General features: G+C 28.9%; 106 protein-coding genes, 6 tRNA genes and 1 pseudogene. 49 read left to right on the top strand and 64 right to left on the bottom strand.

The annotated features are described in order from the left end of the window. The 12 genes and pseudogenes from L8X50_RS05640 to L8X50_RS05585 form a co-directional block, all read right to left on the bottom strand. Nucleotides 1-437: pseudogene (locus L8X50_RS05640) on the bottom strand (N-acetylmuramoyl-L-alanine amidase); the annotation flags it as partial. Beyond that, the gene (locus L8X50_RS05635; protein WP_263660623.1) at nt 430-1,527 is read right to left on the bottom strand and encodes a nitronate monooxygenase; all 1,098 of its coding nucleotides are present in this window, start codon (nt 1,525-1,527) and stop codon (nt 430-432) included. The pseudogene L8X50_RS05640 and the gene L8X50_RS05635, both read right to left, overlap by 8 nt. After that, nucleotides 1,527-2,729: a tyrosine--tRNA ligase gene (gene tyrS / locus L8X50_RS05630; RefSeq protein WP_263660622.1), complete on the bottom strand. Its 1,203-nt coding sequence runs from the start codon at nt 2,727-2,729 to the stop codon at nt 1,527-1,529. Before tyrS ends, L8X50_RS05635 begins: the two co-directional genes overlap by 1 nt. 13 nt (nt 2,730-2,742) lie before the next feature. Then, nucleotides 2,743-4,932 (bottom strand): RelA/SpoT family protein, encoded by a 2,190-nt coding sequence (locus L8X50_RS05625; RefSeq protein WP_263660621.1) that lies wholly within the window; start codon nt 4,930-4,932, stop codon nt 2,743-2,745. After that, nucleotides 4,916-5,134 carry a DNA-directed RNA polymerase subunit omega gene (locus tag L8X50_RS05620; protein ID WP_133319250.1) on the bottom strand — a complete coding sequence of 73 codons (219 nt, stop codon included), beginning with the start codon at nt 5,132-5,134 and terminating at the stop codon, nt 4,916-4,918. Before L8X50_RS05620 ends, L8X50_RS05625 begins: the two co-directional genes overlap by 17 nt. Nucleotides 5,135-5,143: 9 nt before the next feature. Continuing rightward, nucleotides 5,144-5,869 carry a UMP kinase gene (pyrH, locus tag L8X50_RS05615; protein ID WP_133319251.1) on the bottom strand — a complete coding sequence of 242 codons (726 nt, stop codon included), beginning with the start codon at nt 5,867-5,869 and terminating at the stop codon, nt 5,144-5,146. Between the two features lie 55 nt (nt 5,870-5,924). Continuing rightward, nucleotides 5,925-7,100, bottom strand: a complete 1,176-nt coding sequence (locus L8X50_RS05610) for a murein hydrolase activator EnvC family protein (RefSeq protein ID WP_133319252.1) — start codon at nt 7,098-7,100, stop codon at nt 5,925-5,927. Continuing rightward, nucleotides 7,097-7,903: an ABC transporter permease gene (locus tag L8X50_RS05605; protein WP_220566338.1), complete on the bottom strand. Its 807-nt coding sequence runs from the start codon at nt 7,901-7,903 to the stop codon at nt 7,097-7,099. Before L8X50_RS05605 ends, L8X50_RS05610 begins: the two co-directional genes overlap by 4 nt. Further along, a complete protein-coding gene (locus L8X50_RS05600; protein WP_039625813.1) occupies nt 7,890-8,546 on the bottom strand; it encodes a cell division ATP-binding protein FtsE in 657 nt (218 codons plus the stop codon). The genes L8X50_RS05605 and L8X50_RS05600 overlap by 14 nt, the downstream gene beginning before the upstream one ends. A gap of 46 nt (nt 8,547-8,592) precedes the next feature. Then, nucleotides 8,593-9,783 (bottom strand): tRNA (guanosine(46)-N7)-methyltransferase TrmB, encoded by a 1,191-nt coding sequence (gene trmB, locus L8X50_RS05595; protein ID WP_263660620.1) that lies wholly within the window; start codon nt 9,781-9,783, stop codon nt 8,593-8,595. Then, complete coding sequence (locus L8X50_RS05590) at nt 9,783-10,991, bottom strand: ferrous iron transporter A (protein ID WP_263660619.1); 1,209 nt, start codon at nt 10,989-10,991, stop codon at nt 9,783-9,785. The genes trmB and L8X50_RS05590 overlap by 1 nt, the downstream gene beginning before the upstream one ends. After that, entirely contained in the window at nt 10,945-11,907 is a 963-nt protein-coding gene (locus L8X50_RS05585; protein WP_263660618.1) for an RluA family pseudouridine synthase, read from the bottom strand. The genes L8X50_RS05590 and L8X50_RS05585 overlap by 47 nt, the downstream gene beginning before the upstream one ends. 72 nt (nt 11,908-11,979) lie before the next feature. Between L8X50_RS05585 and L8X50_RS05580 the strand changes: the two genes are divergently transcribed. Next, nucleotides 11,980-13,089 (top strand): FtsW/RodA/SpoVE family cell cycle protein, encoded by a 1,110-nt coding sequence (locus L8X50_RS05580; protein ID WP_087700555.1) that lies wholly within the window; start codon nt 11,980-11,982, stop codon nt 13,087-13,089. A 52-nt stretch (nt 13,090-13,141) separates the two neighbouring features. Further along, nucleotides 13,142-13,218, top strand: a tRNA-Ile gene (locus L8X50_RS05575). A gap of 25 nt (nt 13,219-13,243) precedes the next feature. On the opposite strand, the gene L8X50_RS05570 is transcribed toward L8X50_RS05575, so the two are convergent. Both L8X50_RS05570 and L8X50_RS05565 read right to left on the bottom strand, forming a co-directional pair. Further along, entirely contained in the window at nt 13,244-13,516 is a 273-nt protein-coding gene (locus L8X50_RS05570; protein WP_263660617.1) for a hypothetical protein, read from the bottom strand. Nucleotides 13,517-13,565: 49 nt separating this feature from the next. Then, nucleotides 13,566-20,570 carry an inverse autotransporter beta domain-containing protein gene (locus tag L8X50_RS05565; protein WP_263660616.1) on the bottom strand — a complete coding sequence of 2,335 codons (7,005 nt, stop codon included), beginning with the start codon at nt 20,568-20,570 and terminating at the stop codon, nt 13,566-13,568. 1,433 nt (nt 20,571-22,003) lie between these two features. On the opposite strand from L8X50_RS05565, the gene L8X50_RS05560 reads away from it, so the two are divergent. Next, nucleotides 22,004-22,489: a tyrosine-type recombinase/integrase gene (locus tag L8X50_RS05560; protein WP_263660615.1), complete on the top strand. Its 486-nt coding sequence runs from the start codon at nt 22,004-22,006 to the stop codon at nt 22,487-22,489. Nucleotides 22,490-22,646: 157 nt separating this feature from the next. Here the strand turns inward: L8X50_RS05560 and L8X50_RS05555 are convergent, their stop codons facing one another. Next, nucleotides 22,647-24,389: an AAA family ATPase gene (locus L8X50_RS05555; protein ID WP_263660614.1), complete on the bottom strand. Its 1,743-nt coding sequence runs from the start codon at nt 24,387-24,389 to the stop codon at nt 22,647-22,649. 321 nt (nt 24,390-24,710) lie between these two features. Between L8X50_RS05555 and L8X50_RS05550 the strand changes: the two genes are divergently transcribed. The 4 genes from L8X50_RS05550 (at nt 24,711) to L8X50_RS05535 (ending at nt 25,815) form a co-directional block, all read left to right on the top strand. Beyond that, nucleotides 24,711-24,959, top strand: a complete 249-nt coding sequence (locus tag L8X50_RS05550) for a hypothetical protein (protein WP_263660613.1) — start codon at nt 24,711-24,713, stop codon at nt 24,957-24,959. After that, nucleotides 24,937-25,152 carry a hypothetical protein gene (locus L8X50_RS05545; protein WP_263664718.1) on the top strand — a complete coding sequence of 72 codons (216 nt, stop codon included), beginning with the start codon at nt 24,937-24,939 and terminating at the stop codon, nt 25,150-25,152. Before L8X50_RS05550 ends, L8X50_RS05545 begins: the two co-directional genes overlap by 23 nt. Nucleotides 25,153-25,393: 241 nt before the next feature. Beyond that, nucleotides 25,394-25,609 (top strand): hypothetical protein, encoded by a 216-nt coding sequence (locus tag L8X50_RS05540; protein WP_263660611.1) that lies wholly within the window; start codon nt 25,394-25,396, stop codon nt 25,607-25,609. Next, entirely contained in the window at nt 25,609-25,815 is a 207-nt protein-coding gene (locus L8X50_RS05535) for a hypothetical protein (protein WP_263660610.1), read from the top strand. The genes L8X50_RS05540 and L8X50_RS05535 overlap by 1 nt, the downstream gene beginning before the upstream one ends. 127 nt (nt 25,816-25,942) lie before the next feature. Here the strand turns inward: L8X50_RS05535 and L8X50_RS05530 are convergent, their stop codons facing one another. Further along, nucleotides 25,943-26,203 (bottom strand): hypothetical protein, encoded by a 261-nt coding sequence (locus L8X50_RS05530; protein WP_263660609.1) that lies wholly within the window; start codon nt 26,201-26,203, stop codon nt 25,943-25,945. Nucleotides 26,204-26,429: 226 nt separating this feature from the next. On the opposite strand from L8X50_RS05530, the gene L8X50_RS05525 reads away from it, so the two are divergent. The 3 genes from L8X50_RS05525 to L8X50_RS05515 all read left to right on the top strand — a co-directional run bounded on the left by L8X50_RS05525 (nt 26,430) and on the right by L8X50_RS05515 (nt 28,680). Next, on the top strand, nt 26,430-26,645 hold the full coding sequence (locus L8X50_RS05525; RefSeq protein ID WP_263660608.1) for a hypothetical protein: 216 nt from the start codon (nt 26,430-26,432) through the stop codon (nt 26,643-26,645). Nucleotides 26,646-26,651: 6 nt separating this feature from the next. Continuing rightward, the gene (locus L8X50_RS05520) at nt 26,652-26,885 is read left to right on the top strand and encodes a hypothetical protein (protein WP_263660607.1); all 234 of its coding nucleotides are present in this window, start codon (nt 26,652-26,654) and stop codon (nt 26,883-26,885) included. A gap of 1,654 nt (nt 26,886-28,539) precedes the next feature. Continuing rightward, the gene (locus L8X50_RS05515) at nt 28,540-28,680 is read left to right on the top strand and encodes a hypothetical protein (protein ID WP_165955267.1); all 141 of its coding nucleotides are present in this window, start codon (nt 28,540-28,542) and stop codon (nt 28,678-28,680) included. Nucleotides 28,681-29,334: 654 nt separating this feature from the next. On the opposite strand, the gene L8X50_RS05510 is transcribed toward L8X50_RS05515, so the two are convergent. Both L8X50_RS05510 and L8X50_RS05505 read right to left on the bottom strand, forming a co-directional pair. Then, nucleotides 29,335-29,410: transfer RNA gene (locus L8X50_RS05510), tRNA-Met, on the bottom strand. Nucleotides 29,411-29,423: 13 nt separating this feature from the next. Continuing rightward, nucleotides 29,424-29,498, bottom strand: a tRNA-Gln gene (locus L8X50_RS05505). 105 nt (nt 29,499-29,603) lie between these two features. On the opposite strand from L8X50_RS05505, the gene L8X50_RS05500 reads away from it, so the two are divergent. Next, entirely contained in the window at nt 29,604-30,626 is a 1,023-nt protein-coding gene (locus tag L8X50_RS05500) for a bifunctional 3,4-dihydroxy-2-butanone 4-phosphate synthase/GTP cyclohydrolase II (RefSeq protein WP_133319265.1), read from the top strand. Here L8X50_RS05500 and L8X50_RS05495 read toward each other — a convergent pair. From L8X50_RS05495 to L8X50_RS05475, 5 genes are read right to left on the bottom strand one after another with little or no spacing between them, the layout of a single operon-like run. Next, nucleotides 30,616-31,566: an SAM-dependent methyltransferase gene (locus L8X50_RS05495; protein WP_318529420.1), complete on the bottom strand. Its 951-nt coding sequence runs from the start codon at nt 31,564-31,566 to the stop codon at nt 30,616-30,618. The genes L8X50_RS05500 and L8X50_RS05495 overlap by 11 nt on opposite strands. Nucleotides 31,567-31,568: 2 nt before the next feature. Beyond that, the gene (locus tag L8X50_RS05490; RefSeq protein WP_263659975.1) at nt 31,569-32,375 is read right to left on the bottom strand and encodes a M23 family metallopeptidase; all 807 of its coding nucleotides are present in this window, start codon (nt 32,373-32,375) and stop codon (nt 31,569-31,571) included. After that, nucleotides 32,372-34,366: a glycine--tRNA ligase subunit beta gene (gene glyS, locus L8X50_RS05485; protein WP_263660604.1), complete on the bottom strand. Its 1,995-nt coding sequence runs from the start codon at nt 34,364-34,366 to the stop codon at nt 32,372-32,374. The genes L8X50_RS05490 and glyS overlap by 4 nt, the downstream gene beginning before the upstream one ends. Before the next feature lie 35 nt (nt 34,367-34,401). Then, on the bottom strand, nt 34,402-34,542 hold the full coding sequence (locus L8X50_RS05480; RefSeq protein ID WP_263660603.1) for a hypothetical protein: 141 nt from the start codon (nt 34,540-34,542) through the stop codon (nt 34,402-34,404). Then, entirely contained in the window at nt 34,542-35,984 is a 1,443-nt protein-coding gene (locus tag L8X50_RS05475) for an alanine/glycine:cation symporter family protein (RefSeq protein WP_263659973.1), read from the bottom strand. Before L8X50_RS05475 ends, L8X50_RS05480 begins: the two co-directional genes overlap by 1 nt. A gap of 223 nt (nt 35,985-36,207) precedes the next feature. On the opposite strand from L8X50_RS05475, the gene L8X50_RS05470 reads away from it, so the two are divergent. Together L8X50_RS05470 and L8X50_RS05465 are read left to right on the top strand one after the other, a co-directional pair. Then, a complete protein-coding gene (locus tag L8X50_RS05470) occupies nt 36,208-36,960 on the top strand; it encodes an amino acid ABC transporter permease (protein ID WP_133319270.1) in 753 nt (250 codons plus the stop codon). Continuing rightward, complete coding sequence (locus L8X50_RS05465; protein WP_263660602.1) at nt 36,953-37,681, top strand: amino acid ABC transporter ATP-binding protein; 729 nt, start codon at nt 36,953-36,955, stop codon at nt 37,679-37,681. Before L8X50_RS05470 ends, L8X50_RS05465 begins: the two co-directional genes overlap by 8 nt. Here the strand turns inward: L8X50_RS05465 and L8X50_RS05460 are convergent. The 4 genes from L8X50_RS05460 to L8X50_RS05445 form a co-directional block, all read right to left on the bottom strand. After that, on the bottom strand, nt 37,678-38,145 hold the full coding sequence (locus L8X50_RS05460; protein ID WP_257928077.1) for a tRNA (cytidine(34)-2'-O)-methyltransferase: 468 nt from the start codon (nt 38,143-38,145) through the stop codon (nt 37,678-37,680). The two genes, L8X50_RS05465 and L8X50_RS05460, sit on opposite strands and share 4 nt — an antisense overlap. Nucleotides 38,146-38,159: 14 nt before the next feature. After that, nucleotides 38,160-38,236 (bottom strand) — tRNA-Arg (locus L8X50_RS05455). A 42-nt stretch (nt 38,237-38,278) separates the two neighbouring features. Then, complete coding sequence (locus L8X50_RS05450; RefSeq protein WP_263659366.1) at nt 38,279-39,295, bottom strand: sensor histidine kinase; 1,017 nt, start codon at nt 39,293-39,295, stop codon at nt 38,279-38,281. Between the two features lie 2 nt (nt 39,296-39,297). Then, on the bottom strand, nt 39,298-40,149 hold the full coding sequence (locus tag L8X50_RS05445) for a DUF234 domain-containing protein (RefSeq protein WP_263660601.1): 852 nt from the start codon (nt 40,147-40,149) through the stop codon (nt 39,298-39,300). 58 nt (nt 40,150-40,207) lie between these two features. Between L8X50_RS05445 and L8X50_RS05440 the strand changes: the two genes are divergently transcribed. Next, nucleotides 40,208-41,473 carry an aminotransferase class V-fold PLP-dependent enzyme gene (locus L8X50_RS05440; RefSeq protein ID WP_133319275.1) on the top strand — a complete coding sequence of 422 codons (1,266 nt, stop codon included), beginning with the start codon at nt 40,208-40,210 and terminating at the stop codon, nt 41,471-41,473. Here the strand turns inward: L8X50_RS05440 and L8X50_RS05435 are convergent, their stop codons facing one another. The 6 genes from L8X50_RS05435 to L8X50_RS05410 all read right to left on the bottom strand — a co-directional run bounded on the left by L8X50_RS05435 (nt 41,474) and on the right by L8X50_RS05410 (nt 46,899). Beyond that, nucleotides 41,474-42,232: a basic amino acid ABC transporter substrate-binding protein gene (locus tag L8X50_RS05435; protein WP_263660600.1), complete on the bottom strand. Its 759-nt coding sequence runs from the start codon at nt 42,230-42,232 to the stop codon at nt 41,474-41,476. A gap of 190 nt (nt 42,233-42,422) precedes the next feature. Then, the gene (gene ftsW / locus L8X50_RS05430; RefSeq protein WP_220566762.1) at nt 42,423-43,586 is read right to left on the bottom strand and encodes a putative lipid II flippase FtsW; all 1,164 of its coding nucleotides are present in this window, start codon (nt 43,584-43,586) and stop codon (nt 42,423-42,425) included. A gap of 69 nt (nt 43,587-43,655) precedes the next feature. Then, entirely contained in the window at nt 43,656-44,462 is an 807-nt protein-coding gene (locus tag L8X50_RS05425; RefSeq protein ID WP_263660599.1) for an adenylosuccinate lyase, read from the bottom strand. 18 nt (nt 44,463-44,480) lie between these two features. Further along, nucleotides 44,481-45,200, bottom strand: coding sequence for an arginyltransferase (locus tag L8X50_RS05420; RefSeq protein ID WP_263660598.1), 720 nt, complete (start codon nt 45,198-45,200; stop codon nt 44,481-44,483). Then, nucleotides 45,200-45,460: a hypothetical protein gene (locus L8X50_RS05415; RefSeq protein ID WP_012661304.1), complete on the bottom strand. Its 261-nt coding sequence runs from the start codon at nt 45,458-45,460 to the stop codon at nt 45,200-45,202. Before L8X50_RS05415 ends, L8X50_RS05420 begins: the two co-directional genes overlap by 1 nt. After that, nucleotides 45,457-46,899, bottom strand: a complete 1,443-nt coding sequence (locus tag L8X50_RS05410) for an acetyl-CoA carboxylase subunit A (protein ID WP_220566761.1) — start codon at nt 46,897-46,899, stop codon at nt 45,457-45,459. The genes L8X50_RS05415 and L8X50_RS05410 overlap by 4 nt, the downstream gene beginning before the upstream one ends. 118 nt (nt 46,900-47,017) lie before the next feature. Here L8X50_RS05410 and L8X50_RS05405 point away from each other — a divergent pair. Then, nucleotides 47,018-47,094, top strand: a tRNA-Arg gene (locus L8X50_RS05405). Nucleotide 47,095: 1 nt separating this feature from the next. Here L8X50_RS05405 and L8X50_RS05400 read toward each other — a convergent pair. The 5 genes from L8X50_RS05400 to folD form a co-directional block, all read right to left on the bottom strand. Further along, nucleotides 47,096-47,854 (bottom strand): CorA family divalent cation transporter, encoded by a 759-nt coding sequence (locus L8X50_RS05400; RefSeq protein ID WP_133319282.1) that lies wholly within the window; start codon nt 47,852-47,854, stop codon nt 47,096-47,098. Beyond that, nucleotides 47,848-48,969: a tRNA guanosine(34) transglycosylase Tgt gene (tgt, locus tag L8X50_RS05395; RefSeq protein WP_220566759.1), complete on the bottom strand. Its 1,122-nt coding sequence runs from the start codon at nt 48,967-48,969 to the stop codon at nt 47,848-47,850. Before tgt ends, L8X50_RS05400 begins: the two co-directional genes overlap by 7 nt. An 89-nt stretch (nt 48,970-49,058) precedes the next feature. Next, entirely contained in the window at nt 49,059-50,225 is a 1,167-nt protein-coding gene (locus L8X50_RS05390; protein ID WP_263660597.1) for a pyridoxal phosphate-dependent aminotransferase, read from the bottom strand. Between the two features lie 162 nt (nt 50,226-50,387). After that, on the bottom strand, nt 50,388-51,236 hold the full coding sequence (gene lepB, locus L8X50_RS05385) for a signal peptidase I (RefSeq protein ID WP_220566758.1): 849 nt from the start codon (nt 51,234-51,236) through the stop codon (nt 50,388-50,390). Further along, nucleotides 51,233-52,081: a bifunctional methylenetetrahydrofolate dehydrogenase/methenyltetrahydrofolate cyclohydrolase FolD gene (folD, locus tag L8X50_RS05380; protein WP_133319286.1), complete on the bottom strand. Its 849-nt coding sequence runs from the start codon at nt 52,079-52,081 to the stop codon at nt 51,233-51,235. The genes lepB and folD overlap by 4 nt, the downstream gene beginning before the upstream one ends. Nucleotides 52,082-52,162: 81 nt before the next feature. Between folD and L8X50_RS05375 the strand changes: the two genes are divergently transcribed. The 7 genes from L8X50_RS05375 to L8X50_RS05345 are packed head-to-tail and all read left to right on the top strand — an operon-like array spanning nt 52,163 to nt 58,007. Next, entirely contained in the window at nt 52,163-52,507 is a 345-nt protein-coding gene (locus L8X50_RS05375) for a c-type cytochrome (RefSeq protein ID WP_263660595.1), read from the top strand. Then, nucleotides 52,504-53,781 carry a glutamate-1-semialdehyde 2,1-aminomutase gene (gene hemL / locus L8X50_RS05370; protein WP_263660594.1) on the top strand — a complete coding sequence of 426 codons (1,278 nt, stop codon included), beginning with the start codon at nt 52,504-52,506 and terminating at the stop codon, nt 53,779-53,781. The genes L8X50_RS05375 and hemL overlap by 4 nt, the downstream gene beginning before the upstream one ends. Next, nucleotides 53,778-54,056 (top strand): AtpZ/AtpI family protein, encoded by a 279-nt coding sequence (locus tag L8X50_RS05365; RefSeq protein ID WP_039641170.1) that lies wholly within the window; start codon nt 53,778-53,780, stop codon nt 54,054-54,056. The genes hemL and L8X50_RS05365 overlap by 4 nt, the downstream gene beginning before the upstream one ends. After that, nucleotides 54,040-54,525, top strand: a complete 486-nt coding sequence (locus L8X50_RS05360) for a hypothetical protein (RefSeq protein ID WP_012661294.1) — start codon at nt 54,040-54,042, stop codon at nt 54,523-54,525. The genes L8X50_RS05365 and L8X50_RS05360 overlap by 17 nt, the downstream gene beginning before the upstream one ends. Beyond that, nucleotides 54,519-55,715 (top strand): MFS transporter, encoded by a 1,197-nt coding sequence (locus L8X50_RS05355; RefSeq protein ID WP_263660593.1) that lies wholly within the window; start codon nt 54,519-54,521, stop codon nt 55,713-55,715. The genes L8X50_RS05360 and L8X50_RS05355 overlap by 7 nt, the downstream gene beginning before the upstream one ends. Next, nucleotides 55,705-57,714 (top strand): flagellar hook-length control protein FliK, encoded by a 2,010-nt coding sequence (locus L8X50_RS05350; RefSeq protein WP_263660592.1) that lies wholly within the window; start codon nt 55,705-55,707, stop codon nt 57,712-57,714. Before L8X50_RS05355 ends, L8X50_RS05350 begins: the two co-directional genes overlap by 11 nt. A gap of 2 nt (nt 57,715-57,716) precedes the next feature. Continuing rightward, entirely contained in the window at nt 57,717-58,007 is a 291-nt protein-coding gene (locus L8X50_RS05345; protein ID WP_133319292.1) for a FlhB-like flagellar biosynthesis protein, read from the top strand. On the opposite strand, the gene L8X50_RS05340 is transcribed toward L8X50_RS05345, so the two are convergent. Both L8X50_RS05340 and L8X50_RS05335 read right to left on the bottom strand, forming a co-directional pair. Then, entirely contained in the window at nt 57,982-58,791 is an 810-nt protein-coding gene (locus L8X50_RS05340; protein WP_263660591.1) for a phosphatidylserine decarboxylase, read from the bottom strand. The two genes, L8X50_RS05345 and L8X50_RS05340, sit on opposite strands and share 26 nt — an antisense overlap. Further along, complete coding sequence (locus L8X50_RS05335; RefSeq protein WP_263660590.1) at nt 58,792-59,922, bottom strand: metallophosphoesterase; 1,131 nt, start codon at nt 59,920-59,922, stop codon at nt 58,792-58,794. Nucleotides 59,923-59,992: 70 nt separating this feature from the next. Between L8X50_RS05335 and abc-f the strand changes: the two genes are divergently transcribed. The 7 genes from abc-f to L8X50_RS05300 are packed head-to-tail and all read left to right on the top strand — an operon-like array spanning nt 59,993 to nt 66,732. Then, entirely contained in the window at nt 59,993-61,930 is a 1,938-nt protein-coding gene (abc-f, locus tag L8X50_RS05330) for a ribosomal protection-like ABC-F family protein (RefSeq protein WP_263660589.1), read from the top strand. A gap of 53 nt (nt 61,931-61,983) precedes the next feature. Next, the gene (locus L8X50_RS05325; RefSeq protein WP_263660588.1) at nt 61,984-63,171 is read left to right on the top strand and encodes a M48 family metallopeptidase; all 1,188 of its coding nucleotides are present in this window, start codon (nt 61,984-61,986) and stop codon (nt 63,169-63,171) included. Next, nucleotides 63,171-63,971, top strand: coding sequence for a HemK/PrmC family methyltransferase (locus tag L8X50_RS05320; protein WP_263660625.1), 801 nt, complete (start codon nt 63,171-63,173; stop codon nt 63,969-63,971). The genes L8X50_RS05325 and L8X50_RS05320 overlap by 1 nt, the downstream gene beginning before the upstream one ends. Nucleotides 63,972-64,001: 30 nt before the next feature. Further along, nucleotides 64,002-64,469: a DUF4149 domain-containing protein gene (locus L8X50_RS05315; protein WP_263660587.1), complete on the top strand. Its 468-nt coding sequence runs from the start codon at nt 64,002-64,004 to the stop codon at nt 64,467-64,469. 33 nt (nt 64,470-64,502) lie between these two features. Then, a complete protein-coding gene (locus tag L8X50_RS05310) occupies nt 64,503-65,252 on the top strand; it encodes a flagellin (RefSeq protein ID WP_263660586.1) in 750 nt (249 codons plus the stop codon). Nucleotides 65,253-65,290: 38 nt separating this feature from the next. After that, nucleotides 65,291-66,166: a tRNA 5-methoxyuridine(34)/uridine 5-oxyacetic acid(34) synthase CmoB gene (gene cmoB, locus L8X50_RS05305; RefSeq protein ID WP_263660585.1), complete on the top strand. Its 876-nt coding sequence runs from the start codon at nt 65,291-65,293 to the stop codon at nt 66,164-66,166. A 2-nt stretch (nt 66,167-66,168) separates the two neighbouring features. Beyond that, nucleotides 66,169-66,732, top strand: coding sequence for a hypothetical protein (locus tag L8X50_RS05300; protein WP_133319302.1), 564 nt, complete (start codon nt 66,169-66,171; stop codon nt 66,730-66,732). On the opposite strand, the gene L8X50_RS05295 is transcribed toward L8X50_RS05300, so the two are convergent. Both L8X50_RS05295 and L8X50_RS05290 read right to left on the bottom strand, forming a co-directional pair. Next, nucleotides 66,712-66,897 carry a hypothetical protein gene (locus tag L8X50_RS05295; protein WP_263660584.1) on the bottom strand — a complete coding sequence of 62 codons (186 nt, stop codon included), beginning with the start codon at nt 66,895-66,897 and terminating at the stop codon, nt 66,712-66,714. The genes L8X50_RS05300 and L8X50_RS05295 overlap by 21 nt on opposite strands. A gap of 8 nt (nt 66,898-66,905) precedes the next feature. After that, complete coding sequence (locus L8X50_RS05290) at nt 66,906-67,430, bottom strand: thermonuclease family protein (protein ID WP_133319304.1); 525 nt, start codon at nt 67,428-67,430, stop codon at nt 66,906-66,908. Nucleotides 67,431-67,483: 53 nt separating this feature from the next. On the opposite strand from L8X50_RS05290, the gene L8X50_RS05285 reads away from it, so the two are divergent. Next, complete coding sequence (locus L8X50_RS05285) at nt 67,484-68,752, top strand: M20/M25/M40 family metallo-hydrolase (protein WP_263660583.1); 1,269 nt, start codon at nt 67,484-67,486, stop codon at nt 68,750-68,752. A 133-nt stretch (nt 68,753-68,885) separates the two neighbouring features. Beyond that, the gene (locus L8X50_RS05280) at nt 68,886-70,280 is read left to right on the top strand and encodes an anaerobic C4-dicarboxylate transporter (RefSeq protein ID WP_263660582.1); all 1,395 of its coding nucleotides are present in this window, start codon (nt 68,886-68,888) and stop codon (nt 70,278-70,280) included. A 33-nt stretch (nt 70,281-70,313) separates the two neighbouring features. Here L8X50_RS05280 and L8X50_RS05275 read toward each other — a convergent pair whose 3' ends face one another. The 4 genes from L8X50_RS05275 to L8X50_RS05260 all read right to left on the bottom strand — a co-directional run bounded on the left by L8X50_RS05275 (nt 70,314) and on the right by L8X50_RS05260 (nt 74,449). Then, nucleotides 70,314-72,167: an aryl-sulfate sulfotransferase gene (locus tag L8X50_RS05275; protein WP_263660581.1), complete on the bottom strand. Its 1,854-nt coding sequence runs from the start codon at nt 72,165-72,167 to the stop codon at nt 70,314-70,316. Nucleotides 72,168-72,188: 21 nt separating this feature from the next. Further along, on the bottom strand, nt 72,189-72,926 hold the full coding sequence (dsbI, locus tag L8X50_RS05270) for a protein-disulfide oxidoreductase DsbI (RefSeq protein ID WP_263660580.1): 738 nt from the start codon (nt 72,924-72,926) through the stop codon (nt 72,189-72,191). Nucleotides 72,927-72,939: 13 nt separating this feature from the next. Next, nucleotides 72,940-73,602 carry a thiol:disulfide interchange protein DsbA/DsbL gene (locus L8X50_RS05265; protein WP_263660579.1) on the bottom strand — a complete coding sequence of 221 codons (663 nt, stop codon included), beginning with the start codon at nt 73,600-73,602 and terminating at the stop codon, nt 72,940-72,942. A gap of 196 nt (nt 73,603-73,798) precedes the next feature. Next, nucleotides 73,799-74,449, bottom strand: coding sequence for a thiol:disulfide interchange protein DsbA/DsbL (locus L8X50_RS05260; RefSeq protein WP_263660578.1), 651 nt, complete (start codon nt 74,447-74,449; stop codon nt 73,799-73,801). A 173-nt stretch (nt 74,450-74,622) separates the two neighbouring features. Here L8X50_RS05260 and L8X50_RS05255 point away from each other — a divergent pair, with 173 nt between their 5' ends. Further along, nucleotides 74,623-75,003: a YbgC/FadM family acyl-CoA thioesterase gene (locus tag L8X50_RS05255; RefSeq protein ID WP_087699453.1), complete on the top strand. Its 381-nt coding sequence runs from the start codon at nt 74,623-74,625 to the stop codon at nt 75,001-75,003. Here the strand turns inward: L8X50_RS05255 and L8X50_RS05250 are convergent. Genes L8X50_RS05250 through L8X50_RS05240 form a run of 3 tightly spaced genes read right to left on the bottom strand, consistent with a single transcriptional unit; the run spans nt 74,981 to nt 77,279 of the window. Further along, nucleotides 74,981-76,198, bottom strand: a complete 1,218-nt coding sequence (locus L8X50_RS05250) for a hypothetical protein (protein WP_263660577.1) — start codon at nt 76,196-76,198, stop codon at nt 74,981-74,983. The genes L8X50_RS05255 and L8X50_RS05250 overlap by 23 nt on opposite strands. Next, a complete protein-coding gene (locus L8X50_RS05245; protein ID WP_263660576.1) occupies nt 76,195-76,806 on the bottom strand; it encodes a uracil-DNA glycosylase family protein in 612 nt (203 codons plus the stop codon). Before L8X50_RS05245 ends, L8X50_RS05250 begins: the two co-directional genes overlap by 4 nt. Further along, nucleotides 76,806-77,279 carry a GNAT family N-acetyltransferase gene (locus L8X50_RS05240; protein WP_263660624.1) on the bottom strand — a complete coding sequence of 158 codons (474 nt, stop codon included), beginning with the start codon at nt 77,277-77,279 and terminating at the stop codon, nt 76,806-76,808. The genes L8X50_RS05245 and L8X50_RS05240 overlap by 1 nt, the downstream gene beginning before the upstream one ends. 141 nt (nt 77,280-77,420) lie before the next feature. Here L8X50_RS05240 and rpmH point away from each other — a divergent pair, with 141 nt between their 5' ends. From rpmH to L8X50_RS05185, 11 genes are read left to right on the top strand one after another with little or no spacing between them, the layout of a single operon-like run. Beyond that, nucleotides 77,421-77,555: a 50S ribosomal protein L34 gene (rpmH, locus tag L8X50_RS05235; protein ID WP_012661270.1), complete on the top strand. Its 135-nt coding sequence runs from the start codon at nt 77,421-77,423 to the stop codon at nt 77,553-77,555. Next, the gene (gene rnpA, locus L8X50_RS05230; protein WP_082018444.1) at nt 77,552-77,878 is read left to right on the top strand and encodes a ribonuclease P protein component; all 327 of its coding nucleotides are present in this window, start codon (nt 77,552-77,554) and stop codon (nt 77,876-77,878) included. The genes rpmH and rnpA overlap by 4 nt, the downstream gene beginning before the upstream one ends. After that, the gene (yidD, locus tag L8X50_RS05225; RefSeq protein ID WP_039664776.1) at nt 77,866-78,249 is read left to right on the top strand and encodes a membrane protein insertion efficiency factor YidD; all 384 of its coding nucleotides are present in this window, start codon (nt 77,866-77,868) and stop codon (nt 78,247-78,249) included. Before rnpA ends, yidD begins: the two co-directional genes overlap by 13 nt. Beyond that, nucleotides 78,213-79,796: a membrane protein insertase YidC gene (gene yidC, locus L8X50_RS05220; protein WP_263660575.1), complete on the top strand. Its 1,584-nt coding sequence runs from the start codon at nt 78,213-78,215 to the stop codon at nt 79,794-79,796. The genes yidD and yidC overlap by 37 nt, the downstream gene beginning before the upstream one ends. Continuing rightward, nucleotides 79,780-80,625: a Jag N-terminal domain-containing protein gene (locus tag L8X50_RS05215; protein ID WP_133319314.1), complete on the top strand. Its 846-nt coding sequence runs from the start codon at nt 79,780-79,782 to the stop codon at nt 80,623-80,625. Before yidC ends, L8X50_RS05215 begins: the two co-directional genes overlap by 17 nt. Next, nucleotides 80,622-81,950: a tRNA uridine-5-carboxymethylaminomethyl(34) synthesis GTPase MnmE gene (gene mnmE, locus L8X50_RS05210; RefSeq protein WP_263660574.1), complete on the top strand. Its 1,329-nt coding sequence runs from the start codon at nt 80,622-80,624 to the stop codon at nt 81,948-81,950. The genes L8X50_RS05215 and mnmE overlap by 4 nt, the downstream gene beginning before the upstream one ends. 13 nt (nt 81,951-81,963) lie before the next feature. Continuing rightward, nucleotides 81,964-84,141: a phosphoribosylformylglycinamidine synthase subunit PurL gene (gene purL, locus L8X50_RS05205; protein WP_263660573.1), complete on the top strand. Its 2,178-nt coding sequence runs from the start codon at nt 81,964-81,966 to the stop codon at nt 84,139-84,141. 2 nt (nt 84,142-84,143) lie between these two features. Next, nucleotides 84,144-84,911, top strand: a complete 768-nt coding sequence (locus L8X50_RS05200) for a DnaJ domain-containing protein (RefSeq protein WP_133319317.1) — start codon at nt 84,144-84,146, stop codon at nt 84,909-84,911. Continuing rightward, a complete protein-coding gene (gene purH / locus L8X50_RS05195; RefSeq protein ID WP_133319318.1) occupies nt 84,911-86,443 on the top strand; it encodes a bifunctional phosphoribosylaminoimidazolecarboxamide formyltransferase/IMP cyclohydrolase in 1,533 nt (510 codons plus the stop codon). Before L8X50_RS05200 ends, purH begins: the two co-directional genes overlap by 1 nt. Nucleotides 86,444-86,458: 15 nt before the next feature. Further along, nucleotides 86,459-88,051, top strand: a complete 1,593-nt coding sequence (locus tag L8X50_RS05190; protein ID WP_263659335.1) for a methyl-accepting chemotaxis protein — start codon at nt 86,459-86,461, stop codon at nt 88,049-88,051. A gap of 17 nt (nt 88,052-88,068) precedes the next feature. Continuing rightward, on the top strand, nt 88,069-88,482 hold the full coding sequence (locus tag L8X50_RS05185) for an META domain-containing protein (protein ID WP_133319320.1): 414 nt from the start codon (nt 88,069-88,071) through the stop codon (nt 88,480-88,482). A 10-nt stretch (nt 88,483-88,492) separates the two neighbouring features. Here the strand turns inward: L8X50_RS05185 and pyrF are convergent, their stop codons facing one another. The 6 genes from pyrF to L8X50_RS05155 are packed head-to-tail and all read right to left on the bottom strand — an operon-like array spanning nt 88,493 to nt 93,162. After that, entirely contained in the window at nt 88,493-89,176 is a 684-nt protein-coding gene (gene pyrF / locus L8X50_RS05180) for an orotidine-5'-phosphate decarboxylase (protein WP_263660572.1), read from the bottom strand. Further along, nucleotides 89,173-89,571 (bottom strand): transcription antitermination factor NusB, encoded by a 399-nt coding sequence (gene nusB, locus L8X50_RS05175; RefSeq protein WP_133319322.1) that lies wholly within the window; start codon nt 89,569-89,571, stop codon nt 89,173-89,175. Before nusB ends, pyrF begins: the two co-directional genes overlap by 4 nt. A gap of 1 nt (nt 89,572) precedes the next feature. Next, nucleotides 89,573-90,043 (bottom strand): 6,7-dimethyl-8-ribityllumazine synthase, encoded by a 471-nt coding sequence (ribE, locus tag L8X50_RS05170; RefSeq protein WP_012661257.1) that lies wholly within the window; start codon nt 90,041-90,043, stop codon nt 89,573-89,575. 12 nt (nt 90,044-90,055) lie between these two features. Further along, nucleotides 90,056-90,859 (bottom strand): 3-deoxy-8-phosphooctulonate synthase, encoded by an 804-nt coding sequence (kdsA, locus tag L8X50_RS05165; protein WP_133319323.1) that lies wholly within the window; start codon nt 90,857-90,859, stop codon nt 90,056-90,058. Nucleotides 90,860-90,878: 19 nt separating this feature from the next. Continuing rightward, nucleotides 90,879-92,240 (bottom strand): uracil-xanthine permease family protein, encoded by a 1,362-nt coding sequence (locus L8X50_RS05160; RefSeq protein ID WP_133319324.1) that lies wholly within the window; start codon nt 92,238-92,240, stop codon nt 90,879-90,881. Next, nucleotides 92,230-93,162: a DMT family transporter gene (locus L8X50_RS05155; RefSeq protein WP_263660571.1), complete on the bottom strand. Its 933-nt coding sequence runs from the start codon at nt 93,160-93,162 to the stop codon at nt 92,230-92,232. The genes L8X50_RS05160 and L8X50_RS05155 overlap by 11 nt, the downstream gene beginning before the upstream one ends. Nucleotides 93,163-93,261: 99 nt before the next feature. Between L8X50_RS05155 and der the strand changes: the two genes are divergently transcribed. From der to L8X50_RS05130, 5 genes are read left to right on the top strand one after another with little or no spacing between them, the layout of a single operon-like run. After that, nucleotides 93,262-94,647: a ribosome biogenesis GTPase Der gene (gene der, locus L8X50_RS05150; RefSeq protein WP_133319326.1), complete on the top strand. Its 1,386-nt coding sequence runs from the start codon at nt 93,262-93,264 to the stop codon at nt 94,645-94,647. Beyond that, nucleotides 94,631-95,128 carry a shikimate kinase gene (locus tag L8X50_RS05145; protein WP_220566727.1) on the top strand — a complete coding sequence of 166 codons (498 nt, stop codon included), beginning with the start codon at nt 94,631-94,633 and terminating at the stop codon, nt 95,126-95,128. The genes der and L8X50_RS05145 overlap by 17 nt, the downstream gene beginning before the upstream one ends. Continuing rightward, nucleotides 95,125-96,084 (top strand): tryptophan--tRNA ligase, encoded by a 960-nt coding sequence (gene trpS / locus L8X50_RS05140; protein WP_263660569.1) that lies wholly within the window; start codon nt 95,125-95,127, stop codon nt 96,082-96,084. Before L8X50_RS05145 ends, trpS begins: the two co-directional genes overlap by 4 nt. An 11-nt stretch (nt 96,085-96,095) precedes the next feature. Beyond that, on the top strand, nt 96,096-97,331 hold the full coding sequence (serS, locus tag L8X50_RS05135; RefSeq protein WP_263660568.1) for a serine--tRNA ligase: 1,236 nt from the start codon (nt 96,096-96,098) through the stop codon (nt 97,329-97,331). 8 nt (nt 97,332-97,339) lie between these two features. Beyond that, the gene (locus tag L8X50_RS05130) at nt 97,340-99,742 is read left to right on the top strand and encodes a tetratricopeptide repeat protein (RefSeq protein WP_263660567.1); all 2,403 of its coding nucleotides are present in this window, start codon (nt 97,340-97,342) and stop codon (nt 99,740-99,742) included. A gap of 104 nt (nt 99,743-99,846) precedes the next feature. Here the strand turns inward: L8X50_RS05130 and L8X50_RS05125 are convergent. From L8X50_RS05125 to secA, 7 genes are all read right to left on the bottom strand, one after another. Then, nucleotides 99,847-99,921: transfer RNA gene (locus tag L8X50_RS05125), tRNA-Asn, on the bottom strand. Nucleotides 99,922-99,988: 67 nt separating this feature from the next. After that, on the bottom strand, nt 99,989-100,897 hold the full coding sequence (locus L8X50_RS05120) for a radical SAM protein (RefSeq protein WP_263660566.1): 909 nt from the start codon (nt 100,895-100,897) through the stop codon (nt 99,989-99,991). Further along, the gene (gene hemE / locus L8X50_RS05115) at nt 100,894-101,916 is read right to left on the bottom strand and encodes a uroporphyrinogen decarboxylase (RefSeq protein ID WP_263660565.1); all 1,023 of its coding nucleotides are present in this window, start codon (nt 101,914-101,916) and stop codon (nt 100,894-100,896) included. The genes L8X50_RS05120 and hemE overlap by 4 nt, the downstream gene beginning before the upstream one ends. A 14-nt stretch (nt 101,917-101,930) precedes the next feature. After that, nucleotides 101,931-102,437, bottom strand: a complete 507-nt coding sequence (locus L8X50_RS05110) for a YqhA family protein (RefSeq protein WP_087699510.1) — start codon at nt 102,435-102,437, stop codon at nt 101,931-101,933. An 11-nt stretch (nt 102,438-102,448) separates the two neighbouring features. After that, nucleotides 102,449-103,468: an aspartate-semialdehyde dehydrogenase gene (locus L8X50_RS05105; RefSeq protein WP_263660564.1), complete on the bottom strand. Its 1,020-nt coding sequence runs from the start codon at nt 103,466-103,468 to the stop codon at nt 102,449-102,451. A gap of 9 nt (nt 103,469-103,477) precedes the next feature. Next, the gene (locus tag L8X50_RS05100) at nt 103,478-104,767 is read right to left on the bottom strand and encodes a sigma-54-dependent transcriptional regulator (RefSeq protein ID WP_263660563.1); all 1,290 of its coding nucleotides are present in this window, start codon (nt 104,765-104,767) and stop codon (nt 103,478-103,480) included. A gap of 8 nt (nt 104,768-104,775) precedes the next feature. Next, on the bottom strand, nt 104,776-107,367 hold the full coding sequence (gene secA / locus L8X50_RS05095) for a preprotein translocase subunit SecA (RefSeq protein ID WP_263660562.1): 2,592 nt from the start codon (nt 107,365-107,367) through the stop codon (nt 104,776-104,778). Nucleotides 107,368-107,486: 119 nt separating this feature from the next. Between secA and lolA the strand changes: the two genes are divergently transcribed. Then, nucleotides 107,487-107,993: a LolA-like outer membrane lipoprotein chaperone gene (gene lolA, locus L8X50_RS05090; RefSeq protein ID WP_263660561.1), complete on the top strand. Its 507-nt coding sequence runs from the start codon at nt 107,487-107,489 to the stop codon at nt 107,991-107,993. On the opposite strand, the gene L8X50_RS05085 is transcribed toward lolA, so the two are convergent. After that, the gene (locus L8X50_RS05085) at nt 107,994-108,644 is read right to left on the bottom strand and encodes a flagellar basal body-associated FliL family protein (RefSeq protein ID WP_263659318.1); all 651 of its coding nucleotides are present in this window, start codon (nt 108,642-108,644) and stop codon (nt 107,994-107,996) included. Next, nucleotides 108,641-109,987, bottom strand: coding sequence for an ATP-dependent DNA helicase (locus L8X50_RS05080; RefSeq protein WP_263660560.1), 1,347 nt, complete (start codon nt 109,985-109,987; stop codon nt 108,641-108,643). The genes L8X50_RS05085 and L8X50_RS05080 overlap by 4 nt, the downstream gene beginning before the upstream one ends. Between the last annotated feature and the right edge of the window lie 38 nt (nt 109,988-110,025).

Below are 110,025 nucleotides of genomic sequence, written 5' to 3'. Positions count from 1 at the left end.
TTATCTTCTTTTTTATCTTCTTTTTTATCTTCTTTTTTATCTTCTTTTTTATCTTCTTTTTTATTAGTAAAAGCCGTAGTATTAGTTTCGTTTTTTACTAGCTCTTTTTTTATTTTTTGATCTTGTATAACTTTTAAAGCATTTTTTAAACGCGAAATTTCTTCTTCACTTACTCCGCTTTCTTTAAGCTCTTGCACATAAGCCTTATCATCAAAACCTAAAAAATTTGAACTAATGATTAATCTTTTTAAAATCTCATTTTTTTCTTCATTATTATCATTAATTACGCTTTGTATATATAAAGATTTTAGTTGTTGATGTAATTGTAATTTTTCTTCTGCATTAGAGGTTAAAAAGTTTTGATCAAATTTTTTAACCTCTACATTAGCAAAAACACCAATATAAAATAATAAAAAAATAAAAAATATTCTAAACATCTTCACCATAAACTAATTTTTTCATTAGTTCTTCTACGCTAATAAGTTTATCTAATCTATACCCATTAGCTCCTGTAAAAAATAAACCTGTTTCTTTTTTGCCACTCCAAGCATCGTATAATCTATCCGCTATACAATAACCTACTTTAGTAGCTTCCTTACCTCTACCACATGGTGCAACGCAGTTACTCACACAAGAAATTTTTGGCCCCATTCTTTTATCTACTAAATTTAAAAGATTAGTTCTTACTCCTCTTGCAGGATAACCAACCGGGGATTTTAAAAGCTCAATATCTTCTTTTTTACAATCAAGTAATACTTGTTTAAAATCATCACTCGCATCACACTCAAAAGTTCCTATAAAACGAGTTCCCATTTGAACGCCACTTGCTCCTAAAGACATCATCTTTTCTATATCTTGCTTATCCCAAATTCCACCTGCAGCAATCAGTGGTATGTCGCCCCAATTTTTAATTTCTTGCGCAACTTGTGGCACCACATTTTCTAATTGATATTCATCCATTAAACATTGCTCATAAGTAAAACCCTGATGTCCGCCGCTTTTTGGTCCTTCAACTATAACTGCATCAGGTAAGCGATTGTATCTACTTTGCCATCTTTTACAAATAATTTTTAAAGCCTTAGCTGATGATACAATAGGTACCAAAGCAACATCAGGATAATCTTGTGTAAATTCAGGTAAATTTGTAGGAAGTCCTGCTCCTGAAACTATCACATTAAAACCAACCTCACAAGCATTACGAGCAATTTGCGCATAATTATTACTTGCATATAAAATATTACAGCCCAAAGGTGCGTCTTTGCAAACCTTTCTAGCATTATCTATCAAAGCTTTTAAGCCTGCTTTTGAGTAAAAATTATCACTACCATAAGGTTTTGCATTAAGTTCTTTATCTATATGTGTTCTATTTTCATAATACCCAGTTCCCACTGAAGAAATAATCCCTAAACCACCATTTAAAGAAACTGCAGAAGCAAGCTTATCCCAACTTATACCAAGCCCCATTCCACCTTGAAAAATAGGATATTTTATCTCATGCTTTCCAATTTTTAAAGCTTTAAAACTCATTATATTACCTTTAATTTTGCAAATTTTCTTTTTCCAACTTGTATAATATATTCTCCACTTTCTAGTTGGTATTGTTCATTTTGAACTTTTTCTCCATTAATACTTACTGCATTAGAACTAATCAATCTTCTAGCAGCTGAAGTAGAGTTTTCCATTTTACATTCCACTATAGCTTTTGCAAGCCAAATACTACCTTCTAAAGTAAAACTTGGCATATCACTAGGAAGCTCTTTTGCACTATGAACTTTGTCAAATTCTTCCTTAGCTTTTAAAGCGCATTCATTTGAGTGAAAACGAGCTGTTATTTCTAAAGCTAAATTTTCCTTAGCTTTTTTAGGATGTAATGAGCCATTTTTAATATCATCTTTCATTTGTGAAATTTCATTTAAGCTTTTTTCACTTAAAAGCTCATAATATCTAAACATCAACTCATCACTTATACTCAAAACCTTAGCATACATATCTTTAGCATTTTCTGTTACACCGATATAATTTCCTAAGCTTTTACTCATTTTATTTACACCATCAAGACCTTCAAGCAATGGCATCATCATCACCGCTTGCTCTTTTTGGCAATTATATACTCTTTGAAGCTGTCTACCCATTAAAAGATTAAATTTTTGATCCGTTCCACCCATTTCTATATCACTTTTTAATGCAACGCTATCATAACCTTGTAAAAGTGGATATAAAAACTCACAAATTGATATAGGACTTTGCTCTTTAAAACGCTTAGTAAAATCATCTCTTTCAAGCATTCTAGCAACACTAAAAGTCGAAGTAAGTTCTACTATACCAGCAGCACCAAGCTCATTTAGCCATTTAGAATTAAAATGAATTTGAGTTTTACTTGGATCTAAAATCTTAAAAACTTGCTCTTCATAAGTTTTAGCATTTTTAAGCACTTCTTCTTTATCAAGTTTTTTTCTTGTTACACTTTTTCCTGTTGGATCGCCTATTTGAGCAGTAAAATCACCTATTAAAAATTGTACTATAGCTCCATGCTTTTGAAGTAAAGCCATCTTGCTTAAAACTACAGTATGACCCAAATGCAAATCAGCGGCCGTAGGATCAAAACCAGCTTTTACAAAAAAGTTTTCACCTTTTTCATAATAATTTTTTACCAAAGAAATCAATCTTTCCTCATCAATAATTTCTGCTATTCCTCTTTTAATTTCTTTAATAATTTCTTCAATATTCATTATAAAACCTTTTTTAGTGATTATTATATGCATCATTTAAAGATGTAAAATCTAAAATTTTATACCTAGCTTTTAATCTTTCTTTTGCATTTTCAACATCTATATTATTAGGTAATTCAACTTGCACTTCAAAATAATTTGCCACCACAGGCTCTGAATCGGCTGAATTAATACTTAAAACATTAATCTGCATTTTAGCCAAAGTAGTTAGAAAATCCGCTAAAGAGCCTTTTTTATTTTCTATAGAAACAATGATTTTGTAACTTTTTATCGAGCTATCATTCCAAGAAACAAAAACCATTTCTTTGTTATCTTCTATCATCTTCATTGCTTGTTCGCAAAGTTTATGGTGTATTGTAGCACTAGTTGAATGTCTAAAAGCGATGATTTCATCTCCTCTTTTAGGTCTACAACAATAATCAAAATTAATAGTAGTTATTTTATAATTAGAACCAATCACTATGCTTTCAAATTTTTGTTCATTTTGTTCAAATTTAGCTGCTTGATTTTGTCCTACATATTTTCTAAGAGCTATAATTACCTCTTTAAAATAATTAAAATCTAAAGCAATTTGTCTGAGCTTTTTATTAAATTTTTCTTTTTCAAGCCATTCTTCTATAAGTTTAGAATCTTTATTAAATGCTGTAGATAAAAGATTAATGGCAATTTTATTGTTTAATTCTTTTTTCTTTTGCTTACAAAAATCTCTTATACTAGCTCTAGCTTTTCCTGTTTTAACACTATCTATCCAAGAGCATCTAAAAAATTCTTCCTCCGAAGTTTCAATACTAACTATATCTCCATTTTTAAGTACAGTTAAAAGCGGGACTCTCATACGATTTACAAAGGCGGTTTTTGCATGAAGTCCTACTTTAGTATGAACCTCATATGCAAAATCCAAAGCCGTAGCTCCACGCGGTAAGGTAAAAATTTCACCTTTAGGAGAATATACTGCTATATCCTCAATATATAAACTATCCTTTGCATATTCATAAAGCTCAATAGCATCACAATCTTGTATATTATTTCCTTCTTCTTTACCATGCATAGAAATATCTTCAAGCCAATCTAAATTTGGTGTTGCAATATTTCCTTCTTTATATTTCCAATGTGCTGCAACGCCAAATTCAGCAGTTTTATGCATATCAAAGGTGCGAATTTGAGCCTCTATAATATTTTTTGCATCAAAAAGTGTTGTATGTAAGGTTTGATAACCATTTTGTTTTGGCAAGGCTATATAGTCTTTAAATCTTGAAATCAAAGGATTAAAATGCGTATGTAAAATTCCTAAAGCCAAATAACAATCATAAACTTTTTCAACCAAAATTCTTACACCCAAAAGGTCTAAAACTTCATCAAGCCCTACACCTTTTCTTTGCATCTTTAAATAAATAGAATAATTATGTTTAATTCTTTTATGTATAACAAAACTACCTTGTCTAAACCCATTTTCCAAAAATAACATTTCTATTTTTGAAATAAATTCATTAAATCCAAGTTGAATTTGTTGATCTTTTGCATTTATATAATTATCAATTTGTGCATATTCATCAGGAAGCAAAAATTTAAAACTTAAATCCTCAAGTAAATTCTTTATACTTGAAATTCCAAGTCTATGAGCTATAGGTGCATATACCACCAAGGTTTCTTCGCTAATTCTTTTTTGCTTATCTTCTCGTAAATAATTTAAGGTAAGCATATTGTGTAATCTATCACAAAGCTTTATTACAAGCACACTCACATCTTCAACACCCGCTAAAAGCATGTTTCTAAAAGTCAGAGCAGATTTTGCAAGTTTCTCGTTGGAATTAGAATGAGTAAGATGATCTTCTCTAATACTAACTATTTTAGTTAAACCTTGAACTAATTTTGTTACTTCTTCGCCAAAATTTGCATTTAACTCTTCTTCATTACAATTTGTATCTTCTAATACATCATGTAATAATGCGGCTATAATCATAGATTGCATAGGACTTAAAAAAGCTACAAAAGAAGCTACCAATATAGGATGAACCGCATAAGGTTCTCCACTCTTTCTAAATTGTCCTTCGTGTTTTTGGATACAAAACTCCACTGCTTTTTCCAAAACAGCAGATTGTGGAAAAACCATAAAAAGAATTTCTTTTGCTCTTTGTAAATCCTTGCAATTTTTTACATCATCAACAAGTTTATCTAGCAATAACTCATCATTTACCAGCTTCAATAAATCCCTCTAATACGATTTTATCTTCTGCTATTTCATATAAAGCAATATCAGTATATTTATATTTATTTTTATCTAAATTTACTAAAGGCTCTGCGCCATTTGCAAGCTCTTCAGCTCTTTTAGCTACTACAAGAGCTAATTTATATCTATCATCTTTTAATTTTTTTAATGCCTTTGCAGCTATTTGTTCTACTCTCATTTTTTACCTTTAATCTTGATTTTTAACAATAGAGCATAAGCTCATATCGCCTTGGATAATTTTTAATAAATTTCCTTCTTTAAACATATTACATACCACAATAGGTAAAGCATTATCTTTAGCTAGGGCTATTGCCGTATCATCCATAACTTTTATATTATCATGTAAAGCTCTTTCATAACTTAACTCATTAAGCATAATAGCATCATCAAATTTTTTAGGATCTTTATTATAAATTCCATCTACCTTAGTTGCTTTAATGATCATATCTGCTTGAATTTCAACCGCTCTTAAAGTTGCAGCAGTATCTGTAGTAAAATAAGGATTGCCAGTACCACAAGCAAAAATAACTATGCGTCCTTTTTCTAAATGTCTATGTGCTCTTCTCATAATATATGTTTCGCAAAATGCTTCCATTTGGATAGCACTTTGAACCCTCACATCAAGTCCAGCACTTTCTAATGCTTCTTGCATAGCTATAGAATTAATTACAGTAGCAAGCATACCCATATGATCGCCACTTGTTCTTTTTATCAGTCCATCTCTTGCAGCAGATACCCCTCTAATGATATTACCACCACCTATTACAATACCTACTTCAACATTTTCATGAATCAAACTTTTTATTTCAGAAGCTATATATTTTAAAATAGAATTTTCTATACCAAATCCATTTTCTCCGGCCAAAGCTTCTCCAGAAAATTTAACCAATACTCTTTTTCTTTTATTGTTCATTAAATTTCTCCTTTGATTTAAAACTATATCAAAATTCGCATTAAAAAAAACTAATTTATTTAATCATTTCCAAAGGATTGATATGAAAATTCTTTTGGGTTACTTCAAAAGTTAAATCACTTTCAACCCTACCTATAATATAACCTTTCTTGATATTTCTACCTACTTTAACCCCAGGAGCAATTTTATCTAAATGTGCATAAATAGTATGTATACCATCTTTATTTTCAACAATCACAACTTGCTTTAAAGTTGGAGTTGCTTTTGCAAAAACTACTTTTCCATCTAAGACATTTCTTACCGCAGCATTAGCACTATCACTTTTTAAAACTACATTTTCATTATAGATCTTAATATTATAAATAGGATCTATATAATTTCCAAATTTTTGCTTTACTGTATAAGATTCTAAAGGAGCTATTGTCTTAGGACCATTATATCGCTTAACACTGCTTGTTTGATAGCTTGAACCTACTTGTTTTATGTTTGAATTTGGCTTTTGATCATCCTTTTTTTGTGCTAATTTTTCTTCTTCTTTTTCTTTGATAATTTTTAATTTATTGAGTGTTTTTCTTAATTCTTGCTGTTGGGCTTGCAAATTAGAAAGTTTTCTAGTATAAATTTCTTTATCAGTTTTTTGTTTAGCTATTTCTTGCTCTTGTTTTTTTCTAAGGTTTTTGAGCTCATCAATTTGATCTTTATAAACTTTTAAATTATTATTAATTGTAGTAATTTGTCTTTGCTTTTCTTCTATTTTTTTGCTCACATCTTCATAATCTTTTGAAATTTGATAAAATTCTTCTTTGAAAATTTTATCCAAAACCCCAACTAACTCCAAAGCAATAATACTATCTTCACTTTCAATATAATTTTTAGGGATTGCTAAATCATAAGCAAAATCTTTAGCAATTAAATCAATTATTTTTCCTTCGATCTTATTTTTATTTTGCAAAAGATCTTTATTTTGTGCATTAAGCTGTTCTAATGCTTTTATTTGAGTTTTCACAGATCCTTCAAGTTTAGAAGTTTTTGAAGTTAAGGTGCTAATTTCTGAAGCAATTTTTTTTAAATTTTTCTCATTATCTAAAATTTCACTAGCTAAATCTTCTAATTTTTTAGATAATTGCTTTACTATGCGTTCATTTTCTTTAATATCTTTTTGCTTTTGTGCAATTTCATTTGCAAATAAAACAGAAAAGGAAAATAAAAAAAGCAAAAAGCATTTTTTCATTTTCTAACCTTAAACATCACAAAATTCACACAAGCAAAACAAACACAAAGCATTGCTAAAAAAATCAAAAATAAATGCGTGAAAATACTTATTTTAGGTAAGCTAATGTCTACACTTTGTAAAGCTAGTTTAATGGATTCAAGATCATAAACTTGGGTAAAAAATAATACAAGCAATAAAAACGCTATAAAACAATCAATAAAAACTATCTTATAAAGCATAAAAGATCTAAACCAAAATGGGGCGCCAAGCAAGCACATGATTTCCACTCTTTGAGTATGCTCGAAAAGCCAAATTTTCATTTGTTTAAGCAATAATACAAAACTAAGCAATATTATAATAAACAAGAAAAACCATAATAAAAATTTCACTAAAACTAAAAGTTTATAAATTTTTGTATGCGTTTTTGCAAAAGTCTCCACTCTAGTAATGTTAGGATTTTTTAAAAGTTTATCTTTTAAAATGTTTAACTCATCTTCTGACAAAAGCTTATTAAGCTTCAAAGTATAAAATTTTGGCAATGTAGCCTTTAAAACCTCTATGTTTTTAGCTGATATATCATTTTTAAGTCTATCTATCATTTCATTTGGATTTAAAATTTCTAAAGACTGAAAATGACTAACCTGCTCTTCTAAGCTTTTTTTATCTAAGTGAGTTTTTCCTACTAAAATGATATTATAGTCTTTATTTAAAAGTTTTTCATAATATTCAATAGTTTTATTTGTGATAATCAAAAACTCAAAAGCAAACATCATCACCATTAAAGCAAATATTAAAGAAAGATGATTTTTAAAAGATTTCATTCATTCTCCCATTTTCTATATTAAAACGACGATAATCAAGTCTTAAATTAGTAGGAATTCTATGTGTAACAACTACCACGCAAGTTCCAAGTATTTCTCTAGCTGATTTTAACAAAGTCCATATAATATCTGAAGAATACTCATCTAAATTTCCCGTTGGCTCATCGCATAAGAGTAATTTTGGATTATGCGCTAGAGCTCTTGCCATGGCCACGCGTTGCTGCTCTCCACCTGAAAGTTGAGCTGGCTTTTTATCAGCTTTGAAAGTTAAATTTACATGCTTTAAAAGCTTTGCGGCTTGTTCTTTACATACATTTTTACTATAACCTTTAATCATCAAAGGTAACATTACATTTTTTTCTACACTAAATTCTTGAACCAAACGATAATCTTGAAAAATAATTCCTATTTTTTGCCTAAGCTGCAAAAGTTCAGCATTAGAAATATCCACTAAATCATTATTGCAAACCTTTAAATTTCCACTTATTGGCTCCAAATCCCCATAAAAAGATTTTAACAAAGTTGATTTTCCACTACCACTTTTTCCTGTGATAAAAACAAAATCATTATCTTTTAGCGAAAAACTAGCATTTTCTATAACAAGCTCATCATAACCAAGACAAAGCTTTTTGGCTTCTATCATCACTGCTTTTTCCTTATCATTTGTTTGATAATTATTTAAATCATTATTATTTAATATAAGAATACAATATTTCTCTTAATTTTTCTATAGCTTTTAAATTTTCTTTAGTTTTAAAAGGTTGCTCAAAGATAAATTCTATCTTTTGTAAGTTTAATACTATATAAACATGTTCAGGTTTATAAAAAGCACCAAAAGCTATTTTAATAACAAGTTCTTCATCTTTAATATACATTTTTTCAAAATGCAAGAAAAAATCTTCACCTTTAAAAACTTCATTTTTAAAATTCTTTTTTATACAAGCTAATTCTTTTGTATTTAATTTTAAATCCTCAATAGCAAATTTTTGATTTTTATTTAAGCTTTTACTCTTGCTAAAACCACTAATGATTAAATCATATATATCTTTATTTTGTCTTTTCCAACGATCTTCATATTTACTTGAAATTTCTAAATTTTCATTTTTTTTGATTAAAGCTTTTAAATGTGAGAAAGTTAAAAAAGTCTCCAAAGTAAAATCAAAATACAAAAAACTATCCGTTCTAAGTTCAAATTGTCCATCTTCTTTTAAAACCCTAGCACATTCATTTGCAAAATTTAACCCCACTACTCTACGGTGAGGCTTTTTATCCCAAGGAACAGGAAAATGCAAAAAGATTTTATCCACAAGATTAGATTCAAGTACGCTTAATAATAATCTTGCATCAGTTTCTATTAATAAAACATTGTTTAAATTTTCACTTAAAGCAAGTTTAGCTACTTGTTCTAATGCAGGAGTGTAAATTTCTATACCAATTATCAGTACATTAGGATTTTGCCTAGCTTGATAAAGCAAATGTCTACCACTTCCAAAACCTATTTCAATATAAATCTGTTTTTTATTTTTTATTTGTTCTAAAATTTCTTTTAAATCATTAGCAATTAAAGGTGTTTTTTGGATTAACCTTGTGTGTTTTAGCGCCACAGCTTCACAAACTACATCTTGAGTAAAATTTTCTTTAAATACAAGTAAAGCCTTTTGCAAATACCCAATTTGCGAAGGCTTAGTATGTTTTTCACCCTTTATAAGCCATTCTTGACTTTTTTCATCTTTTTTAATTTGTAAAAAAAATTTTTCTTGGTTTATACGCGTAAAAAGCAAATCAACATTTTCACCTTTAGCAAGCCATAAGAATTCAACTCCATCTTTTTCAAAAGGAAGTTGAATTTCTTTTAAAATTTTACACTTAAAATTTGGCATTATTTTACCGCTGTAAATTTATCAGAAGCTTTTGATTCTATGCCATTTGCATCAATTGCAATAACTTCATAACTATATACTTTTCCAGGAGCTGCAGTAATATCTTTTAATTGTTTAGATTTAATCTCTTTAAACACAGCATTACTTCCACCACCACTTCTTTTAACTATGTATTCTTTAGCTCTATCATCATTATCAATCCACTCTACTCTAATACCATCATCTTCAACAGCACACAAAACAATACTTGGCGCTAATGGTGCTCCTAGGGTAATACCTTCAACAGGCTCACTTGCTATAGGACTTTCTAGACCATCTTTATCGACCATACTAACTTTATAATATCTTTTTTCAGCCACACCTTTAACCACATCTTCATAAGTATTTTCAGAAGTTTTAGCTACCACACTAAAAGGTAAAAAAGTAGTTGAACTTGAATAAATTTTATAATAAGCAAAATCAGCATAATCAATTTTATCCCAAGTTAAAATAATTTTTCTTGGTGCGTCTTTACTTGCTTGTAAATTACTTATCATAGGAGGAAGGGCTTTGGTAGTTGATTCTACTATTTTACTTGGAGTGCTTTTAATACCATCATAAGTTAAAGCTATAATTCTATATTGAAAACTTTCATCAGGTTTTAGCGAATCATCTATATATTCAGCACTTAAGCGATTTTTGATTCTAGCTAATTCTTTAAATTTCATATCTTTCATATTTGCACGCTCAATGATGTATGAATTTACTCTTACATCAGGGTGTGGTCTCCAAACTATTTTTACACGATTTGGCAAACCAACAATAGCTTGCACAAAAGGCACTGGATCAATCACTCTATTTGTAAAAGCTTCTATACTTACACCATCTTGAGAAACTTGTCCAAGTTCATTAAAGGTTTTCATAGAATAATAATATCTTGTATTTGGTGCTAAATTTGTATCAGTATAGTGAGTTTGAAATTTATTTTTGATTTTTGCTATAAGCTCCATAGGTGCACCAGCTGCATTTGTTCTATAAATATAATAACCTGCTATATTTTGATCATACAAAGGTTCCCATTCAAACGCTATACTTGTAATATCACTTATACTTTTAATACTTGATATTTTTGGTAAAGTATCATTTACTTGAGCAATTTGCGGTGAACTTACGCTACAAGCACTAAAAGCTAAAGCAGAACTTAAGATAATCCAATGAAGTTTTTTCATCTATCTCTCCTTGTGTAAAATTTTCTTTTAAAATTTGATAAAAATCATCAAACATAGGAGCTTTTACAAACATCAACTCTTTAGTCCTAGGATGAATAAAATAAATCAAATACGCATGAAGCATTACTCTATTATACTTTATTTTTCCTTTATATCCGTATAATTGATCTCCTAAAATATAGCGATTAAAATCTGCTAAATGCACCCTGATTTGATGAGTTCTTCCTGTGTATAACTTAGCAGCTATCAAAGAGCAATTTTTAGCACTTAATAAATTTATAAAATCTGTTTTTGCATTTTTTGCTAAAGGATTTTTAGTATTTGTAGTAATTTTTTTAAGCCTATTGCTAGGACAACGCATAATAGCTTTTTCATTACTCATTTTATCATTTTTCAAAGGCAATTCACTCAAAGCAAGATAAAATCTACCCATACTTTTATCCAAAAGCTGATTTGCTAAAAATTGATGTGCTTGATTGTTTTTAGCTATGATGATAGCTCCACTTGTGCCCTTATCAAGTCTATGTACAAGCCCTGCTCTATGTTCTCCATTTAAATTTGACAAAGCATAGCCCTTATGCAAAAGCCAATCCACCAAAGTCGCTTCTTTAACACTACTTGCACCATGTACGACAACATTAGGAGCTTTGTTTAAAACTAAAACATCATCATCTTCATATAAAATTTCTATATCAAACTCAGGCGTGTAGCTTTCTTTGGCTTCTTTTACTAAAGGTAAAAAAATACTTATTTCATCTTTTTGTTTTATTTTTTTAGAACTTTTATTTTCTATTTTTTCATTAATATATATGCAGTTTTCTTTGATTAATTTAGCAACTTGCGAACGACTTTGCTTAAGTATATCTGATAAAAAAACATCCAATCTTTCTTCACAAAGTGATGAAATTTTTAGCATATTATATTTCCTTGTGATAAAATTTGCAATTTTAGCATATAATTATGTAATATTTTATAAAAAAGGGTAGCTTTGATAAAACTTGATAGAAGAATTTTAACACATTTTGACTTTGTACAACCTCTTTTAGTGTTACCTATCATAGCTATATCTTTTCTTTTAATTTATGAGGCAAATACGCGCTTAGCTGAAAAACAATTTATCTATACTTTAGTGGGTTTTGCAGGATTTGCGTTTTTTTTCTTTTTACCCTTAAGAAGACTAATGTGGCTTATACCTGTGTTATATTGGATTAATATAGCTTTACTTTTAAGTGTGGATATTTTTGGTGTTGAAAAACTTGGAGCTAGAAGATGGCTTGAAATACCTTTTACGCATTTTACCATACAACCTTCTGAAATTTTTAAGCCCTCTTTTATTTTAATGTTAGCTTATTTGATTTATCAAAATCCTCCACCGCCTAATGGCTATGGCTTAAAACAATTTTTAAAGCTAAGTTTTTATATTTTACTTCCATTTTTACTTATAGCAGGAGAACCTGATTTGGGAACAGCTTTGGTGCTTTTAATAGTAGGCTTTGGAACGCTTTTTATCATAGGGGTAAATTATAAAATTTGGCTTAGTATTTTTTTAGCTATAGCCATAGCCTCACCTATTATTTATAGTGATTTTTTAAAGCCTTATCAAAAACAAAGAATTCATGATTTCTTAGCTGAAGAACCAAGTTACCATGTAAAACAATCCATCATCGCTATAGGAAGCGGTGGCTTGAGTGGAAAAAAAGCAGATGAAGCTACACAAACACATTTTAAATTTTTACCTATTTCTACGAGTGATTTTATCTTTGCATATTTGTCTGAAAGATTTGGTTTTATCGGTGCAGTTGTAATCATACTACTTTACACCTTACTCATTTTTCATTTATTGAGTTTAAATTATAAGCTCAAAGATGATTATTTTACAAGAGTGGTGACAAATTGCATTGCTTTATTTATTTTCATATATGTAGCGGTAAATATATCAATGACCATAGGTTTTGCTCCTGTTGTTGGTATACCTATGCCATTTTTTAGTCATGGGGGAAGTTCTTTTGCTACTTTTATGATTTTCTTTGGAATTTTACAAAATTTAATAACCTTTAGATATTTAGCAATAGAAAAAGCGGTAAAAATAAAATTCTAAATTTAAATTAAGGAAATAAAGATATAATAACATTTTTATTTTAACTTCTGGCGGATTTATAGCTCAGTTGGTTAGAGCAACCGGCTCATAACCGGTTGGTCGCAGGTTCGAGTCCTGCTAAATCCACCATTTATTTTGCATTACAACTTGATTTTCAAAAAAACATTTTCCAATGATTTTTTAGTATTTTGATAATATTTTTGCAAATTTCTTTCTTTTTGCTTTCTTCTATTTGGAGTTTATCTAAAAAAGTTTCTTCAAGAGTGTTAATAAGTTGTATACATTCTTTTGCATTAAATCTTTCTACTTCGTTTAAAGATGATAACGCTTTTAACAATAAATCTTTATATTCCATAAGAGTTTTAATATCTACCTCTGAAAGCTGGGCTAACAGAGATAGAAATTGTGCAAAATTATACAGTGGCATATATTTCTTTCTTTTTCCACAACATTATAAAATGTGCCTATATATCCGACTAATAAAATCTTTCATGATCTCCGCCACCAAAAGTAACCGCTCGTGTTTCTGTGACATTTACACCTAAAGTATTAAATCTCATTGTAAAAGTAGGAGTATCGGTCAATGGTTTAGTGCACCATGTAGTTGATATTACAACTTTTGCTTCACCAGAATTATCAAATTCTTTATCCCATCTTTGTATAATTGGCACAGTTTGACCAAGGCCAACTAAGAGATTAGTTCCACTAAAATCAACTTTTTCTCCTGCAATTCCATCGGTTAATGTTAAAGTTGCACTGGTGTAGCATGAAGCAGGATCTTTCCAAGTATCATATATTGCATGAATGCGTTTTTGCACCTCAATACTTCCTACAATTGCTTCAGAATCAGCTCCATCCCATTCTTTATATTTCACTTTAAGACTAAAAATTCTACCGGTGTGTTCAGTAACTTTTCCAATAGGTTTAAAATTTAAATAAACTGAACCTTTATCATCAGTATGAAGCGTGCCTTTATTTACAAAATTAGTATAACCAAGATACTGATCTGGTTGAACATCTACACTAGAGTTTGGAATTAGTCCATATAGCTCTATAGTTGCTCCTGTATCAAATGGAATATTTTTTACATTTATTCTTGGACGAATTGGACCATTAAATACAGCTGTTTCACTAGCTTTTTCACTTCCATCTTCATATTCAACGCTTACTGTTATCGGACGAACATTAGGATTAATTGTTCTAAACTTAGTTAGCGCAACACCTTTACTATCAAAATATTTTGGAATTAGATCTTCTTTTGGAAGTACTCCATCGCCGACAATACTCCATTTTATTTTTGCATAAGGAGTGCCTTTTGCCAATATACTGACAGTTTCAATCAAATATGGATTTAGCCTTGTTTTACCAAGAGTTAATTGAATTGGAATCTTCTTATAATTTAATTCTTTACTTAAATTTTTACCCATAGCATTTACACTAATTACAGGGTTATTTTTAAATGGGGTTTTAGAAGTAATAGTTGCTTTAGCTTCACCACTAGAATTAAATGTTGTATCATGATCATTTAAAGTAGCGTCTCCACTTATATTCCATTCTACTTTTTCATAAGGTTTTCCACCTTTTAATATTGCGTGTGCCTCTTCTCCTTCTTGAGCATTAAAGGAATTCTTATCTATATCTAAAACAAGGGTAGTTTCTCCATTATAAGTAATAGTTTTACTTATTTCTTGCCCTAAAGCATTTACACTAATTACAGGGTTATTTTTAAATGGGGTTTTAGAAGTAATAGTTGCTTTAGCTTCACCACTAGAATTAAATGTTGTATCATGATCATTTAAAGTAGCGTCTCCACTTATATTCCATTCTACTTTTTCATAAGGTTTTCCACCTTTTAATATTGCGTGTGCCTCTTCTCCTTCTTGAGCATTAAAGGAATTCTTATCTATATCTAAAACAAGGGTAGTTTCTCCATTATAAGTAATAGTTTTACTTATTTCTTGCCCTAAAGCATTTACACTAATTACAGGGTTATTTTTAAATGGGGTTTTAGAAGTAATAGTTGCTTTAGCTTCACCACTAGAATTAAATGTTGTATCATGATCATTTAAAGTAGCGTCTCCACTTATATTCCATTCTACTTTTTCATAAGGTTTTCCACCTTTTAATATTGCGTGTGCCTCTTCTCCTTCTTGAGCATTAAAGGAATTCTTATCTATATCTAAAACAAGGGTAGTTTCTCCATTATAAGTAATAGTTTTACTTATTTCTTGCCCTAAAGCATTTACACTAATTACAGGGTTATTTTTAAATGGGGTTTTAGAAGTAATAGTTGCTTTAGCTTCACCACTAGAATTAAATGTTGTATCATGATCATTTAAAGTAGCGTCTCCACTTATATTCCATTCTACTTTTTCATAAGGTTTTCCACCTTTTAATATTGCGTGTGCCTCTTCTCCTTCTTGAGCATTAAAGGAATTCTTATCTATATCTAAAACAAGGGTAGTTTCTCCATTATAAGTAATAGTTTTACTTATTTCTTGCCCTAAAGCATTTACACTAATTACAGGGTTATTTTTAAATGGGGTTTTAGAAGTAATAGTTGCTTTAGCTTCACCACTAGAATTAAATGTTGTATCATGATCATTTAAAGTAGCGTCTCCACTTATATTCCATTCTACTTTTTCATAAGGTTTTCCACCTTTTAATATTGCGTGTGCCTCTTCTCCTTCTTGAGCATTAAAGGAATTCTTATCTACAATCAAGGTAAGCTGTTTATATATATAAATTTCATCTGTAAAAAAATCCGCTGACTTATTTTTTGTTTTCATATATTTAAATTGAATATTGAAATTACTACACAATGGATTCGATACTCCATAAAATTCCAAAGTAGCCTTACCACTAGAATTTACTCTAACATGATCTTGCTTTGGTTTAGCCGCTGATAAAAAATCATGATATATTTCAATTTCTGTATTCGGGATTAAATTACTTACCTCAAGATGAAAATCTTGATTTAATTCTATGGTTTGCTTATAACCCTTATAGCTAGGATAAATAATACTAGGAATATATTCTTTATCTACATAAGTAATAGTAGTGCTAACACTTTGTCCAATAGTATTTACATTAATTACAGGGTTATCTTTAAATGGAGCTTTGGAAGTAATAGTTGCTTTAGCTTCACCACTAGAATTAAATGTTGTATCATGATCATTTAAAGTAGCGTCTCCACTTATATTCCACTCTACTTTAGCACCCTTTTTACCATCTTTTAGCGTGATATTGGCTTGTGCTTTTTCTTCGGTGTATATTGTTTTATCCCCTTCAAATTTTAATTCTCTTTGATAAAGCTTAATTTTATCTGCAGCAAACTCTATTTTACTTGTTCTTGTCTTCATATAATTAAACTTAATAGCAATATCTTTAACACTATAATCACTAATACCACTAAATTCTAAAGTAGCTTCACCTTTATCATTAACATTAAAGCTTTCTTTTTTAGCTTTCACTCCTTTACTTCCACTGATTTTATCAATAGTGGAATTTGGTAATAAACCGCTTATTTTTAATACATAATCTGAGTCATAATCTATAGTTTTTTTCTCTACATGAAACCACCAACTAGGATCCTTATAAGAAGGATACTCTACTTCAGGAGTGTAAATTTTTATTTTATACTTAATGCTTTTCACAAAAGAATCACCTAAAGCATTAACTTTTAACAAAATATCATTCTCAAACGGAGCTTTAGAAGTGATAACTGTCTTAGCTTCACCACTAGCATTAAATGTTGTATCATGATCATTTAAAGTAGCGTCTCCACTTAAACTCCATTCTACTTTAGAACCTGTTTTTCCACCTTTTAATACAGCGTGTACTACTTCTCCTTCTTGAGTATAAAGTATTTCTTTATCAAGTTCTAAATTCAATTCTCTTTGATAAAGATTAATTTTATCTGCAGTTATTTCAGTTTTAGCAATAGCTGATTTCATATAACTAAACTTAATAGTAAGTTCTTTAACACTAGGATCACTAATACCACTAAATTCTAAAGTAGCTTCACCTTTATTATTAACATTAAAGCTTTCTTTTTTAGCTTTTACTCCTTTACTTCCACTGATATTATCAATAGTGGAATTTGGTAATAAACCGCTTATTTTTAATACATAATCTGAGTCATAATCTATAGTTTTATCTAATGTTTTCCAAAAACTGACTTTATAAGAAGGATATTCTATTTTTGGAGTATATATAGTTCCATCTATATAAGTTAATGTTTTAGTGAGGTTTTGGCCTAAGGTATTTACATTAATTATAGGATTAGTTTTAAATGGAGCTTTAGAAGTAATAACTGCCTTAGCTTCACCGCTAACATTAAATACTTTATCAGTCTTAGTTAAAGTAGCATCCCCACTTAAACTCCATTCTATTTTTTCATTAGGCTTACCACCTTTTAAAGTTACTTCGGCATTTTTATTAGGTTCTGCAATGATAGTACTTGGATCAGCATTAAAGGAAATAGCGTATTGATAAAGTTTGATTTTATCTAAATTAAGCTCCTTTTTAATACTACCTTGTTTGATATAATTAAACTTAATAGCAATATCTTTAACACTATAATCACTAATACCACTAAATTCTAAAGTAGTTTCACCTTTATCATTAACATTAAAGCTTTCTTTTTTAGCTTTTACTCCTTTACTTCCACTGATTTTATCAATAGTGGAATTTGGCAATAAACCGCTTATTTTAATATTAAAATCATCTATATAATCTATAGTTTTTTCTTGGGTTTTAAAGCTTGGATATTCTACTTTAGGAGTATACTCTTTAATCTCATAAGGCAATTCTTTTTTAAGATCTTTAGTCATAGTTTTAACTTCTAAATTTGGATTAACTTTAAATGGAGCTTTAGAAGCGATAACTGCCTTAGCTTCACCACTAGCATTAAATGTTGCTTCTTGATTGCTTAAAGTAGCGTCTCCACTTAAACTCCATTCTATTTTTTCATTAGGTTTACCACCTTTTAAAGTTACTTCAACATGATCAAGTTTTGGATCTTTTAAAGCTTTGTTATTATCACTTTCATAAGCATGAATTTTGTCTTTACTAAAACTAATGCTTGGGGTATATTGGTGGAGTTTGATTTCTCCACTTACTTCTTGAGTGCTAGCTGCGCTTTGATTATAAGTAGCAATGATTTGTAATCTTTTAATATTAAAATCTTTTACTCCTTCAAATACTACCTTACTCTCACCTTTATCATCAGCTGTACTTTCTTTATCGTTACTAATTCTTAAAGTTTTATTGCTTTGTATATCTTTAGCCTTCCATAAAACTTTTGTTTTTGGCATTAAACCTTTAAGTTTTACTTCAAAGTCGCTTTTATAATCAATCATTCCTTTTTCAAAGTCTTGATGAGTCACAGGATCTTTTCCAGTAGGAAGCTCCATGGTGGCTGTATAATTTTTAATCTCTAAATCTTTACTTCTTTCTTTTACTAATTCATCACTCATATTCTTAGCAATGATTTTTACTTTTTCATTTCCACTAAGTCCTATGATTTCTACATTACTCTCACCTTTATCATCAGCTATTAAATTAAGCTCCTTAGTAGTTTTATCTTTATCAACAAATAAAGCATTATCTCCTTGTATACTCCATTTAACTTTTGTAGAATTAGCTTTTAAGTTTTTATAACTTGCATGAGTTTTTTCTTTATTACCTATAATAGCTTTATCTAAGATAATATCATTATCTCCATAAATTGCTATTTGAACAAATGTTTTTAAAGTAACTCCCAATACATTAGCAATGATTTCAGCTTTTTCTTTATCTTTCATGTTTACATCAGGTTTATAGATGATATTTGAATTTCCATCTTTATCAGTTTTATCTGAATTTGGCGTTTTTTCTAAACTTCCTTTACCATTTAATTTCCAATGAATTGCCAAATCGCCTGCTAAATCATTTCCTGTAAATGTGATTAGAGATTTTTCATATCTTTGTATATTAGAAGGTTTGGCAAATATCCTAAAGTCTTCTTTTGGAACTATGATAGTAATAGGGAAACTTTCTTGAGCATTCCCTACTTTAGCAATTAAATTGGTTTGATGGACTCCATAAGAATGGATTATTTTTACAAAAACTTTTCCATTACTATCAGTAATATAATGATTTCCATCTTTTAAGATTACACTTTTTTGTTCAGGAGTTACACTCATAGCAACATTTTTAACTGCTTGATTAAAGCCATCTTTAAGCATAATACAATGAGTATTACCTCCCAAATTTCCGCAATAAGAAATATGATAAGTATTGTTAATAGCTTTATATTCAAGCACCATAGAATAATCTCTATCTATAAAATGAGTTCTAGAGCCTTCAATGGTATTATTTATACCTGCTAATTTTGTATCAAAAGCGTGTTTGAAGGCATCTTTATCTAAAGGTATGTTAAAATTCATAGCTATATTTGTGCCTTGTTTATCACTTTCATTACTTCTTTTATGGCTTAGCGAAAAAGTTAATGCAGGACAGGGTGAGTAAGTAATACCTCCTTCATACACTAAAGGATTTTTTTCTAAATCTTCATAGCAGTTTACATTGCCAAATGGAGCTACTTTTTCTCCATACCATTTACTCATATTAGCAAAAACAGCTACATTACTCATAGAAGGAAAAGCATATTTAATACCCATATCCCAGCCATTAGCAGGGCGTTCTAAGAAAGTTAGATCATTATTTGCATTTTTAAAATCATAACTATTAATCCAATCACTTAATCTTTGATAAATATTAGCATGGAAAGCTAGTGTATCTAACATACTTTCAAAGCCCAAAGATATTCTTTTATGCTCTCTACTAAAATCATGATCATAAACTAAATTTAATCCTAGCATGATATTTCCTGAATTATCTAATGCTAATGCATTAGGATAATATCTTATACCACCACCAAAATGACCTATGATTCTATTATTATCATATCCACCTATACCGCTTTGTAGAAAATAAGATATTTTTGGATTATCTTCACTCATAATAGGTAAAAGAACTTTAGCATTACCACTTAAACCACCCCTATCATTATAGTTTAAATTAAACTCACTATTAATGGAGTGATTAAGAGCATGTAAATATTCTTGGATTAAAGTATTAGCTTGTAAGCTTAAATAATTGCTTGCTAAATCTCTTATAAGTTCATCTCTTTCTTTACTATCTTTGGCATTATATACATTGCCTATAGTTTGAATAACACCAATAACCTTATTAAACAATTCTTCATCTTCTTTACTAAGATTAGAATCTTTCTTTGGTTTTTCTTCTAATAGCTTTTTGACTCTTGAGTCAATGTTATTATGTTCTTTAAGTATTTGCTTTTGATCATGGTTTACATGATTAAGTGCAAGAGTTTGATTGTTATCTATAATGATTTTATCTTGATTTTTTAAAATCATTATTTGAGAAAAAAGAAAAGTGTGAATGATTAAAACAAGTAAAAGTGTTTTTTTCATATCCCCCCCCCCGAATCCTTTGCATAAAATTTTTTATTTGTGATGAGAATATGATAACACAAAAAATACAAAAGTGATAAAAAAGTTATAAAAATATTGAAAAATAGCCAAAAAATTAATAAATATAATAATTATTTATAAATTATAATCAAAATTACTTTTATTTTTTATTAAAAAAATGCAAATAGATTTATTATTATTTAAATATATATGAAAAAAACTTATCATTTACTTTTTAAAAACAATGAAAAATAATCTTTTTGAATTTTTATATTTATATTTTATTATACTATTTAACATTTTTAAAAGTATTAGCATTTAGTATTTTAGATAACAGTGTAAGGTGTATTTATCATATTTGGTATATAAAGTATAAATACTAAGCTTATATATAGTAATAAATAAAGAGTATAAATACCTTATTATACTCTTTAGATAACTACAATATAGAGTTTTTGTATAAATTTGATAATAGTTGTTATAATCTTAAAATTACTTATTAAAAAAATATATTTAATTATAATTTGTATGTTTTTATAATTTGGATAATAGGTAAAAGAATATATATAATATTTAACAGAAAATAAAAAGTGATTAAATAAAGTTAGATATATAAAGATATTTATAGTTTTATATGTTATTTTTATAAATTAAAACAAACATATTTCACAATTAAGCAAGATTAGCACAACTAAGAATTATTTAGAAACAAAAATTTTTTGAGAAATATAAAAAAATGTCTTTAAGTAAAAAAGAATTTGCTAAAGTATTAGGCGTTTCTTCAGGAACTATTGATAATCTAAGAAGAAAAAATACAATCTATGGAAGTATCTTGCTATGTATTATTTTCCATTGAAGAAATAGCTAAAGTTGTATCAGGGATTAAATCTTTAAAATGAGATTTAACTATACAAATTATTGAATTTTCAAAAGTATATGTTATTTAGATATTTAATTTCTAAAGTATGGATACTTAGACGCTTTCTAAATCCACCATTACTTCTCTATCACGAATTATTACTACAATTAAAATCTTTTGACAAATTAAAAAAAATATTTTTTTGTACACACTTTAAAGGAAAATCAGTGATTATTGTAAATGATAGGCAACTTAAAAATTTAACTGTTGATAAAAAACTTATATCAAAGTGCTTGTACTAAAAATTTATATATTGAAGCTAGGGTTTTTCATGGAAATATTGATAAGAATTTTTATTTTAGATATAAACTTAATAAAAAGGGTATTCTTTTAAAATAGGAAAATATCCTATAACCATATTAACACGAGCGAGAGAGATTGCAAATGATTATAACGACATGCTATCATAAGGCATTAATCCAAAAGAACATATTCAAAAAGAAAATACTAAAAATCAAAATATAAAAAAGCACTTTATGGTACTAATAAAGTTCAAAGTTATAAAACTTCACAGATGAAGCAAGATTTAAAGAATTATTACTTACGATTAATAAGTATTTTTACAAAAGTTGCTTTGCAAATTAGTCCATATTTATTTTTAAGAAGTGCTAATATTATAAATTTAGAATGGAAAGAAATAGATTTTGATAAAAAAATTATTATTCGTGCTAATAAAGTTAAAGCAAGAGAGGATTTTATTATTCCGCTAAGTCAGAGTGTTTTAGACTTGCTTTTATATGTTAAAAATTTTTCTTACTCAAATTCAAAATATTTTTTTCCAAGTAATATAAGTAAATATAAAATAATGAGTGAAAACACATTAAATCAAGCCATTAAAAGATTAAGTTTTGGTGATAAAATACTATATCATGGTTTTAGAGCTACTGCTTCAACTTTTCTTTATGAGTATAAAAATATTCATAAACAAGATAGTGAAGTTATAGAACTATGTTTAGATCATAGAGAAAGAAATAAAGTAAAAGCGGTATATAAGACTTGATGATAGAGAAGAGAGTTAATGCGATGGTGGAGTGATTTTATCGATAAATTAAAAAGAGATAAGTAGTTTAATTTTTAATGTTTGTAAATTATAAACACATAAGAACTTTTTAATTTTTGTAAATTTAATAGTATTTTATTGAATATCTTTAACGCAATTATTCTATTAGTAGCTTTCTTAATACGCTATTTTGTGAATTTATATATTCTAAAACAATACTTTTTTTTATTTTATTTTCATCTAAATTTAAAAAATCTAAATAAGCTTGAAATAAATGATTATTTAAATCATCGTCAAATTTATGATTTATAACCATATTCTTAGAAAAATGATTAAAAAATTTCTTACAAAAATCGTTATTATTTTTAAATAGCTGTACTAATTCTTCTCTTTTAAAAAAATTATATTGCTTGATTGCTTCGAGATAAAAACTATTTTCTATATTTTCATAGCTATTAATAAGAGCATTAATATTTTCATACTTACTTGTTTTGTATTTTTCTTTAGTTTCTTCATAATAATCTTTCCATTTTTCATTTTCTAATAATTTTAAAAGTGCTATGTCAGATCTATAATCATGATTAAGATCAAACTTAAATTCTTCTATAACAAGAGCTTCTATATAATGCTGATTGATTTTTTCTTCTATGTCGCTTAATTTTTTCTTTGTAATTTGTGTGTAGGTTGAAAGTAAAATTTGATAAAAACCATAAGGAAAGTGTGTCATTCCATTTTTTGAATAAAAGTCTATTTTTAGGAGTGAATTTTCAATATCTTTTACAAATTGTTCATCGCTTAAATTACCTACCAAATATTCTATCTTGCAGTTTTGAAGTTTATAATAAAGATCAATTTTTAAAGTTTGATAAAAATCGCGTCTTAGTTGGTATTTTTCTTCTTTATTTAAATAAAACATATTTTTTAGGTATTGTTCATAAAGATGGTAGTTTGAGGAAATGTCATTTTCTTCTATTTTAGTAGAAAGGTATTTTTTAATTTGAAATATTAATGAGATATAATTTAATTTTAGAGCATCTGAAAATGTTTTTTTATTTTCATACTTGCAAAACAATAAAAAACATTGCGTGTTAAAATAATCTATATGCTCTAACACATGATATAATAATCTTAGATTTCCATTACATTGTTCTTTATATCTTTCGAAAATAATATTTCCAATAATATTTCTTATCTCATCTGTAATTTTAGTATATTTATTTACTTTATCTTTGATAATTGCCTTTGCTACTTCATCATTGTCTTTTATGGTTATTTCACAATCAATAACCTTTTCTTTGTATATTCGATACCAGTTTTTACTATTATATTGTTTGGTTTGTTCTTCTTTAGCTTTTTGATACCAACTATTAAAATCTTGTTCATTCTCTTCTTCTTTATTATTTTCAGTCAAATTATCATCTTGTTCTTTTAGTTCTTCCTCGTGAAAAATAACAACAACATTGCATTCTTTTTCTTCTTTAAGTAAATTTACAAGTCCTAAAATTTCTTTCAAAGAAAGATTATCAGATTTTCTTTCTATGTTATCAAAACACACAATAATATTATAAAAGTCTTCCTTTTTTAAAAAGGAAAAAATAGCATCACTATCTATATCTATTAAGCCGCCACTTATACTTTTAACCAAACCTTCTAAACCTTTAAAAGTTGTTTTGGTAATTTTATTATAATCTCCATGTAGGCTTACAACTATTTCTTCTAATATTTGCTTATAACTTTCTTTGCCAAAAAGATCTATATAAACAACTTTTTTATCTTTAGAAAGTTTCTTTTCAACTTGTTTCCATAAATAAGTTTTACCTATACCCCAAGATCCATTTATAGCTAAACATTTTTTAGATTTTTTATTTAAAAAATTTGCGATAGTGTCAATCTTATTCATTATACACTCCTATAAAATATTTATGTAATTATATAAAATTATTTAAGTTTTCTATGTAACTATCCTCCAAACCTTAAAGCTATAGATAGTTACATATTCTTTTTAAAATACCCCTTACAGCTACGCACTCAGACAGCCTTTCTTTTTTTAAAAAATATATAAAAAATGCATACGCGTACGCGCGAGAAAAAACAAAAAAGTTGAGTAATTTTTTTCAATATTTAAACAAATTTTTGTTTTTTCTGTTATTTAATATTAAATTAATTTTTTAGTTTTTATAATTATTCATATATCAAAATTTTAATCATAGAAAGGATTAAAATGAAAAAAATTATCTTAGGTTTAGCAGTTATTGCTTCATTATCTAGCCTTGCTTCAGCTTCAAATCATAGTTATCATAGCAAGAAAAATTTTAATAATTCACAACAAGAATATGTAGAAGGTAGAAGTATAACTTGTGCAACTTTTCATAATTGCCAGACAATACATCAACCTATTTACCAAGAAGCTGGGCATAAGTACTTTGTAAATTTGGATATTGTTTCTAATGTTAAATATGTTAAATCCTAATTCAAATATTCGCTTCCACAAGTGTATGCCTAAGGAAGTTCATCAAATATATGACACCTTAAAGCTTATGGAACAAGAAGATACAAAAAAAGTAGAAGCTGAAGCTAAAAAAGAAGAACAAAGTAATTCTACAAATGCTGATAATCAAGCAAATACTAGCAAAAAAGATCAGCTTTTAGATATATTTGCTTAATCTTAATATTAGGGCAGTGGGTTTTGTCCATCTTCCGTGCTACGCACTCAGACAGCCTTTCTTTTTTTAAAAAATATATAAAAAAATGCATACGCGTACGCGCGAGAAAAAACAAAAAAGTTGAGTAATTTTTTTCAATATTTAAACAAATTTTTGTTTTTTCTGTTATTTAATATTAAATTAATTTTTTAGTTTTTATAATTATTCATATATCAAAATTTTAATCATAGAAAGGATTAAAATGAAAAAAATTATCTTAGGTTTAGCAGTTATTGCTTCATTATCTAGCGTTGCTTCAGCTTCAAATCATAGTTATCATAGCAAGAAAAATTTTAATAATTCACAACAAGAATATATAGAAGGTAGAAGTATAACTTGTGCAACTTTTCATAATTGCCAGACAATACATCAACCTATTTATCAAGATGCTTTTTGCAAATGGAAAGGATATTGTTAATGTTTGTTAATACTTGTCACGGCTTGGTAGATACCAAAGTAGAATATCGAGATAAACCTGCATTAGAAGAGGCGATTGCTAAACAGCAAGAAGATACAAAAAAAGTAGAAGCTGAAGCTAAAAAAGAAGAACAAAGTAATTCTACAAATGCTGATAATCAAGCAAATACTGGCAAAAAAGATCGGCTTTTAGATATATTTGCTTAATCTTAATATTAGGGCAGTGGGTTTTGTCCATCTTCCGTGCTACGCACTCAGACAGCCCCCGCACCCCAATTATCGCAAATCATAGCACCTTAACAGGTGCGATTTGCTAAAGCACCAAAAAGGAAAACTATCTATTAAACCCAAACCCTCTATCGTTTCTTTTAGTTTTTGCTTGTTCAAAAGAATTTTCAAAAGCTCTTTGATATTTAAGCTCTTTTTCTATTCTTTCGGCTTTTAATGGAAATACTTCTTTTAACTGCTCCACGCTTAAATTTTTTTCGCACCATCTGCCTATTTCTTTTAGTCGAGTTTCTAATCTTTCATTATTTGTCTTGTGTGTTTCAAACAAAGTTCTTAAAGTATCTCTATCATCTTTGACTTTATCCACTTAATATTTCACTATCTCCTATCATATAGACTTTTGTGAAAATCCATCCCCTGCTTTTTTAAATATATAAAAACGCATACGCGCGAGAAAAAACAAAAAAAAGTTGAGTAATTTTTTTCAATATTTAAGCAAATTTTTGTTTTTTCTCTTATTTAATATTAAATTAATTTTTTGACTTTTATAATTATTCATATATCAAAAATAATCATAAAAAGGCTCAAAAATAATGAAAAAAAATATCTTAGGTTTAGCAGTTATTGCTTCATTATCTAGCGTTGCTTCAGCTTCAAATCATAGTTATCATAGCAAGAAAAATTTTAATAATTCACAACAACAAGATGGAATTTTAACTTGTGAAAATTTTCATAATTGCCAGACAATACATCAGCCTATTTATCAGCATCAAGCTTGTGCTAAATTAGGTATTTGTATAAATCACTAAAGGATAATGATAGGATTAGTATATTCTCAATGTTGTAATCAAGTTATTGATACAAGCTTGCGTTATACAGCAAAACCACTATTAAAACTTGAAGAAGCTAAATTTGAACAAGAAAAAAAAGCTGAGAATGATAATACAAAAAAAGTAGAAGCTGAAGCTAAAAAAGAAGAACAAAGTAATTCTACAAATACAGATAAAGCAGACAATAAAAAAGATCAGCTTTTAGATATATCTGTTTAATCTCAATATTAAGCGGCAGACTTTATCCGCTTTCCGTACTACACACTTAGACAACCCTAGCACCCATTTTAGCACAAAACATATGGCACCTATAAGGTGTATTTTATTTAGAGAAGAAAAGGTGCTTCTTTTGAAAACCTTATCTTGCTTCTTCTCTTCTTCATCACGGTGATTGCTATTTAATGGCATTAAAAGCCGTATTTTTATTGAAAGTGTTTAAAAAGATTTTCTAAATCATTCATTGGTGTAGTTTCTTTGATATTTACAACCGCACTCCATTTATAGTTTTTTACTTAAAAATTTTATCCTATAAGTTTGATATATTTTTCATAGCATTATTTATGATTTCATTTTTTAACGCAATTGTTTGCTTAAAATAACTAAGTGATGAAAATCTTTATTATGTTGGATTTGTATAAAATTGGATTTTAAAATTAATACTATATATTTATCTCATTGTCATGTTTATCTATAATTATTTTAAAATAATTGATAATTTTTTCAGGATTTTTATTCCATTTCTTCAAATGTTTAAAAATCAAAACTGCTATATTTATTTTAAGCTTCATTGTAGTTGGTTTTAACAAGACCAAATCAGTGATTTACATATAAATATGGCTTAGTTATATCAATCAAGTGATGAAGAAGATCATATTTTTTAAAAAAAGAAAGAATTTTACTTGTAGTTCATACTATATAGAAAGCAGTACGGCATACATTATTTCAACATCAAACTTAATCAATATTTTTTAAAGATTATTGCAGTGGTTAGATGTTTATTATCTTTAATACTCAAGAAGAGTATAAAATAAATATTATTTCATGTTATCAACTTAGAAAACAAGAGTATAATTTATTCTTATATCATTTAACGACTCATAAAAAAGAAAGAGTAATCATTAAATAAATCTTGATTATTATTACAATAACATAATAATTGCTACAATATACCTTAGAATAATTATACAAAATATTTTAAAATTAATTTCTTATACTTATTTTATATTGCTTCAATGTGAGGATTAAAAGCATCAAGATAAAATATTATCACACAAGTTCGAACACATTTGGCACTTTCTTAGTTAATAAAACTACTATCTTTTATTTACCAATCAAGAAATATTTGATTAATAAAACTAACTAAGGAATATTTATCCAAACAGATTATTTATTTAGATGTATAAAAGGATTTGCTAAATTAAGAGAATATAGTTATATTTTTGAAATAAAACATAAAATAATAGAACAAAGAATAAAAATTATATCTTTCATAAGCATCATGGTTTAAAAGCTACTTTAGAAGCTTTTAATATAGATAAAAAGACACTTTTTAGAAAACAAGAAATTTATCACAAAAATAATGATAATTTAAATACCCTAAATACAAAATACACTAAAGTAAAAAATATAAGAAGTTCTTTTGATTTGGAAATTACTTTAAATATTAAAAGACTTAGGCATATTTATATAAATTTAGATAAAGAAAGATTGTATTATTTTTCAAAGCCTACCTCCTAGTGTTTCCACCATAGGAAGAATCATCTCTAAAGATAAAATGAGAATAACACTTACAAGAATTAATTATCTAGGCCAAAATAAAAGCTACAAGAGAAAGTTAAAAATAGATAACTAAAAAAATCTTAAAACAACTCCTATGAATACTTGGGCAATAGATACTATAAAATATGTCGATAATAAAATAAAATATATACTTACTATGATAGATTTAGTTACAAGAATTGATTATACTGTAGCTTTATCTCCTAAAAAGACAAGATATACTAGCATATCTTAAAAGTTTTGTTATTATCTTAAAAACTAATAATCCTCATAAAAGAATTTAGTATACTCACAGATAATGGCTGTGAATTTAAAAAACTATGAATGTTTTATTTAAAGAACTTAACACTACTCATTATTATACTTATCTAAAGAATATTAGAATGAATATTCATAATGAAATATTTAATAAAACCTTAAAAGAAGCATTTGTTAATCATTATAAAGATTTATTATTTATAGATCTTAAAGAATTTAATCAAGAAATGATTAAGTAGTTAGCAGCTTATAATACTATCTTGTTATATCCAGCTTTAAAATATAAAGTTTCCTCATTTGCACTTCATCAATTAAGAAATATTTTTCTTTGTTAGACTTTAAATCAATATTGTTTTTTTCTTGCACTCTAAAAATTTTAATACATTACCTATTTAGCAAAAAATATCATTTTTTTACATTTTTACAATAAAATACAAAGCATGTGCAATATTAATTAATAAATCATACGCCTATTAAACTCGCCATTTATTCTTGTTAAATATATTTTATCTATTTTATTCTTTGTATTGTATTTTTAAAATTTCAATAATTTTAGAAATTTTAAATTAATTTGATTTCAATATTGCCAAAAAACATCTGTTGAAATAGATTATAAATTATTTTTATATAATGGTTGCGAAGGGGAGATTTGAACTCCCGACCTTCGGGTTATGAGCCCGACGAGCTAACCACTGCTCTACTTCGCGGCATCATATGAAGTGGATGGGGTAAAGGGATTCGAACCCCTGAATGACAGGACCAAAACCTGTTGCCTTACCGCTTGGCGATACCCCAATAGAAATTTTTTATTTAAATTAAAAGTGATATTATATATTATTTTTTATACAATGTCAAGAAAAATGCTATAATATTTTTAAAATATTTTCAAGGAATGATTTTATGGGATATATAAGTATAGAACAAGCTATAAAAGAACTTCAAGATGGTAAGATGTTGGTAATGGTGGATGCAGAAGATAGGGAAAATGAAGGGGATTTGATTTTCCCTGCACAATTTAGCTCACAAGAAAAAGTAAATTTTACCATCACTCACGCAAGAGGTGTGGTATGTGTAGCATTAAGTGAGAACTTAGCTAAAAAATTTGAACTACCTTTAATGGTACCTAAAAACACATCAAATCACGAAACAGCTTTTACCATCACTGTCGATGCAAAAAATGCAACAACAGGAGTAAGTGCCTACGAAAGAGATATGACTATACAAATTTTTGCTGATGATAATGCAAAGGCGAGTGATTTTGTGCGTCCTGGACATATTAATCCTTTGATAGCAAAAAAAGGTGGAGTTTTAGAAAGAACGGGTCATACAGAAGGAACAGTGGATTTATGTCGTTTGGCAGGATTAAAAGAAGCATGCGTAATATGTGAAATTGTTAAAGATAATGGAGATATGGCTAGAAGAAGCGATTTGCTTGAGTTTTGCAAAAAACATGATATTAATATGATTACTATTTCAGATTTAATCGAGTATCGTTTAAAAAATGAAAGTTTGATTTCTTTAATTAAAGAAGAAGAAAGTATTTTAGCAGGTTTTAAAGCTAAAAAAATGACTTTTAAAGATCACAATGAAAATGAACACATAGCTTTTAGCTTTGGCACTTTGAAAGAATGTGAGAATGTTAAATTTTATCTTAGTGGAAGCGACTTTGAGCTTCTAACTTCTAATAAATTTAATGAATTATTAAAACAGATTGAATTTTTAAGTCAAAAAGGTGGTGTAATCATTTTCATGAAAAATGAAAAACAAGAAAACATACAATTTAAAAATTATGGCATAGGAGCGCAAATTTTAAGGTATTTAAAAATTTCAAAAATCAAACTTCTAAGTCAAAATACCGATAAAGAATTTATAGGCTTAAAAGGCTTTGGGCTTGATATTACAAGCAGTGATTTTAAAGCTTAAATTCTAAAAACTTAAACTTATCGCCAAAGTTAAACATCAAATTTTTACTTTGGTTGATAAAGTTTTTATAAATTTGGAGGTTAATATTTTTAACTTGTTCGATAATTTCTTCTAAGCCAAAATCAATTAAGGCTTGATTTTGATTTTTATATTCTAACACCTCAAAGCCCTCTTCTTTTAAAACTTGTAAAAAATGATCAAAATTTACATTATATGTAATATCGCTTTTAGCAAAAAAATCTTTTAAGTTTTCTTCAAAAAGATTATACACTTGGTGATTTTTATACATTCTAATACTAATTTTTTCTTCTTTTTTTGCATAATCAAAACATGCAAAAGTTAGTTTTTCACAGGTTTGTTTTAATTTAGATAAAAAGGGTTTATAAGAAATACAAAGCTCGCTATTAGTGATAGAATATTTTTCACATTCTTTTAAAAGATCTTCATTCATAGCTTTAAAAACAATGTTTAAATCATCATCAACATATGCCATTGTTCTATCTTTTATAAGCTCACACGCAAAACAATCAAATAATTCATTAGCGTAAAAAAAGGCGTTTTTAAAATGACATTCTTCTAAAGAATTATAAATTTTTACATCCAAATCATACTCATCAAAAAGTTTTTTTTGAACACATTTTAATTTTTCATGTGGCTCTATGATAAAACACTCAATCTGCTCTAAAATATCAGCCCTAAGAGTGTATAGAGCTTGTATAAAATCAAGCATTAAATGCCCTTCATTTGCCCCTATTTCTACAACTTCAACCGGTAAAATTAGCTTTTTATCATCTATAAGTTTTAAAAAATGATTAGCTAAGAGTGTTCCAAACAGATTTCCCACGCTAACTGCGGTATAAAAATCTCCATTTTTACCAACACTCACAGCTTGGCAGTAATATTTATCAATCCAATTTTGAAAAAACTCGCTAAAAACTATCATTATAAAGCATTAAATTTGACTATAAAATCAAGTGGATCAACTTGCACACCATTAACTAAAATTCCAAAATGCAAATGTGGCCCTGTAACCCTACCGCTAGCTCCACTCAAACCTATAAGCTCACCCTTTTTTACCTTTTGTCCTACTTTTACATTAAGTTTTGATAGATGATAATACTGAGAATAAATCCCATATCCATGATCAATTACCACTGAATTTCCTGCATAATAACGATTTGAAGCAATCCTTACAATACCATCATTGCTAGCATAAATTTTTGTCCCACTTGCTGCTCTAAAATCAGTTCCGCTATGATAACTTTTAAGAGTATCATTAAACAATCTTGCTTTTCCAAAAGCACTTGTAATTTTACTTTCTAAAGGGTATGTAAAATTGCCTTCAAATAAAGCCATATTAGTATAAGTATTATAAACCTTAATAGCTTCTTGATATTCTTTACTAATGCGATCAAGTGTTTCTTTAGGTGGATTAACCTTAGAAGCACTAACTTTTAAAAATTCTTTTTTATAGTTTCCTTCGCTAAATTTTATGTTAATTTCTTCTTTGGAATTATCTTTAAATTCAGCTATTAATTTTCTATCTTTAGGATTTTTATAAGGTATGGCTATACTAACAATGACTTTATTTTTATACTCAAAAAAAGGAAGTTTTTTAGAATTTGAGCTAATTTGTAAAAAATTATTTTTATCAAATTCTAAAAAAATTACTTGCCCTTTTACAAGCTCAATCTCTCTAGCTTCTAATGCAAATACCAAAAAACAAAGTAAAAAAAGAATTTTTCTCATACACTAAGCTCTTTAATATCAGCTATTTTTAAAAACTCACGATAAATTGCACATACTAAAGCTTGACGATTGTTTTTAATATTTTCATCTTTGTCATTAATCATTACTTTATCAAAAAAAGCATCAATTTGTGGTTTTAGTGCAAAAAGGCTTTCTAAAAGCTCTTGGGTGTTATTTTCTTTTGTTTTACACTGCATAAAAGCTTGGTATAAATCTTTTTCCTCTTGAGTGTTAAACAAATTTTCATTAATTTGAACTTCACTTAATATTGCAATATTTGCCAAGCGCTTAAAAGTAGCAAAATTTTGACTAAAATCTGCCTTATTTGCACTTTGTATTAAAGCTTTAATACAAGAATTAATATAAATAACATCATAAGTTTTAGAGCTAAGTACAGCTTTAACAAAAGAAGCATTAACCTCATAAAAAGTATATAAACGCTCTAAGATAAAGTCTAGTAAAATTTTCAAATCAAAGCTTTTATACTCACTAGCTATTGTTTCTAAAAATATCTTAAGATCAAAATTTTTATTTAAAGCTAGAATAATTTTTAAAACACCATTTGCTGCTCTTCTTAAAGCATAAGGATCTTTTGTACCACTTGGGATTTTCCCCATTGAAAAAAGTCCCACGAGTGTATCAAATTTATAAGCCAAAGCTACAATAGAACTAAATTCATTACTTGGCATAGCTGAATTATCGCCATTTGGAAGATATTGTTCTTTAATCGCCAAAGCAAGCTCATCGCTCATACCCATAGCCTTAGCATAATAAGATCCCATAATGCCTTGAAGATCAGTAAATTCATACACCATTTGAGTACTTAGATCAGCTTTTGAGTATTCTATAGCTTTTAAAATTTCATCTTTTTGAGTATTAGCAAAAACTTCACAAAGCTTAGTAGCAATTTTTTGTTCTCTAATAATTTTATCTTTTAAGGTTCCAAGTCCTTCAAGATAAACCATTTGGCTTATTTTATCATTATTTAAACCCTGCGCTAAGTCATTTTTCCAAAAAAACATCGCATCACTTAATCTTGCTCTTAAAACTCTTTCATTTCCATTAATGATTTTAGAATAATCTTCACAAACCGCATTAGAAACTACAATAAAATGATTGCTTAGAGTATTGTTTTTAAATACTGCAAAATAGCGTTGATTTTCTCTCATAGAAGTAATTATCACTTCGCTTGGGATTTCTAAATACTCTTTTTCAAAATGCCCTAATAATGCCTTTGGATACTCTGTGATAGCTACAACTTCAGCTAAAAGCTCATCATCTTCTGCAATAGTAATATCATTTTCTTTTTCAAGTGTCTTTAACTGCTCAATAATAAGCTTTTTTCTTTGTTCTTGATCTAAAATAATATAATTTTGCTCTAAAGTTTTAAAATACTCATCAATATTCGCAAAAGCTATCAAATCATAACTAACACTTCTATGCACAAAAGTACTTTTTGCACTTTTAACGCCATAGCTTTCAAACTCAATCAATTCATCATTTAAAATACAACAAAGCGAGCGAATAGCTCTGATAAATTCAAAGCTACCATCACCCCATCTCATAGTTTTACCAAAACTCAAGCTTTTTAAAAAAGCCTCGATCATTTGAGCTAAAACCACCTTGCTTTGCAAGCCTTGTACTTGTTTTTGACAATACAATACTTCTTTACCCTTAATTTCTTTAAATTCAAGCTCTTCTTCTTTTAAACCACTTTTTTCTAAAAAACTAAGCCCTGCTTGAGTAAGCTTTCCATCTTTATAAGCTATCGCCCTAGGTGCACCTATAAATTCCACAAAAGAATCATCTTGTTTTTCTTTAAAATTTTCATGAATAAAAACTAATCTTCTAGGAGTATAGAAAAATTTAAATTCAGATTCTAAATGATACTCTTGTAAAATCTTTTCCCATTTTTTAGTAATATTTGGAAGTTCTTTTAATAAAGGAATAGCAGGAAGCTCTTCTGTGCCTATTTCTATTAACAATTTCATTTTACACTCTTTTTTAAAAAATTTTTTAGTGTATTTTACCTATTTTTTTTAAAATCTTTCTTTGTTTTTAGTTTTTCTTCTCTTTGCTTGACTTTTTCTTGCATTTGGCGGTTAAAGCCAAACACAAGAAAAACCATAAAAGCTATAAACAAAGCAATAATAATATAATCTATCATTAGTCCCAACACTCTGCGTTTTTAATACCAAGCTTTGAAGCACTAAATACCGGATCTCTACCTTGTCTTTTTTGCTCGCTAAAATCTTTTAATACCTTTTTCACTATACCACCAAGCAATAAAATAGAAATGATGTTAATCGTAGCCATAAACGCCATAGTAGTATCAGCCAAATCCCACGCAAATTTTAAATCCATATTTGCACCAATAAAAATCATAAGCACGGCACTTGCTTTAAAAAGATTAATAATAATAGGATTTTGAGTAAGGTATTTAATATTTGCTTGAGCATAATAATAATTTCCTATCAAAGAAGTAATAGCAAATAAAACTATACTAATAGTAGTGAAATGTACACCTAGATTTCCATAATATTCTTTCATGGATTCTTGTACCAAAGGTAGTGCTGTTAAAATAGGCTTACCGTCTACACCAATATTATTAGCATAAGCAAGTGAAAATAATACCAAAAATCCTGAACTTGTACAAATAATCACATCAATTAATACAGAAAATGCTTGAATAACCCCTTGTTTTGCAGGGTGAGTTGTAAGAGCTGAAGCTGCTGCATTTGGTGCTGAACCCATACCTGCTTCATTAGAAAATAATCCTCTTTTTATACCTATAACTAAAGCAGAACCTGCAAATCCACCAAAAATAGCTTCAAAATCAAAAGCACTTTTAAAAATCATAGAAAACACTTCAGGAATTTTATCAAAATTCATAAACATCGCTATAATAGATAAACCAACATAAATCATCGCCATAATAGGAACGATGACCGAGCTTACTTTACCTATTTTAGTATGATCACCAAAAAACATATAAGCAGCAAAAATAGCCAAAATAGCCCCTATTACAATAGGCCACCAACTTTGCGAAAAACTTACTTCACTAGCATCAACCATACCTTTATAATAAAACTCAAATGCTGAAGTCATAGTTTGACTTTGAAGTCCATTAAATCCATAAGCATAAGTAATGATTAAAATCACCGCAAAAACAGCTCCAAGCCATTTTAAATTTAAAGCTTTACTAATATAATAAGCAGGGCCACCTTTAAAACTTTTTCCATCACGACTTTTATAAACTTGTGCTAAAGTGCTTTCTGCAAAAGCTGAAGCGCCACCAAAAAATGCCATAGCCCACATCCAAAACAAAGCACCAGGTCCGCCCAAAACAACTGCTACTGCAATACCTGCAATATTTCCTATACCAACTCTTGAAGCTGTTGAAATCATCAAAGCCTGAAAAGGAGTAATATGGTGTTTTTCATGTTTTTCTTGCTTTTCTGTCAAAATGTCAAACACATAAGGAAGCATTCGAAATTGCACAAAACCTGTCAAATAGCTATAATAAAACCCTACAATAATAAGCAAAATAACCAAAATGGAATAATACTGATTATTTACAAAGCCAACAAATTGGGATATTAAATCCATATTTATCTCCTTTTTATAATTTAATCGAGTGTAAATTTATCATAAAAAAATGAATTTGCTACAAAAAAATATAATTTTATATTAATTTTATTTTATTTTTTACAGCTATGTGAAAATTTAACTCACGATATTTACCAAAAAAACACATAAAAATGCTTTTAAGTAAAAAGAAAACTTAATTTTTATACACTTAGTTTTTTTAAAATTTTATAAGGTGTTTAAATTGAAACAAAATACGATGAAAATTTTTGTATTTTTTGCCATTATTGTTTTTTGGGCTTATTTTTCATTTCCTATTGAAATTTTACAAGTTAAAGATCAAAATGGCTTAGCTACAGGAGAATATGCTTATACTATAGAAGCCAAAGCTTATGTTCATAGTTATTTCACAACACTTGGCTTAACAGTGGGTGGAATTTTAATAGGAATAGCACTTGGTTTTTTCCTAGCATTTTTAAGATTTTTAGAAATTCAAAGTTTAAATTTCATCATAGATGAATACATAGACATTATACGCGGAACTCCTCTGCTTTTACAGCTTTTGATTTTCTCAGTAGTGATTTTTGCTACTTGGAGTGATAATTTTTATGTAGCTATTATTGCACTTGGACTTAATAGTTCTGCTTATGTAGCTGAAATCGTAAGAAGTGGAATTCAAAGTGTAGACAAAGGACAAATGGAAGCATCAAGAGCAATGGGGCTTAATTATTCTGCTTCTATGAGACTAATCATCTTTCCACAAGCGATTAAAAATATCTTACCTTCTTTAATGAATGAATTTATTTCTTTATTTAAAGAAACTTCAATAGTGGGCTATATTAGCGTTATGGATATTACCATGCAAAGTAAAAGCTTACAAGCAATTTATTACAACCCTAAACCTATTATTTTTACAGGGCTTGTATATTATGTAAGCGTTAAAATTTTAACACTGATTGCAAGATTTATAGAAATGAGATTAAACAAACATGATTAAAATAGAAAATTTGATTAAAAAATATGGAGATTTAGAAGTTTTAAAAGATATTAGCATTGAAGTACATAAAGGTGATATTATTGCTATTATAGGGCCTAGCGGAGGTGGAAAAAGTACTTTTTTACGCTGTTTAAATAAACTTGAAACACCAGATAGTGGTAATATTTATATCAATAATATCAATATACTTGATAAAAAAACAGATATCAATAAAATTCGACAAAAAGTAAGCATGGTATTTCAACATTTTAATCTTTTTAATAATAAAAATGTTTTGGAAAATTTATGCCTAGTGCCAGTACAAACAAAAATCATGGGTAAAGATGAAGCAGTAAAAAAAGCACGAGAATTACTCAAAAAAGTTGGCCTAAGTGATAAAGAAAATTATTTTCCTCATAAGCTTTCAGGTGGACAAAAACAGCGTATTGCCATAGCAAGATCATTAATGATGAATCCTGATGTGATTTTATTTGATGAGCCAACTTCAGCTTTAGATCCTGAAATGATAGGTGAGGTTTTAAATATCATGAAAGAAGTGGCTAAAGAAGGTCTAACCATGCTTGTAGTTACACATGAAATGGGATTTGCAAGAAATGTAGCTAATAGAATTTTTTTCATGGATAAAGGCATTATAGCAGTAGATGAATGTCCTAAAATAGCTTTTGAAAACCCAGAGAATGAAAGATTGAAAGAATTTTTAAATCAAGTTTTAAATCATTAAAATTTTTCAAAAGAGGCAAAATTTTGCCTCAAAGCCTCATAACTCACTATGCCTACACTTGTAGCTAAATTTAAACTTCTACCGCAATCTTTCATCGGTATAGTAATAGCATTTTCCCATTTTTTTTGCATTAAATCCATAGGCAAACCAAAACTTTCACTTCCAAAAAATAAAAAATCACCTTTTTGATAATTTACATCAAAATAAGCTTGAGTAGTTTTAGTTGTCGCAAAGAAAAATCTATCTTGAAATTTTTCATACTCTTTTAAAAAATCTTCTAAATTATCCCATAAAAAAGGATTTAATTTTTTCCAATAATCAAGTCCTGCTCTTTTAACTGCCTTTTCATCAATACTAAAAAGCGGATTGATAATATGTAAAGCAAAACCTGCATTAAAACACATTCTGCCTATACTTCCTGTATTTTGTGGTATGCGAGGCTCAACTAAGACTATATGAAACATCTTTTTCCTTGAAATGGTGTCCCCAGCAAGGTTTGAACTTGCGACCTCAGAATTAGGAATTCTGCGCTCTATCCAGCTGAGCTATGAGGACAAATATTTTTATTATTTTAAGAAAAAATTTATTTTATAGAGCTTAAATTTTAAGCTCTATAAAAAAACATTTTGGATTTTCATCAAAACCTAAAACTCCATTATGCGCATCAATAATTTGTTTTGATAAAGAAAGACCTAAACCATTACCTTTTAATTTAGTTGTTTTAAAAGCCTCAAAAACCATTTTTTTATCTTTGATACTTACACCATTATCATAAACTTTAATAAAAACCCTATCTTCTTTTTGTTCGCACTTAACCTTTATATAACCATCATCATTTTCGCTTTCTTCAATAGCATCTATGGCATTATAAAGTAAATTTTGCAAAACTAAAGCAAGTAAAGATTTATCTGCATTGATTTTTAAATCTAAAAATTCAAATTTAAAATCGATATTAGCTAGATAATTATAAGCTCCAATAGCTTGCTCACACTCATCTTGTAACTCCTGTAAATTAAACTCATTTAAATTAACATGTACTCCTTTTGTAAAAAGTAAAGTAGAATTTACAATACGCTCTACTCTTGAAATTGCTTTTTGGATTTCTAAAACTATATGCTTATTTTTTAACTCACTTCTTTCAAACAAAGTAGAGCTTAATAAAGAAATAGAACCTATAGGATTGCGTATTTCATGTGCTAGGTGTGCTGCAACTGTTCCCATGCTAGCTAACCTTTCATTTCTTTTTTCATCACTAATATCTGTTGCATTTACTATAAGTTTATCAGTATGAGAGGTGATTTTGATTAGATAAAATTTATGATCAAACTCAAGCTCATAATGTGTTTTATCAAGATCAATGCATTCTAAAAGCTTTGGCTTTTGTGTAGCTAGGTTGTTTTGCAAAATAATATTTTTATTTGCGTCTAAAATCCACAAAGCCATAGGCAAAACCTCTATAATCTCACTTACCATTTGTCTTAATGCAGTGTAGTTTTCATTAAGTTGCTTATATTCATTTTCTATAACATAGGTTTGCTCTATTAAGGCTTTTAATCCTTGTTGTAAGTTTTCTTTTTCACTAGAATCTAAACTTTTTAAAATATTCTCATCCACACTTAATCCTTAATTAAAAATTGAAAATCTTCTAAAGTATATAAAAGCAAATTACGCTCCTTATTTAAAATAAGCTCTTTACTAAAGCCACTCTTTGAAAAAAGCACATATAAATTAGGTTGAATTTGCAACTGTTTTGCTTTACTTTTTAAAATATTTAAAACATTTTTACATATTTTTCTTTCTTTAAATTTAACTTCACCTAAAACACAAAAATTGTTTTCATGATAATACAAGTCTATTTCATGATAATAATTCCAAAAACTATACACTTGATCCACTTTAAGTTTTTTTGCTAAAAATTCTTTACATAAAAGTTCAAAAGTAAAACTTTGGTATTTTTCCAAATTTTCTTGGATAAGTTCCATTAATTCATTATATTTTTTCATCGCGATTAAATTAAGTTTAGGATATATAAAATAAAAGAAAAATCTTAATCCTTGATTTTTAAAAACAACCTTATCTTGTATATTATAAGAGCGTAACTCTTTTTTAACTTTCTGTCTTTTGTTTTTTATGATTGGCTTTTCTTGACTTTTTTCTAAGATCAAAATATTTTTCTCTAAAAGTTTATTAATAAGTCCTAGAGCCTGAAAATGCGGAATAGATTTATTAATAGAATAGCGTTTTCTATCGTTTTTACTTAAAACACTCAAAGCTTTTAAAGCATTCTCATCTAAATTTAAAGAAGCTAAAATATCAAAGGCTTTCAAAATAAAAACATTTAAGATATTTTCATATAAACTTAATTTCAAATCAAATTCAAACTCATCAAAAATACTATAAAAATCAAAAATACTTTCAAGCTCCAAAGTTTCACAGCGTTTTGAAAAATCACCAAATTTTATAATCACATCCTTAAAATAAATATTTTGTATGTTATAATTTTAACAAAAAATTAGAGGATTTTTTTTGGATATTGAAAAACTAAAACAAGATATTATTTTAAAAAAAGGAATATATTATTTTGATTTTACAGCTAGCGCTTTAGCACTAAAAAGCATAGAAAAAGAAATTAAAAAAATTCTTACCACCTATGCAAATACACATTCAGATAGCTCTTTAAATTCTTTTATCACACAACAGCATTATGAAAACGCAAGAATAAATTTAAAAAAATACCTTGAATTAGATGATAGTTTTGCTCTTATAGCTTGTGGGAATGGATCTTCAGCAGCTATAAAAAAATTTCAAGAACTTTTAGGTCTATATATACCACCACTTATTAAAGAAAAATATTTTAAAAATACAGACAAAAATACCTTACCTTTGGTTATAGTTGGACCCTATGAACACCATTCTAATGAACTTTCATTTAGAGAAGCTTTGTGTGAATGCGTTCGAGTGCCCTTAGATAAAAATGGAGAATTAGATTTTAATTTTTTAGAAAAATTATTACAAAAATCCAAAAACAGACAAATCATAGCAAGCTTTAATGCAGCTTCTAATGTTACAGGAATTTTAAGTGATTATAAAAAAATTTACACTTTAATCAAACAACACAACGGTATAGTTGCTTTTGATATTTCCACTTTAGCTCCTTATGCTAATTTAGATCCTAAATTTTACGATGCAGTGTTTATTAGCTCTCATAAACTACTTGGAGGTGTAGGATCTTGTGGCTTACTTGTTATCAAAAAAAATCTATGTGGCAATACCCCTAGCTTTGCAGCAGGTGGAACTGTGGGCTATGTTTCAAGAACATCTCAACAATATTTATGCGAAGTTGAAAATTTAGAAGAAGGTGGCACACCTGGAATTATTCAGCTTATTAGAGCAAGTTTGGCTTTTAAAATACGCAATGAAATAGGTTTAAAAAATATAGAAAAAAAAGAAAAAGAACTTTGTGAATATTTTTTCAAACAATGTACAAATTTTCCAAAAATGATCTTATATGCAAAAAATATCACTAATAGATTACCTATTTTTGCTTTTAATATAGAAGGAATTTCTCCTTTTGATTTAGCTTATAAACTAAGTAAAACTTATAAGATAGAAACAAGAGCAGGTTGTGCTTGTGCAGGACCTTATGGGCATGATTTACTCAATCTAAAAGACAATCAAGAATTAAAATCTAAACCAGGTTGGCTAAGAGTGGGTTTTCATTATACGCATACAAAAGAAGATATGGAATATTTTTTTAAAGCCTTGAATATAAGTATCAAGGCTTTAAGTTAATTATTGTAAATCGTATTTTTCTACGATTTTTTGGTAAGTACCATCAGCTTTAACTTTTTCTAAACCTGCATTAATTTTTTGAATAAGCTCACTTTGTTTTCCTTTATCAAAAGCTATACAAAACCCTGAACTTCCATCATTTTCTTCTAAAAATGCTTCTAGCTCTTCATTAGTTTTTAAATAACCTTTACCAATATCTTTATCCGTTAAAACTGCATCTACTTTGCCAGCTTTTAAAGCTAAAATTGCTGCTAACATTTCTTCGCTTGCAACTACTTGAGCATTTGGAATAGTCTTAGCAGCGCTTTCTTGAATAGTTCCAAGTTGAACACCTATTTTTTTACCTTCCAAACTTTGTTTATCGCTAATACTAGAATCTGTTTTTAATTTTAAATATAAATTTTTAGTATTGAAATAAGTATCACTAAAATCCATACTTGCTAATCTTTGAGGAGTTGAACTCATAGCAGAAGCTATCATATCAATCTTTCCAGCTTTTAAGGCAGGAATTAAACCATCAAAACTCATATTTACCCATTCAAGTTTTAAATTTTCTCTTTTAGCAATTTCTTCCAATAAATCAACATCAAAGCCGGTAATTTTTGCATCTTTAATAAAATCAAAAGGAGGATAATTTGCAGCTATACCTACTTTATAAACTTTTTCACCAGAAGCACTAGCTTGATTTTTATCGCTTGAACAAGCACCTAAAGCTAATATACCAAATAACGCTAAAACAACATATAATATTTTTTTCATTTTTTTCCTTTGTTAAAATTAAAATAAAATTGATAAATGATTATAATGTGTTTAAACGCCTGTATTTCTTCATATCCGCCTCCTTTATAATAAATGTGAGCATAATTATAGCAGAAAAAAGTTTTTTGTAAAGAGTTGTTATAGAATATTTTTTATTTAAGTTAATTTTTATATATTTTAATTAATGAGTTTAAATTTTTACCTTCTTGCTAATCATTAAAACATAACCTATTCCAAGACAAATAGACCACATAGAACTGCCACCATAACTTAAAAGTGGCACAGCAACTCCTTTTAATGGAGTTAAAGAAATAATTCCAAAAGCATTCATAAAAAATGAAAATAATAAAAGTAAAGCTACACCTGAACAAAATAAAAAATGGACCTTATTTTCACAGCGCCCAGCAATTCTAAAAATTCTAAGTATAACCATCAAATAAATCAAACATATAATGCTCAATCCCAACAATCCTATTTCCTCAGTAATCCCTGATAAAACAAAATCCGTATGCACCTCACTTAAAAATCCCAATTTGAAAGTTCCAAGACCCAACCCTTCTCCAAAAAATCCACCATGAGCTATAGCATTTAAACTATGTGAAATTTGATAAGGTTCTGAGTTATGGCTTACTCTTAAAGCACTTGCTAGCCAATCAGGAAAAAAAGGTAAAAACGCATCTTGGATATTTCCCCACCAAGCAGAAATACGCTGAATTCTTCTTTGATTACTTAAAATCACCAAAACCCCAATCATTCCAACAATAACCACGCCAAAAGCAAAAAGTCTTTTACTAGCTCCTGCAAAAAATGCTAAAGCAAAAACCAAGAAAAAAGAAATAACACTTTGACCTAAATCATTTTGTGTCATATAAATATAGCCAATAACAAAAGCAGCTAAAATAAAATAAGGAATTAAAATTAAAACTTCGTGTTTGATTGCTTTTTTGCTATCATCAATTCTTCTTGTATAAGACCAAGCAAGGAAATAAATCAAACCTATCTTAAAAAATTCAACAGGAGAAATAGATAAAGGGCCAAGCCTGATCCACCTTTTAGCACCACCTGCTGCAGTAGCAAGAAAGGTAGGTAAAAAAGGCAAAATAAGTATAAATAAAAAAGAGATTAACAAAACACTTATCATTAAATAATGTGCCATTTTACTATCAGGATTTAATCTTGAAACAAAATAAATAATAGCTATACCACTAAGTCCAAAAAAAAGCTGCCTGATAAAAAAATGAAATTCATTATATTCTAAATAAAGCACAGTAAAAGCACTTAAAGAATATGAAAAAAGTATCCCTATAGTTATTAGAATGCAACTTAAAAAAAATAATTTTCTATCAGCAACCAAAATTTCTTCCTAGAATTTTATAAAAATTAATTTTAATAAATTGCAACTTAAAATGATGTTATTTGGAGATTATGTATTGTTTTTATATAAAGATTTTAAACTCTCATAAGCAAGCTGAATTTTTTCAAATTCCTCACGACAATAAGCTTGTTCGATTTTGCTTTTACCTTGATGGCGATCAGGATGATAAATTTTAACTAAATTAAGATAATTTTGTCTAATAGTAGCAAAATCATCACTAGAATTACATCCTAAAGTTTGGAAATAATTCTCAAAAAGTTTAGCCAAAGCATTAAATTTCCAATTAGTATTGGCTTTATTTTTCATTTTATTTCTAAATTCTAAAAGTTGAGTTTCATTGATTGTAAAATCCACACAATATTTTAAATGCTCATTTACGCTTGCTAAAATTTCTAAAAGATTTAAAGTATTATCATCTTTGTATTCTACTGAAAAAATACAATTTTTCTCATCATACATGCTTTTATGATCTTTAAAATATTGCTCTAAATATACAGCAAACATTTTTTCATTAGAACTTAAAGCTATTAAGATATTTTTTTGTGCAAAACCTATTTTAGCAAAGATTACAGGCTTTAAAGTATTTGCTTGAGCAAGATTTAATTTAAAGGTCTTATAATGCGCAAAAGCAAGATTATCGATTTGGTTTCCAGTATTTTTTTTATACTTATGATTAACAAGTTTTAAAAAATATCTTCTTTGAGGAATTTCATTTTCCACAAAAAAAGATAGGGTTTTATTTTTATTACCTATAACTTTAGAAAAATTTTTACGGATAAGATCTTGAAAATATTTAAACATTAAAAAATCATCAGTATTAACACTAACAGATTCTAAAGTTTGCACTACTTGCATAAAATCCTCTCTATAAACCTAACTCCACAAAAATGCCTGTTCATCTAAAGCACTAGTGTGTTTTAAAATTTCATTTGGACTATAATCGGCTTTATACGATAAAGATTGACACCCTTTTACAAAATATCCTAAATAAATATATTTTAATTTTTTTAATTGTGCAAGCTTGATTTCTGTTAAAAGCGAATATTTTCCAAGACTTAGATGTGAAAAATCAGGATCATAAAAACAATATATACTAGAAATTCCATCTTCTAAAATATCAATCAAATCAACACACACTAACTTATTATCTATATAAAAATCAAGTTCATATCCAAAAGTACCTGCATTATCTACATAAAGATTGTAATATTTTCTAAAATTTAAATCATAAATTTTCCAATTTCTTTTATCTTTTTGATAATGGTGATATTTTTCATAAAGCAATAAATGCTCATCACTTAAAGAAGGTTTTTGTAAGATTATTTTAGTAGCTATATTTTTTTTAAAAACCCTACGATAGCTTTTACTAAAATGGAAATTTTCTACCAAAATACGCAAATTTTGACATTCATTACAATCATTACATATTGGTCTTGAAAAATATGAACCAAAGCGACGCCAACCTCTTGAAACTAATTCTTGATTTTGTGCTTTGTTAATAAAAGATATATAATTATACTCATTTCTACAATATCTATTTTCAAGATAAGGACATTCTTCTTCTAAAGTACAAAAACCAATAATATTATTCATTAGATCTTTTTAATATCACTATTTTTTACAAATTCCATAAATTCATTAGCTAAGCGTTCTTCTTTTAAAAACATATCTTCAAATTCTTGTTCTTGCTTTTTATCTTCATTTTGCTTAGCTAAGTCTTTTTGTATAGCATCTAAGTCAGTATTTTTCATACTAACTCCGCTTTTACTCGCTTTAACCTTTTCTTTTTTTGTTTGACCTTGTTCTTTTTGGAGTGCTTTTTTTATATCTTTTAATTCATCTAAAAAACTCATGATTGCCTACTTTCTTTTATCTTTTGTAAGGCTGCAGCTATAGCAGCAATTACTTCTTCTTTATTTTCTTGGTGTCTATCTTCTGTCTTTTCCAAAAGCTCTTCCATATGTGTTTCTATGAAAGAAGTATCAAAATACCCTCTTCTAAATTCTCTTATTTTAGTAATTGCAATCAAAAATGGAACAGTTGTTCTAATATCATCAATCACAAATTCTTTCAAAGCTCTCTCAAGTCTATTAACTGCACTATCATAACTTGAACCCTTAACAATTAATTTTGCAAGTAAAGAATCATAATAAGGTGGCACAGTATAGTCCTTATATAAATGACTATCCACTCTTACAGACGGCCCTAAAGCTGGAAAATACTCTGTAATTTTGCCTGGACTTGGAATGAAATTTTTCCATACATTTTCTGCTGTAATCCTAGCTTCTATCGCAAAACCTCTTGGTTTTATATCGCTTTGCTCAAGATCTAAAATTTCCCCATTTGCTATACGAATTTGTCTTGTGATAAGGTCAATCCCCGTAATTTCTTCAGTAATTGGGTGTTCTACTTGAATTCTTGTATTCATTTCCATAAAATAAAATCTATTATAATCATCAAGTAAAAACTCAACCGTCCCAACATTCGTATAACCTACAGCTTTTGCAGCAGCTACTGCAGTAACTCCTATGGTTTTTCTTAGTTTTTCTGAAATACTTGGGCAAGGTGCTATTTCAATGATTTTTTGATGTCTTCTTTGTATTGAGCAATCTCTTTCACAAAGATGAATGATATTACCATAATTATCTGCTAAAATTTGAAATTCAATATGCCTTGGATTAATAACATATTTTTCCATAAAAACTTCATCATTTTTAAAAAAACTTAGTGCTTCTCTTTTGCATGCTTCAAAAGATTTTTCCAAATCCTCTTCTTTATGTACTACGCGTATGCCTCTACCGCCACCACCACCACTAGCTTTTAAAATTACAGGATAGCCTATTTTTAAAGCTTGAAGTTTGATTTCTTCTAATGTGCAATGATTTAATTTTTCAGTACCTGGAACTACAGGGATTCCATTTTTTTTCATTAAATATCTTGCTATGTTTTTATTACCCATTTTACGGATAACATCTGATTTTGGACCTATAAAGATAATCCCTGCTTCTTCGCATTCTTTTGCAAATTCATAATTTTCACTTAAAAAACCATATCCAGGATGTATAGCATCAGCTCCACAAGCTTTAGCAATCTCAACTATTCTTTTACCATCTAAATACCCTCTTATGGCATCAGTTCCTATTCTATATGCTTCATCAGCAACTTTTACATGCAAACACTCATAATCAGGTTCAGTATAAACAGCAACACTTTGTATATGCAAATCTCTACAAGCACGGATCACCCTTACTGCAATCTCACCTCTATTGGCTATTAAAATCTTATGTATCATGACTTTGCCTTAAGCTAAAATATTAAAAAGAAGATTAGCATAAAAATATAAAAATTCTATAAAAATATTTATTTTTGCTAATTTTAAGAATTTTTTGATAAAATTACTCTTTATTTTTGCGCCCATAGCTCAGCTGGATAGAGCATTTGATTGCGGTTCAAAAGGTCAGAGGTTCGAATCCTCTTGGGCGTACCACTTACTTCTTTTTTACAGAAAATTCATCCAAATCCAATTCTTTTTTATCTTTAAATTGATACCATAAAAATAAAATAAAAAATATCGTTAAAATCACAGCTAAAATATAGTAAGTTCCGTATTCATTTTCAGATAAAAATAAATTTTTGGTATTCATACCAAAAAATCCAACAATTAAATTTAAAGGTAAAAAAATTGCAGACATAATACTTAAAAAGTAAATATTTTTATTTATTTTTTCATTTCTTGCGGTATTAATATAAGTGTAAATCCCTTCTAATCTTGATATATTTTCTTTAATATTTTTTTCCAAAACAGCTAAATTTAAAATAATTGTTTTTAAACTTTTCTTTATAAAATGATGCTTACTATGACAAATTTTACAAGCCTCTAAAACAGAAGAAACCATGTTATAACTTTTACTAAGCTTGACTTTTAATATAAAATATTTTGTCAAGAAATTCTTTACTTTTTTATTTTCTAAAATCAACTCCTCTCTTTTTTCTATAGAAAGGTTAATGGTATTATTTTTTTCTTTTTCATTTTGCAAAATTTCTTTTAATATAGCTATAAATTCCGTATTAGAAAATAAAATCAAATTTTCATCTTTATACTCAAAAATTTGATTTTCTTTAAAAACAAATACACTTTTAGAATTTTTAGTTATATCTAGAGTGAAAATATCAAAATCATCAAATTCATAATAAGCATTTGATATATTAATATTGCTAATAATTTGTTTTAAAGTATCATTTAACACATTCTTTGCCTATAAAATTCTTTTCTAAAATTTTCAAATTCATCTTTAATAATAGCTTCACGCATTTGCTTGACCAAATTTAAATAATAGTGTAAATTATGAATACTTGCAAGTCTAAAAAAAGTTAATTCTTTGGCTTTAAATAAATGATTTAAATAGGCCCTTGAAAAATTCTTACATGTATAGCAAGAACATTTGCCGTCTATAGGAGCATGATCAGTGATAAATTCTGCTTTTTTGATATTAAATTTTCCAAAGCTAGTAAATAAGGTACCATTTCTTGCATTTCTTGTTGGCATCACGCAATCAAACATATCCACACCTCTTGCTACATTTTCTACTAAATCTTCAGGCGTGCCAACTCCCATTAAATATCTAGGGCGATTGTTATCCACATAAGGCATCATAGCTTCAACCGTATCATACATAGCCTCATTTTCTTCTCCCACGCTTAATCCACCTATAGCAAGTCCATCAAAATCCATCTCGCAAAGTGCTTGAGAGCAAATTTTTCTAGCTTCAAAATCAGTCCCACCTTGGATAATACCAAAGATATTTTGCCCTATTCCCACACCTTGACTTTGTTTTAACTTATGATAATCAATAGCTTCTTTTGCCCATTTTATAGTGCGTTTTAGAGAAAGTTCTATCCTTTCTTTACTTGCAGGTAAGGCCACTAAATCATCTAAAATCATCATAATATCTGAATTAAAATCATATTGTGCATCTAAAACACTTTGCGGGGTAAAATAGTGCAAACTTCCATCGATATGACTTTTAAATTGAATACCTTTTTCATCAGGTTTTGAATTTTTACTTAAAGAAAAAGCTTGAAAACCTCCACTATCTGTTAAAAAAGAGCCTTCAAATTTACTAAAACCGTGCAGGCCACCCATTTGCTTAATCACTTTAGAACCAGGCCTTAAATACAAATGATAAGTATTTGCTAAAATAATTTTTGCATTTAAAATCTCACTCATATCAACAGCATCTAAACTTTTAATCGCAGCCAAAGTTCCAACGGGCATAAAAATAGGAGTTAAAATTTCACTATGTGTAGTTTTTATACGACAAGCTCTAGCATTTGCACTTTTATATTGAACTTCAAATTCCATTATTTTTCCTATATTTTTTGCATAATCATACCAAAGACTTGCTTATAAGTTTTTTTGAAAGAAAGCCTGTTTTTAACAGGCTTAAGAAATTAGTAGTTTTTTACAAATTCAACGATTTTTTCACAACCTTCAATAATATCTTTTTCATTAGTTGCATAAGAGAGCCTAAAATACCCTTCCATGCCAAAACCAATACCTGGCACCAAAGCTACTTTTTGCTCTTCTAGCAGTCTTTTACAAAATCTCATAGAATCATTATCAACTTCTTTGCAAGATATAAATAAATAAAAAGCTCCTTGTGGAATTTGTTCTAATTTTAGCCTATCACTTTTGGCTAAAATTTCACAAGCTAATTCTCTACGCTTTAAAAAGGCTTGTCTCATCATTTCAATATCATTATCTGCTTTTCCAAGTAAGGCTGGTAAAGCTGCGTGTTGGATGATTGAACAAATATTTGATGTACTTTGCCCTTGTAGTTTTTTAACAGCATTATTAAACTCGCTCATTTTACTTGCCATGTATCCAAAACGCCACCCTGGCATAGCACCACATTTGCTAAGACCATTAATACTTACAGTTCTATTTAAAGCATCTTCACTAACTTGCGCAAAAGCACAAAATTCTCCATCATAAACTAATTTTTCGTAAATTTCATCACTTAAAACTACTATTTTAGTTCCTTCTAAAACCTTAGCTAAAGCACTTATTTCTTCTTTAGAATATATAGCTCCTGTAGGATTTGATGGAGAATTAAACATCAAAACCTTAGTTTTTGAAGTAATAGCTTGTTTTAATTGCTCTGGGGTGATTTTAAATCCATTTTTTGCCTCACCTTCTATAAACACAGGAGTTGCGCCTGCAAATTTTACCATTTCAGGATAACTCACCCAATAAGGACTTGGAATAATAACCTCATCACCTTCTTCAACTAAACACTCAATCGCCATAAACAAAGAATGTTTAGCACCAACATTGGTAATGATTTCACTTGTTTTATAATCTAAACTATTATCATTTTTAAATTTATATTGTATAGCCTCTATAACTTCTTTTATACCCACAACTGGCGTATAAGCTCCACAACCTTTTTCAATAGCTTCAATTGCTGCTTTTTTAATGATTTCTGGAGTATCAAAATCAGGCTCACCTGCCGAAAAACTAATAACTTTCTCACCATTTGCTTTTAAAGTTTTGGCTATATCAGTCATTACTAAAGTTAAGGATTCTCCTAAATTTTGAGATCTTTGGCTTAGCATTTTCTATCCTTTTATCTTATACTAATTTTAATTTTTGTAATTGTTACAACTTGGAGCTTAAAAAATTCTACGAGTAAAATCAAGATTGTATATTTTTAAAAAATTTTGTGTAGAAACTATACATTTTCTACACAAACTATTTTTATTTGTTTCTTTGGGTAATTATTCTAAAGCTTCTATGTCGCTTTCATTATGATGAATAAAGCGTTCATCTTTTTCTATAGTTTCAACTAAACGCCCTACTCTTTCCCATCTAACTTTTTTATTTTCATCCCATGAAAAATAAATAAACCAAGGTTGCCCAACTATATATTTATAATCTACACTTCCCCAAAATCGACTATCGCTAGAATGATCACGGTTATCGCCCATCATAAAATATTCATTTTCAGGTACTTTATAATAATAAGCATTAAAACCATAAATATTATTAGCACCTAATTCATCAAAAGAAGCAGGCTTCATAGCAAATTGCCCCAAATTTAAATAGCGAAAAAATACACTGTCTATATCCACTCTAGAATCATAATGTATTCCTTTTTCTACAAAAGGCTCTTTTACAAAAAGTCTTCCGCCTATGATTTTTGTTTTATTAGGATAATAATCTTTCATATATTCATCACCCTCAACCATACGCACATATAAGGTTTTATTTGCAAAAACTACTTCATCTCCGCCTTTGGCCACACATCTTTTTACATAGTGGATTTTTGGCTCATGCGGATATCTAAATACCACAATATCCCCTCTTTTAGGACCTTCACCACTTACTAAATGTCCATTTTTATTAAAATCAGGTAAAACAGGAATTTCCACCCAAGGAATATGCGGGGTTGGAATACCATAAGAAAATTTTTTTACAAATAAAAAATCCCCTACTAATAAAGTATTTTTCATAGAACCGCTTGGTATAGTAAAAGCTTGTATAAAGAAAAATATAATCAATAAAACAACTACTAAAGTTCCCGTCCAAGATTGTGTAAATTTATAAATTTTCTTCAAAAATTTCATTTTTTTATCCTATTTTTAGCTGATTTTATAGTATTTTCTAAAAGCATAGCAATAGTCATAGGCCCTACTCCACCTGGTACAGGAGTGATATAGCTAGCTTTTTTACTAACATTTTCAAAATCGACATCGCCTACTATTTTTCCATCAACTCTATTAATCCCAACATCAATTACCACCACACCTTCTTTAACCATATCTTCTTTTAAAAGATTTGGACAACCTGCTGCTACGATAACAATATCAGCATTTTTTGTATAAGCTTTTAAATCTTTTGTATAAATGTGACAAATACTCACACTAGCATTAGCATTTAACAAAAGAGTAGCCATAGGACGGCCTACTATATTTGAAGCTCCTATTACAACTACACTAGCTCCTTGTAATTTTATATCATAATGTTCTAAAATTTTCATAACGCCTAAAGGTGTACATGGTAAAAAACCACCTTTTAAATTAAGATTTAAATTTCCGACATTAAAGGGGTGAAAGCCGTCTACATCTTTATTAAAGTTAATACTTTCTAAGATTATATCTTTATTAATATGCGATGGCAATGGAAGTTGAACTAAAATTCCATCTATGCTATCATCATGATTTAAAGTATTAATCAAAGCCAAAAGCTCATTTTGGGTTGTATTTACATCAAGTTTATAAACTAAAGACTTAATTTCACATTGCTCGCAAGCTTTTGCTTTAGAACCCACATAAGTAGCACTAGCAGGATCCTCGCCTACTAAAATTACAGCCAAACAAGGCTCTATACTTTGAGCTTTAAGTTCTAATACTTCTTGTTTTAAATTTTCTTTTAACTTATCACTTAGCTTTTTACCATCTAAAAGTGTCATTTCTTTCCTTAAATTTTATAGCTTTCTTTAACTTAAAAAATTGTATCATAACAAAACTTCTTTTTTTGTTAAAGGCAATGAATGAAAATTGTATTATTTTTATTTTTTATAATTTATGGTGCTTGGGCTGAAGATTTTATCTCTCCTAAAGAATACCAAGAGTCCCTTTACAAAAATCCAAGAGGCATAAGTTGTGCTAAATGTCATGGCGATGGAGGTCAACAAATACTAGGTTATTACACTAAAAATGGAGAAAAAATTCCTTTTATTGTGCCAAGTATTAAAAACACTCCCTATACGCGTTTTAGAAAAATTCTAAATCAACCTCAAGAGGCAAAAAGCATTATGCCAACTTACTCGCTAACAGAAGATGAAATAAAATCACTTTATGATTATATTACTAGCAATAAAAGGAGTAAAAAATGAAAAACAATAAAAAAGCCTTTGAGGAAGCTTGTGAGTATATAGCAGGTGGGGTAGATTCCCCAGTGCGTGCTTTTGCAAGTGTAGGTAGCAATCCTTTATTTATCAAACAAGGCAAAGGTGCTTATATTAGCGATATAGAAGAAAATACTTATATAGATTATGTGCAAAGTTGGGGACCTTTACTTTTTGGACATTGTGATGAGGATATTGAAAAAGCTTGCAAAAAAGCATTAGAGCATGGCTCGAGCTTTGGTGCGCCAACTTTAGCTGAAACTAAATTGGCCAAATTTATCTTAAAAGATTGGCCACATTTGGATAAAATCCGTTTTGTAAGTAGTGGCACTGAAGCTACTATGAGTGCTATTCGTCTTGCAAGAGGATTTAGTAAAAAAGATAAAATCATCAAATTTGAAGGATGTTATCATGGGCATTCTGATTCTTTATTAGTAAGCGCTGGAAGCGGTGCAGCTACTTTTAACACCCCAAGCTCGCTAGGAGTTTTAACTGATGTAGCTAAAAATACTCTAGTAGCCGTTTATAATGATATTGATAGTGTTAAAAACTTAATCAATAATGATGATAATATAGCTTGTATCATCATAGAGCCAATTGCAGGAAATATGGGTTTAGTGCCTGCTAAAATAGAATTTTTACAAGAGTTAAGAAAACTATGTGATGAGCATCAAATTCTTTTAATTTTTGATGAAGTTATGAGTGGCTTTAGAGCTTCATATCTTGGCTCTTTTGGGATTAATAATATAAAAGCTGATATAGTAACTTTTGGTAAGGTTATAGGCGGAGGTATTCCTGCAGCTGCTTTTGCTGCAAGAGCTGAAATCATGGATTTATTAAGTCCTTTGGGCGGGGTATATCAAGCAGGAACACTAAGTGGCAATCCTCTTGCTATGGCTGCAGGTTATGCGAGCTTAAAAAAAGCAAGAAACTATGAAGGCTTGTATGAAAAATTAGAAAAACTAGGCAAAAGACTTACTCAAGGCTTTAAAGAAGCTGCAAATGATTGCAAAATTCCTTTGCAAGTTAATTGCGTTGGTTCTATGTTTGGATTTTTCTTTTGTGAAAACCCTGTTAATAATTATCAAGACGCTTTAAAATCAGATACTAAATTATTTGCCAAATTTCATACACAGATGCTAAGCAAAGGTGTGTATTTAGCACCATCTCAATTTGAAACAGGTTTTATATGTGAATGTATGGATAAAAAAATCATTGATAAAACTATACAAGCAGCACAAGAAAGTTTTAAAGCATTATGAATAAAAGACAAAAAATCATTCGCAAAGGTATAGAAGCTGCAGATGGATTAAGCCTTGGTATATCCATGGTTGTGGCTGTTTTAATCGGAGTTGGTATAGGCTATTTTTTAAAAAACTTAACCGGTATTGTTTGGCTTTTTTGGGTAGGAGTGTTTATAGGAGTAGCTGCGGCGATTTTAAATGTTTATAAAGCCTACAAAGCACAAGTAAAAAGTTACGAAGAATTTAAAGAAGAAAATCGCTATAAAGATTTAAAAAATGATCCTAAAGCCTAAAATTTTATTAAAACTCTTGCTAGGATTAAATTTACTTTTCTTAGCAGGAGTTTTTTTTTACAAAGAATTAAGCTTTAAAACCTTTATAAGCTTTGAATTTGGCTTTTTAGCTCAAAATTTAATCATTCTAATATCTTTTTTAAATTATAAAAATTTTATTTTTAAAGCAGCTAAAAATTATGATTTTACGCAAAGACCTTTACAAATTTTTGCTAAAAAACAATATTCTTTGCCAAAAATTATAAAATTTATCCATATAGATGACGATTTAAAACCAAAATTTAAAAGTATTTTTAAAAACGCATTAGCTTTTTTTTCTTTATTTAAAATTTTTGCCTATGTGTTTTTAATAGCAGGATTTTTATTTTTAGAGTTTCAAGGTTTAATGAGTATTTTTGCCTTGTTTTGTGCAATGTTTGTCACACCCATAGCGGTATTAATATATAATTTTTTAATAAGAAAATGTTAAGCTCAAAAAGAACGATTAGATCACTAACAGCATTATTTCTTGGTATGATTTTTGTTTTCATAGGAAGTGCCTTAACAGTAAATTCCATAGCTATTATTTTAAAGCATAATAATATTAGTAATTTTTATATAGGCGTAATAGGAAGTTGTTATTTTCTTGGTGCTATGGTAAGTACAATTAGTGCCCATAGAATAGTTTCTAAAGTAGGACATATAAGATCATTTGGAATTTTTGCTATTATTTTTGGTATAGCCACCATGCTTCATAGCTTAAATTCTAATCTTTATTTTTGGATGTTTTTAAGATTTTTGCTAGGTTTTTGCTATTATGCGCTTTTAATGGTAATAGAATCATGGCTTAATGAAAAAGCAAAAAACACTATTCGCTCAAGAGTGATAGCCTTTTATGAGGTTGTATTTTACTCATCATCAGGTTTTGGAATTTTACTTATGTCTTTTGACTTTCCAAGTAATACAGTATTTATTTTAAGCGCTAGTTTTATTATGTTTGCTTCCATTCCTTTATTTTTAATCCGCATTAAAGAGCCTATTTTGCCACAAAAAACAAAAATTTCCATTCCTAAGGTTTTTGATATAGTGCCTTTAGCCTTAGTAACAAGTTTTATAGCGGGCATGCTTTTAAATGGCTTTTTTTCAATGGCTTCTTTATTTGTACTTATACAAGGATTTGGCGCAAAAGAAGCTTCTATTTTTATTTTCTCTACTATGGTAGGTGGCTTTATTTCGCAACTTTATATCGGAACTCTTTCTGATAAAATTAGCAGAAAATTTGCCATTATATTGTGTGCTTTTATTGCTTTAAGCGCTATGCTTTGCATACTACTTTTAGAATATAATATTTATCTAAAATACTTTTTTGGATTTTTGCTAGGCATGGGTATGTGTTGTTTATACGCTCTTTCTTTAGCAAGAGCAAATGATATGCTTGATAATCCTAGCAAAAGAGTTGAACTTGGCAGAGCAGTTCTTTTTACCTATTCTTTTGGTGCTTTATTTGCACCTGCAGTTTTGGGAACTTTGATGTATTATTTTCAAGCTTATGGCTTTATGTATTTTTATATAGTTTTATTAAGTATTTTGATACTATTTGCCATCGATAAACCAAAATTTAAAAAACTTACCAAATTTAAAAGAAAACCTGGTAATATGGTAATGCTAGATGATAACTAATATCTCTAATAATCAAAATCAGTTTGCAAAAAATGAAACAAATAAAGAAAATAAAAGTGAAAAATCAGACAAAAAAACCTCTCTCAATGATGCGTTAAAAAATCCTTTATTTTCCAAAAGCGATTCTGAAGTTAAATTACCCAAAGATTATGTTAGCAAAATTGATCAAAAACTACAAGAATTACTTAATAAACTTTTAGATCAAATCAAAACCAATAAAGATCCTGATTTGGCAGTATTAAAAAATCATAAAGATTTAAATTTTGCACCTAATTTTGCCAATGAAGTAAAAAAACTCCAAGTAGAGCTTTCAAAAAATCCTGAATTTGAAAAACTGCTTAAAATTTTAGAAGATTTAGTCAAGCCTGCTAAAGATATTAATAATAAAAATCTTTCATCTTTAGTGAAAAATTCAGGCATATTTTTAGAAGCAAAGCTCAATCATTCTTTAAAAGAACAAAATTTACCACAGAGTTTTTTTAATCTTTTAAGTACTATAAAAGGCGCTACAAGTGAAAATTTAAAACACGATATAAGTAATTTAGATCTTAAAAATCTTGATACTACAAGCACCTTAAAAGAGCTTATTCACATCTTACAAAATCACAAAAAAGATAATAAAATTTCTTTGGAAAATACAAACTACAAAACACTTTTTAAGCTATTTGATAAAATAGAAAATTTTAAAAATTATATCAATAAAAACCCAAGTTCTATTAGTCAAGAAAAACTCCAAAATATTGCGGATAATTTTATCAAAAATCTTAATAAAAATTTAACACTTATCAACAAAGAACTAGCTAAACCCGAAAACATAAAAATTCAAAACACTCATATACTAAAAGAGCTTAGCCAAAATATAAAAGATTTTATAATACTTTTAAAAGATATAAAAAATCACAAAAACAAAACCGAAACAACACAAGAAAATTTAAACAAAACTCCACACACTAAAGACATCAAAGAAGAGTTAAAAGAAGAAATAAAAACTCCACAAAAAAGCACAGAGGATAAAAAAGAAACTCAACAAAAACAAGAAAGCATAGCAAAAGATAAAGAAATTCAAAACACAAAAGAAGAAAAAATACCACAAAGTAAAGATATCAAAGAAAACCCCAAAGAAGAGCCAAAAACACCACAAAAAAATACTGAAGATTTAAGTAAAAATGATAATAAAAGTCAAAATTTACAAACAAATAATACTAAGTTAGAGGATATATTTAAAAGCACTTCAGGCAAAATTTTACTAGAAGATATTTTCAAACAAAATGTAAGCAAAAATCTTAATTTTAGCCAAAATTTACAAGAAGAGCTTTTAAACAATCTAAACAAAGAACTAGGCTTAATAGGAAGAAAACTCAATGAAGTTTTAAAAGCTTTAGATCCTAAAAATTATGAGGCAAAAAATTCTTTAGATGATATAAAAAATATAGAAAAAAAATTAGAACTTTCTATAAAAGATCTTGGAAAAATCACCCAAAAAGATAGCACAGAAATTTCTTCAGAATTACAAAAAGATATTAAATCCACTCTTTTGCAAGTTTCTAATCTAGCCAAAAATTTAGACAATGAAAGCATACTAAATCAAGCAAATCGTCTTATAGCTCAGCTTGAATTTAACCAACTTTTATCTTTAGCCAATAATAGCATTCATACTTTTTTACCTTTTTTTTGGGATGATTTAGAAAAATCTAATGTAGTTTTTAAGCGCGGTAAAAAAGATAAATTTTATGCACAAATTAATCTTGAATTTGAAAAATTAGGAAAAATCAATGTATTTTTATCTCTAAGTAATGATAAATACATCGATATAAATATGATGATAGAAAATGCTAATTTTAGAAAAAAACTTTATGAAAGAGCACATGAACTAAAAAAAGCCTTAGTTAAAGTAGGACTTCTAAGCTCTAATTTTTTCATCAGCGATATAATTAAAAGTAAATTTCACAATCAAGAAGAATATAATGACTTTAATATGGGTTTTGACACAAGGGCTTAAAAATGGCTAAAAAAACAAAAAAAGCCGTTGCACTAGGCTATAACAAAGAAGAACAAAATGCACCAAAAATCCTAGCTAATGCCAAAGGTGAAAACGCTGCTAAAATCATCTCTTTAGCCAAAGAAAATGGCATACCCATAAAAGAAGACAAAGACTTAGTAGAAGTGCTTAGCAAACTTGATCTAGGCGATGAAATCCCACCTAATATGTATAAAGCAGTGGCTGAAATTTTTGCCTTTTTATATAAAGTTGCTAATGAAGATGAGACTAAGCAAAGTCCGCAATCTTCTTAGAAAATTCAACTTGCTCATAAGCATTTTTACTAAATTTTAAAAACCCTTTTTGAGCGATTAAAACTATAGTTGAACCTAGCTCAAAATTTCCAAGTCTTTGGCCTTTTTTTACAAAAAGATCTTCATAGGTATGAGTAAAATCAAAATTTGCAGCATTAGTTTGTATGCTAGTATCAAAGCTAAAGTGCATTTTACCGACATTTAGCGCACCCACAAATACCATCCAAAGTATAAATTTTCCTTCCACTAAGCACTTTAAAACTACTCTTTCGTTTTTAGTATAAAGGTTTATAATTTTAGCTAACTTTGCCTCACTCACACTAAATAAGGCCCCGCTCATATAAGTAGCACTTAAAATTTGCATATTACAAGGTGCATGATAATGATGATAATCTTTTGGAGACAAATAAATATTTGCATAATCTATGCCATTTTCCAATTCTTCTTTACTAGCTGAGTTTTTTAAAAGCTCTTCTATACTATAACTTGAACCTTTAATGCTAAAGGCTAAATTTTCTTTTAAATCATTTTGAAAGCTACTTCCAAGTTCTAAAATTTTACCATCACTTGGACTTATAAAGCCATCTTCTAATTCTCGCTCATTTAATAAAGTTCTTGTAAATAAAGCATTTAAACTCTCATATTCTTCTAAAGGTTTAAATTCACTCATATTGATATTAAAAGCATTTACATAAGCTTTATTAATATTTTTTTGTATAATTTTTGGAAATTTATATTTTGCTATGATTCCAAACATTTTTGAAGCACTATTGCTAAATCCCACTCATTCTCCTTTTAATCTAATCAAAGCTATCTCACTAGGAGCTAAAAATCTCACAGCAGGCCCCCAAAATCCAGCTCCACTACTTACATAAAGTAAACTATCTTTACTTAATTTATAAAGCCCATACACAAAACCTTGTTCTAAATATACTAGCAAAGAAAAAGGGAAAATTTGTCCTGCATGAGTATGTCCTGATAAAATCAAATCAAACCCACTCACATCATAAGTTTTTACATATTTTGGCTGATGCGTGATTAAAATATTAACTTTTTCTTGATTGATTTGAGTTTTGATTTTTTCTATATTGCTTTCTTTAAAACCCAAACGTTTAGCAGCCAAATCCAAAGTCCCACTTAAAGTAAAATCCCCAAAATCAATACTTTCATCTTCTAAAACTTTGAAATTTTTAAGCGTTTTAAGCCTTTTACTTATTGCATTTATATCATTATAATACTCATGATTTCCATAAACAAAATAAGTACCATATTTTGATTTAAAATTTTCTAATAAATTAATATAAGACATACTAGCTATATCTGCATCGATTAAATCCCCAGCTATGATGATTATATCAGCATTTAAAGCATTAACTTCATCGATTAAGGTTTTTAAAAAATCTTCTCCTAAATTTTTCCCCAAATGCACATCAGAAAGCAAAGCTATGTTTAAATCTTCTTTTAAATTTTTAATTTTAATATCTACCTCATTAACCTTAGGTGTGCTGATAGCATTTACAAAGCCTTTAAACACCATACTAACGCTAAGTATAATAAGCCAAGAATCAAAAATTAATTTTAAAAACTTTCTTCTTTGAAGGCTAAAAATTTGCTCTTTTTTATTTTCGTTAAAGAAAATCCAAGAACCAATTTCAAAAACCACTCCAAAAAGCAAGAAAAAGCAGGTAATAGTAGGAAAAATCGCTAAAATATAATATAGCTTTTCATGTAAAAAATCCCCGCGCATATTTACAAAAAAGATTAATTCACATGCAAAAACTATTAAAACAAGAGCTAATACAAACTTCTTATAAGGTTTTAAAAAATCAACCTTACTTAAAAATCTTTTATAAATATACCAATTTGCCAAAGCAAAAAATAAAACTAATAAAGTAAAAAAAACAAACACTCTCATGGTGTAATTTTATTTAAGCAAAATTAATACTTTTTAAAGTAAAATCGCAAAAAACATTTGGGAAAGAAATTTGGCTTTAATAGATTTAATCGATGCAAATAAGAAATTTAATACAAAAATAGTTTTAGAAAATGCAAATTTTAGTGCAAATTTAGGAGAAAAAATTGCCATTATAGGTAAAAATGGCGAAGGAAAATCAAGCTTTTTAAAAGCCCTTATGGGAACTTTAAAACTAGATAGCGGTAGAGTGATTAAACAAAATAACACTAGCATAGGTATGCTAAGCCAACAAGTAAGCTTTGAAAGCACCTTAAGTGTGAGCGAAGCCATCAAAAAAGAACTTGAAGAAATTTATCAAGCCTTAAAAGAATTTGAAAACTATAATGAAAAATTAGCTCTTGATCCTGAAAATAAAGAATATTTAAAAAAAGTAGATGAATTAAGTTTATTTATAGATTCAAAAGATGCATGGAATTTAGACCAAAAAATACAAAGAATACTAGAAGAGTTTAAACTGTTAGAGTATAAAGACAGAGCACTTTGCTCTTTAAGCGGAGGAGAAATAAGACGTGTAGGACTTTGCACGCTTTTGCTGAAAAATCCTGATATATTATTGCTTGATGAGCCAACCAACCACCTAGATGTATATATGAGTAGCTTTTTAGAAGAAAGATTGAAAGCTTCTAAAATGTGTGTTATTTTCATCTCTCATGATAGATATTTTATCGACGCAATAGCACAAAAATGCGTAGAAATAGAAGCAGGAAAATTAAGCATTTTTGAGGGTGGATATACACAATATCTAGAAAAAAAAGCAGCTATTTTAGCTTCTTTAGCTAAAAGCCATGAAACCCTGCTTAAGCAATTAAAAAGCGAAGAAGAATGGCTAAGAAGAGGAGTCAAAGCTAGGCTTAAACGCAACGAAGGACGCAAAGAACGCATTTTTAAAATGCGTGAAGAAGCTAAGAAAAACCCAGGAGCTATCAAACGCTTACAACTTGAAATCAAAAGAGCAAGTAAAAATTTTAACCAAACTCAAAGCCAAAACCGCAAAAAAATGCTTTTTGAACTTAAAAATATCTCAAAGTCTATTGCCAACAAGACACTTTTTAAAGACTTTAATGCACGAATTTTACAAGGTGAACGCATAGTCATAGTAGGTAAAAATGGCTGTGGGAAATCTACTTTCTTAAAGATTTTACTTGATCAAATTCCGCTTGATAGCGGAGAGATTAAAAGAGGTGAAGTTAAAATAGGCTATTTTGATCAAAGCAGAAGTTTATTAAACACTGATAAAAAACTTTTAGAAATTTTTTGCCCAAATGGTGGCGATCACATTCAAGTGCGTGGTAAAAATATGCATGTTTATGGGTATTTAAAACAATTTTTATTTCCAAAAGAATTTTTAGAGCAAAGCGTGAGTGTGCTAAGTGGGGGTGAGAAAAACAGAGTTGCTTTAGCCTTGCTTTTTACTAAAGAATATGATGTATTAATCTTAGATGAACCAACAAATGATTTAGACATAGCTACGATTAATATCTTAGAAGAATACTTACTTTCTTTTGAAGGCGCGATTTTGCTTGTCTCACATGATAGATATTTTGTTGATAAAATAGCAACTAAACTTTATGCTTTTGAAGATAATGCAAATATTAATATAGAAGTTCTTTCTTATAGTGAATATTTAGAAAATGAAAAAGAATACAAAGACTTTGAAGAATTTTCTAAAAGCTTAGAAACAAACACCACCGCAAGTGTAAAAACAAAAGAAAAATCGAGTAAAAAACTAAGCTATAAAGAAAATGAAATTTTAAACTCATATCCTGATAAAATTCATAAATTAGAAGAAGAAATAAAAGAAATAAAAAATGCTCTAAGTAATCCTACAATCTATCAAGAGCTAGGTATAAACACCCTTTATGAAAAGCTAAATTCCTTAGAAAGTGAACTTAGTATTTTAGAAGAAGCTTATTTTGAGATTTTAGAAAAAAGTGAAAATACTGATTAACTTTATATATTTTAAATAAGATAAAATTACTCAAATTTATTTAAGGAAAAACTATGACTTTGATAACTATTTTATGTATTTACACAGCTTTTTTGGTTTTTATATCTTATATACAAATTTCTTTTTTAAAAAAAGAAAGAGAAAAACAAGCAATTATTTTAAATGAACAAGATTATAAAAATGCTGCAAATATCGCCATAGAAAATGAAAAATACAAAATCTTTTCTAATCTTTATAATCTGATGATTAACATTTCTTGGATTAGCTTTGGCTTTTTGTATTTAAAAGAAATTTTTATAAAAGAAAATTCTACTTTAGAAAATACTTTATTTTTGCTTGCATTTTTATTGATTATTAGTATTTTAAATTTACCACTTAGTTATTATGAAAGCTTTGTAAAAGATAAAAAACACGGCTTTTCAAATATGACTTTAGCACTTTTTGTTAAAGACAGCATTAAATCTTTAGCTCTAATGCTTGTTTTTGGCTTTTTAATCATCTATGCCTTAGTATTTTGCTTTGAATTTTTTAACACATACTGGTGGGTAGTGGCTTTTGCTCTAAGCTTTATAATTATACTTATTATAAATCTCATCTACCCTACACTTATTGCACCTATGTTTAACAAAATGAAAAGACTTGAAGATGAAAATTTATTAGAAAAAATCACTAATTTAATGCAAAAATGTGGCTTTAGTGCAAATGGTGTTTATGTTATTGATGCAAGCAAAAGAGATAAAAGATTAAATGCTTATTTTGGTGGCTTATTTAAAAGCAAAAGAGTAGTGCTTTTTGATACACTTTTAAATGCTTTAAAAGAAAAAGAACTCATTGCTGTTTTGGGTCATGAGCTAGGACATTTTGTGCATAAAGATTTACTAAAAATGTTATTTGCTAGTGCTTTGATGCTTTTTGCTTTATTTTTCATCTTTGCACATTTACCAAGCTTTTTTTATATTGAAAGTCATTTAGATGGAGTGAATGCTGGAGTTTTTGCACTTTTATTGATTTTTGGAAATATTTTTACTTTTATTATTTCTCCACTGCTTAATAAAATGAGTCAAAAAAATGAATTTAATGCTGACTTACACGGAGCAAAACTAAGCTCTAAAGAAGATATGAAAAATGCTCTCATAGCTTTAGCAAAAGAAAACAAAGCCTTTGTTAAAACAAGTAAAATTTATACTTTCTTTCATCTAAGTCATCCTTGTATTTATGATAGAATCAAAGCTTTGCAATGATTTCAATCAAACAAGCTTTAAAGCAAGCTTACGCAAAAGATCCTACTCACAAAGAATATATACTTTTTATTCTTTGTGAACTTTTACAAAAAGATAAAGCTTGGATTTTTTTAAATCCTGAATTTCAAATCGATGAGAAAGTTTTTTTAGAATATATAGATAGATTTTTAAATGGTGAGCCTTTTGAGTATTTATTTCAAAAAACACAATTTTATGGTTTTGATTTTTTTACTAAAAAAGGGGTTTTGATACCGCGTTTTGATAGTGAAATATTACTTGAAAGATGTTTAGAAATTTTAGATCATAACTCTTTTAAAAATATACTTGAAATTGGCTTTGGAAGTGGAATTTTAAGTATTTGCTTAGCAAAGTTAAAACAAATTTTTATACAAGCTTGCGATATTAATCCAAAAGCATTAGAGCTTGCTAAAAAAAATGCAGATTTTCATAATGTTTCAAATTTAATCAATTTTCAACTTTGTGATTTTAAAAATATACAAGGAAATTTTGACTTTATTTTTTCTAATCCTCCTTACATAAAAAATGACTATCCTTTAGATAAATGGGTTCAAAACGAACCACACAATGCTTTATTTGGTGGAGATAAAGGTTGGGAAATTTTACATGAAATTATTCTTTTTGCCAAAAATCACAACACAAAAGTCTTAGCATGTGAGTTTGGCTATGATCAAAAAACAATTTTAAATAAAATTTTAAAAGAAAATGATTTCAAGGCTACTTTTTATCAAGATTATAATGGATTTGATAGAGCCTTTGTTGCATGGAATTTAAAAAATTAGACTATAATTATCTTTATTATAGGAGAAAATATGAAATCAATATATTTATTTTTACTAGCAAGCTTAATTGGGATTGAAATTAGCATAGGTGTGTTTTTAGCTCCGACTATATTTTATCCTGCTAAATTCATAGGTGAAGGGGTTTTAACTCATTTTCAAAGTGGGCTTTTAATGACACACATTTTTGTGCAATTTGGCTATATTTTGTTAGGTGTGAGTGTTTTTTCTATTTTAATAGAAATTTTTTCATTTAAAGACAAAAATTTAACTTTTAAAATAAATTTTTCAAAATTTATGCTTTCTTTGATCATTTTGGCACTAAGTTTGCTTTTTGTATTTTACTTCACTGCTTATGTTTTAGAAGCACAAAGTTTAGGAGAAGAAGCAACTAAAACTCAAGAATTTATAAAAATTCATGGTGCAAGTGAAGTTGTGATGAAAATTATCATGTTATCACAAGTAATTTTGTTTTTCTTAAATTTTAAAACAAAAAAATGATATAATAAAATAAGTCTTTAAAAGGAGTCAAAGATGAAAATAGGCGATATAGGAACAACTCAACAAAATCACTACTTAAATCAAGCTCAAAAAAGCCAAGAAAAAGCTTTAGAAAACATAGCTGCAATCCGTGCTATAGATGGGAGCGATGGAGCAAATTTAGCCATAGCTGATTCTTTAAGAAGTCAATATAGCACTATAGATCAAGGTATTTTAAATGCCTATGATTCCATAGGAGTTTTACAAATTGCTGATTCAACTTTAAATAACATTTCAGCTACTGCAGATAAACTTAATGAACTTTCAGTGCGCTCAAACAATGCTGCTTTAAATGACAGACAAAAAAGTATGCTAAATTCTGAAGCAAGCAAACTTGTAACTTCAATCAATGATGCTTTTTCTAATGCGACTTTTAATGGAAAAAATGTATTTCAGAGTATGGATTTTGTTGTTGGTACTGGGGTTGAAAGTATTAATTTAAATCAACCAAGCACAGCAAATTTAAGCCTTGAAAATCAAGACGGAATTCGTGATTTTCAAGATCAAGTAGGTTCTTTACGCGCAGATATTGGTGCTGGAATTAACGCTATCCATTCTAATATCAACTCATCTTTGCAAACTAGTATTAACACTAAAGAAGCTGAAAGCAAATTACAAAATAATGACTTAGCTCAAAATATCAATGATTTTAATGCAAATTACCTAAAAGAAAATGCATTTTTATTTGCAAATGCACATTCAAATGTAATGCTACAAACTAAACTAGCAAGCCTACTTCAATAATAAAAACTCCCAAATAAGGGAGTTTTTCAAGGAAAAATATGCAAAATAATGCTTTATTTAAGCAAGTTTTAAAACATCCTTTATATGAAAAAATCCAAAAACTTAGTGAAAAAATCCAAAATTCAAATTACCTTATAAATGAAAGTTTTGATATTTTTTGTGATAAAAGTTTAGATGATGAGATCAAGAATATCACTTTAGAATTAAAACCTTGGCGTAAAGGACCTTTTAAAATTAATGATTTATTTATAGATACAGAATGGCAAAGTTTTATCAAATTTAATATTTTAAAGCCTTATATGCAAGAAATAAAAGGCAAAATAGTAGCAGATATTGGCTGCAATAATGGTTATTATATGTTTAAAATGCTTGAATTTAATCCTTCAAAGCTCATAGGTTTTGATCCTTCTATTAAGTATTATTTGCAATTTTTACTTTTAAACTCCATTGCAAAAACTCCTATACAATATGAGCTTTTAGGTGTAGCTGATGTACCAAATTATGGCATAAAATTTGATGTGATTTTTTGTCTTGGAGTGATTTATCATCGTAGTGATCCCATAGCCATGCTAAAACAACTCAAACAATCTTTAAATAAAGACGGCATAGTCTTTTTAGACACTATGTATATAGAAGATGAAAGAGAAATAGCACTTATTCCTCAAAAAACTTACTCAAAAATACCAAATATTTTTTTCATTCCGTCGATATTAGGTTTAAGAAATTGGTGTTATAGAGCTGGATTTAGTGAATTTGAAGTTATAACAACTAAACAAACCGATCTTTTAGAACAAAGAAAAACACAATGGATTGATTCTTATTCTTTAGATCAATTTTTAGATAAAAATGATTCAAATTTAACTTGCGAAGGCTATGAAGCACCAAAAAGAGTTTATGTTAAATTAAAGGTGTAAAAATGGCAAGAACAGTAAGTGCTGTTACCATAGAAGAATTAATAGATCCAGAAGAGTTAAATCGTATCAAATCAGAACTTATCACTTGTCCAGGGATAAACAATACTTTAGCAGGAAGTATTTCTCATATAGAAAAAAATTTCGCCAAAGGTATTTTAATCACAACCCATGATATGGCAGTAGATGAACTAGGATTAGTGCATAGTGGCTTTGTATTTAATGCAGCAAATTACATAGCACAAGCTGCAATTAATAAAGAATTTAGCGTCTTAATAGGCTCAAGAAGCTTTTTTTATGCTCCTTTAAAAGTGGGAGATATTTTAAATCTTGAAGCAAGTGCTTTATTTAGCGATGACTCAAGAAAAAGAGAGGTTAAAGTAGCTGGTTTTGTAAATGAGATTAAAATTTTTGACGCATCTTTTCAAGTTATTACTACAGATGATCATATATTTAAACTTAAACAAAATCAAGCCGCTACAAATAATAATCAAAATCAGCAAGAAACAACTAAACAAGAATCAATGCAAGAAGAACTTAATGCAGTCTTAAAAGGAATCGGGGGTTAAAGGTAAATCCACCCAATTCTTTGGACATTCTTTATGATAAGTCCCACTTGCATCATAATATTCCTTACAATCATCGTAAAATCGATTTGAGATCCCTCTTTCATTGACAAAACAACCGCTAAAAAATAATGCTAAAAATCCAAACAATAATATTTTTTTAAACATCTTATATCCTATTTTAATCTTATTTGTTTACGCCATTTATAAGGCTCTATAGGATTTTCACTTTCCCATAATCCTTTTTTATTTATCTTGGCATAATTTTGCTCATTTATATACAAATCACTATAATGTTCATACGCCCAAGCAAAACCATTTTTAACCATAACTTGATTAATATCTTTATCATTTAAATATACAATGGCTAAAATTCTACCATATTTATCCTCATCTTTTACATTCAAAACTACTTCTTTATTTAATACAATAGCTTTTAGAAATTGCGTAGCCATCTTTCCATAAGCTTGATCACTCTCAGGTGCATCTATACCAAAAAGTCTGATTTTAAGTTTTTCATTTTCGAATTTAGCCTCAATAGTATCTCCATCTACTACACGACTTACTTTAGCATTGATATATGAACCACTATCATAGTTTAAAACATAAGCAAAAGCAACTAAAAAAAGTGCGATTAAAAATTTCTTCGGATCTTTTAATAAGTTTATAAATAATTTAATTTGTTTCCTAGAAAATTTCATTTAAACCTCATCTATATAAAAATATGCCATAATTACAATAAAAAGGAGAATTTATGCAAGAAATTATACAAAATTTTAAACAAATTACTCAAATACCTCATTGTAGTTTCAAAACCGAAGAATTGAAAAATTTTCTCATTGATTTTGCTAAAAGTCAAAATTGCCAAGTAAGCGTTGATGAAGCAGGTAATATCCACGCACACAAAGGAAATCCTAAAATTTGTTTACAAAGTCATTATGATATGGTTTGCATGGGAGAAGCTCCAAATATACAAATATATGAAGAAAACGGATATTTAAAGGCTAAAAATTCAAGCTTAGGTGCAGATAATGGCATAGGAGTATCACTAATGATGCAAGCTTTAAAAGATTTTGAAAATATAGAATGTCTTTTTACTAATGATGAAGAAGTTGGACTTTGTGGAGCAAACAATCTCACCCATACTTTGATCTCAAGCAAGCTTTTAAATTTAGACCACGAAAGCGATGATGAAGTTGTTATAGGTTGTGCTGGTGGGGTAGATATTTTTGCTAGTTTAAACTTAGAAATAGATGAAAAAGAAGAAGATTGTTATGAGATAGAAGCAATTGATTTTAAAGGTGGGCACTCGGGAATTGATATTGTTAAAAACATTAAATCTTCTATTAAAGAAGTGAGCTATTTTATCACTCAAAATCAAGGGGAACTTTGCGAATTTAAAGCGGGTGAAAGAATAAATTCTATACCAAAACATGCTAAAGTTATAGCATTTTTTAAAAATCCTCCAAAAGAAAATGATCATTTTAAAGTAAATTATATAGGTAAAATCAAAAGAACATATTATAAAAATTCTCAAGTTATTTTAAATCTCATTAATGCTTTTGCACAAGGAGTTAGAACTTTTAATCATCAATTAAATTTAGTTCAAACAAGCATCAATCTTTCACTAGCTTATGAAAAAGATAGCAAATTTCATTTTGAGCTTTTTGCAAGATCTAATGATTTACAAGAACTTAAAAACATAGAATTTGAAACCTTAACTTATTTTAAGATGCAAAACTGCGAAGTTTCAAGTGCAAATTTTTATCCACCGTGGGCTAATAAAGATACTAAATTTGGAGAAGAAATTCTAAGTTATTTTAAAAAAGAAAACCCAAATGCGAAGCTTTACACTATACATGCTGGTTTAGAATGTGGTATTATAAGTGAAAAACAACCTTTAGAATGTTGCTCAATAGGACCAAATATCCATAGCCCTCACTCAACAGATGAAAAATGTGAAATAGCTTCTATTGAAAAAATCAGTAAAATTCTTTATACAATCTTAAAATATTATCAATAAATATAAAATAACTAATATTTTGATAAATAAATTCAAAATATTGGTAAATATTTATTTAAATAATAAAAAATTTTATTTACTATTAATAAAACTTGGATTATACTCTCACATATTTCAAAAATAAGGAGAGAGTATGGAAATACTAACTAGCCTTAGCGAAGGTGTTCAATTTAGTATTCAACTAATTGTTGTTCTTATTTGTCTTTTTTATGGGGCAAAAAAAGGCGGTATCGCTCTAGGCTTATTAGGCGGTATAGGTTTATTAGTTTTAAGTTTTGGTTTTGCTGTAGCACCTGGAAAACCTTCTATTGATGTTATGCTTACCATTTTAGCTGTTGTTGTTGCTAGTGCAACTTTGCAAGCTAGTGGTGGTTTGGATGTAATGTTGCAAATTGCAGAAAAAGTTCTAAGAAAAAATCCTAAATTCTTAACTATTTTAGCGCCATTTGTAACTTGCATTCTTACCATGCTTTGTGGAACTGGGCATGTTGTCTATACTATGATGCCTATTATTTATGACATTGCTATTAAAAATGGTATTCGCCCAGAAAGACCAATGGCTGCTTCTAGTATTTCTTCACAACTTGGTATTATCGCAAGTCCTGTTTCAGTTGCAGTTGTAAGCTTAACAGCTCTACTTTTAAATCCAGAAATTAATAAACATCCTTTAGCAGGATTTGATGGCTATGTAGATTTACTTGCTATTACTATACCTTCTACCTTAGTAGGTGTTTTGGCTATAGGAATTTTTTCTTGGTTTAGAGGAAAAGATCTTAATAAAGATGAGGATTTTCAAGCTAAGATTAAAAATCCAGAACAAAGAGAATATATCTATGGCGATAGTAAAACTCTTCTTGGACAAAAACTTCCAACTATCCAATGGGTAGCTATGTGGATTTTCCTAGGTGCTATTGCTATAGTAGCTATACTTGGAGCTTTTCCAGAGCTTAGACCACAATTTACCTCAAAAGGCGTTACCAAACCTATGAATATGGTAGCAACTATTCAAATGTTTATGCTTTTAGCAGGTGCAGCGCTAATCATTTTTACCAAACTTGATGCAAGCAAAATTGCAAAAAATGAAATTTTTAAATCCGGTATGATAGCCTTAGTAGCTGTTTTTGGAATTTCTTGGATGGCAGATACAATGTTTGCAGTGCATACTCCTATGATGAAAGAATCTTTAGGTAATATCGTTATAGAACATCCTTGGACTTATGCTATTATGCTTTTACTTATTTCTAAATTTGTTAATTCTCAAGCAGCAGCAATTGCAGCTTTTGTGCCACTTGCACTAGGAATTGGTGTTGAACCAGGTATTATCATTGCTTTTGCAGCAGCTTGCTATGGATACTACATTTTACCAACTTATCCAAGCGATCTTGCAACTATACAATTTGATAGATCAGGTACTACAAAAATAGGTAAATTTGTTATCAATCATAGCTTTATCTTACCAGGATTAATTGGTGTGATTGTTTCTTGTATAGTAGGTTATTTTTTAGCTTTAGGTGCAGGATATTTATAAAAATTAAAAGGGCTTTAAAAAAGCCCTTTTTTCTTATTTAAATGCTTTTTCTAAATCAATAGGCATAGCTTGATAACCAGTACTTGCTCCGCTAAAGCGAATTTGTACTGAAGGTTCTTTAGCTCCCCATTTAAATTCATCTATTTCAGGTTTTGGCTCACCTACAGCAGCACCCTTACTTAAGTCAAATGACATTCCAGCAGTAGCACTATAAACCATGATGGAATTTTTATCTTTATGGTATTCTGCTAAAGAAGTGACAGGTGAAAACCATTCATTGCCTCTTTGCTTTCCATACTCCCAAATTTGTTCTACGGTTTTATTTTTTTGATCTATTTTATACACAACTGCTCTTGAGTATTTCATTGAAGCAAAAGCAGGTTGCTCTATACCTCTTGCATCGCCATTATCAAAAGCTGTGATATAAATATATCTTTTGTCAGATTTTTCATCTATTCTAAAAGCAGTATGCTGTGTCCATGTAAAATCAAAACCACCTTCTTCGTTTTCATATCCTGGACATTTGCTATACTCATCTTCACAAACTATCTTTTTACCATTTTTATCAACAGGTTGCAAAAGTGTTTTTTTATATTTTTCTCCCCATCCTTTATGTGCTCCTAGTATCCATTTTACTTTTTTATCGCGTCCTATTTTTATAATAGCACTTTGATGACGACTTGAAATAATAATACTATCATCACTTGGATCATAATCTACGCTATTTACATGAGCCCAGTTACGCCCTACTCCAGTGCCTGCTATATCGCCAAAAGAATCACTTGCGTCCATTTTAGCTAAATCCTCATCACTTAAAGTAACCCCTGCTTTACTCGCATCAATATTTAAACAAACCGCACCTTGATCTAATGCTTTGATTACATTTGCTCTATATGGATCTAAAATTTCAAACAATCTCCACTCATCTACTACATTACCATTTTTATCAACTTCTACTATCACATCGCGTACTGAACGCACATTTTTACCATCAGGACGCTTAACATTGGCAGAAGCCACCCTTAAAAGATAATTTCCATTTTGCATATTGTCCATAGAATGAGAAAAATCTATATAAGAAGAAGGTAAAAGACGATTAAAAATTTCTCTACCCATTAAATCATATTTAACATATCTTTGTCCAAAACCCCAAGTTAAAGCCCCATCAGTATTTTGCCTAAATCCCATCATAATACCACGGTTGTAAATATTATTCCAATCCATTAATTTATCATTGTCAAAATACCAACGAATTTCACCTTTTGTATCAATGATAAATGCGTTTGAATTCTCATCCCATTCCATTGCACCACCTGCTGGGTTATTCCAAACAGATTGAGAGCCTTTTCCACTTTGTTTCCCTGGAGCATTATTAACCAAATACAACCTATTTTCAAAACCTTTATCTACTTTAATCACTTCTACTTTTTCAAAAGGCACACCTCTTTGCATAATACTTCCACTTGGCTCTATATTAACTCCACCAGTTGCTATTTTATATACCTCATCTACTTTTTCACTCTTTCCAAAAGCAGTTTTAGTGTAACTTACTTTTACTGTATTAAAATATGATGGATAAAGTCCAAAAACAGGAATTCCTCCATAAGTTTTAATTTTACTAGGGCTAACCTTATAAGATATAGTTTGCCCATTTGGTTTTGGAACTATAGTTACGCTTACATCACTTAGTTTATATCCACCATCCATAATTACAGCACTAAGCGGAGATAAACCATAAGGATTCATCTTTACTGCGCCAATTTTGCCTTGAATTTCCCAATCAATTTTAGCACCACTAGGTCCACCCATAGCCAAAGAAACACTAGGCACTACCATAACAACACTGCTAGCAAGCAAAATACTACTTACAATTTTACTAATCTTCATTTTTTCTCCTTTTTTATATTATTAAGCTATTTGCACACTTGGCTCACCTAAAATTTTTAGCAAAACTACTAATATTAAAACAATCAAAGCATAAAATTTAGCCTTAGAATGTGAAAATGTATAAGAAACAAACATGCTTCCTAAAATCACCAAGCAAACAACAAAAGCCAACAAACAACAAATCGCCATATTCATAAATTCCATACTAGGAATCAAATACCAACCATTACTATACAACCCATCTTCAAAATTTGGAGGATTTCCAACAAAAAATTTCTGAAAAGCATTTAAACTACCATAAACATCTTCAGGTACTATAGGTGTATCCATACCACACTCACCTGTTGGTAAAAACCATCCTGGTGCCCATTCATGCAATGGTAAATTAAAAGGATATATAGGAATTTCTCTACACCCATCAACACCAGCAAAAGGATTTTCTGAATGTACTACCTCGTGGATATGATTAAGAGTAATACAATACTCTATACCAAGCCATATACCCCAAAATACAAAAGTATAAGCAAAAATTTTCAAATAATCATTTTTAGGATCTATCAAAGCTAATATACCACCAAAAGCCATAGTTAACATAGCAAATCTTATATAAACACACTGCTCACAAGGCTCCATATAAAGGTATTCTTGAAACAAAAAGTGTGCTATAAAAGTTAAGCCTACCATAGCTATAACCATTATTAACCAAGGCATTCTAGTGTTTTGCCAAGCACTAACTCTACTAACAGGACAAGAACTCATAAAATACCTCAAATCACATCTTGCTTAATTCTTCTGTTATTTCTATTAAAGCTTGTGGAGATGTGATAGCTTGTGGTATGATTTGGTATTTACCATTTACTACAAATGCAGGTGTACCATAGTTTTTAGAGATATCATTAGCATTTTCATAAGATTTTAAAATTTCACTAGCCTCAGGAGTTTTTAAAAAGTTATCTAAATCTTCTTTGCTTGCTGAAATTGCTTTTAATCCTACTTCATAAAACGCTTCAGGATTGGCTCCATTTCCCCATCTTTGTTTTTTCTTAAAATAAGCATCAAAATATGCTTCAGAAGCTTTATGAGTTAAACTATTTTTATCGCTTTGACTTACTTTATTTTGCTCATCTTTAAAAGCAGCAAAAGCAAAAATTTCATTAGCTTGCTTACCATAATCACCCATAGAGCTAACAGGATAAAATTTATAAGTTAATTGTGGTAATTTTTCTTTGACTTTTGACATGGTATTAAACTTATGATGATCATAACAATGTGTGCAACGATAAGAAAATACTTCTATTAAAGAATTTTGAGCATTTAGGATAGGTGTTTTTAAAACCACATACTCTTTACCCTCACTAAGTGCATTTGCACTCACACCAAGAACAAAAGCAGCTGCCGCCATTGCTTTTGACAAATTATTTAAGTTGAATTTCATTTTATTTCTCCTATTTGTATTTTATATATAATAAATATTTGCAATTTATTATAAACATGCTAAAGTTATATTAATATAACTTAAATATTAATTAAACAATAAGAAAAAATTTCAAAATGAAAATATAATTATTAAAAAAATAAAAAATAATAATACTTTATCACAAAAATTACAAAAAGCAATGCTTAAAAAAGCATTACTTGGTAGAAAGTTCTTTAACTATACGGATTAGTTCTTCTAAAGAAGTGATATACTCAGGATTGATTTGATATTTGCCATTTACTACAAAAGCAGGCGTGCCATAATTTCTTGAAATTTCATTAGCTACATCATAAGCAACTAAAAGCTCTTTGGCTTCTTTAGTTTGTAAAAATTTTTGCAATTCTTCTTTACTAGCACCAATAGCATTTAAACCTATTTTATAAAATAAATCAAGATTATTTAAATTTAATTTTTTTTCAAAATGACTTACAAAATACACATCAGCAAGCTTATAAGTAAGACTTTTTTCACTAGTAACGTCTAAACCTAAAACTTTTTCTTTAAAAGAAGCTAAAGCAAACATCTCATTTAAAGCACCACCATACTCGAGCATAGAACTTACCGAGAAAAGATCATATTTTAAATTTGGTAAAGCTTGTTTAACTTTTGCTAGAGTGTGAAATTGATGATGATTATAGCAATGAATACAACGATAAGAAAATACCTCTATTAGAGAATTTTGTGCATTTGGGATAGGTGTTTTTAAAACCACATACTCTTTACCCTCACTAAGTGCATTTGCACTCACACCAAGAACAAAAGCCATAATAGCTAGCAATTTAAACATTTTTTGCAAAACTTGCATGATTTTCCTTTTTTTGATGATATAAAATACAATTTTAACATAAGATATAAAATCAAGAATGTTTTATGCTTTTCTTATGACATTTTAAGTAGAATTTCAACAAATTTATCAATAAAAAAGTTGATTGCAAGCGATATTTTCCAATCAATATATAATAAAATAAAAGGTCTAAAATGCAAATACGAATTTATTATGAAGATACCGATGCAGGTGGAGTGGTATACCATAGCAACTACTTAAAATTTTGCGAAAGAGCAAGAAGTGAGATATTTTTTCAAAAAAATGCAAAAATTTTTGATAAAAATACAGGACATTTCCTACTTACTAAAGCAAATTGTAACTTTTTAAAACCCGCTAAACTTGGAGATCTTATAGAAGTAAAAACATTTATCACAAAGCTTAAAAAAGCCTCAGTTTGTATAAAACAAGAGATTTATAAAGAAAATACCAAGCTTTTTGAAGCTGAATTTACCCTAGCTTTTTTAAAAAATGAAAAAGTAGCCCCTATAGATGAGACTATAACTAAGGTTTTTACTGATCTTGCAAAGGAGTAAAACCTAAGCCTTGCGAGCGAATGATTTTAACCTTATAGTCAAATTGATTATCATTTAAACCCTCATCAAAAATTCTTTGAGAATCTTTATCTAAAAACTGCGTATAAAAATAATCAAGGCCCACGCTAGTTGCATAAGCTATCCAGTTGTAATTAATATTTTGCGAAAAAAGCTCATTAAGATAGCTTAGAGTTTGATCCTCATTAGAAATGGAATTTGCTAGCAAAAGTTTTTTTCTATCATTAATTTGCGTTAAACTTAGCAAGATAGGATTATAATTAATCTGAGTTGATAATAATACAAAAGGCTCTATATCATAAGTTCTTATTTGTGAGCTTATGAGTGCTGTTTTAATCAAAGAAGTATTTAAAATAATACTAGAATCTTGAAAACTTCTATTTTGATTTAAAATGCTTCTAAAATCAAATTTAGAACTATTAATAGTATAAATTTTCTCACTACCATTACCTGCGTTTAAAACATTCTCATCTAAGCGATTAGCTAAGGCTGTTCCATCTGAAAAAATAATATTTTTACCATTGGAGTATTCCAAAAGTTTTTGGATTTGTTTTTGATAATCTATACTTCCAAAATACACATTTTCATTTTGCGTATCAAAATTTCTTTTATGTGCAGTAGGAATAAAAACCTTTACATTAGAATCAAGGCTTTCTTTTAATAAATTTTTCACACCTTTATCTGTAAAACCTGCGATAATATAATTAAATTTCTCATCTTGAGCTTGTTTAAAAGCTTTAGTTATCTTGCTCTCATCTTCTGTGCCTATTAAAAACACCTTTACTTTTATTTGCGCTCTTTGTCTTAATAAATACGCTATGCTTGAATTTATAATAGTATTAGAATAACTTTTAATCGTTTGTTCAGGTATAACAATAGCTAGTTTTATGCTAGCATTTTTTTGAATTCTTTTTTCAAAATCTATAATAGAATTTAAAAGTTTGGTATAGATATTAACTAAAAGCTCATTTGCATTATCATTATTAAATCTTGATAAAAAATTAAAATAAAGTCCTGTTTCTAACAAAGTAAATAAGCAATCATTATCACAATTTTGAAATTCTAAATTAGGATAAAAAGACTCACTAGGTTCTATGGGCGATGGTTTTTGCTCTTTCGCAAAGACATTTAAAGTTAAAACAAAACTCATCATCAAACAAACTAAACTTTTTCTCATAAATAACCTTTTATTTTTTTAATATCTTCTATAAATTCAGCATAAAAGCTAGGATTTTTACTCAAAAAATTCAAATCATAGCTTGGCAAAAATAAGGCATTATTATAATACATACATTGTCCTTTATATTTTTGAAAATTCTCAAAACCCAAACTTGCAAAAGCTTCTTGGCCAAGACATAAAATAATCTTTGCTTTTATAAAATCAAGCTCATTATAAAAATACGGCAAGCATAATTTTAATGCTTGATCGTCTATTTTAAAATTACTAAAACATTTAAACATATAAGAAAAATATATCTCATCATCTTTTAAATTTAAAAGCTCCTTGCATAATCTTAAAAACTCTTGCTTATTTTTAGAAGCAAAAAACTTTCCACTCTCATTTTCTTCTTTATCAACAAAAGCTTGGTAAATCAAAATTTTAGCATTTTTGGCTTCTTTTTCCATTAAACTATGCTTTCTTAGTCTAGAAAAATGACAAAGATTGCAGGTTTTTACCCTTTCGTTTAATTCTTTAAAACTTAAATTAAAATGCCTAATTTGTTTTTGCTCGTTAAAATATTCATAACCAAAAGCTTTTAAATAATACAAATTACGCTTATTCATTACATCAATGCTTCTAAATTTTCACCCTCTAAACGATAAGTTCTCCACTCATTCATATGCTTTGCATTTAATTTAGTATAAAACTCAATCCCTAAATCATTATCGTTCAAACATACCCATTCTAATCTTTTAAGATTTTTTTCTTTACAAATTTGTGCTAAATATTTAAAAACAGCTTTTGCATAGCCTTTTTTTCTATGTTTTGCCTGTATATAAATATCTTCTAGATATAACCCACCTAAACCCCAAAAAGACGAAAAAGTAAAATAATACATTGCATAACCTATGATTTTACCATCAACTTTTAGACTTAAAGCCTTGGCATATTTATTTTCAAAAAAAGATTCTTCAAGTTCTTTAGTTGTGCATTTTACATCTTCAAGCATATTTTCATGGATAGCAAGCTCTTTAATTAATTCTAAAATTTTTTCTAAATCTTCTTTTTTACTCTCACAAATTTCAAAACTCATGATTTTTCCTTAAAATACATAAAAATAAAACAAAAATTTAGCAAAAACTTTTAAAATAACTCTTAATTAAAAGCAGATTTAAGTAAGATTTTGATAAAATACACGCTTATTATTTTGTTTTTTATTTTAAGTTAAGGAAAGAATATGAAAAGAACATATCAACCACACAAAACTCCTAAAAAAAGAACTCATGGCTTCCGCGTGCGTATGAAAAGCAAAAATGGTCGTAAGGTGATCAATGCTAGACGCGCTAAAGGTAGAAAAAGATTAGCGGTATAAAAGATTTTCTAAGTATTAACGACTTAGGAGAGTTTGCAACAATTTATAAAGAAGGTAAAAAGTGGCACTGTGAAGGTGTAATCATCTTTTATACTTTAAGTAAAGAAAAAAAATTTGCTGTTGTTGCTAGTAAAAAAGTTGGAAAAGCTGTCGTTAGAAATAGAGCCAAAAGGCTCTTAAGATCAGCTTTTTTTCAGGTTAAAAATCAAGTCGAAAACGGGAAATACATACTTGTAGCTAAGACAAGTATTACTGAAATTCCTTTTTTAAAATTAGAAAAAAACTTGAAATGGGGTTTGAAAAAAATAGGATGTATAAAATAGCTTGTTTAAAACTTATTAGATTTTACCAGCTCTTTATCAGCCCTTTTAAGCCACAATGCTGCAGGTATTATCCAAGTTGTTCTGAATATGCCTTATGGCAATTTAAAAAAAATAATATTTTTAAAGCATTTGGTGCAGTTTTTTTAAGAATTTTAAAATGCAATCCGTTTTTTAAAGGTGGTATTGATTATCCTAAAATACGCAAGAATACTCTAAACTCAGGTGTATGTTTTAAACCTAGTTTTAATGCTTTAAAACAACTCAATTATTTTTATATCCCTTGCAATGATAATCAATTTTTTTTAATTAAGATTATATTTCCAAAGGACAATCCGTGTCAGAAAATTTATCCCAGCAAAAACGCATATTAATTGCCGTTGTATTATCATTTTTATTTTTTGTAGTTTATGATTATTTTTTTATCCCAAAAGCACCACAAAATGAGCAAAATATCACTCATATAGAACAAAACAATTCAGCTCCACAAACTACAACCGCAAATACAAATACACAAGCTCCAAAGACAGAACTTAGTGTTAATCAAAAAGAAGAAATAGCAGTTGTTAAAAGTGAGCATTTTGAAGCACATATTGACTCTTTAGGTAGAATAGCTAAATTTTATCTAAGCGATGAAAAATATAAAGATGAAAATGGTAAAAGCATTAATCTAGTAGATACTTCTTTATCACCTTTGCCACTAGAAATAAGATTTAGTGATACAAAGATAAATCAAGAGGCATTCAATACAGTATATACAGCTAGTCAAAAAACTATCAATGTAAATGATGAAAATACAACATTAATTCTTACTCAAAATTTAAATGATCTAATAATAACTAAAAAAATCACTTTTCACAAATATGGAAATTATGATTTAGAAGTAAATCTAAGCAAAGATACAGCTTATTTTATCACTCCAGGTTATCGTCCAAATATAGCAGTTGATAGTTATACAGTACATGGAGTTTTAATCTTAGATAAAGATGATAAAATAACAATGTTAGAAGATGGTGATGTAGAAAATGATGAAAGTTTTTCTAATGTAACCCTTATGGCAGCTTCAGATCGCTATTATAGTGCTTTCTTTTATAATTTTGAAAAACCTTTAAATGCAGTAGTTACTAAAGATAATCACGAAAATTCTATCGTTTTTGCAAGTGCAACTAACAATTTTAAAGCAACCGGATATATAGGTTCAAAAGAGCATGAAATTTTAAGAAGCATTCATGCAGATTTAGATGATGTGGTAGAATATGGTTGGTTTACTTTTATAGCTAAACCTATGTTTGAATTTTTAAATTTCTTACATGGTTATTTGGGTAATTGGGGTTGGGCTATCGTAGTGATGACTTTAATTGTGCGTATTATTCTTTTCCCACTTACTTACAAATCAATGATTTCTATGAATAAACTCAAAGATTTAGCACCAAAAATGAAAGAAATTAGAGAACGCTACAAAGGTGATCCACAAAAAATGAATTTACATATGATGGAACTTTATAAAAAACATGGTGCAAACCCAATGAGCGGATGTTTACCTATACTCATTCAAATTCCAATTTTCTTTGCAATTTATAGAGTTTTACTAAATGCCATAGAACTTAAAGCTGCACCTTGGGCTTTTTGGATTACAGATTTATCTGTGATGGATCCATGGTTTATTTTACCTATATTTATGGGTCTAACTATGTTTATCCAACAACTTATTACACCAATGGCTATACAAGATCCTATGCAAGAAAAGATTATGAAATTCTTACCATTAATTTTCACTTTCTTTTTCTTAACATTCCCAGCAGGTTTAACTTTATATTGGTGTGTAAATAATATATGCTCACTTATCCAACAAGTAATTGTTAATAAGCTTTTCAAAAACCACAAAAAAGAGGAAATAGCTAAACATGAACATAGAAGCTAAAGACTTACAAACTGCACTCATAGAAGCCTCAAAACAACTTGAGTGCTCTGTGATTGACTTAGAATACGAAGTTATTCAACATGCTAAAGCAGGATTTTTTGGCCTTTTTAAAAAAAATGCGATAATCTGTATTAAAGGACATAAAAAAACTCAAAAAGTCCATAATGAAAAACCTAAAAAAAATCAAAATGAGAAATTTAACAAATATTCTCAAAAAAATTTTGAAAAAAATGAATATAAAAAAGAATATAAAGAAAATTTTCAAAAACCAATTGAAAATATTGCTCAACCTAAAGAACATTACAAAGTAAAAAATGATGCTATTTTTGATTCTTTTCATAAGGAGTCTTCAGAAGAAAAAAACATTGTTTCTTATATTGATGAGATAAAAATTTCACTAGAAAATTTACTAGCAACTTTTGATTTTGATATTAAAGTTGTGCAAGTTAGTGTTTGGGATGAAACCTGTGTTTTAATTAAACTTGATGGAGAAGATGCAGCCTTGCTTATAGGCAAAGAAGCTCACAGATATAAAGCTTTTTCATATTTACTTTATAATTGGCTTAATGCTAAATATAAAATTCAACCAAGACTAGAAATAGCACAATTTTTGGAAAACCAAACCCAAGCTATTGATAGTTATTTAAAAATTCTCATAGAAAAAGTAGAGAACACTGGAAGAGTTCAAACAAAACCACTAGATGGAATTTGGCTAAAACTTGCTTTAGAAAAATTAAGAGAACGCTTTCCTGATAAGTATGTAGCTATCAAACAAAATGACGATCAAAGATATATCGTTGTGAATGATTTTTTGAAGAAAAATGAATGAATGACACGATAGCTGCTATTGCTACAGCTCACGGAGTGGGCTCTATAAGCATCATTAGAGTAAGTGGAAAAAAAGCTTTAGAACTTGCATTAAAAATTACCCACAAAAAAGAACTCACACCACGCTATGCACGCTTGTGCAAACTTTATAAAAACAATAATGACTTTTTAGACGAGGCTTTAGTAATTTATTTTAAAGCACCCTACTCTTTTACAGGAGAAGATATTGTAGAATTTCAACTTCATGGCGGTTTTTCTTTGAGTGAAATTTTACTCGATGAGCTTGTTTTAGCAGGCGCGCGCCTTGCTAATCCTGGAGAATTTAGCAAAAGAGCTTGCTTAAATGGCAAAATGGATCTTTTAAAAGCTTTAAGCATACAAGATGCTATCATGTCAAAATCAACAAGTGCTGCAAATATCATAGCAAAAAATATTAAAGGTGATTTAAGTAAATTTTTAAACGCCATTCGAATAGACCTTGTTCAAACTCTTGCTTTTGTAGAAACTAGCATTGACTATGCAGATGATGATTTACCGCAAGATCTACTTGATCAAATCATTGCTATGTGTGAAAAAAATTCAAAACTTTTAAGCGATATAGTAGATATTTCCTTAAGTAAAAAAGGTCTTATAAATGGCTTTAAAGTTGCTATTATCGGCAAGCCAAATGCCGGAAAAAGTTCATTGTTAAATTCGCTTTTAGCATTTGATAGAGCTATTGTATCTAATATTGCAGGCACCACAAGAGATCGTATCGAGGAAAGTTTAAAAATAGGCTCACATTTAATTAAAATCATCGACACAGCAGGCATAAGAAACGCAGATGATGAGATAGAAAAAATCGGAGTCAACTTAAGTTATGAAAGCATTAAAGAAGCAGATATTATTATAGCTGTTTTTGACGGATCTAAAGAATTTGAAGAAGAAGATAAACATATTTTACAAGCTTTAAAAGATTGTGATAAAAAAATCATTTATGTTTTAAATAAAAGCGATTTGGCTACCAAATTTAAACATGAAATTAGCACTTCTTGTATACGCATTTGCGCCCAAGAAAACGCCCAAGCCATTAAAGAAAGTTTAAATGAATACTTAAATACTTTAGATGGCGATGGAATGCTAATTAGCAATACTTTAATACTCAATGCTTGTAAAAATGCTAGTGAAGCTATTTTGCGTGCAAGGGATTTATTAAAGGAAAGTTCTTTAGAACTTTTTGCTTTTGAATTAAATTTAGCCATAGGAGAAATAGCTCAATTTACCAAAAATTTTGAAAGAGATGAAATTTTAGATGCAATGTTTAGTAATTTTTGTTTAGGAAAATAAAAAGGAGATAATTATGGATAAAGAAGTTATAAAACAACACAAAATTAGCGATGAGGAATATCAAGAAATTTTAAATATACTAGGTAGAGAACCTAATTTATTAGAACTTGGAGTGATTTCTGCAATGTGGAGTGAACATTGCTCATATAAATCAAGTAAAAAATACCTTAATGGCTTTCCAACTAAAGCTCCTTGGGTAATCCAAGGTCCTGGTGAAAATGCTGGAGTAATAGATATAGGCAAAGGAATGGCTGCTGTATTTAAAGTAGAAAGTCATAATCACCCAAGTTTTATAGAGCCATTTGCAGGTGCAGCTACTGGTGTGGGTGGAATTTTACGCGATGTTTTTACCATGGGTGCTAGAGTTGTTGCAGGTATGAATTCTTTAAAATTTGGTAATATCCATGATGAAAAAATAGGCAAACATCAAAAATATTTAGTTAAGGGTGTAGTAAGTGGAATTTCACACTATGGTAATTGTATGGGTGTTCCTACTATAGGTGGAGAATGTGCTTTTGATGAGTGCTTTAATGGAAATATCTTAGTTAATGCTTTTGCACTTGGAACTTGCAAAATCGAAGATATTTTTTATGCAAAGGCTGAAGGTATAGGAAATCCTGTAATTTATGTAGGCTCAAAAACTGGTCGTGATGGACTTGGTGGAGCTGTAATGGCAAGCGATAGTTTTAATGAATCTAGCAAAAGCTTAAGACCAACTGTTCAAATTGGTGATCCATTTGCTGAAAAATTATTAATGGAAGCTTGTTTGGAACTTTTCAAAACTGATTATATAGTTGGAATTCAAGATATGGGTGCAGCAGGACTTACTTCAAGCTCTTTTGAAATGGCAGGACGCAGTGGTAGCGGGATGAAACTTTACCTTGATAAAACTCCTATGAGAGAAGAAGGTATGACTCCTTATGAGTTAATGCTAAGTGAATCTCAAGAAAGAATGCTAATTTGTGCTAAAAAAGGCTATGAAGAAAAAGTTATTGAGATTTTTAATAAGTGGGGGCTTGATGCAGCCATTATAGGCGAAGTTACAGATACTGGCAAAATGGAATTATTTTGGCATGATGAATTAGTTGGTCTAATCCCTATTGAACCACTAAGCGAAAAAGCACCTATACTTGATAGACCTGTGGCTAAGCCAAAATACTTAGATGAAATAAAAAACTATCAATTTAAACTTAGCATTCCCACTCAAGAAGCCTTTGAAAAACTTCTTGCAAATGAAAATATCAGCAATAAAGCTTATATTTATGAGCAGTTTGACTCAAGCGTACAAACTAACACTTTAAAAAGCGATGGGGCTTTAGGTGCAAATAGTATTAGAATTAAAGAAAATAATTGCTTGCTTTCTATGGCCATTGAGTGCAACTCAAGATTAAACTATGTAAATCCAAAAATCGGTGCAGCAGCAGCCGTTGCAAGTGCGGGAAGAAAAATAGCATGCTCGGGAGCTAGACCTTTGGCAATTAGTGATTGTTTAAACTATGGCAACCCACAAAACCCTGAAGTAATGTGGCAATTTGCTCAAGGCTGCGAAGGTATTAAACTAGCTTGTAAAGAACTCAATACCCCTGTGGTAAGCGGAAATGTTTCTTTATATAATGAAACCGATGGAGTAAGTATTTTTCCAAGTCCAACCATAGCTTGCGTTGGTATTCACGAAAAAGCAGAAAATGTTTTAAAATCATACTTTAGTAAAGAAACGCAAGCTATTTATTTAATAGGAGAAAGCAAAGGTAGTTTTGGTGGATCTTTGATTGCTAAAGTACTAGATCAAAAAGTCGCAGGAGAGCTTGAAGATATAGATTTTAAAGCAGAATTAAAACTATGGGATTTCTTACTAAAAGCAAACGAAGCAAAGTTACTTGATTGTGCTAATAGCATAGGCATAGGTGGTCTTGCTATGACTTTAGCCAAAATGAGCGCAAAGGCGAATTTGGGTGTAAATGTAAAAACAAATTTTAAAAACAGAAGTTTTATTTTTGAAGAAAGTCCAACTAGAGTTGTAATTGGTGTTAAAAATGAAGAAAATTTTATTGAATTTGCAAACAAAATGAAAATTAATTTTGCAAAACTTGGAATTTTAAATGAAAAAGATTTCGTTTTAGATGATATTAAGATATCTTTAGTAAAACTACAAAAAATTTATTTTGATAAATTTAAAGAATATTTAGGATAGAAATGCTTTTTGTTTTATTAGTATTAGCAATTCTTGCATTTTATTGGTATTATAAAACTTGGGGTAAAGATGATCTTTTAGGCTCTTTCAAAAAAGGAGCTAAAAGCTTCTCTCAAGGCTTTAAACAAGGCTATCATGAAGAAAGGATTGATGGCTTTAAAAGGAGATTAAACTATTATGTTATAGCGCTTTTAGCAAAAATAGCAAAAAGTGATGGTAGAGTTAGCGAGAATGAAGCAAACATGATCTCACAAATTCTTGATTATAATGCTAAAGATAAAAAAGAAAGAGATTTTTTAAAACAATGTTTTAATGAACATAAAAACACTTTAAATGATACTTTTGATATAGCCAAAGAGTTTATCAAAGAAGTGCCTTTACCACAACAAGAAAGAATTAATATTTTAAATGTCTTAGTAGCAATGGCTTTGATTGATGGAGAACTTAACAATACCAAAAAAGATGTCTTAAGAGCTATCATTAGAGCTTTTGAACTTGATGTAAATATACTTGAAAAACTTTTAAACTCTATGCAAACACAAAATACAGGTATGAATTTACAAAAGGCTTGTGAAATTTTAGGCTTAAATGAAAATGCAAACTTACAAGAGCTTAAAAAACGCTATAGAGAACTTGCCAAAAAATACCACCCTGATATTTTAAACGCAAACAATAGTGATGAAGAAAAAATCAAAGAAGGTGTTAAAAAATTTCAAGAAATTAATGAATCATATGAATTTTTAAAACAATATATAGAAAGGAAAAATTAATGAAAGCACTAATTAGTGTGAGTGATAAAGAAGGTGTTGTAGAATTTGCTAGCGAACTTACTAAATTAGGTTATGAGCTTTTATCCACCGGAGGTACTTATAAGCTTTTAAAAGAAAATAATTTACAAGTACAAGAAGTTAGTGAATTTACTCAAAGCCCTGAAATGTTTGAAGGGCGTGTTAAAACATTGCACCCAAAAATTCATGGTGGAATTTTATACAAAAGAGAAAATGAAGATCATCAAAAACAAGCCAAAGATTACAACATCGAAAGTATAGACTTGCTTTGTGTGAATTTATATCCTTTCAAAAAAACTACAATTTTAACCCAAGATTTTGATGAGATTGTAGAAAATATCGACATTGGTGGTCCTGCTATGATACGCAGTGGTGCAAAAAACTTTAAAAATGTCATTGTCGTTTGTGATATTTTAGACTATGATAAAATCATACAAGCTTTAAAAGATAATACCTTAGATCTTGATTTTAGAAGAGCATTGATGATCAAAGCTTATGAGCATACAGCAAATTATGATGCTTACATAGCAAATTATATGAATGAGCGTTTTAATGGTGGCTTTGGTGCAAGTAAATTTATCGTAGGTCAAAAAGTGTTTGACACAAGATATGGAGAAAACCCTCATCAAAAAGGTGCTTTATATGAATTTGATGACTTTTTCACACACAATTTTACAACCTTAAAAGGTGAAGCAAGTTTTAACAATCTAACCGATATTAACGCGGCTTTAAATTTAGCAAGTGCTTTTGATAAAGCTCCGGCAGTAGCCATTGTAAAACATGCAAATGCTTGCGGATTTGCCATAAAAGAAAACTTACTCCAAAGCTATATCCATGCTCTTAAATGCGATACCTTAAGTGCTTATGGTGGGGTTGTTGCTATCAATGGAACTTTAGATAAAGAATTAGCGCAAAAAATCAATGAAATTTATATAGAAGTTATTATTGCAGCAAATGTAGACGATGATGCTTTGGAAGTTTTTAAAGATAAAAAGCGTATTAAAATCTTTACACAAAAAGCGCCATTTTTAACTAGAGCTTATGATAAATATGATTTTAAGCACATAGATGGTGGTTTTGTATATCAAGATAGTGATGAAGTTAAAGAAGATGAATTAAAAAATGCGATTTTAAAAAGCGAAAGAAAAGCTAATGAACAAGAATTAAAAGATCTTGAAATAGCTATGAAAATTGCTGCATTTACTAAATCAAACAATGTAGTTTATGTAAAAAATGGAGCTATGGTAGCCATTGGTATGGGTATGACAAGTCGTATCGATGCAGCTAAAGCAGCTATTAATAAAGCCAAGGAAATGGGGCTTGATCTAAATGGTTGTGTTTTAGCAAGCGAAGCTTTCTTTCCATTTAGAGATAGTATAGATGAGGCTAGCAAAATAGGAGTAAAAGCCATCATTGAACCAGGTGGAAGCATAAGAGATGAGGATATCATCCAAGCTGCTAATGAGTATGGTATCGCATTATACTTTAGCGGCATAAGACACTTTTTACACTAATAAAAGGAGTTTTAAATGTTTAAAAGCATAGGTGCAAAAATATCTTTAGCAATGATTTCTACATTGCTAATTAGTTTTATTATCATGCAGATTATCTTACAAAAAGATTCTCAACAAACTACAGATAGAATCAGCCGTGCACATTTAGATACTTTAAGTACTTCTGTTTTTCAAACATTAAGAATGGCAATGAATTTGGGCGATCCTGCTATTATAGAACAAGCTATAAAAGATGCTGGTGAAATAGAAGGTATAAAAGATATTAAAATTTATCCTTCAAAAAGCACAGTTGAGCTCTTTGAAATACAACATTTTACAAAAAGTGATGAGAGTATTATCAACGAGCAATTTAACAAGCCAGAAATTAAAGCCGTTGAAATCAATAACGAACAAGGACATTATCTAAGACTTATACGCCCACTTATCGCCAATAAAGGTTGTCTTGCTTGTCATGCTAATGCTAAAGAAGGTGATGTTTTGGGTGTTATGGATATGTACAATGATTTAAAACATGTAGATGATGATTTGGCAAGTTCAGCTAGAACCTATATTATAATCTTTAGTGTTGCTTTACTTTTTACCGTTTTTGCTGTACTTTATATTTTAAAAATAGTTGTAGGTAATCCTGTTTTAGATCTTTTAAAACATGCCAAAGAACTAGCTAGCGGCGATGGAGATTTACGCGCAAGAATTAATATAAAAAGCACCGATGAAATAGGTAAAGCTTGCACCTACATCAACCAATTTATTGAAAAAATTCAAAATACAGTGATTTCTACTAATGAAAATTCTCAAATGGTAGATAAACAATCTAAACTTTTAAATGCTAATGCACTCGATCTAGCAAATAGAACTAAAGAAGGTCATACAAAAACTGATGAATCTTATCATTTAAGTGAGCAAATTCATACAGAATTACAAGATCTTGCTGAACTTTCAAATAACGCAAATAAAGCCAATACAAAATCTTTTGAAGTTTTAAACACTATGCTTGACTCATTAAATCAAGTAGTAGATAAGGTAAAAGTTGTAGCTGAAAATGAAGATATATTGTCTCAAAAAGTAGAAGTTATGGAAAAACAAGCAGAAGAGATTAAAAAAGCTTCTGACATGATGGGAGAAATTGCTGATAAAACCAATCTATTATCTTTAAATGCAGGTATTGAAGCTGCGCGTGCTGGAGAATTTGGTCGTGGCTTTTCAGTTATTGCTGAAGATGTAAGAAATCTTGCTCAAAATTCAGAAGAATTTTTAAAAAATATTGCCATCGTAACCAAACAATTGGTAGATAGTATCAATGAAGTTTCTAAAGAGTTAAAACACAATGCTAACGAAATTAACTCTTTAAATCAAGATGCAAAAGAACTTGTAGAAGGAACCAATGAAGTAAAAGTTTGCAATGAAAATGCAAGAGATTTAGCAAATGCTTGCATGCAAAAAATTTCAAGCACACAAGAAACTTTGCAATCTTTGCTTGATAAAATGCAAGAAACGGTAAAATTAAGTGATAAAAATGAAGAAATTTCAAAAATTTTATTAGATGTTGCTCATGAGTTAAATATAGTTTGTCAAAATTTAGAGGATGAATTAAAACATTTTCATGTATAAATCAAAGGAGTATAAAAATGAAAAAAATAATCACATTAAGTATAGCGAGCTTAGCTATTTTTAGTGGGTGTTCTGTGGCAAATTTAAGTGTTGATGATTTACAAAATAAAGAATTTACTATAAGTTCTTATGAAGCTAATGGAAAAAATCATGAACTTCCTCAAAATACTAAAGCAAGCATTAGTTTTGATAATAAAGATAAAAGAGTTTTTGGTGTATCAGGATGTAATAGATTTTTTGGAAACTATAAAGATCAAGGAAGTAGTATCAAAATAGAAGATAATCTTGCTTCGACAAAAATGCTTTGCGATCAAGAATCTATGAAATTTGAAAACGACTTCTTAAGATATTTTAATGGAGAATTTCAAATTATTAGTGATGATGATGGAATTATTTTAGAAAATAAGAAAATGAAAATTTATTTAAAATAAGCCTCTAGGCTTATTTTAAATGCTCTAATATATTCTCACAAACCATTCTAGGTTCTTTTGCCTTATAAATAGGTCTTCCAACCACGATAAAATCTGACAGATTATCCTTAGCACACTGTATATCAGCTACTCTTTTTTGATCATCTAAATTTTCTTTAAAAGGACGAATTCCAGGAGTTAGTGTAATAAAATTTGTATTTGTATTTTCTTTAATCAATAAGCTCTCATATACCGAACAAACCATACCATCAAGACCGCTTTCATAGCTAATTTTAGAAAATTCCTTAACGGCTTGTTTGATATTTTGTCTATATATACTAAAAAATTCTTGCTCATCAAAACTAGTTAAAGCAGATACAGCAAGCACCAAAGGTCTTTTACTCAAAACACTTAAACGCTCCATAATCATACACATAGCACTTTTACCTGCACTTGCGTGGATATTAAACATATCCACATCAAGTTTAGCAAGCTCTTCGCAAGCATCTGCCATGGTATTTGGTATATCATAAAGCTTTAAATCTAAAAAGATTTTAAAATCATCCACTTTTTTAATCGCCTCTAAAAGCTTTGCTCCATCTCTTAAATATGATCTAAGCCCTATTTTAACCCAAAGATCTAAACCTTTTAATTCTTTAGCCAAACTAATACACTCATCATAACTTGACACATCAAAAGCCACACAAAGTTTCATTGCTTTTCCTTGTTAATTTTATCCAACACCCCGTTGATAAATTTAGGAGCATTATCTCCTGCCATTTCTTTTGCAAGCTCTATAGCCTCATTAATGATAATCGCTTTTTGTGTAGAAGTAAATAAAATCTCATAAGTACCCAAACGCAAAATGGCCTTTTCTATACTAGCTACTCCATCTAATTTGTGCTCTTTCAAACACTCATTGATTTTCTCATCAAGCAAAGTAAGTTGCTCATTGATACCATTATATAAATCTAGAGTGAATTTTCTTTGGTCATTGCGAATTTTTTTCTCATCCAAAAATTCATTGATAAAATCTTTATTTTCTTGATTTAACTGTGCTGCATAAAGCAAAGAAACTATACTTTGTCTTACTTGGTGTCTAGTAGCCATTTTAAGCCTTAATTTTTTGGATTAAATTAAGCATTTCAACTACAGTAAGCATAGCTTCAAAACCCTTATTACCTGCTTTACTACCTGCTCTTTCTATGGCTTGCTCTAAGGTATCAGTTGTTAAAACTCCAAAACTCACAGGCACATTAGCTCCAAGCCCTACACTTGCTATACCTTTAGTAGTTTCAGCTGCTACATAATCAAAATGTGGTGTACTTCCACGAATTACTGCTCCAACACAACAAATTCCATCAAATTTTTTACTCTCACAAGCTTGTTTTAATGCAAAAGGAATTTCAAAAGCACCTGGCACTAAGATAAGACTTAAGTTTTCTTCCTTGCCCCCATGCCTTAAAAAAGCATCTTTAGCACCTTCAACTAAACGATCTGTGATGATATGATTAAATCTTGCATTGATAATCGCAATTTTCTCATCACCTTTTAAACTTAAATTTCCCTCTATTATCTTCATAATTTTCCTTTTCTAAATGATTTCTTGAATTTTTAAAAGCGTATTTACGCAGTTTTTAAGTCTTGAAAGATCAAGCATATTTGGTCCATCACATAAAGCTTTGCAAGGATCAATGTGCGTTTCAAAGAAAAATCCATCTACACCTACACTAGCAGCAGCTCTTGCTAATGGCTCTACAAATTCACTTTTGCCTCCACTACTTCCACCGTTTGCTCCTGGCATTTGCACACTATGAGTAGCATCAAAAATAACTGGAGCATATTTTCTCATGATAACCAAACTTCTCATATCTACGACCAAATTTCCATAACCAAAACTCGAACCTCTCTCAGCTACAAAAACTCCATTTTCTTTGGCTATTTCAAAACCTTCTTCATCAATGCCTCTAGTTTGTAAAATTTTAGCTACACTGTATTTAATATCTTCAGGATTTAAAAATTGCCCTTTTTTTACATTTACCTTGGCTTTTGTTTTAGCAGCAGCTACTAATAAATCAGTTTGCCTGCATAAAAAGGCAGGAATTTGTAAAACATCTACAACCTCAGCCGCAACACTCGCTTGAGAACTCTCATGAATATCAGTAAGAATTTGCATGCCAAATTTATCTTTCACTTTTTGCAAAATTTCCAAGCCTTTTTCAAGACCTGGCCCTCTAAAACTATTAATACTAGTTCTATTTGCTTTATCAAAACTTGATTTAAAATAAAAATCAATTCTACCATCTTTTAAAAAGCATTCAAGCTCTTGTGCAACTTTAAAAACAAGTTCTTCATTTTCTATTACACAAGGACCTGTTATTAGTATCATTTTTTTCATTATTTTTCCTTATTTTTTATTATTTTACTTTATTTTTTTCATTTTCTTCAAGCGGAAAAATGCAATTTAAAATAATAGCCGTAATCCCACCTGCTGCAATCCCTGAAGAAAATAAAGTTTTAAACCACATTGGCATAAATTCTAAAATATCAGGATTATTAGAAACTCCAAGCCCTATACCCAAACTCATAGCTATGATGATAATAGAACGACGATTTAAATTTTCCTTAGAAATAATCCTAACTCCCGTTGCAGCTATAGTACCAAACATTACTAAAGTTGCTCCTCCTAAAATAGGTTCTGGAATTTGCAAAGTAATATCAGCCACAATAGGAAACAAACCCAAAATCATCAACATAAAAGCTACAATAAATCCAACATATCGACTTGCAACACCTGTTAAAGCTATAACGCCATTATTTTGCCCAAAACATGAATTTGGAAAAGTATTAAAAAAGGCTGAAACAAAGGAATTAAAACCATTAGCCAAAACCCCGCCTTTTAATCTTTTTGCATAAAGTTCGCCTTTAACTGGCTGATTTGAAACTTCACTAGTAGCACTAATATCGCCGATAGTTTCTAAAGAAGTTACCATAAAAACTAAAATCAAAGGTAAAATAAGATTATAATCAATACTCAAACCATAATGCAAAGGATCGGGTAAAAACACTAAAGGTAAATTTTCATTAAAATTAAAACTAAAATTTTCAAAAGTCATAGCCACTAAAAGCCCTATTATCATAGCTATAAATAAAGAAGAAATTCTTATATAGGCATTATTAAAACGATTTAAAACAATAATACTTAAAATCACAACTCCGGCTAATAATAAATTTTGCAAAGAACCAAACTCACCACTTGCCTTAGCCGCAAATCCACCTCCTGCACTCACAAGACCAACATTAATCAAACTAAGACCTATAATCATCACAACTATACCTGAAACCAAAGGCGAAATCACTCTTCTAATAAAAGGTAAAATTTGAGAAATAATCATTTCAGTAGTAGAACAAAGCATTAAAGTGCCAAAAATGGCTCCAAGCATTGCTTCTTGCGATAAACCATTATTTTTTAAAACAAGCCCACCTAAAATAATAGGTGCAACAAAATTAAAACTGGTCCCTTGAATAGATAAAAGTCCACTCCCTATAGGACCCCAAGTTTTAATCTGTAAAAGCGAAGCAACACCTGAAGCAAAAAGCGACATACAAATAATTCTAGCCGTATTAGTATCATCTATCCCAAGACCTTTGCAAATTAACAAAGCAGGTGTAATCACAGCCACAAACATAGCCATTAAATGCACTAATGCAGCAAAAAATGCCTTAGCAAAAGGTGGTCTATCTTCTAAACCATAAATTAAATCTGTTTTATTTTCCATTTTTCTTTCCTTTTGTTTGCTTACTAACCAAAATAATTCCTCCTAAAATAATGCTAAAAATTCCTATAAAAACCATTAAGCTAGGAAATTCATCTCCTAATAATATGCCCAAAAATAAAGTAAAAACTACATCTATATAGCTAACTCCTGCAACAACTCCTGCCTTTTTTGCTACTCCATAAGCTTTAGTAACATGAATTTGATACATTGCTCCAAAAATTCCCATCAAAACAATAAAAATCCAAGCTTTAAGACTAGGCATAACAAAAGGAGCAATTAAAAAATCAAGCTCTCTTATTTCATAAAAAGAACCTACAATCATAGACATTAAAGGCATCAAAGTACCAATTAAAACAAAAGATAAAGCTATAAATGGCGCTGGGTATGATTTTCTAAGCTCTCTTACGCTAGTTAGCGCCAAGGCTGCACAAAAACCGCTTAAAATTCCTAAAATACTATTTTTTAAATCAAAACCTGAATGCGTAGTGCTATCTGCAAAAGGCTGACAGATTAATAATACTCCTATAAAAGCAATCAAAATCCCAAAACAAGCTTTTAATCCTAAACTTTCTTTAAAAAACAAAAAAGCAATCAAAGCTATAAAAATAGGTGCTGTTTTTTGAAAAGCAAAAGCCCCACCTAATGAAATATTAGAAACATTATAAAAGAAAAGATATAAAGCGATCGTTCCTATAATACCTCTAAAAATAAGCAGTCCAAGATGTCCGCCACTTTTATGAAAATTTAATTTTGAAAGCGCATAAAGCATAAAAGCTGTGCCTATAATATTTCTAAAAAACATAATTTCAATCGATGATAATTCTTCACTAAGAATTTTTGCACAAGCACCTACAAATGCAAATTCTATAGAAGCAATAATCATAAAATATATACCTAAATTCTTTTTAACTATTCTTAACATATAAATTCCATATAAAATTCCTGTTATTTTAGTCTTTTTTGCTTAATTTTAAGGCAATTTTTATATAATCACAAATAAAAATTTAAAAAATGAGTATTAATGCAAAGTATTATTTTAATAGGAAAACCAAATGTTGGCAAATCAAGTCTTTTTAATAGACTTGCAAGAAAGCGCATTGCAATAACTAGTGACATAAGTGGAACTACAAGAGATACTAATAAAATAGAAGTAGAAATTGATGGCAAAAAAGCTTTGTTGATAGATAGCGGCGGGCTTGATGAGAGTAATGAGCTTTTTAAAAATATCAAAGCAAATTCGCTTAAAGCTGCTAAAAATAGTGATATTATCTTTTATATGGTGGATGGAAAATTTTTACCTGATGATGAAGATAAAGCTTTTTTTTATGAAATGAAAAAACTCAACAAACCCATAGCTTTAGTAATCAATAAAGTCGATAACAAAAAAGACGAGGAAAGATCTTGGGAATTTTCTAATTTTGGAGTAAAAGAAGTTTTTAATATCTCTGTAACACATAATATAGGCATTGATGAGCTTTGTATGTGGGCTAGTAAGTTTTTAGATGAAAGTTATTTAAATGCAGATGAAGAAGAAGACTTTGAAAGTTATTTAGAAAATTTTGATGAAAATAGCGGAGATTTTAAGCTAAAAACTATTAATGAAAATCATATTAAAGTGGGAATTATCGGCAGGGTTAATGTAGGAAAATCAAGTCTTTTAAATGCTTTAGTAAAAGAAGAACGTAGCGTGGTAAGCGATATAGCAGGCACTACAATTGATCCTGTTAATGAAAGCATTATGCATAAAGATAAAATCATCGAATTTGTAGATACTGCGGGTATTAGAAAACGCGGGAAAATACAGGGTTTAGAGCGTTATGCACTTAATAGAACTGAATATGCCCTAGCCAATGCTCAAATTGCACTTTTAGTACTTGACGCAGCTGAAGGTTTTAACGAACTTGATGAGCGTATCGCAGGGCTTGCTGCTAAACATTGTTTAGGTGTGATTATTGTACTTAATAAATGGGATAAAAGCGAACTTGATTTTGATAAAACTTTAAAAGAATTAAAACTAGATCGTTTTAAATTCCTAGCTTATGCGCCCGTTGTAAGCGTATCAGCTTTAAGTGGAAAAAGAATACATGTGCTTTTGGATAAAATTTTAGAAGTTTTTGCAAATTTCACCCAAAAAATTCCAACAGCAAAATTAAATGCTTTGGTAGAAGAAGCCACAAGAGCCCACCCGCTACCACATGATTATGGTAAATTAGTGAAAATTTATTATGCGGTTCAATACGACTTAGCACCTCCAAAAATAGCTCTAATTATGAATAGACCAAAAGCTTTACATTTTAGTTATAAACGATATTTACAAAATCAAATTAGAAAACAATTTAACTTTGAAGGTGTACCTTTAATTTTAGCTTCAAGAAAAAAAGGTAGCAAAGATGAGCAAGAAAACTAACCTCCTTTTTGTAGGATTTATGGGCTGTGGTAAAACAACTATAGCAAGGGCTTATGCAAAAAAATATGATAAATTCTTTTTAGATACAGATGTTTTAATCAAAGAAAAATTTAATCTTGAAATTAGTGAATTTTTTAAAACATATGGAGAAAAAAAATTTCGCAAAGAAGAAAAAAAACTTGTTTCGTTTTTAACTTATGTGCAAAATTGTTCTATTGCAAGCGGTGGTGGCTTCATAGAACAAAAAAAATTAAAAAATATTGGTACTATCGTTTACTTAAAAGCAAGTTTTGATTATCTCTTGCAAAGACTAAATAAAGAAGAATTGGCCGCAAGACCCTTATTTTCAAACACAAACAATGCTAAAATACTATTTGATCAAAGAATTAAAAAATATGAAAAAAAAGCAAATATCATTATAAACATTGAAAACAAAAATATCCAAGAAATAATTAAAGAAATCAAAAAAGAGGTAAAATGAGAATTATTACAGGATTACAGCCAAGTGGGGATTTACATATAGGAAATTATTTTGGCTCTATAAAACAAATGCTAAATATGCAAGAAGAAAATCAAATGTATATGTTTATAGCAAACTATCATGCTATGACTTCAAATTTTAATGGAGAAAAACTTAAACAAAATTCACTCAAAGCTGCGGCAGCTTTTTTAAGTTTAGGAATTGATCCACAAAAAAGCGTATTTTGGTTACAAAGTGATGTAAAAGAAGTGATGGAGCTTTATTGGATTCTTTCTCAATTTACCCCAATGGGACTTTTAGAAAGAGCACATAGCTATAAAGATAAAATTGCCAAAGGTTTAAATGCCAACCATGGGCTTTTTTCTTACCCTGTTTTAATGGCTGCAGATATTTTACTTTTTAATGCTCAAGTAGTTCCTGTAGGTAAAGATCAAATTCAACATGTTGAAATAGCAAGAGATATAGCTTTAAAAGTAAATAATGAATGGGGTGAAATTTTTACCCTACCTCAAGCTAAAGTTAATGATGAAGTTGCAGTAGTGCCTGGTACTGATGGAGCTAAAATGAGCAAGTCTTATCAAAACACAATCGATATTTTTAATACACCAAAAGCTATTAAAAAACAAATTTCTTCCATTATCACAGATAGTACGGCTTTAGAAGATCCAAAAGATTGGCAAAATTGTAATGTATTTAAAATCGCAAAATTGTTTTTAGACAAAACAAAACAAGAAACTTTAAAAAGTCGTTATGAAAAAGGTGGCGAAGGTTATGGGCATTTTAAAATGTATTTAAATGAAATCATTAGTGAGTATTTTGCCTCGGCTAAGGAAGAATATGAAAAATTACTAGCTAATCCTTCTAAAATCGATGAGATTTTAGAATTTGGAGCAAGCAAAGCAAAAAAACAAGCCCGAGAAACAATGGAAAAAATTTATGCTAAAATAGGACTATAAAAGGAGTTAGAATGTTAGATTTAAAACTTTTGCAAAATAATTTTGATGAAATTGCGCAAAAACTAAAAGCTAAAAAAGTAGATGAAAATTTACTCAAAGAACTTAGCGACTTATTTATAAATTTAAAAAAAGAAAAAGCACTTTTGGAAGAATTTCAAGCTTTTCAAAATAAATTTAGTAAAGAGCTTGCAACAGCACAAGATAAAGAAAGCTTAAAAGCACAACTAAGCCAAAATAAAGAAAAAATCAATACTCAGTCAAAAATCGTTAGCACGCTAGAAGAAAAACTAGAACAAATTGCCCTAGCAATACCAAATACCCCTGATGATTGCGTACCTTTTGGAGAAGATGAAGATGAAAATGTAGAATTAAAAAAAGTTCTAACACCTCCTAGTTTTGATTTTGAAATCAAAGAACATCATGATTTAGGAGAAAAATTAAACTGGCTTGATTTTACAAGAGGGGTTAAAATCTCACAAAGTCGTTTCTGTGTGCTTAAAAATGAAGGAGCTTTACTAAGTAGAGCCTTGGTAAATTATATGATTGATTTTAATAGAAGTAGAGGTTTTGAGCTAGTCAATGTACCATTTTTAGTAAATAGCGCAACCATGTATGGCACAGGACAGCTTCCTAAATTTAAAGATGATATGTATAAGGTAGAAAATGATGATTTATATCTCATCTCAACTTCTGAAATTCCTGTAACTAATCTTTATTCTAATGAAATTTTAACTCAAGAAGAACTACCCTTAAAAATGACCTGCTATAGTGCTTGTTTTAGACAAGAAGCAGGAAGCGCGGGTAGAGATACAAGAGGTATTATAAGGCAACATCAATTTGAAAAAGTAGAGCTTGTTAGTATATGTAAGCCTGATCAAAGTGAATTGATGTTTGAAGAAATGTTAAATTGCGCTAGTGATTTACTAAGCTCTTTGGGTCTAGCACATAGGCATTTAATGCTTTGCACGGGAGATTTGGGCTTTTCTGCTGCGAAAACAGTAGACTTAGAAGTATGGCTTCCATCGCAAAACAAATACCGTGAAATTAGCTCTGTGTCAAATTGTAAAGATTTTCAAGCAAGACGCGCAAAGATCCGTTTTAAAAACGATAAGGGCAAAAATGAATTAGTTCACACACTTAATGGTTCTTCGCTAGCTGTTGGTAGAACCTTAGTAGCTATTATGGAAAATTATCAAGAAAAAGATGGAAATATAAGAATTCCTGATGCATTAAGAAAATACTTTTAAGAGAAAACATGGCCGAAGAAGTAACACCTAAAGAACAAGATAATCAAGAAAAAGCTTTTTCAGAGATTGATGAAAATCCAGGAGTGGAAGAACAAACTATCCCTCCTGGCACAATACCTCCTGAATTAGAGGAAGAAGAAAGTACTTTTCAAAGAGTAGAGGAAGAACCTCAAGCATCACAACCTGAAGAAAAGAAAAAGCTTTTTGATAAAAAATTTCTTATTTTGATTTCAACACTTGGTGCTCTTGCTCTAATTTTATTTATTATTTTAGTTTTACTTCTTGTTTTTAAGGAAGATAAAAAAGTAATCACAAATAATCCAATTTTAGAAGATAATGTTAGTACAAGTATCACAAAGGTGAAACAATCTGCTTTAGATCTTGTAGTACAAAAGGCAAATTTATTATATGAAAAAGGTGATATAGAAAGTGCTTTAGAGCTTTATAATAATATTAATATTTTCAATCAATCTTTATCAAGTTATAATCTTGGTGTAGCTCAAATGAAACAAAAAGATTATATTAGTGCTGTTGAGAATTTCAAACAATCTTTAGAATTAGAAGAACACAAAGTTGCAGCAGCTATTAATATAGCTGTGTGTTATTTTAATCTGGGCGATAAAGAGAAATTTAAATATTATCTTGATTTAGCAAGAGTACATTTACCACAAGATTCTAAATCTTCTTTGTATGATTATTATCTAGGATTAATTAATTACTATCAAGGATTTTATCCAGAGGCTTTACAAATGTTCATGCGTTCAAGTAATATCAACAGCTATCAAGGGGAGTCTTATTACCTTGGGGCAAAAATTTACGCATTATTAAAATCTGATCAAAACGCCATTAATCTTTTGCAAAAGCAACAAGATTATGAAGCAAGCTTACCCTTAGGTTTATTATATGCAAAACTGGGAGAATATAAAAAAGCTAAAGAATATCTTGAAAAAGCATCAAAAATAGAAAATCAAGCCATAAGAAGCAAAATGGCTCTAGCTTTAGTAGAATTAAAAACAGGCCAATTTGACAATGGTGCACAAATTTTAAAAACTTTATATGTAAAAGATAGAGCTATTGGCTCAAAATACTATAACATAAAAACAAGACTAAAAAGAAATTTTTCAAATATTGATATAGCGCAGCAACATTTTGCCAAAAGTTTAATCACAGGAAAACAACAAATTTATGATTTACTTTTTTATTTTTCACCTTATCGCGTTTTTGATATAAAACAAAGCATGGAGCTCATCACAAAAGCTGATTTGGGAAATTTCATACAAGGGTATGAGTATGAAAATGAATTGCTTGTTAAAAGCAAAGCTTTATCAGGCGTTAATGTGGAATTATCTCATGCTATCAATCTAGCTTTTAATTTTCATCTAAGAGAAGCAAATCAAGAATTTAAAAATTTAAGTGAAATTTATCATGCTCACGATGTAATTCATTATAATCTTGCTTTAACTTATGCACAACTGCAAGATTATAATAATGCATATAAACATTTTTCAACTGCTTATCATTTAAATCCAAAAAATTATATTGCAGGTATTTTTGCCATATATTGCATGGATTTAGTAAAAAAAGATTATACCAAACTTGCTAATGAACTTTTGGAAAATTTACAAGCAGATAATAATATCGATCAAAATCATAATATCTATAAATATTTACTACATCTAGTTAAAAGTGACTTTACTGCTATGATTCCTTATTTAGATAACCTTTCAAATAGCAAAAATACTCCTTTAGAATTAATGTTTGCTATAGTAGCTGCTAATGGCAATAATCTTGAAATTTTAAGAAATCAAAAAATAAAAGAATTAAAAGATTTGCTCGGTGAGGATATTATTAGCAATATTTTATATTTTAATTCTAAAAACACAAATCTTGATATTAAAGAGTATGCCAAACAAGCACAAATGTATTTTTTAACAACCAAGCTTGATTATAATTCTTTATTTGGTGGAGCTGGTATAGTTAAAGACAGCTATGTGACACTTATGCAAATTACCGGCTTGTTAAATCATGTTAGAAATGACATAAAAAAAAGACTTGCTATGAGTAATAAAAATTCCATCGGACTGATTTTTGCTCTAGCTTATGTTGATATTTTTGCTAAAGAATACCAAGAAGCATATACACTTTACAATATCTTAATAGATGATTATAAAATCAAAGATGCACAAACTTTATTTTTAGCCGCAGTAGCAGCGATAGGTTCTAATAATCCAAATTCAGCCATAGCTTTACTAGAGCTTGCAAAATTAGAAAATGAAGAAACCTTAGAAGCAAGACTTGCACTAGGACTATTATATCATGAAGTCCAAAATTTAGAACCTGCTATGTTTCAATATGAAAAAGTAGGAAATAATTTTGAAAGTAAATTTTTTACTTTTGATATTAAAAATTAGTATTTTCATAAAATAAGAAAATACTAATTGAACATCAAAAAAAATATAATTATAAATTGCAAATTAGATTATTATAAAATATACATGAGATTAAATTTACAAAGTGGCTCCGGATGTAGGATTCGAACCTACGACCAATCGGTTAACAGCCGACTACTCTACCGCTGAGCTAATCCGGAACATCAATAAATAAGAAATGATATTATATAAGAAAAAAACTTTTTTGTCAAGATTTTTTATAAAAAATTACGCTTTTTTGTAAAATTTTACTCCTGCTAAATTTTCTACAACAACTTTTCGTTCTTTAATTAATTTTTCTAATATATCTTTACTATGCTGACTAAATTTGTTTTCTATGTCAAATTCACTTTGCGCTCTAAGCTGCAGCATCTTCAGGAGCTCTTGGATATTAAAATCAATTTTTTCACCTTTGTAATAATGTTTAGCAAGCACAACAGGCACACTAGTGATATACATACTTAATTCTTCCAACTTTTCCAAAGATATACCTTTAACAGGATACGCAGGCGGTCTATCTATAGTGCTAAAATCCACTCTTGATGGTCTTATCTTGTCAAATGCTTCGTTTAAAGCCAACATCTCATCTTTGTTATCATTCAATCCCTTGACAATTAAAACTTCCATAACAAGCTCACCCAAAAATTTCTCTCTAAAGGCGATCATTTGTTCTATCATTGTTTCAAGTTTTATTTGCTTTAAAGCCCTATCAACTCTATAAAAAGTTTTTTCCATTGCACTATCAAGACTAAATTTAACCACATCAATATACATTAAAGCATCAAAAATATCCGAATTTAAAACTCCACTACCATTGCTTAGGATTAAGAGTTTTTTATCTTGTTTTATTTTATTTAACTCATAAACTAATTCTTTTAAATGAGGATATAAAGTAGGCTCACCATTTGCAGTTAATGTTAAAAAGTCAAATTGCACATTACTTTTAAATACACTTTGTACTTCATCGATAATATTTTTTATTTTAGGATAAATTAAAGATTTTTCCAAAGGTTTTGCAGCTTGTAATTCACAATAAACGCAGTCAAAATTACATTGTTTTTGATTTGGACTTAAATCAATTCCCAATGAAAGTCCAAATCTTCTTGAACTTATAGGCCCAAAAGTTATTTTACTCACTTTTTAGATTTCTCTTGAACTAGCTTGATAAAATATTTAGCATTATCAACAGGAATATCAGGTAAAATTCCATGTCCGAGATTAAAAATATGTGCACTATCTTGCATAATATTTAAAATTTTATCCACACCTTGTTCAATAGCTTTTTTATCATAGAGTCTACAAGGCTCCATATTACCCTGCAAAGTATATTTAGCGCCTAGTTTTTCCTTAGCCAGCTCTAAAGGGGTACTCCAATCTACTCCAAAGACATCAAAATTTCCATTTATATCATCTAAGAACCCACTTACCCCTTTAGGAAATAAAATCACAGGAATATGCGGATATTTTTCCTTTATAAAATCAGCAATTTCAAGCATATATTTAAAAGAAAACTCAAAAAACATTTCTTTTTCTAAAGCACTTGCCCAACTATCAAATATCTGTATAGCATTAGCACCTGCTCTAATTTGCTCTTGAATATAATACTTTAAAACAAAAGTAAGTTTAGATAAAATTTGATGTAAAAATTCAGGATTTTGATAGACTAATTTTTTACACTTTGCATAATTTTTACTACTACCACCCTCTATCATATAAGTAGCAATAGTCCAAGGACTTCCACAAAAACCAATCAAAGCTTTATCTTGTGTAAGTTTTTCTCTAGTAAATGCTAGTGCATCATAAACGTAAGAAAGATTTTTAATGCTTTTTTCAACATCTAATCTTTCCAATTCTTCTTTTGTTTTAATAGGATTTGAAAATATAGGGCCCTCGCCTTTTTCAAATTTTAAATCCATACCCATTTCTAAAGGTACTACCAAAATATCTGAAAAAATAATAGCTGCATCAACACCCAAAATATCTACTGGTTGTAAGGTAACTTCACTCGCTTTTTTATAATCTTTACAAAGTGATAAAAAATCTCCAGCACTTGCTCTAACCTGCATATATTCAGGTAAATATCTTCCTGCTTGGCGCATCATCCAAACTGGAGTATAAGGGGTTGACTTTTTAAAACATGCATCAATAAAAATCATTTTTATTCCTTATTTTAATGATCACTTTTGTGTAAAAAATAAAGTCCTATACAAAGAGCTAAAATAGAACCTGCAAGATAAGTCATATCCAAAACCGTATTTAGTTGCATTTGCAAAATTCTTTGGAAAAAATTTACGACTAAAACCATAATAATAACTTTTGCAAGCTTATCTTTTAGTTGATCTAAACTGTGCACTTCTAAAACTTTTGACTGTTTAGTTTGTTTAAATTCTTCTATTTCACTAATAAAAAGTTCATAAATTCCAAAAGAAAATATAAATAAAACTAAAGCCATTAAATATAAATCTACAGCCCCTATAATCAAACCAACAATATCCTCATGCAAATCTACCGTAGAATTAGGCAACATAAAATACTCAAATACATATTTTAAAACTTTAATCACATCATAACTTGCAATAAAAAATAAAACAAAAGCTCCTATAAGGCCAAAAATTACAGGCAAAATAGTGACTAAACGACTTTTAACTAATAAATTTTCAAAAAATCTTTCTAACATTTTTCTCCTTTTTAAACCAATTCTAGCCATTTTTGTGCAATACGCACTGCATTTGTAGCAGCTCCTACACGAATTTGATCAGCCACGCACCATAAGTGTAAAATATTTTTATGATTAATATCGCGTCTAATTCTTCCTACATAAGTTTCATTAGTATCGCTTGTAAAAAGTGGCATAGGATATTTTTTATTTTCTACATCATCAATCACAACAACACTTGGTGCTTTAGAAAGTATCTCTCTAACCTTAGCAACATCAACATCTTTTTCAAAATGCATAGTAATAGCTTCACTATGACTTCTAAGCACAGGAACTCTTACGCAAGTTGCTGAAATTTCAAGTTTTTTATGCAATATTTTTTGCGTTTCATTTACCATTTTTAATTCTTCTTTAGTGTAGCCATTTTCACTAAAAACATCAATTTGAGGAATTAAATTTAAAGCTAAGGTATATGGAAAAGTTTTTGCCTCAAATTCATCTAATTTAAAAGCAAAAAAACTTTGCATTCCTTGAACTAATTCTTCCATACCTTCTTTACCTGCACCACTTGCTGCTTGATAAGTACTTACATCTACCCTTTTTAGATTAAATACATCATCAAGTGGTTTTAAAACATGTACCATTTGTATAGTAGAGCAATTTGGATTAGCAATAATTCCTGTTTTTTCCCAATCTTTAATATCTTCGCTATTGCATTCAGGAACTACCAAAGGAACATTTTCATCCATTCTAAAATGACTAGTATTATCAATCACTACAGCACCACACTCTACTGCGTATTTTGCATACTCAGCACTTATGTTTCCTCCGGCACTAAAAAAAGCAATATCTACAGGATTTTCTTTAAAAACATTTGGAGTTAATTCTTTTACTTTATAACTTTTTCCTCTAAATTCTACTTCACTACCTGCACTTTTTGCGCTTGCTAATGGTAAAATACTTTCAACCGGGAAATCAAGCTCATCTAAAACATTTAAAAGTTCTTCGCCAACCGCTCCTGTTGCACCTACAATGGCTATTTTTTTCATCATCCATCCTTTTTAAGTAATATTGTATTTTTTCATTTTTTCACTAAAAATTTTTTCACTCATCCCTATAAGCTTAGCTGCTTCTGCAATATCTTGCGAATTTTTTAAAGCTTCTAAAATCAATTCTTTTTCAAGATTTTTAATATCTTTACTTTTTCTACTTTCTAAAAATAAATCTTGAGCGCTAATCTCATCATTTTCACTTAAAATACAAGCTCTTTGTATAATAGAAATCAATTCTCTAATATTACCTGGAAAATCATAAGCTAGCAAAGCACCTTGTGCTTCTTGACTTAAAGTTTTTTCATTAAAATCGTATTCTTTACATGTATCAAGTAATACCTTTTGTGCAATTTGCAAAATTTCTTCTTGACGCTCTCTTAGTGGTGGTATATTAATAGGAATAGTATTAAGCCTATAATATAAATCTTGTCTGAATTCATTATCTGTAATCTTTTTTTCTATATGAGCATTAGTTGCACTAATAATTCTTACATCAATCTTTATACTTTTAGTACTTCCTAATCTTGTAATTTCTTTTTCTTGCAAGGCTCTTAATAATTTTGCTTGAATTTCATAAGGCATTTCACCTATTTCATCTAAAAACAAAGTGCCTTCATTAGCAAGCTCAAACAACCCTATTTTAGTAGTATTAGCATCGGTAAATGCACCTTTTTCAAAACCAAAAAGCTCACTTTCTATCAAATTTGATGGAATTGCTGCCATATTAATAGCCACAAAAGGTTTTTGTGCTCTTTTTGAATTTTTATGCACAAAATTTGCAAAAACTTCTTTACCTACCCCACTTTCTCCAAAAAAAAGCACACTTGCATCTGTCTTAGCAGCCTTAGTAGCCAATTTTAAACAATCTTCCAAAGCTTTAGAAGTACCATAAAAATCTTGATTTTCTTCTTTTTTGATAATCTTTTTGTTTGTTTTTTTAGAAGTCTTTTCTTGAATTATTTTTGCGCGTTTTATCGCAGTTACTAAAGTATTAATATCAAATGGTTTTACTAGAAAATCTTTTACTCCAAGTCTTACTGCTTCTATGGCACGATTTAGCGTTGCATTACCTGTAATAATAATAAAATCATATTTATTCTCACAAGCTTGCACAAATTCAATACCATCCATACCCGGCATATTAATATCTGTAATAATCAAATCAACATCATCATTTAGTTTTTTTAAAGCTTCAGTTGCTGATTTATAAGATTTTATAGCAAATTCTTCATACTCACTCAAAGCAATTTCGAGTGATTTTCTCATATTTATATCATCTTCAACTATAACTAATTTCATTTCAAACCTTAAGCTAAAATACCCTTTTTAGGACCACTTTTACCATGACATTCTTTATATTTTTTACCACTACCGCAAGGACAAGGTGAATTTCTAGGCACTTTAGTAATTTGTGCTTCACCATTTTCATCAACACCACTTTCTGTGGTACTAGCTAAAAACTGCTCGTTTTGTTCATGGCTTTTTTCTTCAAAATTCTGTGCTTCTTTTTGAGTAAAAACTACATTAAATAATAATTTCAAACTATCAAATTTAACACGCTCAACAAGCTCCATGAAAAGATTATAACTTTCTTTTTTGTATTCTACTAAAGGATCTTTTTGATTATAACTTCTTAAACCTATACCAGTTTTCAAAATATCCATTTGGTATAAATGCTCTCTCCATAGATTATCCAAAATTTGAAGATATAGAATTCTTTCAATTCTTCTAGCTTCCTTATCTTCAATAATATTCATTTTATCTTTGTAAGCTTTTTCTAAAATTTCACTTAATTTATTTTCTGCTTCAATTACACCTAAATCTTTAAAATCAGCTTCGCTAAGCTCAAGATTACACTCATAACTTACTTTTTGCTTTAAGCTTTCAAAATGCTTAACATCATCTTCAAGTTCTGCATTTAGATAAATTTGGCTTACTAAGTGATTACTATACTCGGCAATATTTTTTAAAATTTTATCTTGCAAGTCAAATTCTTCATCTAACAATTCATTTCTATAATTATAAATAGTCTTTCTTTGTTCATTTGCCACATCATCATATTCAAGCAAATGTTTTCTGCTCTCAAAATGCAAGCTTTCAACTTTTTTTTGCGCATTCTCAACAGCTCTTGTAACAATACGACTTTCTATATGCTCGCCCTCTTCTATACCTAATCTTTCCATGATATTTTTTATGCGATCACCACCAAAAATTCTCAAAAGATTATCCTCTAAACTTAAGTAAAATCTACTTACACCAGGATCACCTTGACGCCCTGCACGACCACGAAGTTGATTGTCTATTCTTCTGCTTTCATGACGCTCAGTTCCTATAATATAAAGCCCGCCTAAAGCTCTTATTTCATCATCTATTTTTATATCAACCCCACGACCTGCCATATTAGTAGCTATAGTCACTGCACCTTTTTTACCTGCATCTTGGATAATCAAAGCTTCTTGCTCGTGATTTTTAGCATTAAGCACATGATGAGGAATGCGTTCTTTTACAAGCATATTATGAAATACTTCACTTCTTTCAATACTTGCAGTTCCCACTAAAACTGGCTGACCCTTTGCATTTGCTTTTTTTATCTCTTCAATAACTGCTTTAAATTTTTCTTCTTGAGTTTTATAAATCAAATCATCTTTATCTATTCTTGCAATTGGTATATTTGTAGGTATAGAAACTACATCTAAATTATAAATTTGAGAAAATTCCGTTGCCTCAGTTTGTGCAGTACCTGTCATGCCTGCTAACTTTTTGTACATTCTAAAATAATTTTGGAAAGTAATATCTGCTAAAGTTTGACTTTCTTCCTGAATTTTTACCCCTTCTTTAGCTTCTAATGCTTGGTGCAAGCCATCACTAAAGCGTCTTCCTTCACTTAATCTTCCCGTGAATTCATCAACAATTACAACTTCTTTATCTCTTAATACATAATGCACATCTTTTTCAAATAAATTATGTGCTTTTAAAGCCTGATCAAGCTGATGGGCCAATATTGCATTATCTAAGCTATATAAATTTTCTACTCCAAATAATTTTTCAGCCTTAGAAATTCCAGCCTCTGTAATCATAATAGTTCTATTTTTCTCATCAACAACAAAATCACCACTTGGCAATTCTTGAGGAGTAACAGCTACTTGGCCTTTTTGCATTTGTTTTGCTACTTCATTTGCTTTAACATAGCCGTCTAAAGTTCTATTTGTAGGCCCACTTATAATAAGCGGAGTTCTTGCTTCATCTATTAAAATACTATCTACTTCATCAACTATAACAAAATTATGCTCTCTTTGTACTTTTTCAAGCTTTGAAAATTTCATGTTATCGCGTAAATAATCAAAGCCAAATTCATTATTTGTACCATAAGTTATATCACACTCATAAGCTTTTTTATGTGCCTCATCACTATTTTGTTCTGAAACTATCACACCTACACTAAAACCTAAAAAATTATAAATAGCACTCATTTGCTCTGCATCTCTTTTAGCCAAATAATCATTTACAGTAACCACATGCACACCCTTACCACTCATAGCATTTAATACAACAGGTAAAGTTGCAACCAAGGTTTTACCTTCCCCAGTTTTCATTTCAGCAATTTTTCCATCATGTAAAACCATACCACCAATTAATTGCACATCAAAATGGCGCATATTAAGAGTTCTTTTTCCTACTTCTCTAACTATTGCAAAAACATCATTCAGTATTTGGTCTAAAGTTTGTTCTTCTTTTTGAATTTGTGTTTTAAATTCTATAAATACTTGTTTTAATTCATCATCGCTTAAATTTTGGTATTTTGATTCTAAAGCATTAATTTGCACAACCCTCTTTAAATATTTTTTTACTTCTCGATCATTTTTTGTGCCAAATATTACTTTAAATACACTAGAAAACATTTTTTTACCTTTAATTACAAAAATATATGCTAGATTATACCTTGAATTTAATTAGAACTATATAAAAAGTTTTGTTTGGATAAATTTTATATAATTTACAAAATTTTTAAAGGATAATTATGAGATATTTTATATTTTTAATGTTATTTGTTTGTAGTATTTTTGCTTTTGATATAAATTTTAAAAATTTTAGTAGTGATTTTGAACAAAAGGTGCAAAGCAATAATTCTTCGCTAAATTATAAAGGAAATTTTATCATTACTCAAAATAAAGCCTTTTGGAATTATACTAAACCAAATAAAAAACAAATTTATATCAATCACAAAGAAGTTATTATCATAGAGCCTGAGTTAGAACAAGCTATTTATACTCAATTGCAAAATTTACCAAATCTTCAAGAAATTTTTAAAAATGCAAAATTAATATCTCATGAAAATTATGAAGCAAAATACGAAAATATCACATATAATATCAAACTAAAAAATGATAATCTTAGTAATATTTCTTATAAAGATGAGTTAGGAAACTTAGTTAGTATTTATTTTTATAATCAGAAATTTGATCAAAATATCAACGAAAATATTTTTATACCAAAAATCCCAAGCCATTTTGATATTATTCAATAATCAAAATGGTATTTCATTAAACAAATCTTGTTGTTCTTTACTTGGAGCTAACATTTGCATTTGAGTTTTTTCCATGGTTTTTAAAATCATATCCATAGCCTCTTTACTTGTGTTAGTATCTTGATTAAAACTTTTATTATCATCTTTATCATTGTTGTTTATTTGATCGGTATTTATATCTTTTGATTGAGTATTATTTTGATCCGTATTTTTTGCAACTTTGGAATTATCTTGAATTTCCTTTTGTTTGATAGTTTTTATTGTATTGTCATCTTTTTTTTCCAAATCATTTATAAAACGCTTAAATTCTTCCAAGTCAAACTTAGCTACCGAATTAATTTTTAAAATATAAATATTTTTAATTTGAGTTTTATATTTTTTATTACTAAATTTAAGCAAGGTTTCTTTAAAATTATTTTTACCAACTTCTGTAAACAAATCTTCATAAAAATAACTAGATACAATGGTATTTAAAGCATCTATAATTTTCTTTTGATCTAAATTTTCTCCTTCAAAATCTAAATTCATTTCAATTTTTTTTAAAGTATTGTTTCCAACCTTTGAATATAAATCAGTTCTAAAATTTTCTATACTCAAGGAACTAGCATGGATATTAAAAAACATTAAAAGCAAAACTATAATCCACTTCATATTATCTCCTCATCTTCTTCTAAATCTATAAATTTTTCTTGTAAATAAAATTTTTTCACTTCTTTATCGGTTTTTAAAATTCTTAAAAAATAATCCTCAAAAGGCATTTTATAATTATATATGATTTTTAAATTACAAGGATTAATGGCCCTTGATAAACATACATATAGTTGTCCTTTTTCAAAAATTCCATCAATATCACATATAAGCTTATCTATACTCATACCTTGAGATTTATGGATTGTTATAGCATAAGCTAGTTTTATAGGAAATTGAACAAATTTAGCTTTTATCTTAACTTCTAGTTTTTCATCTTTGTCTAACTCATACTCTTCTAAGGTATATTCATATGGTTTTAATTTCAATCTTTCACCATTATTTTTCTCTATCAGAATATATTCTTGCTCTTTATCTTTTATAAAATCTAAAATAATTCCTTGTTCTCCATTGTAATAATTTTCCTCTTTATTATTTACACAAAAAATAATCTTAGAACCTATTTTTAATTTTAACTCCTCTAAAGAATTTAATCCTTTAATCCACTGCTCATAAATTTTATCATCTAAAGTATAATCTAATTTTTCCATTCTTGATTTAAATATTTTTTCTTTACCTTGCAAAAGATTTAATTTTTTAGCATTTATACAATTAGCTTTTTTATTTGTAGCACACAATAGGGTATATTCGTCCATATACTCAAGCAAATCTTTTGGATAAATTAACATTTTTTTAAAAAAACTTAGTATTTCTTGATTTACTTTGCCAATTCTAAGAAAAAATAAATATTCATAAAATTGTTTATCTAAAGTTCTTTTAGTAATACTAAGCTTTAAATTGACAAATTTTAAATCATTCCAAGCTTGAGAAGAAAAAGCATATAGAGTATTTTGAAATAAAGTGTTTTGATTCTCTTTGTAGTTTATTACAGGTGGAAGTTGAAAAAAATCACCGACTAATAAAATTTTACCACTAAAGTCATTTCTTGTTAATCTATAATAAATCATTTCCATCAAAGATGCACTTATCATAGAAATTTCATCAATAATTAATAAATCACATTGTTTTAAAATTCTTTTTAATTTTTCTAACTTATTTCTTTGTTTTCGATCTTCATAATACAATTCATCATAATTTTGACATCTTTTAAAGGCAAAAAAACTATGTAAAGTAACTCCTCCTATATTAAATGCACTTAATCCAGTAGAACCTAATACAACAACAATTCTACCTTGTTTTCTATATAATTTAACAAGTTCTGTAGTTAAGAATGATTTACCAACTCCAGCAGAACCACTTAGAAATATATTATTATCTTTTAAGAAAAAATCTAACTTATTTAACATCATCCTAATATTATATTATAATCTACTAAAACTCAACT

This window comes from Campylobacter sp. CNRCH_2013_0898h (genome assembly GCF_025772965.1).
Classification (GTDB): Bacteria; Campylobacterota; Campylobacteria; order Campylobacterales; family Campylobacteraceae; genus Campylobacter_D; species Campylobacter_D lari_D.
This window is presented reverse-complemented; position numbering and strand designations above follow the sequence as displayed.

Coding starts and splice junctions, on each gene's coding strand:
- L8X50_RS05635 (WP_263660623.1), bottom strand. CDS start 1,527: ATGAGTTTTAAAGCTTTAAAAATTGGAAAGCATGAGATAAAATATCCT.
- tyrS (WP_263660622.1), bottom strand. CDS start 2,729: ATGAATATTGAAGAAATTATTAAAGAAATTAAAAGAGGAATAGCAGAA.
- L8X50_RS05620 (WP_133319250.1), bottom strand. CDS start 5,134: ATGAGAGTAGAACAAATAGCTGCAAAGGCATTAAAAAAATTAAAAGAT.
- pyrH (WP_133319251.1), bottom strand. CDS start 5,869: ATGAACAATAAAAGAAAAAGAGTATTGGTTAAATTTTCTGGAGAAGCT.
- L8X50_RS05610 (WP_133319252.1), bottom strand. CDS start 7,100: ATGAAAAAATGCTTTTTGCTTTTTTTATTTTCCTTTTCTGTTTTATTT.
- L8X50_RS05605 (WP_220566338.1), bottom strand. CDS start 7,903: ATGAAATCTTTTAAAAATCATCTTTCTTTAATATTTGCTTTAATGGTG.
- L8X50_RS05600 (WP_039625813.1), bottom strand. CDS start 8,546: ATGATAGAAGCCAAAAAGCTTTGTCTTGGTTATGATGAGCTTGTTATA.
- trmB (WP_263660620.1), bottom strand. CDS start 9,783: ATGCCAAATTTTAAGTGTAAAATTTTAAAAGAAATTCAACTTCCTTTT.
- L8X50_RS05590 (WP_263660619.1), bottom strand. CDS start 10,991: ATGAAAAAACTTCATTGGATTATCTTAAGTTCTGCTTTAGCTTTTAGT.
- L8X50_RS05585 (WP_263660618.1), bottom strand. CDS start 11,907: ATGCTAAAAATTTCATCACTTTGTGAAGAAAGATTGGATGTTTTTTTA.
- L8X50_RS05570 (WP_263660617.1), bottom strand. CDS start 13,516: ATGCCACTGTATAATTTTGCACAATTTCTATCTCTGTTAGCCCAGCTT.
- L8X50_RS05565 (WP_263660616.1), bottom strand. CDS start 20,570: ATGAAAAAAACACTTTTACTTGTTTTAATCATTCACACTTTTCTTTTT.
- L8X50_RS05560 (WP_263660615.1), top strand. CDS start 22,004: ATGAAGCAAGATTTAAAGAATTATTACTTACGATTAATAAGTATTTTT.
- L8X50_RS05555 (WP_263660614.1), bottom strand. CDS start 24,389: ATGAATAAGATTGACACTATCGCAAATTTTTTAAATAAAAAATCTAAA.
- L8X50_RS05550 (WP_263660613.1), top strand. CDS start 24,711: ATGAAAAAAATTATCTTAGGTTTAGCAGTTATTGCTTCATTATCTAGC.
- L8X50_RS05545 (WP_263664718.1), top strand. CDS start 24,937: ATGTTAAATATGTTAAATCCTAATTCAAATATTCGCTTCCACAAGTGT.
- L8X50_RS05540 (WP_263660611.1), top strand. CDS start 25,394: ATGAAAAAAATTATCTTAGGTTTAGCAGTTATTGCTTCATTATCTAGC.
- L8X50_RS05535 (WP_263660610.1), top strand. CDS start 25,609: ATGTTTGTTAATACTTGTCACGGCTTGGTAGATACCAAAGTAGAATAT.
- L8X50_RS05525 (WP_263660608.1), top strand. CDS start 26,430: ATGAAAAAAAATATCTTAGGTTTAGCAGTTATTGCTTCATTATCTAGC.
- L8X50_RS05520 (WP_263660607.1), top strand. CDS start 26,652: ATGATAGGATTAGTATATTCTCAATGTTGTAATCAAGTTATTGATACA.
- L8X50_RS05515 (WP_165955267.1), top strand. CDS start 28,540: ATGAATACTTGGGCAATAGATACTATAAAATATGTCGATAATAAAATA.
- L8X50_RS05500 (WP_133319265.1), top strand. CDS start 29,604: ATGGGATATATAAGTATAGAACAAGCTATAAAAGAACTTCAAGATGGT.
- L8X50_RS05490 (WP_263659975.1), bottom strand. CDS start 32,375: ATGAGAAAAATTCTTTTTTTACTTTGTTTTTTGGTATTTGCATTAGAA.
- glyS (WP_263660604.1), bottom strand. CDS start 34,366: ATGAAATTGTTAATAGAAATAGGCACAGAAGAGCTTCCTGCTATTCCT.
- L8X50_RS05480 (WP_263660603.1), bottom strand. CDS start 34,542: ATGATAGATTATATTATTATTGCTTTGTTTATAGCTTTTATGGTTTTT.
- L8X50_RS05475 (WP_263659973.1), bottom strand. CDS start 35,984: ATGGATTTAATATCCCAATTTGTTGGCTTTGTAAATAATCAGTATTAT.
- L8X50_RS05465 (WP_263660602.1), top strand. CDS start 36,953: ATGATTAAAATAGAAAATTTGATTAAAAAATATGGAGATTTAGAAGTT.
- L8X50_RS05460 (WP_257928077.1), bottom strand. CDS start 38,145: ATGTTTCATATAGTCTTAGTTGAGCCTCGCATACCACAAAATACAGGA.
- L8X50_RS05435 (WP_263660600.1), bottom strand. CDS start 42,232: ATGAAAAAAATATTATATGTTGTTTTAGCGTTATTTGGTATATTAGCT.
- L8X50_RS05425 (WP_263660599.1), bottom strand. CDS start 44,462: ATGCAAGTAGTGCAAACTTTAGAATCTGTTAGTGTTAATACTGATGAT.
- L8X50_RS05420 (WP_263660598.1), bottom strand. CDS start 45,200: ATGAATAATATTATTGGTTTTTGTACTTTAGAAGAAGAATGTCCTTAT.
- L8X50_RS05415 (WP_012661304.1), bottom strand. CDS start 45,460: ATGAGTTTTTTAGATGAATTAAAAGATATAAAAAAAGCACTCCAAAAA.
- L8X50_RS05410 (WP_220566761.1), bottom strand. CDS start 46,899: ATGATACATAAGATTTTAATAGCCAATAGAGGTGAGATTGCAGTAAGG.
- tgt (WP_220566759.1), bottom strand. CDS start 48,969: ATGGAATTTGAAGTTCAATATAAAAGTGCAAATGCTAGAGCTTGTCGT.
- L8X50_RS05390 (WP_263660597.1), bottom strand. CDS start 50,225: ATGCTAAGCCAAAGATCTCAAAATTTAGGAGAATCCTTAACTTTAGTA.
- lepB (WP_220566758.1), bottom strand. CDS start 51,236: ATGAAATTTTTGAAGAAAATTTATAAATTTACACAATCTTGGACGGGA.
- folD (WP_133319286.1), bottom strand. CDS start 52,081: ATGACACTTTTAGATGGTAAAAAGCTAAGTGATAAGTTAAAAGAAAAT.
- L8X50_RS05375 (WP_263660595.1), top strand. CDS start 52,163: ATGAAAATTGTATTATTTTTATTTTTTATAATTTATGGTGCTTGGGCT.
- hemL (WP_263660594.1), top strand. CDS start 52,504: ATGAAAAACAATAAAAAAGCCTTTGAGGAAGCTTGTGAGTATATAGCA.
- L8X50_RS05365 (WP_039641170.1), top strand. CDS start 53,778: ATGAATAAAAGACAAAAAATCATTCGCAAAGGTATAGAAGCTGCAGAT.
- L8X50_RS05360 (WP_012661294.1), top strand. CDS start 54,040: ATGATCCTAAAGCCTAAAATTTTATTAAAACTCTTGCTAGGATTAAAT.
- L8X50_RS05355 (WP_263660593.1), top strand. CDS start 54,519: ATGTTAAGCTCAAAAAGAACGATTAGATCACTAACAGCATTATTTCTT.
- L8X50_RS05350 (WP_263660592.1), top strand. CDS start 55,705: ATGATAACTAATATCTCTAATAATCAAAATCAGTTTGCAAAAAATGAA.
- L8X50_RS05345 (WP_133319292.1), top strand. CDS start 57,717: ATGGCTAAAAAAACAAAAAAAGCCGTTGCACTAGGCTATAACAAAGAA.
- L8X50_RS05335 (WP_263660590.1), bottom strand. CDS start 59,922: ATGAGAGTGTTTGTTTTTTTTACTTTATTAGTTTTATTTTTTGCTTTG.
- L8X50_RS05325 (WP_263660588.1), top strand. CDS start 61,984: ATGACTTTGATAACTATTTTATGTATTTACACAGCTTTTTTGGTTTTT.
- L8X50_RS05315 (WP_263660587.1), top strand. CDS start 64,002: ATGAAATCAATATATTTATTTTTACTAGCAAGCTTAATTGGGATTGAA.
- L8X50_RS05310 (WP_263660586.1), top strand. CDS start 64,503: ATGAAAATAGGCGATATAGGAACAACTCAACAAAATCACTACTTAAAT.
- cmoB (WP_263660585.1), top strand. CDS start 65,291: ATGCAAAATAATGCTTTATTTAAGCAAGTTTTAAAACATCCTTTATAT.
- L8X50_RS05300 (WP_133319302.1), top strand. CDS start 66,169: ATGGCAAGAACAGTAAGTGCTGTTACCATAGAAGAATTAATAGATCCA.
- L8X50_RS05295 (WP_263660584.1), bottom strand. CDS start 66,897: ATGTTTAAAAAAATATTATTGTTTGGATTTTTAGCATTATTTTTTAGC.
- L8X50_RS05290 (WP_133319304.1), bottom strand. CDS start 67,430: ATGAAATTTTCTAGGAAACAAATTAAATTATTTATAAACTTATTAAAA.
- L8X50_RS05285 (WP_263660583.1), top strand. CDS start 67,484: ATGCAAGAAATTATACAAAATTTTAAACAAATTACTCAAATACCTCAT.
- L8X50_RS05280 (WP_263660582.1), top strand. CDS start 68,886: ATGGAAATACTAACTAGCCTTAGCGAAGGTGTTCAATTTAGTATTCAA.
- L8X50_RS05275 (WP_263660581.1), bottom strand. CDS start 72,167: ATGAAGATTAGTAAAATTGTAAGTAGTATTTTGCTTGCTAGCAGTGTT.
- dsbI (WP_263660580.1), bottom strand. CDS start 72,926: ATGAGTTCTTGTCCTGTTAGTAGAGTTAGTGCTTGGCAAAACACTAGA.
- L8X50_RS05265 (WP_263660579.1), bottom strand. CDS start 73,602: ATGAAATTCAACTTAAATAATTTGTCAAAAGCAATGGCGGCAGCTGCT.
- L8X50_RS05260 (WP_263660578.1), bottom strand. CDS start 74,449: ATGCAAGTTTTGCAAAAAATGTTTAAATTGCTAGCTATTATGGCTTTT.
- L8X50_RS05255 (WP_087699453.1), top strand. CDS start 74,623: ATGCAAATACGAATTTATTATGAAGATACCGATGCAGGTGGAGTGGTA.
- L8X50_RS05250 (WP_263660577.1), bottom strand. CDS start 76,198: ATGAGAAAAAGTTTAGTTTGTTTGATGATGAGTTTTGTTTTAACTTTA.
- L8X50_RS05245 (WP_263660576.1), bottom strand. CDS start 76,806: ATGAATAAGCGTAATTTGTATTATTTAAAAGCTTTTGGTTATGAATAT.
- rpmH (WP_012661270.1), top strand. CDS start 77,421: ATGAAAAGAACATATCAACCACACAAAACTCCTAAAAAAAGAACTCAT.
- yidD (WP_039664776.1), top strand. CDS start 77,866: ATGTATAAAATAGCTTGTTTAAAACTTATTAGATTTTACCAGCTCTTT.
- L8X50_RS05215 (WP_133319314.1), top strand. CDS start 79,780: ATGAACATAGAAGCTAAAGACTTACAAACTGCACTCATAGAAGCCTCA.
- mnmE (WP_263660574.1), top strand. CDS start 80,622: ATGAATGACACGATAGCTGCTATTGCTACAGCTCACGGAGTGGGCTCT.
- purL (WP_263660573.1), top strand. CDS start 81,964: ATGGATAAAGAAGTTATAAAACAACACAAAATTAGCGATGAGGAATAT.
- L8X50_RS05200 (WP_133319317.1), top strand. CDS start 84,144: ATGCTTTTTGTTTTATTAGTATTAGCAATTCTTGCATTTTATTGGTAT.
- purH (WP_133319318.1), top strand. CDS start 84,911: ATGAAAGCACTAATTAGTGTGAGTGATAAAGAAGGTGTTGTAGAATTT.
- L8X50_RS05190 (WP_263659335.1), top strand. CDS start 86,459: ATGTTTAAAAGCATAGGTGCAAAAATATCTTTAGCAATGATTTCTACA.
- L8X50_RS05185 (WP_133319320.1), top strand. CDS start 88,069: ATGAAAAAAATAATCACATTAAGTATAGCGAGCTTAGCTATTTTTAGT.
- pyrF (WP_263660572.1), bottom strand. CDS start 89,176: ATGAAACTTTGTGTGGCTTTTGATGTGTCAAGTTATGATGAGTGTATT.
- nusB (WP_133319322.1), bottom strand. CDS start 89,571: ATGGCTACTAGACACCAAGTAAGACAAAGTATAGTTTCTTTGCTTTAT.
- ribE (WP_012661257.1), bottom strand. CDS start 90,043: ATGAAGATAATAGAGGGAAATTTAAGTTTAAAAGGTGATGAGAAAATT.
- kdsA (WP_133319323.1), bottom strand. CDS start 90,859: ATGAAAAAAATGATACTAATAACAGGTCCTTGTGTAATAGAAAATGAA.
- L8X50_RS05160 (WP_133319324.1), bottom strand. CDS start 92,240: ATGGAAAATAAAACAGATTTAATTTATGGTTTAGAAGATAGACCACCT.
- L8X50_RS05155 (WP_263660571.1), bottom strand. CDS start 93,162: ATGTTAAGAATAGTTAAAAAGAATTTAGGTATATATTTTATGATTATT.
- der (WP_133319326.1), top strand. CDS start 93,262: ATGCAAAGTATTATTTTAATAGGAAAACCAAATGTTGGCAAATCAAGT.
- L8X50_RS05145 (WP_220566727.1), top strand. CDS start 94,631: ATGAGCAAGAAAACTAACCTCCTTTTTGTAGGATTTATGGGCTGTGGT.
- trpS (WP_263660569.1), top strand. CDS start 95,125: ATGAGAATTATTACAGGATTACAGCCAAGTGGGGATTTACATATAGGA.
- serS (WP_263660568.1), top strand. CDS start 96,096: ATGTTAGATTTAAAACTTTTGCAAAATAATTTTGATGAAATTGCGCAA.
- L8X50_RS05130 (WP_263660567.1), top strand. CDS start 97,340: ATGGCCGAAGAAGTAACACCTAAAGAACAAGATAATCAAGAAAAAGCT.
- hemE (WP_263660565.1), bottom strand. CDS start 101,916: ATGATTTTTATTGATGCATGTTTTAAAAAGTCAACCCCTTATACTCCA.
- L8X50_RS05110 (WP_087699510.1), bottom strand. CDS start 102,437: ATGTTAGAAAGATTTTTTGAAAATTTATTAGTTAAAAGTCGTTTAGTC.
- L8X50_RS05105 (WP_263660564.1), bottom strand. CDS start 103,468: ATGATGAAAAAAATAGCCATTGTAGGTGCAACAGGAGCGGTTGGCGAA.
- L8X50_RS05100 (WP_263660563.1), bottom strand. CDS start 104,767: ATGAAATTAGTTATAGTTGAAGATGATATAAATATGAGAAAATCACTC.
- secA (WP_263660562.1), bottom strand. CDS start 107,367: ATGTTTTCTAGTGTATTTAAAGTAATATTTGGCACAAAAAATGATCGA.
- lolA (WP_263660561.1), top strand. CDS start 107,487: ATGAGATATTTTATATTTTTAATGTTATTTGTTTGTAGTATTTTTGCT.
- L8X50_RS05085 (WP_263659318.1), bottom strand. CDS start 108,644: ATGAAGTGGATTATAGTTTTGCTTTTAATGTTTTTTAATATCCATGCT.
- L8X50_RS05080 (WP_263660560.1), bottom strand. CDS start 109,987: ATGTTAAATAAGTTAGATTTTTTCTTAAAAGATAATAATATATTTCTA.